The sequence below is a fragment of the Fretibacterium fastidiosum genome (assembly GCF_964642095.1).
In the GTDB taxonomy this organism is placed as follows: domain Bacteria; phylum Synergistota; class Synergistia; order Synergistales; family Aminobacteriaceae; genus Fretibacterium; species Fretibacterium fastidiosum.
Map to the genome: position 1 here is coordinate 1 of NZ_OZ209244.1, position 115,343 is coordinate 115,343.

Consider the following 115,343-nt stretch of genomic DNA (forward strand, 5'->3'; position numbering starts at 1 on the left):
ATGGAGGACGCAGAGCGGGAGCGCGACGGTGGGCTGATCGGTCCGGCGTCGGGGCCCGTGACGGAAGGGCAAATCGAGGCGGACCTGGAGCGGGGAAAAATCTATCGCCTCAACGACCGTTTCTTCAAGTTTTTGTTGGGCCGCGAGGACCGCAAGCCCTTGTTTCTGGACCTCGTGAACGCCCTTGTGTTTCCCGACGGAAGCGCGGGCTTCACCGGTTTGGAGTACGCGAACCGCGAGCTCTCCGCCGTGCGCGTCGAGGGTAAGGACTGCTACCTGGACATCGTGGCCAACATGGCGGACGGGACGCAGGTGGAGGTCGAGGTGCAGGTGAGGAACTGGAACGACTACCTGCAGCGTTCCGCCTACTACCTCAGCACGCTGCACGCCTCTCAGATGAGCCTGGGTGGTTCGTACCTGGATTTGAAGCGGACGGTGTCGATTCACATTCTGGCGTTCAGCCTGTTTGCCGGGGAGCGTTTTCGCCGCGAGTTTTGTCTGTGCGACGTGGAGAGCGGGGAGAAACTGAGCGACGACCTGAAGCTGATCTACCTTGAGGTGCCGAAGTGCGCGCGTTATGGGACTCCACGGAATCGTCTGGAGTATTGGCTGATGTATCTTGCGGGGATGGAGGCGAGGAAGATGCCTGAGGCGATGGTGAAGGACCCGATGATTGGTGAGGCGCTGAACCTGGAGAAGCTGTTTTTGCAGAGCCGTGAGGAACGGCAGCGATACATTGTGAGCTATAAGGCGATGCGGGACGCGATGACGCGCGATGAGACGATCCGCCGAGTTGCCCGCGCCGAGGGCGAAGCGAGGGGCGAGGCCAGGGGCGAGGCGAAGGGCATTGCCACCACGGCGCGGCGGATGCTGGGCATGAGTTTCACGTCGGAGCAGATATCCCAGGCAACGGGGCTATCCCTTGGTGAGGTGGAGGCGCTGAGGGCCGGGACCGGAAACTGAACGTACCACTTCAAAGCGACCCCTCCGGCCCTACGGGCCACCTCCCCTTGCAGGGGAGGCGAAACGAAGAGGCGCGTTTTTCAGGCCCCCCTGCAAGGGGGGCTGGCGAACCCCGCAGGGGCGAGACTGACGGCCCGTGAGCAAGGGCGAACGGCAGCCGGAAGGCTCCCCGAAGGGGGGACTGAAGGTCGGTGAAGAAACTCGCTGAAGGAGGAGGATGTGGGTGCCGGAGCGTGATATGACGGAGAAGCACCTGGAAGGATACAATGACGTCTTTGCAGACGTGGTGAACGTGTTGCTCTTCGACGGAAAGAGGCGGGTGAAGCCGGAGGACCTGAAAGACACGCGGGCCCGCACGTTCTATAAGGCGGACGGGAAACTCCACGAGCAGGAGCGGGACGTCTCCAAGCTGTGGGTCTCCGAGGGGGCCGTGATCTCCCTGATCGGGTTCGAGAACCAGACCGAGGCGGACTGGGACATGCCGCTTCGGGTGCTGGGATACGAGGGGGCGGATTACCGTAACCAGCTGTCTGAAAAAGGTGGCCTCTACCCCGTGGTGACGCTGGTCCTCTACTTTGGCGATTCGCCCTGGACGGCGCCGCGGACGCTGTTCGAGAGGGTTTCGGTGGCTGAGGGGCTGAAGCCGTTTGTGAACGACTACCGGGTCAACGTCTTTGAGATTCCGCGTCTGACGGCGGAGCAGGTGGGGCAGTTTAAGAGCGACTTCAGGATCGTTGCGGATTACTTTGTGCAGATGGGTCGGGACGAGGACTACGAGCCCCCGCGTCAGACGATCGAACACGTGGATGCGGTGTTGAAGCTCATGTCTGCGCTGACGCGGGACCATCGGTTTGAGGAGACGCAGAGCGAGTTCAGGAAGGGGGAGGCGGTCACGATGTTGAGCGTTTTGGACAAGGTTGAGGCCAGGGGTATTCAGTTGGGCGAGGCCAGGGGCATTAAGTTGGGTGAGGCCAGGGGCATTAAGCTGGGACGCAATGAGGGACGCAATGAGGGACGCAATGAGGGTATCACCTCCACGGCGCGGCGGATGCTGGGCATGAGCTTCACGTCGGAGCAGATATCTCAGGCGACGGGGCTATCCCTTAGTGAGGTCGAGGCGCTGCGTCGGGGGATGGACAACTGATCGTTGGCCCCGGTTTTTCAGGCTCCCCTGAAAGGGGGGCTGTCGAGCCCCGGAGGGGCGAGACTGAGGGGTTGTTGCTGAGCGTGAAGAACAACCCCTCCGCCTCACTCCGTTCGGCACCTCCCCTTACAGGGGAGGCAGGCAGGTTTTCGGCCCCCCTGCAAGGGGGGCTGCCCCGTAGGGGTGTAGGGGCGGCGAGTGTTTTTCATAAGACGCACCTGTCTGACATTCCCCGCCAACGCCTCCACAAGGCAATCCATTGCCTTGCTTCGGCACAGCCGACCGACACGACGCCGGCCGCCTGTCGGCGTCCGTAAGTCGTGTCGTCTGGCCGAACCCCTCCGCCTCACTCCGTTCGGCACCTCCCCTTTCAGGGGAGGCTTTGCACCCGAAGGGGCGCCGCGGACGCTGTTCGATAGGGTTTCGGTGGCTGAGGGGCTGAAGCCGTTTGTGAACGACTATCGGGTCAACGTCTTTGAGGTTCCGCGTCTGACGGCGGAGCAGGTGGGGCAGTTCAAGAGCGACTTCAGGATCGTTGCGGACTACTTTGTACAGATGGGTCGGGACGAGGACTACGTGCCCCCGCGTCAGACGATCGAGCACGTGGATGCGGTGCTGAAGCTCATGTCTGCGCTGACGCGGGACCATCGGTTTGAGGAGACGCAGGGCGAGTTCAGGAAGGGGGAGGCGGTCACGATGTTGAGCGTTTTGGACAAGGTTGAGGCCAGAGGTATTCAGTTGGGCGAGGCCAGAGGCGAGGCCAGAGGCATTAAGCTGGGACGCAATGAGGGACGCAATGAGGGTATCACCTCCACGGCGCGGCGGATGCTGGGCATGAGTTTCACGTCGGAGCAGATATCCCAGGCGACGGGGCTATCCCTTAGTGAGGTCGAGGCGCTGCGTCGGGGGATGGACAACTGATCGTTGGCCCCGGTTTTTCAGGCCCCCCTGAAAGGGGGGCTGTCGAGCCCCGGAGGGGCGAGACTGAGGGGTTGTTTCGGCCCCCTGCATGAGGGGTTGTCGTTGGGCGTGAAGACAACCCCTCCGCCTCACTCCGTTCGGCACCTCCCCTTTCAGGGGAGGCTTTGCACCCGAAGGGGCGCCGCGGACGCTGTTCGAGAGGTTTTCTGTGGCCGAGGGGCTGAAGCCGTTTGTGAACGACTATCGGGTCAACGTCTTTGAGGTTCCGCGTCTGACGGCGGAGCAGGTGGGGCAGTTCAAGAGCGACTTCAGGATCATTGCGGACTACTTTGTACAGATGGGTCGGGACGAGGACTACGTGCCCCCGCGTCAGACGATCGAGCACGTGGATGCGGTGCTGAAGCTCATGTCCGCGCTGACGCGGGACCATCGGTTTGAGGAGACGCAGGGCGAGTTCAGGAAGGGGGAGGCGGTCACGATGTTGAGCGTTTTGGACAAGGTTGAGGCCAGAGGTATTCAGTTGGGCGAGGCCAGAGGCGAGGCCAGAGGCATTAAGCTGGGACGCAATGAGGGACGCAATGAGGGTATCACCTCCACGGCGCGGCGGATGCTGGGCATGAGTTTCACGTCGGAGCAGATATCCCAGGCGACGGGGCTATCCCTTAGTGAGGTCGAGGCGCTGCGTCGGGGGATGGACAACTGATCGTTGGCCCCGGTTTTTCAGGCCCCCCTGAAAGGGGGGCTGTCGAGCCCCGGAGGGGTGAGACTGAGGGGTTGTTTCGGCCCCCTGCAAGGGGGGCTGCCCCGTAGGGGTGTAGGGGCGGCGAGTGTTTTTCATAAGACGCACCTGTCTGACATTCCCCGCCAACGCCTCCACAAGGCAATCCATTGCCTTGCTTCGGCACAGCCGACCGACACGACGCCGGCCGCCTGTCGGCGTCCGTAAGTCGTGTCGTCTGGCTGAGCTGCGGAAGTCCCCCGGACTTCCTTCGCCCTCAGCCGACCGACCGGCCGCCGCAATCCTCCCGAAAGATCGGCTTGCGTGAGGCCGGTCGTCTGGCTGAACCCCTCCGCCGCGAGGCGTTGACAACTCCAAAAGCAGAGAAGCGCGAGCGGCGCCCAGTGGGTGCCGCTCGCGCTTCTCTCAGGCTGGAGCCTCAGGAGAGGCCCGCCTCGTCATCCGGTTTCGGACTACGCCTTCCGCTTCAGCAGGAACGCCGCGCCAAGGGCCAGCGCCAGCCCGCCGACACCCGCGTCGCACCCGCCGCCGGAGCCGCCCTTCCTGCCCTCGCCAGGCTTGTTGCCGTCGCCGGGCTTGTTGTCTCCGGGGTTGTTGTCGCCAGGCTTGTTGCCGTCACCAGGTTTGTTGTCGCCACCGGGCTTGTTGTTGTCCGGCTTGTTGGTGTCGGGCTTCATGTCCTTCAGCTTCTTGTTCACGGGGATCTTGTACCTCGTGCCGTTGGCCATCGTCACGATCACCGTCTTGATCTCCGCGCCCGCGGCGATCTCGGCCTTCGTGGTCCTGCACGTCAGCCTCAGCGTGTAGTCTTTGGCGCTCGCGCGGACCGAGGGGATGGAGGACGTCAAGACGACCTTCCCCGCCGCGTCCAGCAGCTCGGCCTTCGGCGCCTTCATCCCGGAGACCTCCACCTTCAGGGACTTCGGCGTGCCAACCAGCTTCAGCTTCGCCCGGAGCGTCACGTCTCCCGACTCCCCGGTGAGGGCCGTCGCGGTCCAGCTCGTGTTGTCGATCTCCACCGGCTTGTCGGCCTCGTCGTTGCCGTTGCCCTCGCCACCCGGCGTGGTGCGCACCAGCGGGACGTCGACAAAGCCCTGGAAATTTCCTCCTTCTTTGTTTGTGGCTTTCACCCTCAGCGTCCCTCTCGTGAAACCGGACGGCAGAATGACCTCAAAAACCGCGCCCCTCTCAGTGTTCGTCCCAGGCTTAAAATTCTTATAAGCGGGATCATTCTCCGGCCTATCTCCCAGGATCATCTCGGCGTTCCAGTTGCTCTCATTCACTTTCACGTCACCCGAGACCTTGACGTTCACGGTACACTTGTTCCCCGAGTAACTCGCCTCCGCCACCAGATCGGGGACGGAGATGGTCTTCAGCGCGGTGAGGACCAGTTTTGTTTTGGTTCCTTCCAGCCGCTCCCACTTCCATTTCAAGTAGCCACTACTATCCACCTCTGGATCACCTAAGATCACTTTACCATCACTCAGGTTCGTCTCATTGACCTCCAGCAGCGTGAGCGTATCGCCTGCTTTCAGGCCGTGTCTCCAGACACCGGTAGCCTTCACTCTCAGGTTAGAATTACTGATCGCGACCTTCCCTACGGTCAGGACCGGGTCGCCCTCGAAGAACTCCGCATCGATCGTCGGCATAACAGAAGGAGACGCCGCCTTCAGGATCAGGTTCGGGTACGCTCCGTGAGGCAGGTACAGGGTGCCGCCGCCGAGCGTCACCTCGACGTTTCCGGAGAGCAGCCCCGCGTTGTGCACCCTGAAATCGGTATTCTCATTCCCCATCTTCACGTTCCAATTCTTGCCCGGCGTTCCGTCCTGGATGATCAGTGCAGTACCCCCCCTCAGCTCGAGGTCAAGGGCAGCGCCATCGGCAAGGATCAGCTTTTCGACCTTGACGTACTTATCGCCATAGGAAACGACAAGGGGGGTCGTCCTCACGAACTCCAGCGTGCCGATGGTGTACTCCTGCTCCCCAGCGAAATCCAAGCGGGCGGGTTCTGTCTCGGAGCCTCTGATATCGAGGTGGTTCACAAAGACGTTGCCCTCAAATTTCAAGGTAGGGGCGCCGGCGGCGCCGTCGGTTTTCCCGTTGAACACGACGTTCGCCACATTTTTACTCAGGGTGGCCGTGTTATTGGCCGCCACATCCAGGCTCAGAGTCCCCTTATCGATCCCTGCGTTGAGCTCAAAATCTACCCCAACACCGGGCTTGACGGTCAGGACATTGCCGTTGGCCGTGATCTTGCTGCCATCGACCGTTTTCAGCTCCTTGAGCGTCAGGTTCCCGTTCAGCACGAGGTGGCCTTTATCCTTCAGGTCCACCGCGCCGTCCAGTGGGGCATTCTTTCCGATCTTGACGCCATCCGCAACCGTCAATGTGCCGTCCCCCATCGTCACCTTATTATCCCTCATCGGCTTGTTCAGCGTCAGGTTGCCCTTCGACAGGGTCATCTCGGAGGTGGCGCCAAAACCGGTCCCATTGACTACGATGCTGCCATTGTCGATCGTCAAAGCACTCGTAAGGGGCAGGGCGTTATCGACGTCTGCGACCAGCGTGCCGCCCTCCGTGATCTTCAGATCCGTGACCGTCGTCACCGGAGCCTTCAAAACCAGCTTCCCCGCACCGGTGAGTCGCAACGCGCCAGCACCACCCGCAATCTTCTTCCCTTCGAGGGTAAGGACCGCGTTGGCTCCGACCTTAATGACGACGTTGGTGGCGGTATCATGGACAGCAAACCTATCATCTTTTTTTACCACGATGTTGACCTCACCCGCCTCAACCTCGAGGGCCTGGGTCCTAAAATAGTAGGTTTCATCGTTGTAGAGCAGTTTGGCCCCGCCCTTAAAGGTGATCTTATCCACCGCATTATTCGGAAAGTTCGCATCACCCACCGTTACCACAGAGCCCTCGGGGATCTCGACAGTATCGTTGGGGGTTGTACCCGGGAAATTGGAATTGAGGTCCCAGCAAGAAGGCGTCTTCCAATCACCTTCCGCGAGGTTACCCCCAGTACCCCTCCACACATAATGCGCCGCCAGCGCGGTTCCGGCGAGGCCCAGGGCGAACACTGCCGCGAGAGCCGCCACAAGCAAAAACCTGCCGATCGAGCCCATCTTTCTCAAAACTATCTTCCTCCTCACCTGAATTTACAAACCGTCGAATTATACAACGAGGGGAGCACATTGCACAACATGACAATCACTCGAACCGCAGGGCGTCGATGGGCCTGAGACGCGACGCCTTCCAGGCCGGATAGAGGCCGAAGAAGCCCATGTTCTCAACCCCCCTTGGATAATACATATCCCATCAACCGAAAAACCACGTGCAAAAAAACACCCTGCCAAAGCAAGCAAGATGGTGATAAAATCGTTGTAAAATATCACGTCTTTGCAAAAAATACAAAGGGTGGAAGGCCTAAAGGTCATTGATCAGTGATCATGTCACCCCTCGCCGCCCAAACACCCCCGGCGGGGCAGCCCCCCCTTGCAGGGGGGCCAACGATCAGTTGTCCATCCCCCGCCGCAGCGCCTCCACCTCGCCGAGGGACAGCCCGGTGAAGTCGACCACCTGCTCCAGCGGGACGCCTCGCACCAGCATCCGCCGCGCCGTGGCGGCGATGCCTTCATTTCGTCCTTCATTTCGTCCCAACTTAATGCCCCTGGCCTCGCCCAACTTAATGCCCCTTGCCTCCCCAAACTGTATGCCCCTTGCCTCCACCTTATCCAAAACGCTCAACATCGTGACCGCCTCCCCCTTCCTGAACTCGCTCTGCGTCTCCTCAAACCGATGGTCCCGCGTCAGCGCAGACATGAGCTTCAACACCGCATCCACGTGTTCGATCGTCTGACGCGGGGGCTCGTAGTCCTCGTCCCGCCCCATCTGCACAAAGTAGTCCGCAACGATCCTGAAGTCGCTCTTAAACTGCCCCACCTGCTCCGCCGTCAGACGCGGAACCTCAAAGACGTTGACCCGATAGTCGTTCACAAACGGCTTGAGCCCCTCAGCCACCGAAACCCTCTCGAACAGCGTCCGCGGCGCCCCTTCGGGTACAAAGCCTCCCCTGAAAGGGGAGGTGCCGAACGCAGTGAGGCGGAGGGGTTCGGCCAGACGACACGACTTACGGACGCCGACAGGCGGCCGGCGTCGTGTCGGTCGGCTGAGGGCGAAGGAAGTCCGGGGGACTTCCGCAGCTCGGCCAGACGACACGACTTACGGACGCCGACAGGCGGCCGGCGTCGTGTCGGTCGGCTGAGGGCGAAGGAAGTCCGGGGGACTTCCGCAGCTCGGCCAGACGACACGACTTACGGACGCCGACAGGCGACCGGCGTCGTGTCGGTCGGCTGTGCCGAAGCAAGGCAATTGATTGCCTTGTGGAGGCGTTGGCGGGGAATGCAGACAGGCGCGTCTTATGAAAAACACTCGTCGCCCCTACACCCCTGCGGAGCAGCCCCCCTTGCAGGGGGGCCAACGATCAGTTGTCCATCCCCCGCTTCAGCGCCTCCACCTCGCCGAGGGACAGCCCGGTGAAGTCGACCACCTGCTCCAGCGGGACGCCTCGCACCAGCATCCGCCGCGCCGTGAAGGCGATGCCTTCATTTCGTCCTTCATTTCGTCCTTCATTTCGTCCCAACTTAATGCCCCTGGCCTCACCCAGCTGAATGCCCCTGGCCTCGCCCAGCTGAATGCCCTCGACTCTGCCCCTGGCCTCAACCTTGTCCAAAACGCTCAACATCGTGACCGCCTCCCCCTTCCTGAACTCGCTCTGCGTCTCCTCAAACCGATGGTCCCGCGTCAGCGCAGACATGAGCTTCAACACCGCATCCACGTGTTCGATCGTCTGACGCGGGGGCACGTAGTCCTCGTCCCGACCCATCTGCACAAAGTAATCCGCAACGATCCTGAAGTCGCTCTTGAACTGCCCCACCTGCTCCGCCGTCAGACGCGGAACCTCAAAGACGTTGACCCGATAGTCGTTCACAAACGGCTTGAGCCCCTCAGCCACCGAAACCCTCTCGAACAGCGTCCGCGGCGCCGTCCAGGGCGAATCGCCAAAGTAGAGGACCAGCGTCACCACGGGGTAGAGGCCACCTTTTTCAGACAGCTGGTTACGGTAATCCGCCCCCTCGTATCCCAGCACCCGAAGCGGCATGTCCCAGTCCGCCTCGGTCTGGTTCTCAAACCCGATCAGGGAGATCACGGCCCTCTCGGAGACCCACAGCTTGGAGACGTCCCGCTCCTGCTCGTGGAGTTTCCCGTCCGCCTTGTAGAACGTGCGGGCCCGCGTGTCCTTCAGGTCCTCCGGCTTCACCCGCCTCTTTCCGTCGAAGAGCAGCACGTTCACCACGTCCGCAAAGACGTCGTTATAGGATTCGAGATGCCTTTCTGTGATGTCCTTCTCCGGCATGACGCCCCCTCCAGTCGTTTATCTTGTCTTCATTATAACAAAACAGCAAAGCCGGATCGTCAATCCAAAAACGCGGCTAAATTGCCGAATCGCCAGGCTGAAAGCGACAGCGGATTGAAAGCGCGGGAAGCGGATCAGCGAGAGGACGATCCCTTCAGCCCAAACAACCCCTCAGTCCCCCCCTTCGGGGAGCCTTCCGGCTGCCGTTCCGTGATGTCCTTCTCCGGCATGACTCTCCCTCCAGTCGTTTATCCTATCTTCAGTTACAGTGACCTACTTAAAGGCATCCACCCAGGCCGTCTCGCGAAAGCCGATCAGCACGATCTCCTCCGTCACCAGCAGGGGGCGTTTCACGAGCATTCCATCGGATGCCAGCAGCCTCAGTGCCTCCTCCTCGCTCATCTCCGGCAGCTTGTCCTTGAGTCCCAGGGCACGATAGTTCATGCCGCTGGTGTTGAAAAAACGCTTCAGGGGCAGAGCGCTTCGTCTCTGCCATTCCTGCAACTCCTGGACCGTCGGGGGCTCCTGAACGATGTCCCGGAACGTATAGCTTAAGTTTTTCGCATCCAGCCAATCCCTGGCCTTTCGGCAGGTGCTGCACCTGGGGTACCACAGAAACAGCATGAGTCGGTTCCTCCTTATGTTCCTGGCAATCACTCGAACCGCAGGGCGTCGATGGGCCTGAGCCGCGACGCCTTCCAGGCCGGATAGAGGCCGAAGAAGACCCCCACGAAGCCGGAGAACCCCGCCGCCAGCGCGATGGCTCCGGACGACACGGAGGTGGGCCACGTGAGGAACTTCGTCACCCCCCAGGACGCCGCCATCCCCAGGAGGATCCCCAGGGCGCCGCCCAGCAGGGAGAGCACCAGCGCCTCCAGCAGGAACTGAAGCCGGATGTCCCTGGCGCGGGCCCCGATGGCCATGCGGATTCCGATCTCGCGAGTCCGCTCCGTGACGGAGACCAACATGATGTTCATGATGCCGATCCCCCCCACCAGCAGGGAGATGGAGGCCACGGCCCCAAGCAGGGCGGACATCACCCAGGTCGACTGCTGCAGGGACTCCACCATCTGAGTCATGTTCCATATCTCGAAGTCGTCGTCCTTCCCCCTGCCGATTCGATGTCGCTGGCGCATCAGGGCCCGGATATCCGCCATCCCCCCCTCCAGCATACTGACGTCCCGAACCTGAATGAGGGCCATGTGGACGGAATCGGCCAACGAGCTGCGCACCAGGCGCCGCTGCGCCGTGGTGATCGGCACCACCACCGTGTCGTCCTGGTCCTGCCCCATCGACCCGCCGCCCTTCGGGGCCAGGACCCCAACGACCTCGAAGGGGATCTTGTTGATCCGGATATTTTTGCCTATCGGGTTCGTCGTGCCGAAGAGCTGGGTCGCGACCGTCTGGCCGATGACGCAGACCTTGGACGCGCTCCGCTCGTCCTCGTCGTCCAGGAGCCGCCCCAGGTAGATGCTGCGGTTGTCGACGTCGAAGTACGACGACGTCGTTCCCGTCACGCGGGACGGCCAGTTCTGGTTCTCGTAGATCAGCTGGCTCGAAAGGTTCACCAGGGGAGCCGCCCGGAGCACCGACCAGCACTCCTCCGTCACGGCCCTCACGTCGGAGAGCGTCAGGCGCGCGCCCCCGCTCTGACGCACGCCGCCCGACCGGGGCGCCCCCGGGCTCAGGATGAGCAGGTTGCTCCCCAGACCGGAGACGAGATCCTGCATCTGAACGGAGGCGCCATTCCCCACGGCGACCATCGCGATGACCGCCCCCACCCCGATGACCACGCCCAGCATCGTCAGAAGCGAGCGCGTCTTGTTCGCCAGGAGCGAGGACAGGGCGGTGCGCAGCGTCTCGAACATCGTTACTCCTCCCTTCCCGAAGCCGTCTCGTCGGAGACCAGGCGACCGTCCTTGAACTTCAAAATGCGCCGCGCGTAAGCGGCGATGTCCGGCTCGTGCGTCACCAGGACCACCGTCTTGCCCTCCCGGTTGACCTCGACGAGAAGGTCCATGATCTCCTCGCTCGTCCGCGTGTCCAGGTTCCCCGTCGGCTCGTCGGCCAGGATCAGGGGCGCCCTGCCGACGAGGGCCCGCGCGATGGCGACGCGCTGCTGCTGCCCACCGCTCATCTGGTTGGGCCTGTGTTCCAGACGGGCACCCAACCCCACGCGCTCCAGGGCCCCGCGGGCCCGCTCGCGGCGCTCCCTGGCGGGGACCCCCGCGTAGACGAGGGGGAGCGCGACGTTATCCACGGCCGACAGGCGCGGCAGCAGGTTGAACCCCTGGAACACGAAACCCAGCTTCCCGTTGCGGACCTTCGCCAGCTCGTCGCCCGACAGGTGCGCCACGTCCCGCCCGTCCAGGAGGTAGCGCCCATCGGTGGGAGAGTCGAGGCAGCCCAGCATGTTCATCGTCGTGGACTTTCCAGAGCCCGACGGCCCCATCACCGCCACGAACTCCCCGTGGGCCACCGAGAAGGAGACGCCATCCAGCGCGCGCAGCTCCACGTCCCCGGTCCGATAGACCTTGACGAGGTCCTCGACCTCGATCAGAGGGCACGCGGCCCTCTCCGAAGCGGCATCCGGGAGGCTCATCGGCCCATCCTCACCACGACGGCCTCACCCTCGGCCGCGACGGCCGCCCCGGCGGTGCTGAAGGCGACGGCCAGCTCCTGCCCCTCCTTGAGCTGCGTGTTCAAGACCTCCACCCACGTACGGTCGCTGATCCCCTGCTCTCCGACGGGAACGCTGCCCACGATCTTCCCGTCCTCTACGACCCACACCACGGGCTCGTCTTCGTCGCCCGAACGGACCCCGTTCCTACGCCGCATCGGGGGCAATCCCATGATCGACCCTTCGCCCTCCTCCTCCTGCTCCGCACCGGAGGCATCGGAGAGGGCCGCGAGGACGTCGCCCGGCGGCGTGAAGCGGAGCGCCGCGGCCGGAACCTTCAGCGCGTCCTTCTTCTCCTCCGTGACGATGGTCACGTTGGCCGTCATGCTGGGCTTCAGCTTCAGCTCCGAGTTGTCCACCCGAATGATCACCGTGTAGGTGACGACGTTGGAGACGACCGTGGACTTCAGGCGCACCTGCGTCACCGTGCCCTCGAACGTCGTGTCCGGCCATGCGTCAAAGCGGCAGATCGCCCTCTGGCCCTCCGCGATGCGCCCGATGTCCGCCTCGTCAACGCTGGCCTCGATCTGCATCCGGGTCAGGTCGCGGGCGATGGAGAAGAGCGTCGGCGTCTGGAGGCTGGCCGCCACAGTCTGCCCCACGTCCACCTTGCGCGCAATGACCACCCCGTCGACGGGCGAGACGATGCGCGCGTAGCCCAGGCTCGTCTCGGCCTGCTTCAGCGAGGCCTTGGCCTGCACGACCTGGGCGTTGTTTTCGGCCAACGAGGCGCGGGCCAGGGAGAGTTTGGTCTCCGCGGCGTCCAGTTCGCTCCGCGCGATCAGGTCCCGCCCCCAGAGCTCCTTGTTGCGCTTGAAGGTCCGGTCCGCATCCGCAACGGACGCCTTGGCGCTCGTCGTCCGGGCCTGGGCGAGGGCGAGGGCGGCCTTCGCCTCCTCAATCCTCGACTGCAGCATGTCGGTGTCCAACATGGCGATCAGCTGTCCCTTGGTGACCCGGCTGTTGTAGTCCACGTAGATCTCCTTGATCGTCCCGGAGACCTGCGTGCCGACGTCCACCATCTCCACGGGGTTGACGCTTCCGGTGGCGCTGACCGTCGCGGAGATGCTCCCGCGCGTCACGGGCTGGGTTCGGTAGACGTACTCCGTCCCCTCGTCCCTGAAGAACCCATACCAGACGCCCCAGGCGATCCCCGCCGCGATGGCTCCAAACGACAGCATCTTAAAAACCTTCATGAACGACTCCTCCGATATCCGCGTCTGTCGAGAACGTTCCAGTCAGGAACGTATCCGTTGAAACTGAAGACGGCCGTCCCGTCCGGGGAGAAGTATAGGGGATGGGCTTCCGACGGACAACGTAAGGATACGCGGAGGGGGACATCGTAGAAATACGCACGCCGTCGGGGTCGCTTCGCCTCCCCTGCAAGGGGAGGTGGTCCGAAGGGCCGGAGGGGTTGCTTTCGCGCTCGACGACACCCAAACCCAAATCCACAGGTAAAGTTTTTAACGTGCGTCGGGAAGCGGTTTTATGCGTTTTCTGCCTCACCTGACGGGTGAAAGCTCAGAATCGGCTTAACCTGTGCGACGACGGGCTTGAGCCTCGATCAAGTCGTCGCAACCTGCGGATTTGGGCCAAACCCGCAGGATTGACTTTTCGTTAACTAAGACTACACTTTATTACATGATGTTTAACCTGGTTTTATGGTTGATTTCAGCGAAGTTTTCGGAAAGGAGATCGTTTGGACGATGAACGAAAGCAGGAAGGCGTCTGCGGGACTTGGCTTCAAGGTGCCCATCTCGGAGACGGCGCTTCTGACCCTCTACTTCAAGGCACAGGAGACGCAGCGGCCCGACCGTCTCATCGAGGACCCCAGGGCGGTCGAGATCTTGGAGAAGCTCGGCGTGGACATGTCCCGCTTCCGGGACAAGAAGATGTCGCAGGTGGGGACGATCATCCGCACGCGCCGGTTCGACCGCGAGACGCGGCGAATCCTTGCGGATTGGGAGAGGCCGGTGGTCGTACACCTGGCCTGCGGGCTGGACGACCGCTTCCTGCGGACGGATTCGGGCAAGGGCGTTCAGGTGGACCTGGACCTGCCGGACGTCATGGAGGTTCGGAAGCGCTTCCTGCCCCCCTCGGAGCGCAACCCCCAGATCGGCGCCTCGATGTTTGAAACCGGGTGGATGGACGAGCTGCTGGAACGCTACCCGGAGCACCGCTTCGCCTTCATCATGGAGGGCGTGCTGATGTACCTGAACGGGACGGACATCGAGGGCCTCTTTCAGAACCTGGCCCAGCGCTTCCCCGGCGCAGAGCTGCACTTCGACTCGGTCTCGACCTGGATGGTCCGTCATTCCAAGATGCACGACTCGATCCGGGAGTACGGGGACGACGTGCGGTTCACGTGGGGGCTCGATGGGCTCAGGGACATCGAGGGCTGGGACCCTGGGCTGAAGTTCGTCGAGGTCGAATACTACATCAACCAGGAGCTGCGCCGCTGGGGCTGGGCCGTCCTGCTGAACCTCATCCCCGCGATGGCCAAAGGGGCCAAGATGCTGCGCTACGACATACGGCAGGCAAACGAAAGAGCATAAAGGCACGTCAGAAAGGAAAACGATCATGCTCAACGGGTCCGGCATCCTCATCGGATTGGCTTCCTTCCTCCTCATCGGCCTCTTTCACCCCATCGTCATCAAGTGCGAGTACTACTTTTCCGACAGGGTCTGGCCGGTCTTCCTCGTGGGGGGCCTCGCTTTTTGCACCGCATCCCTGTTTGCTGAGGACCCCACGTTTTCCGCCATCCTGGGGGTCGCGGGCTTCACCTCGCTGTGGAGCATCCACGAGCTCAAGCAACAGACAAAGCGCGTCGAAAGGGGATGGTTCCCCAGAAACCCCAAGCGCGCGCCCGAAGAATGACCTCGATTCAGGGCGGCGAGAAGATTAATGCCATACGGCAAAGCCCCACCACGAACAGCAACATGAGCAGCCATTCTGCAACCCGGCAGAGCCACAGCAGAAGCGGCACCAAAAGCCCGCCGTTTCGGTTCATTTTTCACAGGGCCTGACGGAACGAGGGGCGGCCTCCACGGTCGGCCGCCACCGTTCCATCAGGCCAGTCAGCGAACATTTCCAAAGCCCTTTTTTGCCCCTCACCGCTTGTCAAGGACCTCCATGATCTCGCCGATGAACTGATAATGAGGCGGGCGATTCGAGTAGATCTCGCGCATGACCTCCGAGTCGAGATGATCTGGATTGAACTGCTCCCAGTACAGCTTTCGGCAGACAAAGGTCAGGTTCGCCTCACGGAAGACGACGCCCTGCCCGTGTCTCTCCGGCGTCAGCGAGGTCATCGCAAATTTATCGCAATCCCGTTTCGATTTCGTTCCGAGCGTCAACAAATCCCTGCGATAGTTTTCCTCAAAGAAAGAAACGGTGAAACAATCGTTTTTCAACAGGTACTCGCTGGTATATCGCAGAGGGTTGACGTAAATCGTCACGATCAGCCGCCCGTCGCTCCTCGATCCCCAGAGGCTGCCAAGGCTGCCCCAGCCGATGGTGCACCCGTCAAAATCCTCCAGGGTGCCCGCCGTCGCCAGCGCCCATTGCTTGTCGAACATGTTGAAAACTTCGTATTGCCTGTCGCGAAACTCCATAAACAATCCCTCGTTTCTTTTTAGAAAATCCCCGTTTTACATGCGGTAAAGCGGGGTCGCCGTGATCCACGATCTCGCTGCGGCCCAGTTCATCTTCGCGATCGCCACTCCACCGCCTCCTCGATAGTTGACCTCACCCAGGTTTTAGGCCCCGTTGGCCGAGCCGAAACTTGAGTAAATATGACAGCTACTGCGTTGTTTCATAATAGATATTACAAACCGGTTGGTGCAATCGGTCAACTGCGCTTTTACTAAAAACGGGTGAGAGAAGATAGTTGGACACGATGACGCAGGCCTGCAAGGAGGCGGATAAGGATGCTCCCGTGATCATGGGGTCCCCGACGTCTCCGGTCTGGAGCACCACCTGAGCGGGAACGTTTAGAGCCGCCGGGCTTCTCCTCGTCGGTGTTGCCCTTCACGCAACTCGATCCCGTTACGGTACTATTACCTTTCGAATCGTCTGTAGAATGGCTCTGAATGGTTTCTTCTCCATCATTTAACATCTTTGAGTCCCCTAACGGGACGGGATTCATTTTCATGAAGTATCGCTGAAGGAGGTTTTTATCGATGTTCAGAACAAGATTGATGCGTGTTTTTACGGTGTTTCTCCTCTGCCTTTCGGTCGTAACACTGACGAGAGCCGCCTCGGCAATGGACTCGATGGAGTACAAGGGGTACATCAACAAGGTGTTCGGTTACTCCCTCCAGTATCCCGATATCTTTTTCGACGGCACCTTCAAGGAGGACGGCAGTGAGGTCGTCATGGAGTCCATCCACAAAAAATATCTTCTGAAGGCATGGGGCCGCGATCTGAAGGGTAAGGAGAACGCCAAGTCCCTCTTGCAGAGCCTCAAGAAGGATTTTGAGAAGAACGGCAACGTCACCATCAAACATTCGGAGAAGCTGAGGAAGAACGCCTTCTCGATCGGCTATACCGACCCCGACGACCGCGATGTGCTGATGGCGCAGTGCTGCGTCGTCAACGGCCGCAGGGCTGCCTTCTTCGTCTTCAAGTACCCGCACGACGAGCACGAGGTGTTCGGCGATATCCTGAGCCGGATGGCGAAGTCCTTCGAGGTCTTTTAAGGAAGCGCCGATTGAAAACCGGCACTTCCCTGTTGCGTTTCGCTTGACGACCAGGCGCTTATCCCACTGGAGGCGCTGAGCGTAACGGCTCGGCGTCTCTACAACGAGGTGCGCGGGACCAACCACGCGGTACCGGACGTAACTTCCCTCCGCGACGAGCGAGGTGGATTTGCGACGCTGGCAAGAGTCGAGCGGCAACGTTGATTGGTTATTCCAAAAGCAAAGAGCTGGCTGATTGTGAACGTCAGTCAGCTCTTTTTATTTTGCCATTATCAAATAACACCGTCCGATTCCAGCCGTAATCGGTAGAAAGGCTTCAGCCATATGGGCTGCTGTTCGATCTCGGAAATCATTTTATGCAATCGCCTTTTCCCGACTCTTTTGTCCAAAATGGCGAAGAGCCGTACTACAGGGTCAGAAGACTGCAAGCTGTCATTGATGCCACTGTTTTGGTAACGATAAAAAGCATCGTAAAAAGCAAATCGCTCGAAGCCGCCCTTATTTAAGGCTTCAAGCTCCATCTGTTCGCCAGATTCTGCATAATCCGTCGGTCTGCCTTTGCTTGCGTTGATTTCGTTCCATGCTTCACGGCGTTTTATCTCTCCGTCGTAGAAGTTGGACTTGAAAATCTCGTTTCCGTCAAGACGGACGGCAACACGCCCCTCCTGGTCATGGGATTCTCTATACCGAGTGACAAAATACTGTACCCTCCCCTTGAGGGAATCACAAATATTCTCATGTTCCAACACTTTACGCATTGCGCTCCAAGAAAGTCCCATTGGCTGTCCCTCTGTATTAGAACATCTGCGATGAAGCGCGTTCAGCACCTTCACCTGTCCAGAACCGGATCGTGGCTCCCCTCATACAAGAGCACCTGTACCCGTCCTGCAGGACGAACGTACCGTCAGCGAACGGTATCGGAAGGCTCCCCGAAGGGGGGACGAGCCCCATTTTAAAATTTTAGGGAAGCGCTGAAGAACACTCTTCGTGTGATACTCCTTGATCGTTTTCAACAACTTTTGAAGATTGATCAGCGCTTCCCTGCCCGTGACACTCCATTTTGGGATCGCTATATCGGAGGGTCGGACGCCGGTCCAGGGCTTTGCGCGTAAGGTTTATTTCGGCTCGACCTTCTTGTAGAACTTCCGCTCCAGGTTGTCATCCACCCTCAGGATGATGCCGGCCTTGTTCAGGGGATTGTGGGTGGCGGGGTCGATGGTGAGCGTCGCGTGGTTCAACTTGAGGTCCTTTGTCCCCTCCAGAGCCTTAGCGATAGCCGGTCCCTCGTCCACGCCGGCACGTCTGATAGCGTCAAAAACCCAATACATGGCGTCCGCTGCCATGGCGGTGCTGACAAACTCCTTGCATACGTCATTGTAGCGTTTTTGAAACCGTTCGTAAATGGGGACCATTCCGGGGTCCTCAAAATAGGTGTGACTGACCCAGTGTGTCCCCTTCATGGCGTCGCCGGCGATCTCGATCATGACGTCGCTGTATCCATCGCCTCCGACGATGCTGCCGTCAAAGCCCAACTCCCGAGCCTGTTTGATAGCCAGACCCATATCCTTGCCCATGCCAGGAAGGAACAGGATATCCGCGCCGGCGGCTTTGATGGTGGTGAGCTGGGCCCGGAAGTCCACGTCATCGCCACGGAAGCCCTCATCCGCCACGATCTCGCCGCCCAGCTTCTCGTAGTTCTTCACGAAAAATTCCCGGAGCCCGTGAGCGTAGTCGGAACCCACATTGTAGAGGATAGCTGCCTTCTTCTTGCCCAGGTCATTGTAGGCCAGGTCCGCCGCCAGCGCCCCCTGATAGGGGTCAGTGAAGCAGATGCGGAAGGAGTAAGGGCGTACGTTGCCCTTGTTGTCCACCGTAACCAGCGGGTTGGTTCCCAGCGTGGAGATTTGGGGCACCTTGCCCCTGGCCACGATGGGCGCTGTAGCGATGTTGATGCCGCTGGACAAGTCCCCCACAATGACGCACACGCCGTCGTTCACGACCAAGCGCCGGGCCGCGTTGACCGCGTCCTCATTGCGCGACTTCGTGTCGTAAACGATGAGCTCAATGGGGCGCCCTCCAAGGAGCCCACCTGCCTCGTTCTGTTCATCCACGATCATCCTGGCCGTCCTGGCCTCGGTTGTACCGGAGGCCGCGTTATCGCCTGTCAAGGGCGCGAGATAGCCGATCTTGATGGGCCCCTCCGCTGCGAACGCAGTCCCTGTCAACGCCCAAACCAATGCCAGCGCTGCTAGTGTTCTCTTCAAACCGTCCACCTCCATTAAATTTTTGAAGCATAGAATAAAACTTGGCTTTACAACTAAACGCAACAGCAGGGGGTGAGAGGAGAAAAAAGGCACCTAGGTGGCAGTTATTCGTGCTAAATGAGTTTCACAAGCACAAACAGCGAAGGAAGATGACACCCAGAGTCTGTCCTTCCTCTAAAAAATTCTGAATGGGAAGGGATAGGTTCTATCTATCTTACAGCAACAGAGCAAGAAAGTATACTGTGTTTTCGTACACAGGGCTGCGGAATTCTAAAGATTGCCGCTACCTTGAGGCGTATCAGGGACACTGTTCCCATTGAGCTTCGTTGAAGAGAGGCTTTACGTCGGAAACTGGAAGGTGGATACCGTTCTGGGCAAGCCGGGGACAGGGGGTCTGGTTACCGTGGTTGACCGAAGGGCTTGCTTGCTGCCCCCTGCGGGGACTGACGGGACAAGATTGCTGCAACTGTTCAGGTTGCCCTGATCCGTCTGCTTGATGAGCTGGTGTGCCGCAGCCTGACGACGGACAACGGAAAGGGGTTTGCGCGACACAAGGAAGTATCTGCTGCCCTGGGGATCCTGTGTACTTTGCCCATTCGCACAGCCCCTGGGAGCGTGGTACGAATGAAAACACGAACGGACTCATTCGCGAGTATTTGCCCAAGGGGATCGACTTCCGAGAGGTTCGGAACGACGATGTTCTGCGGATTGTAGAACGTCTGAGCAATCGTCCCAAAAGTGTCTCGGCTTCCGTTCCCCTAATGAGGCCTTTTTCAATTTACCTGTTGCTTTTAGCTTGACAGTTTAGCGTCGATATAGCGGTCCGCGATTTTGAGACCACTATGCTACTACTTCAACCTTTTCCGAGACGATTAACGGCAAACTGGTACATGACCCGAATACCAGCGATAATCGCTTCATCTGGCACAAAAAGCTGCGGCGAATGAAGGGATTTATGCGTTGCAGCGTTGTCCTTCAAGGCCGTACCGAGGCGGTAGAAAGCGCCTGGAATTTTTTTAAGATAGAGCGAGAAATCTTCGCTGCCCATAGAAGGCTCCTTTAGTTCGCGGATGTGATCTTCTCCGAGCGCTTGCTGCGCCGCTATCTCAACCTCTCTAAGCACCTTCTCATCTGAGATGACGGGTGGAATCCCTGGCCCAGCGAATTTGACCGTCGCGTTTCCCTTATGAGCAATCGCAGTCTGCCTGGCAATGCGTTCCAGCGCTTCTTTGATATAGCTGCGTGTTTCAAGAGTCATGCAGCGCATCGTGCCCTTCATTACGGCTTCGCCTGCTGTGATATTTGGAGCAAGGCCGCCCACGATGGTACCGATAGTAACGACGGAAGGGTCCGTCGGGGACACCTCGCGCGCTACAATGCCCTGCACAGCAATCAGCACTTGTGCTGCGATATAGAGGGCATCCACGCACACCTCCGGATGTGCACCATGCCCTTGTTTACCGGTCACGGTAATAGTAAAGCTATCCGACGAGGCCATCATTGGGCCATGACAAAAAGCAACGTCTCCACATGGGGTCTGAGGCCAGATATGAAGTCCAACAATAGCCTCGGGGATCGGATCCTCAAGAACCCCAGACCGTATGATGGACTCCGCCCCGCACATGATCTCCTCCCCGGGCTGAAAAATCAGTTTTACGCTACCAGCCAGTTTCGTACGTTCCTGCTGCAATGCTTTTGACAGGCCAAGGAGCACGGCTGTATGTACATCATGCCCGCAAGCGTGACAGACGCCAGGATTCAGCGATGGCCATGGATACCCACTGTCCTCCGCCGTGGGAAGCGCGTCGATGTCCGCTCGAAAAGCGATGCACGGGCCGGCGGACGCCCCATGGATCACGGCCGCGACGCCGGTCTCTTTAAGCGGAATGAAATCAGCAATGCCGAACTCCTCAAGTCGCTCACGGATGTATTTTGTCGTTTCAAATTCCTTGAAGCCAAGCTCTGGATGCTGATGAATATGGCGACGCCACCCAATAGCGTCTTTCTCTAGAGATATAAAATCCATGGTGTTTCCCCTCTCGTTCCAGCTGGCCCAACAGCACGAGCTCCTGGCCAATACTACGACAACAGCCCGAAGGTTCCATTTATCGGCTCTCCGGGCTGTTCATTACCCTACCTCTGGGCCATTTCAGTGATCTTCCGATACCTCTCTTCGCCCCAAACCTTCGTGCCCAGCACGTCCCGAACCTTCCGAGTCGCTTCGATAAATGGCTTCAGATCAGGAGTCGTAACGGTCACGCCGGCATCCTTGATGCTCTTGAGCAACTCCACCTGCTGCTGCTCCATCAAGGCCTGAGTCAACTTCTCCGCCTCTGCCTGCGCCTCAATGAGAATCTCCCGTTGTTCCTCCGTCAAGCCCCCGAAGAATTCCTCGTTGATGACGACAAACGCAGGTTTGTTAATGTGATTTGTCATGGCAATGCACTTCTGGACCTCATGAAACCCGGCTGCAACAATCGTCTCAATAGGATTTTCCTGACCATCAACGACGCCGGTCTGCAGAGACGTATAGACTTCGCCAAAGGACATCGTCGTAGGCTGCGCCCCCATAGCAACGAGCGTATCGACGTAATAATCGCGCTCTGGAGAGCGTATTTTCATCCCCTCCAGGTCATCCATTGTATTGATGATCTTGTTAGCGCTGATAACACGCGGTCCACGCGGAAGAAGGCCAAGGATGCGCACACCATAATCGCTCAAGCATTTCTGGTTCCATTCCTTGCCAATATCGCTGTTCAGGATCAGTTTCCAATTGTCAAGGTTTTTCACGAGGTAAGGGAGGCTCAGGTACTCGATCTCCGTCATAGGCGGTTGGCCGCTCGACATCATGTGAATCGTCCCCATTTGGACCTGCTCAAACTGCTCCGTTGTCTTACCAAGCTGATCCGCGGGATAGAGAAACACCTTAAGCTCTCCATTCGTCCCCTTCTCAACGAGCTCCTTAAACTTCTCCATTCCCGTGTAGGCCGCCTCGCCAGAGCTGGCCCAGGTGCTGTAGTGAATTTCCCTGGCGGCAAAAGCAGACGACGCAAAGGACAGAAGGAGGAACAACACGGCTGCTACAGCAACAAACTTCTTATGCATAAGACTCACTCCTTTGATAAACTTACAGCTCAGAGCAATGACTCAATCATTCTCCACAATATGCCCTTCGCCGGATGGCCAACAGGTATTAACGGTCTTCCATTTTTCAACGAGTTTGCAAGCGTTACGGATCACCTCATCAAACAGTTTTTTTCCGTTCTCCGGACTAGCCAACAAGGCGTTACCCATAATACCGTCCGGAGAAATGTCCTCCATGTTCATAAACACGGAAAAGCCAATCCCATCATAGGTGAGTGTCGTTAAGTTTTCCACGTCCATCCCCTGCACCTGACGGTTGATGCGCGGTCTTTCTGGTAAAAGTTCCATGCGCATGTCCTCTGGGTTGAGATACCAGGTCATTGAAGTCAGTGGTTCGGCACCATGAGCCGAGGTTTTGGGATCGTCAAATACGCTCTTACGAAAAGCCGGCGTCAAAAGACTCCACAGGTTCACGTTGGGGATCATGATGCCGCGCTCGCGCAGGATCATCCTGGAAACGCGGTCTAAGAGCGGATTGTTCCCCGCATGTCCGTTGAAGAACATGATACGCTTAATACCATGATCCAGGAAACAACAGCAGATATCCTCCATCAAACTAATGAACGTTTTTGGCTGAAGTGATACCGACCCTGGGAATCCTCGAAAGTACTCGGAGTAGCCAAAGGGGATGCAAGTCGTCATATAGGCCCCTGTCCTTTTCGATACAGCTTTTGCCACTGCCTCAGCGCAACGGTAATCACCTGTCGGAGTATGGGGGCCCTGCTGTTCTGTAGAGCCTAAAGGGATGAGGATTACGGGGTCTTTCTTGAATGCGTTCTCCACCTCTTTCCACGTCATCCGATATAGTTCGTGCTTTTCCATAACTTCTATCTCCTTTCCTACAACCTTCGTGAGCTTTCACTTCAAAAAATAATCGGGAATAAACGTAGATATCCAAGGAACATAGGCGATTATAAGTGTCGCGATCAACATGGGGATATAAATGGGGATCATCGTTTTTACGAGGTCTTTATAGGACGTGTCAGCAATCTCAGCTGCCAACGACAAGCACACGCCGACAGGTGGAGTGATCGACCCAATTCCTGTGGTGAACACCAAAAGCACGCCAAAGTGAATTGGGTCAATGCCCAGCTTAAGGATAATGGGAACGAGGATAGGCGTGACAACAACTTGAATAGCTGATGGAATCATGAAAAGCCCCATGATGAAAACAAACAACGTGATCAGCCCTAAAAGGACATAACGATTGCTGCTCAGCTGCAGTAACGCGTTAAGCACCGTCGTCGGTACTTGAGCGCGGGTGACAACCCAGCTGAACATGGACGCAAACGCGATGATTAATAACACCTTAATGCTGTTCAGTGCAACGTTTGCAAGAAGGCTCCACGTCGTACGAAGCGAGGCCTCGCGGTAGACAACAGCCCCCATGAAAAAACCGTAGAGGACGGCCACGGCAGCTGCTTCTGTTGGCGTAAACATGCCGCTGAGGATGCCGACAACAACAATAATGGGCATCATCAACGCTGGCGTTCCTCGAAGGATGGCGCGTCTAGCCTGTTTAAATGTAGCTCTGGGGGATGTCGGATAATTTTTCCTGATCGAGTAGTAGTGCGTAAACACCATTTGTGAAATCGCGATGACAAACCCAGGCAGGATGCCTGCGGCCAAAAGTTTACCGACAGGCTGCTGAGCGAGGACCCCATAGAGCACAAGGCCAATACTTGGAGGAATGATGGGACCAATGAGGGAGGAGGCCGCCGTGATGGCAGCGGAAAAATCAGCGTCATAGCCTTCCTTTTTCATCGCTGGAATCAAGATAGAACCCAGAGCTGCTGTGTCTGCCGTCGCCGACCCGGAGATGCCGGCAAAAAAGACGCTGGCAAGAATATTCACTTGCGCTAAGCCGCCGCGCATGTGACCAACCAAGGCCTTGGCCATGTCTATAATGCGGTCTGTTATGCCACTGAAGTTCATCAACTCCCCCGCAAGGTAAAAAAATGGGACGGAGAATATGGTAAACGAGTCGATGCCTGATACGATATTCTGCGAGAGAACATTCAGCGGGATACCTTGGTAGAGTAGGAAGATGAGTGAACTGACTCCTGTTGCAAAGGCAATGGGCATGCCTAAGAGCGTCAAGGCTGCGAGCAGAATAAACATCAGCGCGATCATCGGGCCTCCTCCTTCTTTTCGCACACTCTGCGGATCATGACAGGGAGTCGTATAAGGATGCTACACAACATGAAAAAACAACCAAAGGGTGCGGCTGCCCTCCAGAATGTAAACGGCAGCTTTAAAGCGCCTGATGTGATGTGCCATGAAACCTTCAGCAACTTAGGCGACGTAGCCGTCATTATGGCCAACATAACAGCGACAATGAGGTTTAAAAGGAGGTCAAGCCACCCCTGCGTTTTCTCTGGAAGCGACCGGACAAGCTCCGGTATCGCGAGATGAGCCCTTTGATAAGTCAGGACTGGCCCCCCGAACATCGTCATCCATACAAATAAAAGGCGAGAAAGCTCCTCGCTCCACACCAGAGGAGAATCCAACACAAAGCGGCAAAAGACCTGGGTGATCGTTAAAATAATAATCGCAACAAACAAAATGCCCACTACAACCCGAAATAACGCCATCAGACGCGAGTAAAAGCGTGTCAAAAACATCACCCCCTCATATTCTATGTTTTATAGTAAATAGACGGCATTTTATTGTAAAAACGCTACTTCATATTGCCAAATATTACTATTCACATAATGTTCGTCATACGCCAAAGGCAGCTTGTGTTGATCATAAGAATACCTGCGAATCAACAGCTGAGGTGATCCCTCCTTTACCTTAAGGTACTGAGCGTTTTCCCCATGAATTGCGACTGCTATGAGCTTCTCCTCCGCCAGGGTGACTGCAAGTCCTCGCTGAACAAAAAGACATTCCTTGAGATTAGAAAAATCTCCCAGTTCGCAAAAATTGACAGAGGCAAGTTCCGGTGCAAGGTAATTGTGCATAACAACGACAGGTTTGTTACCCAGGCTGCGCACGCGGATAAGATGCGGGAGCAGCGTGCTTGATGTAACGCCAAAAAAAGCTCGTGCATTTCCCGGGGGCTGACATACCTCAACAAGATGAGTCTTACACGTGAGATGAGTCCAATTTTCGCTGTAGTGTCGCTGTAACCCCGATTGCAGAAGCCAAGGCGTAGAACGCTTCAACTCTCGAACGCGCGTTCGCCGGCCCGGATGTCGTTCAATCAGGCCCTCGTTTTTTAATTTTTCTAGGGCTTGTCGTACCGGAGCCTTGCTTACCCCATACAGTTCCTCCAGTTCGCCGTCGGTGGGCAAGACGCTGCCGGGGGGGTATTCCTCAGAGCCTATCTTGCGAAGGAGATCGTTATATATCTTGTAGTATAGAGGAATATCCATTGCCACCCACCCCAATCGTAACATTAAATTACCATTATCAAACTATGATCCTTAAATGTCATAATATTATGCTATCATGTTAAATGTGTCAAGGAAATTTTTGTCGATGGCAAGGAGGAACAAAAAACGTTATACTTCCTTAAGGTGCCTGGGGCTGGGTGAAGGCTTAATCGAGGTGCAAAACCCTTTGTGGGGCAGAGCCTATCTTCAGCGTCATCACTGGATAAAAGCGGGTATTCGCCGTGCAGCGTCTGTGCGAGACCGCTGCCGGCGGAGTAAAAATCAACTGTCATTCAAGGGAGGTAATGTCGTATGAGTAGTCAACAGAAGGAAGTGCGGAACTTCAACCCGAACCTGGTGTTGGTCGTCATGATCGTGCTCTGCACCATCGCGTCGTACTTCGTGACAGCCGGAGCCTATGATCGCGAGACGATCAACGGAGTGACGCGCGTCGTGGCGACGAGTTATCATGAGACGGCACGGACGCCGGTTTCGGTCTTCAAGATGTTCGAGTCCATCCCCCAGGGACTGACCGGCGCGGCGATGATGATGTTCGCCGTCATGATCATTGGCGGCGTTGTAGCGATCTACAACAAAACGGGCGTTATGGGCGCTGCCATCAACTCCGTCCTCAAGCTCTCAAACAGGGTGGGCAGTCAGCTAATTATCGCCATCATCGCGCTCGTCTTCATGTTCATCGGCGGCATCCTCGGCTGGTCGGAGCAGATCATCCCCTTCGTACCCATCATCATTTCACTGTCCATCTCGCTGGGCTACGACTCGCTGGTTGGCATGGCCATCTCCGGCTTCGCCTGCCTGATCTCCTTCGCAGTAGGGCCCTTCAATATTTATACGGTCGGCATTTCCCATAAAATCGCTGAGTTGCCCATGTTCTCCGGTTGGGGCCTGCGTCTCGCCGTGCTTGGCGTCGTGGCACTATCGAGCCTCTTCTGGATCCTGCGCTACGCAGCGAGTATCAAAAAAGACCCCGCACGGAGCCTGATGACCGACGTCGACACGAGTTCTCTGGTCATCCCTATCGATGAGTCCAACACATTGGACGGAGCCAAAACGGTTTCATTGATTTTCATGGGCATCTGCTTCGGCTTCACGGTGTGGGGACTGCTGACCCAAGGTTGGTCCTTCGGTGAGATGAGCGCCGTCTTCCTGATGGGCGGCGTCGCGACGGGCATCGTCAACCGCATGTCCGCTTCCGACATCTGCGACACCATCGTGAAGGGCGCACTGGCTGCGTTCGGCGGGGCATTGATCATCGGGCTGGCCCGCTCCGTTCAGTGGGTCATGACGCAGGGCGGATTGGTGGACCCCCTCGTTCACGGATTGACGAGCATGATGAGCACCGCTTCCTCCTACCTAACATCCGTATTCATGTTCATCGTCAATTTCTTTATCAACGCGCTGATCCCCTCCGGTTCTGGCCAGGCAATGGCCGTGATGCCCATCATGATTCCCATGGCCGACATGCTGCACATCACGCGCCAGACGGCGACGTTGGCTTTTCAGTTCGGCGACGGCATCTCCAACACGCTGTGGTTCACCAACGGCACGCTCCTGATCTATTGCGGCCTGGCCCGCGTTTCCTTGAAGAAATGGTATCAGTTCATCCTCCCGCTGCAGGTTTTCTTCTTCCTCATGCAGCTCGCGTTCCTGTACCTGGCCGATGCGATCGGCTACGGGCCCATGTAGGGGGTTCCACGTCATGGGGCGTGCTGGTTTGCGACACGCTTGAGTGCGCGCATCCTCTCCTGAATCTCAACACTACGATGCGTTATTCAAAATGGGGACGGAAGGCAGCTTGTGATTCTGCCCTCTGTCCCCACTTTCGGGGAGCCTTCCGGCTACCGCTCGCCTTTGCTCGCGGGCCGTCAGTCCCCTTCTCATGATTTCCTGCCGGTCAGCTCAACTCACGCAGCGGTGCGTGATGATGTCGATGATCGTGTGATCGACGTCCTTCATGCCCTCGCGGTTCAGCCGCGCCGCGTTCTCCGCCGTGCGCGTGAAGCTGTTCACGTCAACGACGCCCTGGGACACCGCCATCCCGCCGCCAGCCAGGGCGATCTGCGCCGCGTAAAAGGCCTCGGTCGCTCCCGTGCCGACCTTGAGCGCGCAGGACTCCTTCGCTCCGTCGCAGAGCATACCCGTGATGTTGCCCAGCACCAGTTCCATGGCCTTCTGCGCCTGCGCGTCCGTGCCCCCCAGGACGTTCACGATGCCTGCGGCCGCGCCTGCTCCTGCTGCCACCGCACAGCCACAGACGGGGCTAAGGCGCCCCATGCGGCTCTTGACGAAGCTCGTCGCCAGGTGGCTGTAGGCCACAGCGCGGGCGATCTCCTCGCGGGATTTTTGATGCGCCGCACCAACCACGTAGACCGGTAGGATCGCGGTGATGCCATGATTGCCGCTGCCCGCGCTGCTCATCACGGGCAGTGCCACACCCGCCATGCGCGCGTCAGAGGCTGCGGCGGAGATCGCCTTCACCTGAGCGGCCAAATCGGTGCTGTAGTTCGCACCAGCCGAGGTCCTGATGGTTCGCCCCAGGCCAAGCCCCACCTCGTGGTCAAAGCCGAAGTCCGAGATGCGCAGGTTCATCTCGATGCCCCTCCAGACGTAGTCCACGTCCTCAGGCGAGAGCCGGTCGGCCAGCGCCACCAACTCTTCAAAGCCCATCGTCTTCACCTGGTCGGGAATAGAAACGGAGGCGTTTTTTTCGGTCGTCTTTGGCGTGGCAGAGTCGCAGGACGGCACGGCCTCAAAGACGACCGTGTCGTTTTTTTTCACGAGCGTGATGTTGCCGTGCGTCTGCTCGATCACGGCCGTCCCCGTCTCCCCGCCAGCGTAAGCCTTCGCCTTGACGTAGACGCCGCCCTGACCGTTGGCCGTCAGCGTCAGTTTGCCGTCGTCGATAAACGCTCTGGCCTTCCGAAGGTCGTCGGGAGTCGCGTCCTTCAGCACCTCAAGGCTGTAGGCGCTGTGGCCACAGAACACCGCCAGTGCCGCGGCGATCTCGTTGCCGCGCGCGCCGTCGGTCCCCGGCACTCCGACGGCGATGCCGTTCTTAAAGATGTTGTCGCTGACGACGACCTCCAATCGCTCCGCCCGCGCGCTCAGCTGCTCGCACGCCCTGGCGACCGCCAGCGCCACAGCCCCCGGCTCAGTACAGCCCAACGCCGGCTTTACCTCTTCATGCAAAAACTCAGTGATGGTGAACATAGGCCCTCCCAAACTCTCCAGTGCCAAAAATCAGCGACAACACGAACGCTCGACGACCGTCTTATGAACCAGCTCCAGGAACTTCTTCGGGGTGTGCGGCTCGATCACGCAACCCGGCCCCAGGATCAGGCCGGGGCGACCGCACATCTCCCGCACCTCGCCGACGACCTGTTCCTCCGTCTTGGTCAGCCAATTCTCACCCCAGCTGAGGCCTCCAACGAACGCCTTTGTGCTGTACTTGCGAACCTCCTCCATGGAGGGGCCTTCATCGCGGTCGTGCCAGCTCAGCCCCTGCACGGGGTAATGCTGAACTTCGTCGATGCGCACCTGGGCGCCGTGCAGGTGCAGAACGTTAAACCAGGTCCTGTCCTTAACGGCATTCAGGATCGCAAGGTCATACTTTTCGACAAACGCCTCGTGCTCGGCTTTTTCCATCGTCTGGCGCCCCGAAAGCTGCGAGGCATAGAAGAATCCGTCCGCGCCCAGGTCGGCGGAAGCGCGGGCAAATCGAATCGTGGTGTCCGTGACCATCTCCAGCACGCGGTGGACGCGAGCGGGGTCCTCGCGCATATGCCTGACCAGCACGGCTGGAGAACACATCTTTGCCAGCGTGGTGGCCGGGCTGAAAAGCGTCTGCAGGAAGGGCACGTGTTCCTCCATCATCTCCATGAGAATGCGCTGCGACTCCAGGACGACGGCGTACTCACCCCGGGTTCCGTCGATAGGACGAATGCGATCCCAGTCCCTGACGTCCCTGATGACGGGCTCATGCTGAGTGGGGGCCTTTTCAAAGCCCTCGTACACGTCAAGGTCAACGCCCATGTCGATGGTGGTGTAAAGTCCAAAGGGCATGTACTTGATAAAGTCCAGATCGTACTCCCTCTGGGCCTTGAGCGCCAGTTCGGCCAGGCGGCGGGGATGACGGTCGCGATTGGGGTAGTGCATCCACATGCTGTAGGGCGTGCGGTCGTTCTCCTTCAGCGCAAGGGCGTTTTCGATCCTCTGCTTGTGCGTCAACATTGATAAAACCTCCCGAAATATAGTACGACATGACAAAACTTACTATCGCGCGCCAGACAGCATTCACCGATCCTCCAGGCGTTACCGCAGCACGCGACGGTTGATCAGCGGCATAAAAAGCGTGGTCGAGCGATTCGAGTCCGGAGCGCGGACTTCCTCCTGCTGCAGGAAGCGGTCGAGGCGGCGAAGCGCCGTCACCATATGTTCGTGAAGCAACACGGTCGCCTCCACCGCATCACCGACCCGGCAGGCCTGAAGGATCGCGTCGTGGGATTTAAAGGCGTTCTCCTGCACGTTCGGCAAAGTAATGTCCATCTGAACGTAGCGATCGATCTTGTTGTACTGTGACTCGATCAGCTCCAGCAGACGGGGCTTTTCTGCAATTTCATAAAGCGCGCGGTGAAATTCCCAGTTCGTCTTGCGGCTTCGCCTTTCCGGCGGCGTCTGCGTCGATTCCAGGAGCAGGTTGTGGACTCGCGCAGCCGATTCTTCCGTGATGTTCTGCACGACGTAACGCAAGATCAAGGACTCGAGCGCGTAACGGATCTCAAAGATCTCGTGCAGCTCCTCGATGGACAAGGAGGCAACGACCGCCCCCTTGTAGGGGATGATCTGCACAAGCCCCTCGCTGGAGAGCTGCATCAGCGCCTCGCGAACGGGGATGCGGCTGACGTGGTATTCCTCCGCCAACTCGGCCTGCAGCAGTTGTTGCCCGTCGTGATATCGTCCGGAGAGGATGTCGCTGCGCAAACTCAAGTACACCTGCTTGTTCATGGTGCGCTTGCCGTCTTTAAGCATGACGCTCGACTTTCCTCCTCGCAAAGGCCAGGGCCTCCCGATAGGTTTTCTCGTCGGGACAGTAGATCTGCGCGAGGCGCCCGTACTTTCCCCTCAGCTGAAACGAGTTCATCCCCGTCAACTCCCTGAGGCTCCGCACGTCGCTCCAGTCCACGTCCCTCGCCACGCTGCCAACGACACCTTCCGGGACGCCAACGGCAAAGGGGCGAACGTGGGCTCCCGACGCACCCGGCACATTCCTCGCGCGAAGCGTCTCGACAAAAACGCCGTTGTCCTCAAAGCGATAACACATCACATAGCCGCGACGGTAGAAGAGCAGGCAGACCACGACGAACAGCACCCCAACCAGCAGCACCAGATAGCTTGCATAAATCGAGGCCGCCGCGAGGTGCGTTCCCGCCAGGGCCCCCCCGCCAAACACGACCTGGGCAAGCGCCATGACCAGCACGGTAACGAACCAAAGGATCACCAGCGCCGAAGCCAGGTCCATCAGGAGCAGCGGGTTGGTGAGCACGGGGACGCCGCAGAACCAACGCAGCGTCCGCTCCGTGCTCCCGTGTCGTTCTGGAGCGTCAGACATGGCGAACAAGCTGATCCTTCAGCCTGTGGCACGCGACGAAATGTCCCGGTTCAATTTCGACCAGCGCGGGCGTTTCGCTGGTGCAGGCGTCCCCGCGACGCGCACAGCGCCCTGCGAAGCGACAGCCGGCAGGAGGATTGACCGGGCTGGGCACGTCTCCCTCAAGGATGATTCGCTGTTTTTTCGGCTCGACGCTGGCGACGGGGACGGCCGAAAGCAGTGCCTGCGTGTAGGGATGCAGCGGCGACTTGAACAGCGTGCTGTTGTCTGCCTTTTCCACCACGTTGCCGAGGTACATGACCGCAACCTCGTCGGAGACGTAGCGGACGACCGACAGGTTGTGCGAGATGAAGAGGTACGTGTAGCCGCGCTGCTCTCGCAGATCGGCAAGCAGGTTGAGGACCTGTGCCTGAATGCAGACGTCCAGCGCCGAAACCGGCTCGTCGAGGACGATAAAGTCCGGGTCCAGCGCAAGGGCACGGGCGATGCCGATCCTTTGACGGCGTCCGCCGTCCAGCTCGTGGGGAAAGGAGGTCGTCAAACGCGAGGCCAGGCCGACCAGGTCCATGAGCTCGCCGATTTTTTCGTTCAGCTCCTTGTGCGAACGGCAGACCTCATTGATGATCAGCGGTTCGGCGATAAGCTGCGACACGGACATGCGAGGATTCAGCGACGAGAAGGGGTCCTGAAAGACGATCTGCGCACGACGGCGAAATTCGCCGCGCTTCGCCCCCTCGAACTTCAGCGCGTCCTCGCCATCGAACAGCACCTCTCCGCCACTCGCTTCGATCAGGCCGATGATCACGCGCCCCAGCGTGGACTTTCCGCAGCCCGACTCCCCCACCAACCCCAGCGTCCTGCCGCGCGGGATGTCGAGCGACACGTCGTCAACGGCGTGAAGCAATCCGCTGGAGACGGTGAAATACTTTTTCAGATGTTTTACTTCGATGAACTTATCCGGTTTATCGCTCATAACCACTCCACCTCACTGCAGGAACGCGTTGCCCGACGCAGGGGTCAGCGGGAAGTAACAATCGACGAAATGTCCCGTTTCCACTTCCTGCATGCCGCAGGCCCTTTCATGACACAGGTCCTTCGCATAAGGACAGCGCGGCGAGAAGGAACAGCCCTTCGGCAGGTTCGTCGGGTCGGGCGGCAAACCGGGGATCACGGCCAGCCGGCTTCCAAGCGGGCTCTCCAGCGTGGGCACCGCGTTGAACAGCCCCTGCGTGTAGGGGTGCTTCGGCGCGGTGTAGAGGCTTTTGAGGTCGGCGTACTCGATGAGATGCCCCGCGTACATGATCGCCACGTTGTCGCAGGTCTCCGCCACGATGCCCAGGTCATGAGTGATGAGGAGCATCGACGTTTTCTCGCTCTGCTGCAGCTTCTTGATCAGCTCCAGCACCTGGGCCTGGATCGTCACGTCGAGCGCCGTGGTCGGCTCATCGGCAATGATCAGCTGAGGGCGACAGGCCAGAGCGATGGCGATCACCACGCGCTGGCGCATTCCGCCCGAAAACTGGTGCGGAAAGTCCCTGGCGCGCTCGGGGCGGATGCCGACCAGGCGAAGCATCTCGATGGCCCGTTCGCGCACCGCTCCTCCTTTTAACTTCAAGTGCAGGGAAACCATCTCCACGATCTGATCCTCGACGGTCATGATCGGGTTCAACGAGGTCATCGGGTCCTGAAAGATCATGGAAATGTCGCCGCCGCGCAGGCGACGCTTCTCGGTCTCCGTCATCTTGCATACGTCGACCCCGTTAAAGAGGATCTCGCCGCCGACGATCTCGCCGGGAGGGGTCTGCACCAGCTGAAGGATGGAGAGGGCCGTCGTCGTCTTGCCCGCCCCCGTCTCGCCCACGAAGCCCAGCGACTTTCCGCGCTCCAGCCTCATGTTCAGGTGGTTGACCGCCTTCACCACCCCCGAATCCGTGTTGAACTGCACGGAAAGGTCTTTGATGTCCAGAAGAACGTCCTTATTTTCGCCCATGGTGTCCACCTAACGCTTCTGCTTGGGGTCAAGCGCGTCGCGCAGACCATCGCCGAGGAAGTTCAGGGAAAGGATCGTGAACATGATGGCCAGCCCGGGGAAGATGCTCATGTGCGCGCTGTTGCGCAGGTACGGGCGTGCCGCAGACAGCATGCCTCCCCATTCGGGATAGGGCGGCTGAATTCCCAGGCCGAGGAAGCTCAGGGTCGCAGCAAACAAAATCGCGTTGGCTACGCTCAGCGTCGATTGCACGATGAGCGGCGCGGCGCAGTTGGGCAGGATGTAAAGACAGATGATGCGCTTGTGAGAAGCGCCCATGGCGCGAGCCGCTTCAATGAACTCCTGATCCTTGATGGAGAGCACGGAGGCGCGCGTCAGACGGGCGAACTTGGGAATATAGGTGATGCCCACGGCGACCATCAAGTTGAACAACCCCGGACCGAGAACGGACGAGATGACGATGGCCATCAGGATCGTGGGGATGGCCATCTGAACGTCCATCAAACGCATGAGGACGTTGTCCAGCCTGCCGCCGAAGTACCCGGAGACCGCACCGATCAGTCCTCCCACCACCAGCGAGATGGAGACGGCGATCAGGCCGACCTGCAGGGATATCCGAGAGCCGTAGATGAGCCGGCTGAGGATGTCGCGCCCGAACTCGTCGGTCCCCAGCCAATGGAGTGTCGAAGGTGGCTTGCAGATCATCATATAATCCTGCTGGGCGTAGCCGTAAGGCGCCAGCTGATCGGCAAAGACGGCGCAAACGATCAACACGAGCAGGATAAAGAGTCCGAACAGCGCCAGGTAGCTGCGGCGCAGACGGATCATCGTGTACTTGAACATGGAGTTACCCTTCACGACAGTCCCCCCTACTTGACGTGAATGCGCGGATCGACCACCGCATATAGCAGATCGACGGCCAGGTTGATGAAGCAGTAGGCCATGGAGATGAACAAAACGCCTCCCTGAATGATGGGATAATCGCGCAGGTTGATGGCATCGAGCATCAGGCGACCGACGCCGGAGATGGAGAAGATGGCCTCCGTGACGATCGATCCACCCAACAGCGTGCCGAACTGCATGCTGATAATCGTCATGACAGGGATCAGTGCGTTCGGCAGGGCATGGCGCCAGATTACGACGCTCCCCTTCTGCCCCTTGGCACGGGCGGTCCTGATGTAGTCGGATTTGATCACCTCCAGCATGCTCGACCGCGTCATCTTCGCGAAGAGGGCCGTTGATGAGCCGGAAAGGGTGACGACGGGCAACACCATCTCACTCAACGTGTCGAAGCCCATCGAGGGCAGCCAGCCCAGCTTGACCGAAAAAGCCAGAATGAGCAAAAGTCCCGTCCAAAACGTCGGCATCGAAACGCCCAGGAGAATGAAAACGGTCACCACGCTGTCCAGCAGCGAGTATTGTCTGATCGCGCTGAGAATCCCCAGCGGCAACCCCAGGAGCGTGCTGAAGAGCACCGCCGCAAACGCCAGCTTCATCGTCGTCGGGATGCGAATCGCCAGCTCCTGAGAGACGGGACTTTTCATGTTGTAGGAGTACCCCAAATCAAACTTTGTAACGGCATTGAAAACGTACCGCCCAAACTGAACGAAAAAAGGATCGTCCAATCCATGCTCACGGCGAAACGACTCGATGGTTTCAGGCGTAGCTTCCTCGCCAAGGGCGATGCGGGCCGGGTCCCCAGGCGTAAAGTAAAGAATGGTGAAGAGGATGAACATGACGCTCAGGATAACGGGGATCAGCATGAAAATTCTGCGGATAGCGTACTTCAGCACGGGAGCATCACCTTTTTCCTTGAGTTCTGTCGGGAAAAACAAAAAAATTTCATAGGGGAAGTGAGTAAAGGGGCTTTGCAAGGCTCGGGGGCCAACGGCCCCCGAGCCTTGCAAAGGCGGAAGCTACTTCAGACGCTCGGTCTGCTCAGGGTAGTGGATATTGGTCAGCAGGTTGATCTTTCCGTCGTAAAGCTCATCGACGCCGATCAGGTCCTTCTGGGCGCCGTGAAGCTCGTCGGCCTGACACAGGTAAACCCACGGGTGCAGGTCGTTGACGCGATCCCAGATCTTCTGGAAAACCTGACCGCGCTTTTCTTCGTCGATACTGTGATTGGCCTCATCCATCAGGTTGTCGATCTCAGGATCGGAGATGCGGGCCGAGTTGGTGCTCGCGATGGAGGTCGTGGTGATGACCGACTGCCAGTAAACCCCTGCGTCGCGATTGGTCTGCATGCCCCAGGTGGCGGCGTACATGTCGTACTTCTCAGGCTCTTTGCGCACCTTGTCGCTGATGACGGCGTTCTCGAACACGGAGACGTTGACCTTGATGCCGACGGCACCCAGCATGCTCTGCAGTACGGTCGCGCCGTTGACGCGGTCGGCGGCGTTCATCACCCAGAGGTTCAGCTCGAGGTCCTTGACGCCGGCCTCCTCCAGGAGCTTCCTGGCCAGATCGGGGTCGTACCCCCACTTCTCGGGGTTCTCAGGGAACCAGGAGGACGCCGTGGGCAGCGGGCCCTCGCCGGGGATGCCGTTGCCGTTGTAGACGACCTGAACGTAGGCTTCCTTGTTGATCGCCGCGTCGATCGCCTTACGCACACGGGAGTCCTTCAACTTGGGGCTGTCCATGTTCATGGCCAAGTGCAGCAGGACCAGGCCGGGAGCCTTAACGGCCTTGACGCGATCGCTGTTCTGCAGGCGCTCGAAGTCCGAGGGCGGCACGGCGTAGATCATATCGACCTTATCCGTCTCGAGGGCGATGATGCGGGTGCTGTCGTCCGGCAGGACGACAAAGGTCAGCTTCCTGGCGTAGGGTTTCTCGCCCCAATAGTCGTCAAACGCCTCCATTTCGACCCGCTCGCCCTTCGTCCAACTGACGAACTTGTAGGGACCGGTCCCAACCGGCTTGCGGAAGTAGTCGGCTCCAGCCTCCTCAACGGCCTTGCGATTCAGGATCATGGCGTAGGGGTGTTTCATCGAGCCAAGCCAACCGCCGACCGGGCCGTTCGTGCGCACGATCACCGTATGCTTGTCGATCACCTCAAAACCCTTGGGGTCGATCCACACGCCCTTTGATTTTGCAAACACGGAGCTCTTGGGATCGGTCACGCGCGTCAGCGAGAACACGACGTCGTCCGCCGTAAACTCCTCGCCGTTGTGAAACTTGACGCCCTTGCGAAGGTAGAACTTGTAGGTGTGGTCATCAAGCACCTCAACCTTTTCGGCCAGCACCGGCGTCAGTTTGCGCGTCTTGCCGTCAACGGTGAAGAGCGGCTCGTAAATCTGCTTCTGCATGGAGAAAGAATAGGTATCGACCGCGTTCTGCGGGTCGAAGTTCTTCGCGTCGATGGAAACTCCAACGCGAAGGGTTTCACCCCTCGACGCGGCAAAGGCCACCCCGGCATACAACATCGCCAGAGCAAAACAAAGCGCGAACGTCTTCTTCATAGACAAAGGACTCCTTCCTGAATCAAGATGTTACGACAATGACACCAGGCGCTGCTGCACTTCCCCTATCGTAGCCACATTGCGTCGTGGACACATCCATTGGAGGCCAAGCCCCCCACACTCGGTCGTAAAATCCATTATCTCCAAATAATATCCACGGCTTCTTTGATTCTAGCAAATAATATACAAAATGCAAGCCTGCTGAACCCATTCAACGCGACAGTGCGCAATCGCAAAAAAGCGCCCTGTTTTGAGTAAAAAACACGAAAAATACCCCATTCATTCTATTCTTGCCCAGGATAAAATCGGGGCTCCGAATTTAATCAGCGAAACTTAACGCTTCGATCGATTATGCAAAGAAAGCAAACTTGTATACAATATACAGGTCGTTCGTTACGCGCCATCAGGTTGCCCTCAGCCTCCGGAAGTGCAACACTCCTCCAGGCGGGGTGAAAAAAGTCAGGAGGAAGATCATGGCTTCAGAGATCATGGAGAAAGCTCAAAGCATACGGAACTACCTCGTGGAATGCAAACGCCGCATCCACCGCCATCCCGAACTTGGCATGCACGAAATCGAAACCGCGGCCTTCGTTCGCTCCGAACTGAAGAAGCTCGGCATCGAACTTCAGCCCATAGACACACCGGTCGGCGTCGTGGGAATCGTTCGCGGCCAGAAAGACGCCCCCGGCAGGGTGATCGCCCTCAGGGCCGACATGGACGCCCTGCCGATTCAGGAGGAGGCTGCGGTCCCCGACGCCTCGGAAGTTGCAGGCGTGATGCACGCCTGCGGTCACGACGCCCACACCGCAATGCTCCTGGGGGCTGCAAAAATCCTCACGTCGATGCCCGATCGCTTCAGCGGCGTGGTCAAACTCATCTTTCAACCTGCCGAAGAAACCCTTGGAGGATCGGAGCTGATGATTCGTCTCGGCTGCCTCGAGAACCCAACCGTGGACGTCATCCTGGGGCAGCACGGCATCGCTGAATTCGCTACGGGTGACATCGCTTTCCGCGAAGGCCCCAGCATGGCCTCCTCCGACACGTTCTCCGTCACCGTCAAGGGCGTCGGCGGACATGGCGCATACCCCCACAATTCGGGCGCAGACGCCCTGCTCGCCTCGGCAAACTGCGTCATGTCGCTTCAGGGTCTGATCACCCGTCAATTCAACGCCGTCGATCCCGTCGTCCTTTCGATTTGTACTTTCCACGGCGGAACGGCGAAGAACATCATTCCCGCTGAAGTGACCTTCGGCGGCTCCATCCGCTGTCAGTCCCCAGCGAGCCGCAGCAGGATCAGGGATGTGATGGACCACATGATCAGCTCCATCGTTGCCGGCTACAACTGCACTCACGAGCTCGACTACGTTTATGGCGTGCCGCCCCTGGTCAACGATCCCGACGTGGTCCACGCCATGCGTTCCGCCGCCGCGAAGCTGCTCGGTGAAGAACACGTCAAGACGATGAGTCAGGCGCGCATGGGCTCGGAGGATTATGCCTGCTACTGCGAAAAGATTCCAGCCTCTTGTTTCGCACGGCTGGGCATCCGGCAGGAGGGCAAAGAACCGACCCGGTTCCACAGCCCCACCTTCGTCTTTGACGAAGAGGCCCTTCCCGTGGGGGCGGGTTTTTTCGTTCAGGCCGTGCTGGAGCTGAATGGAGCGATCGCTGGTCCGACCCTATAACCCTATAAGAGGTGAGTGCCCGTCAGGGCCCCTTTAGGCGCCTGACGGGCACTCACCTCACAGTCGGTAAAAACGGTGGCCGTTTACGCTTCCCCTCGCCGTCCTTCGTCAACGCAGCGGCGCCCCTGAAGGGCCGAGACAGGACTGCAACGCGCATTGGGCTTGGAATGGAGCATACTCCTCACTTCAGCAGCATCGTCACGCCGGAAACGGCCATGTAGCCGTACACGGCAAAGCGCAGCCTCTTTGCGTCAAGCCGGTAAAATATCTTGTTGCCAAGGAAGACGCCAAGGGCAAGCGCTGCCAGCATGAGCAGCCATAGGTGAAACGTCGTGGACGTGATGACGCCGTTGTGCCACCGCACGAACGTCGAGATGCCGGAGGTGAAGCAAAAACTGGCGTTCAGCGTCGCGCGGTACTCTTCGTTGCTGTCCGTCGCAGCCAGGAGATAGATCGCAACCGGAGGCCCGCCGACGGAAAAAAGCCCCGCGCAGGTGCCCCCAATGGCACCCGCGATGACGCCGTTCAGCGGCGTGCCCTTGATGCGGATCGTTCCGCCCAGGAAGATAAAATAGAGGCAAACGGCGATCAACATCGCGCCCAGTGCGTGAATCATGAACTTTTCCGCGGCCCCCAGGGACAACTGCACCGACGCCGCCGAGCAGCACAGGGCCACGAGCGAACAGGGCAGCAGGATCTTGAAGTTTATGCTGCGATGGTGTGGCACAGCGATCATCAGCGCCGTGCTGAGACCGCATAGCGCTGAGACGGCCACGGCCTGCTGGTAGGGAAGAAAGTACGGCCACGTCGCCATGGCCACTGCCCCAAAGCCGAAGCCGCACACGCTTGCGACGACGCCACCGACGACGGTTACGCCCATCATTGCCGCTGCCACGACCCAATCCATCCGATCATCTCCATTTTCCCCGACATGAGGGCGCCCAACCACAGCAGAGGTTGCCGGCCTCCGGCGTTGCATCACTGCCCCTCCACTAACGGCCCGCCCACATCTCGCATTGACCAGTACTCCTTGTATTGCGTCAACCCCGCCGGACGCCGATGGGCTACCCTAACCCTGGATGGCGGGCGGAAAACCATCCTTTGGCGGCCTGTTCACGCTCCGAAGAGATCGGCGTGCGTGCCCGTTCCCGAGGCGGAGAGAATCAGTCTGTCCTCGAAAATCTGGTAAAGCAACAACCAGTCCCCCTCGATATGGCATTCACGAAAATCTTTCAGTTCACCGTTTAACGGGTGATCCCGATATTGGGAAGGTATCGGTTCACCGCTTGTCAGGAGGGAGAGAACCTTGACAAGCTTAGAGATATCCTTGCCGCGCTTCTTCATCAATTTGACGTCGCGCTTCATTCTGTTGGTGTAGACGATTTCAAGCACCGTCAATCCTCCAACATGGAAGCGACCGCCTCTTCTGCCGTCTTGAAGGGACCATGCAGATTTCGACGTTCCCGAGTGTCCCGAATGGCTTCCATGAGTTCCAGGGTGGGGACGCGATGACTTACGGCAAAAGGAATGCCGTTATGTTCCAGCGCCTTCATAAGAAAAATCCTGACCGCCGTCGAGGTGTCCAGTCCCAGGCTTGAAAACAGGCTGTCCGCAGCCGCTTTGGTGTTGTCATCCACTCGGATTTGTATTGTAGCCATAACGCACCTCCAATAAATCGACCAATCATGACGTTCACAAGAAAATCATAATGAATTGTCATGCTATGTCAATATTTTCAGCGGACAACTCGCCGGACATCATGCGGAGAAGCAAGGAAGCGCGTGCGGCTCGAAGACGACAACTTCGCAAAATTCACTTTCGATGGTTACATCCTGTCGATTCGTTTATCCAAATCTCATACCGCCGATGCCAACGTTCAACGCCAAGGCGGCACGTGATTGCAGGCACGACTTGCATTCATTATAGCATTCGGGCCGCCTCGCATCGCCGCATCCTGCCCGCACCCGGTCCTTATGGCCGTTATGCTTTATAATAGTAGGGACGGCGGGAGCGGCCGGAGGGCCGTTCGCCGCCCCCACGGGTCCCAGCGCGTTCCCTGATCCTGAACTCTAACCCTAATGAGGAGGCGCACTCTCATGACGCATCAGGCACTGCTGACGCTCTTTCCGGTCATCTTTCCCATCCTTGCAGGGATCTTCCTGCTACTTCACCACGTCCATGACGACCGGCAAAGACACGTCTACGTCGAACTGTCCACCATCCTCAGCGGGCTTTTGGCCTGCGCGGTCGCGTTCTGCTCAAACGGGGAGCTCCTCGTGCTGTGGCGCGCCACGGACTCCCTGCGGCTGGCCCTTCGCATGGACGCCCTGGCCAGGGTCTTCATCCTCCTCATCGCCTTCATCTGGCCCCTCGTCACCCTCTACGCATTCGAGTACCTGCACCACCGTCCGCCAGAGGACCGCTTCTTTGCCTTCTTTCTGGCGACCTGCGGCATCCTGAACGGCGTCGCCTGTTCAGCCAACTTCCTGACGCTCTACCTCTTCTTCGAGCTTTTGACCTTCATGACGCTTCCGCTGGTCATGCACTCCCAGCGAACGGAGGCCATCAGCGGGGGCGTGAAGTACCTCTTTTACTCCCTCACCGGAGCGGGGCTGGCCCTCGGCGGCTTCTTCTTCTTTCAGGCCTGCGGCGTTTCCACGGAGTTCACTCCGGGCGGCGTCATGGGAGCGGTGACGGACCCTGCCCAACGGAACACGCTCCTGACCGTCACCTTCGTCACCCTCATAGGCTTTGGGGCGAAGGCGGGCCTGTATCCCCTGCACGCCTGGCTGCCCATCGCGCACCCCGTAGCCCCCACGCCGGCCAGCGCCGTGCTGTCCGGGCTCATCACCAAGGCGGGCATCGTGGCGATGTTCCGCGTCGTCTACTTCCTGGCGGGGGCGAGCTTCCTGCGGGGTACCTGGGTGCAAACGGCCGTCATCTACACGGCGCTCCTCACCATCCTGATCGGCTCTATGCTGGCCTACCTGGAAAAGCACCTGAAAAAGCGCATCGCCTACTCCTCCATCAGCCAGGTCTCCTACGTCGTGTTCGCCATGATGCTCCTGACGCCGTCTGGGGTGGTGGGGGCGCTCCTGCAGGTGCTGGCCCACGCCTTCGCCAAGACCTGCCTCTTTCTCAGCGCGGGCGTCGTCATCTACTTCACCATGCCCACCTCCAACTACCACTTCACGGACCAGCTCAAGGGGGTGGGGCGGGTGCTCCCCATCACCATGTCCTGCTTCACCCTGGCCTCCCTCTCCCTCATCGGCCTCCCCGTCACAGGCGGCTTTACGGCCAAGTGGTACGCCGCCGTAGGGGCCATCGACCCGACGCTGGGCTGGCTGGGCATCGCCGGAATCGTCGTCCTGCTCATCAGCGCCATCCTCACCGCGGGCTACCTCATGCCCATCGTCACGGACGCCTTCTTCCCAGGCGCGAAGTTCGACGACAGCCACCTCCAGCCCGTCCACATGTCCATCAACATGCGCCTGCCCCAGTACCTGCTGAGCGCCGGCTCCCTCCTCACGGGCGTCCTGTCCGGCCCCCTCGTCCGCTGCTTCGACGACATCGCAGAAGCGATCCTCTGAGGCCCGCCATGGACGACAGAGTCCTGCTCCTCCCCATCCTCCTCCCCGCACTGGCCGCCGCGGCGCTGCCGCTCCGACGCTTCAAAGGCCGCACGGGCTTCTGCGCTTTCGCCGGGGGCGCCGTCCTGTCGAACAGCGCCCTCCTCCTGTACCTTGCAGCCCGGCCCCCCGTGGGAACGCTGACGCTGCTCCGTCTCTCGCACGACCTCTCCCTGGCCCTCCGCCTTGACGGGGCGGGAGCGGCCTTCGCCGCACTGTTGGCGTGTCTCTGTCCCTTCGTCGCCCTCTACGGCCTCGGCTACATGAGCCGCACTCCGCATCGGGACAAACCCTTCTTCGTCTGCTTCGCCCTGGCCTACGGCGCGGCCGCGGGCGTGGCCCTGGCGGCGAACCTGACGACGCTCTGCCTGTTCTGCCAGCTCCTGATCCTGGCCGTCCTGCCCATCACGAGGCGCGAAGGGCAGCGCATCGCCGAGGTGGCGTTCTCCCTCCCCCTGGGCTGGGGCGTCTTCTGCACCCTGCTCTCCCTGGCCTTCGCCACGGCCTTCATCGGAAACGTGGACTTCGTGCCCGGAGGCTGCCTTCCTGCCGACGCGCTGAGGAAGCCGGACCTGCTGTACCTCATCTACCTCCTGGGGTTCCTCGGATTCGGACTGGAGACCGCCGTCCTCCCGCTGCGCGGTTGGCCCGTCGCCTCTGCCGAGGCCCCGGCGCCCGCCTCCGCACTCCTCAACGCCGTCGCGGTGGCGAACGCGGGCGTCTTCGCCATCATCCGCCTCACGTGGTACGTCTTCGGCCCCGACGCCCTGAACGGCAGTTGGGCTCACCTGGCGGCCTTCGCCCTGGCCTGCGTTACGACGGTCTACGGGGCGTGCATGGCCCTGTCCTCCCAACGGCTCAAACTGCGCCTGGCCTGGTCCACCATCGGACAACTGGCCTACGTCCTGTTGGGCACGCTGCTTCTGACCCCCTCCGGATTGTCCGCCGGCATGACGCAGATGGCCGCCCACGCCCTGATCAAGGCAAACCTCTACTTCTGCGCCGGCGCCATCCTGTGCCAGTCGGGGCGGAGGTTCCTATTCGACATGCGCGGCTGGGGTTTTGGGATGCCGGCGACGTTTCTGGCCTTTCTCCTGTCGGCCCTGGCGCTCGTCGGCCTGCCCCCCATGGCGGGCTTCATCGCGAAGTGGCGGCTCGGCATCGCCGCCGCCTCTGCAGGAGCCTCCTCCCCGATCGGGTTCTTCGGGCTGGCGGCCATGCTGACCTCTGCCCTCCTCACGACGTTTTACGTCCTGCAGGTCCTCTGCGTCGCCGTCATGCCGGGGAGGGGCTTCAACCTCCGCGCCGCCAACTACGGCATCACGGATCCAGGTCCCGCCATGCTCATCCCCATCGGGCTACTGGCCGCCAGTGCGCTGCTCCTTGGCCTCTGGGCCGACCCCGTCCTCGGCTTCTTTGAACGGGCCGTGCCCGGCACCCTGCCGGAGGCGATCCCATGACGTCCACAAGCGGCAGCTACATGCTTCCCCTCCTCGTGCTGTGGCCCGCAGCAGGAGGTGCGCTCGCCTTCGCCATCGGGCGCTCCGACAGGCGTGTATTGGACTGCGCCGTCTGGGCCGTCACGCTGATCGAGCTGGCCGCCGTCTGCTTCTGCCGCGGCCTTGCGGACGCCTCCTTCACCCTGAAGGGGGTCTGTGGGCTGGGCCTGTCCCTGAAGCTCGACGGCTTTCGCCTGATCTACGCGGTGCTCACTGCGTTCATGTGGGCCGTGGCCTCAATCTTCTCCAGCGAGTACCTGACGCACCACAAAAACTGCAGGCGCTACCACCTCTTCGTCCTCATCACCCAGGGCGCCATGATGGGCGTCTTCCTCTCGGCAGACCTCTTCACCACCTTCGTGTTCTTCGAGATGATGTCCCTCTCCTCCTACGTCATGGTGGCGCAGGATGAGACGCCGGAGGCGGCCCGCGCAGCCCAGACCTACCTGGCCGTCACCATCATCGGCGGCATGGCGACGCTCCTGGGCCTAACCCTGCTCTACCGGGAGCTCGGCACGCTGGCCCTGGACTCGCTGTCCCCCGCCGCCCTGAAGGCTCGGGCGGAGGACCTCCTGGGGCCGGGGCTCCTGATGCTCGTCGGCTTCGCGGCCAAGGCGGCAATCTTCCCGCTGCACGTGTGGCTGCCCACCGCTCACGCCGCAGCCCCCGCGCCCTCCAGCGCGCTGCTCTCCGGCCTCCTGACTAAGACGGGGGTCTTCGGCATCCTGATGCTCAGCGCCACCCTGTTCCGCCACGACCCGACCTGGGCCCTGATCCTGCTGCTGCCAGCCCTCGTGACGATGGTCCTGGGAGCGGTTCTGGGCGTCTTCTCCGTCAACCTCAAGAGGACTCTGGCCTGCTCCTCCATGTCACAGCTCGGCTTCATTCTGACGGGTGTCGCCATGCTGGGCTTCCTGGGGCCGGAGAATGACCTGGCTGCGCGCGGGGTCGCGCTCTACATGGTCGGGCACTCGCTGGTCAAACTGGTGCTCTTCCTGTCCGCCGGCGTCGTCCACATGAACACCGGAGCGCTGGACCTGAACGACGTTCAGGGGTTCGGCCGCGGCAAGCCGCTGTTCTGCTTCGCCTTCTCCATGGGGGCCCTGGGGCTGATGGGCGTCCCCCTCTGGAACGGCTACATCGCCAAGACGCTGCTGCACGAGAGCATCCTGGAGCACCTGCACCTGTTGGAGTCCCACGGCAGCGCGGGCGTCGTCCCCGCCTTCCTGAACGCCCTGGGCCTGACGGAGCCGCAGTTCTTCGGCCTGGTCGAGTGGACCTTCCTCATCAGCGGCGGGCTCACCGTCGCCTACGTCCTCAAGCTCTTCGTTGCCCTGTTCGCCGCACGCCCGCAGCCCCGGATCGTTGCCGTGGCGAAAAAGAGGTACATGAACCCCGTCAGCGCCGCGGCCCTGACCCTGCCGGCCCTCCTTCTGCCCCTGTTGGGAGCCCTGCCCCACCGTCTGACGGATTCCGTCGGCATCATGGCAGCGCCTTTCATGGGTGGCCCCGTGGAGCACCGGGCCGTCCATTACTTCTCGCCGGAGGCCCTGGCTGGGGCCGTAATCCCGCTCGTCATCGGCACGGCAGTCTACGCGCTGCTCATCCGCCGGCTCCTGATGCGGCGCGCGCCGGGCGGGCGCTATCGTTTCCTGAACCGCTGGCCCGACGGACTGGACCTCGAAGGAGCGATCTACCGCCCCCTCCTGCTCCGCGTCCTCCCCCTCCTGGGCGGCGCGTTCGCCACAGCGATGGACCGGGCGGCCTCAGCGCTCCTGACCCTGCCCCTCCGAGTCGGGAGGCTCGCCGCCCCTGCGGTGAACCGCGCCGCGGAGGCGTTCCTGAACGGCCTGCCCCGCATCGGCTTCCCCGCAGCTCGCGCCCTGGACGCCCTGGCCAGCGCCCTCCCTCTGTCGGCGCTGGAGCGTGCGGAGGACGGGTGCCGCGCCCGCCCCAGGGGCGAGGCCGACCCGTGGAAGCCATGGACGGAACCGCCGCCCGACTCCCGCGGCCTGCCCATGGCCTGCGCGCTGGCGGCCTTCGCGATCCTCCTTGCGATCTTCATGGCGAGCCGGAGTTGAAGCCACCGACGCCACGGAGGCGGACTCGTTAAAAAAACCCTTCCCTCGGCGAGGGGGATATGCCATTATGTTGCGGCGCTGTGGCGCATGACGACGGGACGCCCCGTGCGTTCCCGCCAAAAAACGGGATAAGCAGGTGAGACTTATGAATCGTTTTAGGAAGCAGACGGCAGTACTCCTCCTGGCCGCCCTCAGCCTGGCCGCGGTGCCAACCTCGGCAACGGCCCTGGACCTGGGGGACATCCTGAAGAAGGGGGCCCTGATCGTGGGCGGCGGCGCGCTGGTGAAGGCCCTCGCGGAGCCCCTCGACGACTTCATCAACACGGTGACCTTCAATCGGAACGCGAAGTTCCAGGGCTACACGAAGGTGGTCCCCATCGTCTCCATCGGGGACGGCACCCACATCGGAGCGGCGCAGGTCGGCGGACAGGCGAAGTCCGCCGTGGAGCGGACGCAGGCCGCAGCCCAGTTGGAGGCGGAGTTCAAGGGGGTGCGCGTGCGCATCCTCATCCCCATCGACTCCATCAACCCCATCGAGAGGTTCAACCGAGTGCAGGGCGTGGGCGTCACCGCAATGATCGACGCGGACATCTAGCCCTTCGGGAACGTCCTGCTGACGGCCGGCGGCCCGCTCCGCCGGTCGTCCTTTGTCCCACCCCCTCAGAGCCTGCTGGAGCTTGCGAAGCGCCCGTCCCGCAGCCCCGTCCTCCCGGCGCGTTTCGTTGTCTTTCCAACCGACTTTCCGCGGCGGGCGCGCTATCATAACGCCACAAACAGGGGAACCCCCGATCACTTTTGGAGGCTTTGGGATGATTCGGAAGATCATACACATCGACAGGGACAAGTGCAACGGGTGCGGGGCGTGCGCCGAGGCATGCCACGAAGGGGCCATCGCCATGGAGGGCGGCAGGGCGCGCCTCCTGAGGGACGACTATTGCGACGGGCTGGGGGACTGCCTTCCCGCCTGCCCCACCGGCGCCATCACCTTCACGGAACGCGAGGCCGCCGAGTACGACCGGGTGGCGGTGCTGCAGCACATGGCGCGCCGGAGCGCCGCTCAAAAAAACGGGGAGGAGCCGCCAGCGGGCTGCCCGGGACGCCAGGTGCGCAGCCTTCGCCCCAGGCCGGAGCCCGCCGCGCCGGCAGCGCCCCAGGCGTTCGCGTCCCAGCTGGCTCAATGGCCCGTGCAGATCAAGCTGGTCCCCGTGAAGGCGCCGTACTTCGAGGGGGCGAAGCTCCTCGTGGCGGCGGACTGCACGGCCTACGCCTACGCCCGCTTCCATGAGGAGTTCATGCGCGGGCGCGTCACGATCGTCGGCTGCCCCAAGCTGGACAGCGTGGACTACAGCGAGAAGCTGACGGAGATCCTGAAGACAAACGACGTCCGGGACGTGGCCATCGTGCGCATGGAGGTCCCCTGCTGCGGGGGGCTGGAGCAGGCCGCGAAGACCGCGCTCATGAACTGCGGCAAGATGATCCCCTGGCGCGTCGTGACGATCTCCACCGAGGGGAACGTCTTGGACTGAGGGAACGGCAGGGACGGAACACTCCGCAGCGGTGAGCGCCGGCCGCGACACGCCAGACGTTTTCGATTCGGAGGCCTCCAGACCGGGGGCCTCCGCGCTTTTGAATGGCTCCAGGAGAAGGCAAGGAGTTACCGCCCTTCGGAACCTCGCAGGCGGGAGGCCCCGGCACGGCTCGACCACTCCGCCCGTCTCCTGGAGAGACGACCGCGGGATAGCCGGCGTGTCCGCCTTCTTGAGGAATTGACGTTATGGCCCTATAATGATGCGAATACCAAAAGCGCCCCCTCTGTCGGGAGCGCCGGTCCGCCGCATGGCCCCGCGAAGGGAGGGAGGCATTCTCAAAGGCAGAGCTTCCGGGCCTGCGCCCTTGTTCGTCGGCTTTCGTCATCCGGGGAGATCATCGCCCCGGCATTTCTTCAAGGAGGTGCTGTACGTGGACTATGGCTTTTTGTCGCTGGTCCCGCCGGTGCTCGCCATCGCGCTGGCGGTGCTCACGAAGAACATCATCGTGTCCCTTTTCGTCGCCGTGTTCGTCAGCTCTGTGATCCTGGCGGACTGGAACCCCTTTCTCGGACTCACCCGCATGATCCACGATTACATGTTCAACGCCGTCGCGGAGGACATCAACATGCAGGCGCTTTTCATGATGGTGGTGATCGGCGGATTCGTCGCGCTGCTGACAAAGTCCGGCGGCGCCAGTGCTTTCACCTCGGCGGTCACGCGGCGCATCGACACCCGGGCCAAGTGCGAGACCGGCATCTGGCTCGGTGGACTTGCCATCTGGTTTACCGACAACGGAAACTCCCTCATCGTGGGCCCCATCTTCGAGGCTCTGGCGGAGAAGCTGCGGGTGTCCAGGGAAAAGTTTTCCTACATTCTGGACTGCACCACCTCCCCCATCTGTGCCCTGATCCCCATCATCGGCTGGGGCGTCTACACCATGTCCCTGATCCAGCCGGAGCTGGATAAGGCCGGGATCACCGCCTCGACGGACTTCAGCGTGTTCATGGCCGCCATTCCCCTGAACTTCTACGCCGTCCTGACGCTCTTCATGGCCGGGCTGATGGCCGTCACGCAGTGGGACTACGGCCCCATGCTGAGGGCGCAGAACAGGGCGATGCAGTTGGGCGAGACCATTCGCGCCGGCGGTACGCCCATGCGGGCGGAGGCCCAGGCCGACGACCTGCCGTCAGGCGTGACCCCGAAGATATACACCATGGTGGTCCCCCTCGTCGTGCTCCTGACCGTCATGTTCTCGTACCTGACCTACAAAGGGCTCTGGCACACCAAGGTGGCTGGATCGGACATCCGCACGGGCGTCGCGGCAGGATTTATGGTCGGGACCATCGTTCTGATCGTCATCTGCGTCCTGGAGAAGATATTCAGCTTCGACCGGTGCCTCAGCATCATCAGCGGCGGCTGGGCCAACATGATGTTCATGTGCGTGGTGCTGGTCCTGTCCTGGTCCCTGTCCGGCGTCTCCACCGCGATGGGTACGGCGGGCTACCTGCTCCGCGTCACCGAGGGCTGGCTCAACCCGTCCATCCTGCCCCTTCTCCTCTTCCTCATCGGCGCCGTCATGTCCTTCGCCACCGGGACCTCCTGGGGCACCATGGCCGTCCTGTTTCCCATCGGGCTCCCCATGGCCATCAGCCTGAACGTGTCCCTCCCCCTGACGTCAGCAGCCATCATCAGCGGCGGGCTGTACGGCGACCATTGTTCGCCCATCTCCGACACCACCATCCTGGCGTCCATCGGCGCGGCGTCCGACCACATCGACCACTTTGAAACCCAGATGCCCTACGGAAGCACCTGCGCGGCGATCAGCAGCGTCCTGTTCCTCATCGCCGGATGGCTCCCCAGCGCGATCATGCTCGTCCTCGGCGCAGCAGCGCTGACCGCAACGGTCTACGCCCTGCACAAGGCGTCCGTCCGAAGACACGGCCAGGTCAGGGCACCCGGCGGAGAAGCGGAAGAAATCCTCTGAGGGGCGACGCAAGATGCCGAACATAGCGAAGACGATGATCGACCTCGACGCTCAGCTGGAGCACGGTCAGGAGATGGCCAACGTCAAGGCCATCCCCGGCGAACGGTGGTTCTCCCTGGAAACCCGCATCGAGGAGGACTTCAAGGAGTATTGGGGGGGCGATTGGGGCTGTTCCTCGGAGTACGCCAGGCTGAGGGCCGTCCTGCTCCACAGGCCAGGCAAGGAGGTCGAGGGCTTCGACCCCGGGGCGGTCCGCTTTCGAGAGGCGGTGGACCCCGAAAAATTCCGCAGCCAGCACGATGCCCTGGCGCAGTACTACAGGGACCATGGCGTCCAGGTGTTCTACACCCCCGGCGTCCGTGAGGACCGGCCCAACGCCGTGTTTTGCAGGGACAAGCTCTTCATGACGCCGGAGGGCGCCGTCATCTGCCGTCTGGGCATGGCTGAGCGACGCGGCGAGGAGCGCTACGTGGCGCAGGCCTGTGCCGACCTGGGCATCCCCATCGTCAAGACCATCGCCGGAGACGGGATCTTCGAGGGAGCCAACGCCATGTGGGTGGACCGCCGTTGCGTCATCCTCTCCCTGTCGGTGCGGGCCAACCGCAGCGGCTATGACCAGATGGCGTCGGAGCTGACCCGACAGGGAGTGACCGACGTCATCCCCATGCAGATACCATACGGGCACTGCCATATCGACGGTCTGCTGAACATCGCGAGTGAGGACACCGTACTGATCCACGCCATGCAGGTCCCTTACGAGGTGGTGGACCGCCTGAAGAAGAAGGGCTTCAAGGTCCTGGAGACGCCCTCCCTGACGGAGACGAAATATGGGTACGCCACGAACTTCGTAGCCATCGACAACGGTCACGTCGTCACCAGCAACCAGGCACCTCAGGCCGTGGAGCTTCTGGAGAGGAACGGAATCAAGGTCGATGTACTCGACCTTTCGGAGCTGAACAAGGGCCGGGGGAGCGTCCATTGCATGACGGCATTTCTCAAGAGGGACTGACGCCGGACAGCGCAGGCGATCTGAAATCGTGTGACAGTGATGAAGGAGGGCGCTCAATGGCTTTATGGGCTGGAAGGTTTGAGAAGGACATGGACCAACTCGTCAAGGAGTTCAACGCCTCCATCGGCTTCGACGTGAGGGCATACCGCGAGAACATCGAGGGGAGCATCGCTCACGTCGCCATGCTGGCGAAGCAGGGCATCGTGACGGAGGCCGAACGGGATGCGATCGTCGCCGGACTTGAGAGGATTCGGGAGGGGCTGGACGCCGGAACGATCCGTTTCACCGTGGAGGACGAGGACATCGCCATGGGCGTGGAGGCCCGCCTCATCAAGGACATAGGCGACGTTGGCAAGAAGCTTCACACCGCCAGGAGCCGGAACGACCAAAGCCTGCTGGACACGACGATGCTCCTGCGCCGGGAGATGCGCGAGATCGAGAGGGCGTTGGTGGACCTGATGAAGGTTATCCTGGACAGGGCGGAGGCGGGGACGGACGTCCTGATGCCGGGCTTCACCCACATGCAGCACGCCCAACCCATCACCGTCGGCTTCTGGTTCATGGCGTACTTTCAGATGTTTCGGCGGGATATGGACCGCCTTCAGGACTGCCGTGCGCGCACCGACTTCTGTCCCCTTGGAGCCTGTGCCCTTGCGGGAACCACCCTGCCCATCGACCGGCAGGCCACCGCAGAGGCCCTCGACTTCTCCGCACCCACGGAGAACGCCATGGACACGGTAAGCGACCGCGACTTCATGATCGAGTTCCTCAGCGCGGCCTCCATCTCCATGATGCATCTGTCGCGATGGGCCGAGGAATTCGTCTGGTACAACAGCACCGAGTTCTCCTACCTCGCCCTCGACGACAGCTTCTGCACGGGGAGCAGCATCATGCCGCAGAAGAAGAACCCGGACATCGCGGAGCTCCTTCGCGGAAAGGTCGGCCGGGTCTATGGCGACCTGATGGGGCTGCTCACCGTGCTCAAGGGGACTCCCCTCGCGTTCAACAAGGACTTTCAGGAGGACAAGGAGAAGGTCTACGACGCCATCGACACGTGGAAGGCGAGCCTCCGTATCTTTGAGAAGATGATCGAGGCCGCTTCGTTCCGGTCGGACGCACTGAACGCGCAGCTGGAGAAGGGATTTCTCAATGCCACGGATGCGGCGGAGCACCTGGTCGTAAAGGGCATCCCCTTCCGCGAGGCGCACGAGATCGTAGGGCACATGGTGAGGGCCTGCGAGAAAAAACGCTGCCGCCTCGAGGACCTCACTGACACGGACCTGGCCCTCATCGACCCCCGCCTGTCCAGGTCCACGGTGGGCGACATCGGCATCAGGGCCTGTGTGAACGCCAGGAGGTCCTACGGAGGCACGGCTCCCGCGGAGGTGCGGCGGCAGGTTGAGGCCGGCAGAGAGTGGCTTGCGAGGGCGAGGGGGGATTGAAGCCGCCGCGTCGCTCCTCCGCCTCAAAAAGCTGCGTCCGTTTCTGCCTTTCCCGCCGGGATTCGTGTTAAACTGATGGTTCATAAACTCTCCTGCATCGACAGGTGAAATTCACGGGCATGGAAAGGATGGAACATCATGAGCGATGGGCACAACGAGAGGGAGAACTGGGGGAGCCGGATCGGCTTCATCCTGGCGGCGTCGGGGTCGGCGATCGGCCTGGGAAACATCTGGCGCTTCCCCTACATGGTGGGGATGAACGGCGGGGCGGCGTTTCTGGTCGTCTACCTGCTGCTGGTGGCCACCATCGGGGCGACGGTCATGCTGGGCGAGTTTGCGCTGGGACGGCGTATGCGCAAGGCGCCGGTCCCGGCCTTCTGGCAGGCGTCGGGGACCCACACCTGGACCCTCGTGGGCTGGATGGGAACGATAGGGGGGAGCTTCATCATCCTCTCCTACTACGCGGTCATCGGGGGCTGGACGCTGAAGTACATCGTGGCAAGCCTTCAGGACCTGATGCCGCAGGCCGTGGAGGGCCAGTCCCGCGACGTCTTCAACCACTTCGTCGGCAGCCCCACGGAGGTGATCGCCTACTTCCTGGCCTTCATGGCCATGACGGTGGGCATCGTGCTGGGGGGCATCGGCAAGGGCATCGAGCGCGCCTGCAAGGTGATGATGCCGCTGCTCTTCCTCATCATGCTCGTGCTCATCGCGCGGGCCGTCACCCTGCCGGGGGCCCTGCAGGGCCTCGACTTCTACCTGCGGCCCGACTTCAGCAAGCTGACCTGGCCGGCCCTGCTGGACGCCCTGAGCCAGGGCTTCTTCTCCCTCTCCCTGGGGATGGGCATTATGGTCACCTACGCCAGCTACATCAGGGACGAGGAGCACCTGCCCTCCAGCGTCGCCTACGTGGTCTTCTACGACTCGCTGGCGGCCTTCCTGGCGGGGCTCGTCATCTTCCCTGCGGTGTTCTCCATGGGGCTCGAACCCACCCAGGGCGTGGGGCTGACGTTCATCGTCCTGCCGGGGGTCTTCGCCAGGATGCCCCACGGCGAAATCTTTTCCGCCCTGTTCTTCGTCCTACTCTTCTTCGCGGCCATCACCTCCTCCATGTCGCTCTTCGAGGTGACCGTGGCCCACGGCATGGACGACCTGAAGTGGTCCCGCAGAAAGTCCTCCCTCGTCATGGGGGTCATCATCACGCTGCTGGGCCTGCCCTCGGCCGCGTCCCTGAGCGGCTCCCCCAAGCTCTGGGGTATGGACTTCCTGAGCGCCATGGACTTCCTGTCCAACCACATCATACTGCCGCTCTGCGCCATCCTGACCTGCATCTTCGTCGGCTGGCGGTTCCTCGACAGGGCGGAGGACGAGATATCAAACCACGGGACCTATCGCTTCAAATTGCTGAGAGCCTGGGCCTGGATCATCCGCATCGTGGCGCCCGTCGCCATCGGCATCGTGTTCTACAAGGGGCTCTTTTAGGCGACGACGGGGGCTTGCCGTTTTCAAGAGCGCAAAAAAGGGGGCTTCGGCCCCCTTTCGTCGTCCCGCAAACCGGCGCCAAAAGCTCAGTACGCCAGCTTGTAGATTTCGAGGACGTCCTCCTCGCTCAGGCACTTCAGCTTGCCGAAGCTGCCGTGGGACGAGGCGTTCTCCGCCAGGCGGCGGACGTCCTCCTCCTGGACGTTCAGCTCGCGCAGCGTCGTCGGCGCGCCGATGGAGCCGAAGAAGTCCTCCAGCGACTCGATGCCCTCAAGCGCCTTGTCCTCGTCCGTCCCGTCGTAGATGTCAAAGACGTTCTCCGCCAGCCGGGCGAAGGGCACGGGGTATTCCTCGTGCAGGTAGCGCGCCCAGGCGGGCATCATGACCGAGAGCGACGCGCCGTGGGGCACGTCGAACAGCAGGCTGAGAGCATGTCCCAGCTTGTGGGAGGCAAAGTCCCCGCGGCCGTTCCGCCCGCAGGACAAAAAGCCGCTGTGGGCGATGGAAGCCGCCCAGGCGTACTCCGCCCGCGCGTCGTAGTCCTTCGGGTTCTCGATCAGGTCCGGAATCAGGCGCATCATGCTGCGCAGGAGGGCATACCCCTGCTCGTCCATCAGCTCCGCCCCCTCGTCGCCGTCCAGCACGCGCTCCAGCACGTGGGCCATGATGTCCACGCCGCCGTTGACCGTCTGCCGCTCCGGGAGCGTGAACTGCAGCGTCGGGTCGATGACGGACACCTTCGGAAAGAGCAACGGGCTCGATATAGAGGTCTTGAACTCGCTCTCCGGGTTTGACACCACAGCGATGTCGTTCACCTCGCTCGAGGTGGCCGACGCCGTCAGGACGCCGAAGATCGGCAGGGCCTTCTGCACCTCAGCCTTCTTTTCAAAGAAGTCCCACACGTCGCCGTCGTAGCACGCTCCCGCGGCTACGGCCTTCGCCGAGTCGAAGACGCTGCCGCCGCCGATGGGGACGATGGCGTCAACCGGCACGGCCTTGATCCGCGCTATCGCCTCGCGCACCTTGTCCACCCGCGGGTTCGGCAGGACGCCCCCCACCTCCGGAAACTCGATGCCGGCCCGCGTCAGCGCCTCCGTCACCTGCGCGTAGGCCCCATTCTTAAAGATCGCCCCGCCGCCGTAGAGCAGGAGCACGCTCCTGGCGCGGATCGCGGAGAGCTGCTCCGCCAGCTTGGGGATCGTCCCCTCGCCAAAGAAGACGATCGTCGGATTCCACCACGTAAAGTTATGCAATTCAAGCGCCTCCATTCACAGAAAAATTCATGAAAAACAGAGCATTATCAATCGGCGGGATCTCACGGCCCCTTCAGGCGCCTCCCCCCGCCCGCCTCAGTCTGGCGAGGCGCAGGCGCCTGGCCTCACACCGCAGGAGGCCCAGCCTGCGGCACTGACCCCAGAGGAGCAGGATGGACAGCGCGCCGCCCCCCGCGTCCAAAGCGGGGAAGGCGCCCCAGACGCCGATGGCACCCCAGATGCGGGGCATGATGAGGAGCGCCGGGATGAGGAAGACGAACTGGCGGCAGAGGGAGAGGAAGAGAGAGAGTCCGGACAGACCGATCCCCTGAAAGAAACTGTTCGTGACCATGGCCACGCCGGTGAAGATGACGCCCGCATAGGCGACGCGCCCTCCCACGACGGCGATGGTCAGGAGCTCGGGGTCGGTGGAGAACAGGCGCATCATGTCCCACAGGAAGAAGTGCACCACGACGACGCTGCCCATGAAGTACCCCGTGCCGAGGATGAGGGCCAGCTTCAGCGCCTCCAGAACGCGCAGGGGACGCCGCGCGCCCCAGTTGAAGCCGAAGATGGCCTGCACCCCGTCGCATATCCCCACGACGGGAAGGAAGAGCAGGGAGTCCCAGCCCATGAAGGCCCCCAGGGCGGAGACGGCGAGGGGGCCGCTGTACTTCGCCAGGGACTGGTTGAACAACACGTAAAACAAGGAAAACGAAACCTCCGTCAAGGCGGAGGGGAAGCCCAGGGCCGTGAGGCGGCCGAGGAGCCTCGGCTGCAGGCGGCAGTGCTGCAAGCGAAGGCGCAGGTGCCCCAACCGGCGCCAGTAGAAGGAGGCGACCCACAGCAGGCTGGCCAGCTGCGCCAACGCCGTGCCCCACGCTGCCCCCGCGACGCCCCACTTCAGGCCCCAGACGAACAGCGCGTCCAGAACGATGTTCGCGACGGCACCCAACACCTGCGTGGCCATGGCAAAGTTGGGGCGTCCCTCCGCACGGATGGCGAAGTTCATGACGAAGGAGAGCATCCCAAAGGGCGCGCCCAGCAGGATGACGCGCAGGTACTCCCGCGACGGACCAAGGAGCTCCTCGTTCGCGCCGCTCAGTCGCAGCAGCGGGTCCATCCAGATGAAGGCGACGACGCTCACCAGGACGCTGACCAGCGCAGCTGCGGCGAGGGCGCTGCCCAGCACGGCCTCGGCCAGGTCGTCGTTCTTCTCCCCCAGCGCCCCCGATATCATGGGGACGGCCCCGATCCCAAAGAGCAGCGAGAGCGAGAGGAGCAGGAGCATGAAGGGGAAGCAGACGCTGATGGCGGCCAGTCCCATCGTCCCGACGAGGCGGCCGACGAACATGCGGTCCACGATATTGTACAGTGCGTTCGCAAGCATCCCCGCGATGGATGGCAGCGTGAAGCTGAAGATCAGTTTCAGCATGGGCTCACGGCCCATGCGCTGCGGCTGAAGCATAGATATCCCCCCCGTGTCAATGAATTTGCCTCAAAACGTTTCCAGGGCCTATCATAGCACAGCCGGACCTGTATTATAATGATTATAATGTCCTGGGAGAAGCGACGACAGATTGAAGGAACGATGGAGGCACGATGATGAACATGCTGAGCAGGATCAAGGACCTGGCGAGGGAATATGAGCGCGACGCCGTAGCCCTGCGGCGACACTTCCACGCGCATCCGGAGCTCTCCTGGCAGGAGGCTCGGACGACGGACCGCATCGCGGAGGAGCTGGGGAAACTGGGCATTCCGGTCCTCCATCGCGGCTACGGCGGGACGTCGAGCGGCCTGATCGCCGACATCGAGGGCGCCCGTCCCGGCAGGCGCGTGGCCCTGCGCTCGGACATCGACGCTCTGCCCATCCACGAGGAAAACGACGTCGAGTACCGATCCCAAAACGACGGCGTCATGCACGCCTGCGGACACGACGGGCACATGGCGGGGCTGCTCACCGCGGCGCGCATCCTGACGCAGATTCGGGACGAGCTGCCCGGCACGGTGCGCCTGCTGTTTCAGCCCGCCGAGGAGGATGGCCCCCGCGGTGGAGCCAGGGTCATGATCCAGGAGGGGGCGCTTCAGGGTGTGGACGGCATCTTCGGCCTCCACCTCTTCAGCCTCTACCCCACTGGCAAGGTGCTCTATCGGTCCGGCCCCTGCATGGCCTCGGCCGACGGCTGGGACCTGGTCGTCACGGGCAAGGGGGGACACGGCGCCGCCCCGGAGAAGGCCGTGGACCCCGTCGTCGCCGCCTGCACGCTGGGCTGCGCCCTGCAGACCATCGTCTCCCGCGAGGTCGCGCCCACGGACACGGCCGTCATCAGCATCACCAGCGTGGAGAGCTCCACCAAAACCCGCAACATCATCCCTGAGAGCGTCACCCTGATGGGAGCGACCCGCGCCCTGAGCCCGGAGATGCAGGACAGGGTCGAGGCCGCCATGCGCCGCATCGCGGAGGGCGTCGCCCTGACGACGCGCTGCAGGATCGACCTGAACTACATGCGCTTCTACCCCGCGGTCATCAACGACCCGAAGCTGACCCAAATCCTGAAGGAGACGGCGGAGGCGATGTTCGGCGCCGACGCGGAGGAGGCGCCCGTGAACATGGGCTCCGAGGACTTCAGCTTCTACGGCCGTGCCGTGCCGGCGACCTTCGCTCAACTGGGCGTCGGCGACCCCGCCCAGCCGGGCACCCGCTGCCCCCATCACTCGCCGACCTTCAACCTGGACGAGGCGCAGCTCAAGCGCGCGGCCGCCCTCCACGCCGGCTTCGCCTGGAGCTTCCTGAACGGGGATTAAGCCGGCGTGAACATCGCGGCCTTCGACCTCGAGACGAACGGCTACCCGGGGACCTCCGTGCTCTCCGCCTCGTCCATCGTGTTCGACGAGACGGGGTGCCTCCTTGCCTTCTTCAACCGCTTCTACCTTCCTACCGAACCCTTCAACCGCTGGCTCGTCCGCGTCCACGGCCTGACGCCCGAAAGGCTCCTGGCCCTGCGCGCCCGCCGCCCCGGGGGTTCGCCCTACTTCGTCGAGGACTGGCCCGACCTGATGGCGTTCTGGGACCATTGGAACGTCGAGGGGCTCGTCATCCACAACGCGCGCTTCGACATGGCCTTCCTTCCGGAGGCGGCTCAACTCCTCCTCCCGTGCTGGTGCTCCATGCGGGGCCTGACGGAGTTCTGTGCCCTGCCGGGGCGGAACCGCTTCAAGCCACCACGGCTCAGTGAGGCCGTGGACGCGGTGTGCTGCGGTCCCCGCGCGCTGTCCGTCACGGAGGACATTCAGCGCGCGGAGGAGGCCGTCGGGGACGCCGCGGCACACGTTTCCCTGTCGGACTGCTTCCAACTCTACCGCGCCGCTGCGCGCGTCGCGGCGAACCGACCGGATTGGATGGACTTCAGGACGATCTCGCTGCCCTTCCGCACGCCGAAAGGACGACCCCACCCCCCGTCCGCCTCCCCGCGCGAGGACGGCTTCACGATGGGGCTTCTGGACCTCGAGCGGCGCCTGCTCTCGCTTGGCGCGACCGGGCAGGGACTGGTCGACGGTTGACCTGCCCTCTCACGGGCTGTGCGCCCCGCAGGGAGGGCGACGTCCTGTAGGTTCTTGTGGGACGACAAGCACCTCCGAACAACCGTTCGGGAAGCCGTGTGATACCAATTTGCGTCTAAAGGGAAAGAAAGGCCCCCCTGTAAGGGGGGCTGCCCCGAAGTGGGGGACTGACGCCCGTGAGCGTCAGCGAACGGCTGCCGGAAGGCTCCCCGAAGGGGAGGGGTGTTTTTCATAAGACGCGCCTGTCTGACATTCCCCATCAACGCCTCCACAAGGCAATCCATTGCCTTGCTTCGGCACAGCCGACCAACGCAGCGCTGCAATCGCTGACGCGATTGCATAAGCTGCGTCGTCTGGCTGAGCTACGGAAGTCCCCCGGACTTCCTTCGCCCTCAGCCGACCGACCGGCCGCCGCAATCCTCCCCAAAGATCGGCTTGCGTGAGGCCGGTCGTCTGGCTGAACCCCTCCGCCGCCCTTGGCGGCACCTCCCCTTTCAGGGGAGGCAATCCGTATTAAACGCGAATTGGCATGACCTTTCACCCGTCAGGGGCAGCAGAAAACGTGCAAAACCGGCGTCCGACGCACGTTAAAAATTTTGCCTTCGGATTTGGTTTTTTCTCCAGCGATTGACAGCAGGGCCTCAAAGTTTCAGGAGCCGCAGCGCAACCCGCCGCGACAAGGCTCCCGAGCCCTATCGCGCCTTCCTGGCCAGGTTGTCCAGGGCGCCCGTAAGCGGCAGAATCCGCTTGTCCTTCGCCGGCTGCTTCAGGGCGTCGTCCGCGCTGAGCTTCTTCTTCCAGTAGTCCTCGTTGCGCTTGACGCTGACGCTGATCACCGAGCCCTCCAGCGACACCCCGGCGAAGAGGCCCTTCGTCATGGAGTAGCTGTAGATGGAGGCCCTGGCCTGCGCGTCCGTCGCCGCCTCGGCGCGGCGTCCTGTGGGGCCGGCGGCCACGGACACGTCGGCGCCCAGCTTCGTCCGACTGTTCAAAAACGCGCGGACCCCGTCCTCGTTGGTGACCACCAGGACGAGGGATATCTTCTGGGCCCCGATCTGCAGGCCCAGGGACCCGCCGCCCAGGTTGTAGTAGCTGGGGCCGTACCACCGCCCCTTCTCCCGACGCAGGATCAGCCCCTCGCCGTACTCGCCGCCGATGATCAGCCCCGCCTTCACCATCGCCGGGACGATCGCCACCGCATGGGCGTCCTTCAGGACGTCCGCCATGGCGTCCGCGTCCTCCTGCTTCGCCATGTCGTGCAGCACGTCGATAGAGTCGCTGATGATCCCCTGAGCCGATGCCGCCCAGGCCCTGTCCGTGGCAGAGGCGCAGACCGCCGCCGCCAGGACCGCCGCCAGAAAACCGTAAAACCCCTTACGAACCTTCATAGTGCGCATGTGTTTTCCGCCTCCTGTGGGGCTCGCAGGCCCCCGAATTTGTTATTCCCCATCGGAACGCGGCCCCTCGCACATCTCGAGGAGCACGCCGTGGCGCAGACCGTTGATGCTGAGGGTGAAGCACTCCACGTCGAGGGCTCGCATGGCGCCGAGGATGATGCAGGCGCTGCCCAGGACGATGTCCGCGCGGGAGGCCGGCAGGCCCGCGATCCTCCGCCGCTCCGCCAGCGGGAGCGACGCATAGAGCTCCACCTGCTCCGCGACGTCCTTTCGGGTCAGCATCATGCCGTGCAGCCTCGTGGGGATGAAGGTCGCCGAGCCGTCCTTTACGGAGCCTATGGCGACGGCGCCCCCGCCAAGGCCCAGGACCGCCGGGGCCGTCCCAGGGTGGGCGCGGGCGATGCCGTTCGCGCTCAGGGCCTCCCGAACGCAGGCCATGGCCTCGTCCAGGGCGAGCTTCGGAGGCGGGTCCTCCGCGAAGAAGCGCTCCGTCAGGGAGACGGCTCCCACGGGGACGCTCTGAATCCTCTCGACGGCCCCCCGCCGGCCGAAGACGAACTCCGTGCTGCCGCCGCCGGTGTCGAACAGGACCAGGTCCCCGCCGTTTCGGGCGAAGTCCGCCGAGGCCCCCTTCCAGGAGTAGCTCGCCTCTTCCTCGCCGGACAGGATCCGAACCTCAAGCCCCGTCCGCCGGTGGACCAGGGACAAGAACTCGTGGGCGTTGGCCGCGACGCGCAGGGCCATGGTGCCCACCAGACAGGGCTCCGCCCCCATCCTTCGGGCGCGGCCCACCATCTCCGAGACGACCCGCACGGCGTTGCCCATCGTCTCCTCCGGGATCGCCCCGTCCCTGAGGCAGCCCCCGAGGCGCACCACCTCCGTGGTGTCCAGGAGGACCTGCACCCCACCAGCGGCGCAGCACCCCACCCTCAGCTTGATGGAGTTGCTGCCGATGTCCACCGCCGCGCAGACCCTGCCCCCTCCGGTGCTACCCATTCCGGGCCTCCGTCGCGCCCGACCGGCGGCGGTTCCAGCCCTCCTGCACCACGAAGAAGAAGGCCGTCGTCGGGATGGTGCACAGGAGCCCCACGGTTCCGGCCAGGCTCTGCACGATCTGCTGGCCGATGTAGGGGTCGTTCAGGATCCCCAGAAGGTTGGCCCCCGCGCTGCAGATCAGGATCGCCATCGGAAGCGAGCTACCCAGGTAGGCCAGGATCAGGGTGTTGATCATGCTCCCCAGCACCTCGCTGCCCACGCTGATGCCGGCCGTCCAGAGCCGCCGCAGGGGGATGTCCGGCGCGTAGCTCACCAGTTCCGCCATGGAGGCCGTCACCGAGACGGCGACGTCCAGCACAGCGCCGATGGCGCTCACCAGGATCGAGGCCAGGAGGATGCCCTGCATGTCGATCCCCGGAAGGGTGGAGGCCAGGAGGGCCGCCCCCTCCCCCGCGAGCCCCGACAGCTGCCACGCCCACACCATAAACGCCCCCAGCAGAAAGCCGCAGCCGGCCCCGCTGAGGCTCCCCAGGAGGGCCGCGCTGCGGTAGCACGAACGCCGGACGACGCAGAAGATCGTGGCCGACGAGACGAGCAGGATCGCGGCGAAGGCCATGGCCATGGGGCTCCACCCCCTGGTCATGAGGGGGATCATCCCCCAGATGAGCACGACCAGCGAAAGGGCGAGGCCCGCCAGGGCCCAGAAGCCGGCCGCGCCGGTGAGGGCCAGGAGGCAGAGGCACACGCCAGCGACAAAGGCCACGAGCGACGGAACGCGGTAGGCGTCGGCGATGGAGTACTGCACTTCGCCCCCCTCGAAGACGTCCTGGACCAGAAGGTAGCGCCGCCCCTCGATGGGGTCCAACCCGCTCCCATCGAGCCGAACGACCTTGACGTTGGCCGTCACTCCCCTTTGATCCCCCGTGAGGATCAAAAGCGTGAGCTGCCTCTGAAGGGTCGGGAAGCTCTCCTGCTCCCCACGGGCGGGAGGGACGGGAGTCTCCGGACCCATGCCAAGGACGCGGACGATCAGAGACTCCTCGCAGTTCCATATCCGTGTCGTCCAGTAGTCCGTCCCCCAATAGACCGCCGCCGCGGCCGCCAGGGACACGGCCAGGCGCAGCAAGGTCAGGCCCAGGACCTGCCCCCGCCTCCCCAGGAGGCGGCGCATCGAGGGCTCCCTCTCATTCGTCCCCATCTTCGTCCTCACCGGGGCAGCTGATGTCCGCCGGAAGCGTCCATCCCCGGTCCACCGCGATGGCCCGCATGTCCTTCGGAACGGGGGCGCGGAACGACCGGCCGGCCAGCTCCCGAAGGACGGGGCTCAATCCGTCCGGGAAGCTCAGTTCAAGGGCGTGCAGGAGGGGTCGTCGGGCCGCGGCGCGCCAGAGGCGGTTCGCCTCGAAGTCCCCGTACTTCCGGTCCCCAAGGATGGGACAGCCGACGTGGGCCAGGTGGACGCGGGCCTGATGCGTCCGGCCCGTGAGCAGCTCCAGCTCCACCAGGGAGAGCCCCCCGTCCGAGGCCAGGCACCGGCAGCGCGTGCGGGCGCTCTTTCCCTCCGGCGAGACCCGCACCACGTTGGCCTCCGAATCCTTCAAGAGGGGAGCGTCGATCTCCTCCAGCTCGCGGGACGGCCTGCCCACCACGATCGCCAGGTAGCGCTTGCCCGCCAGGCGCTCCCTGAAGGCGTCCTCAAGGGCGCGCAGCGCGTCGCCCCGCAGGGCCACGATCAGCACGCCCGTCGTGTTGCGGTCCAGCCGGTGGACCGCCGTCGGGGCGAAGCCCGGAGAGCCGCCCTCCGCCGCGCCCAACATGCTCCAAACTCGCGTGACGACGCTGTCCCCGTCCTTGACGTCGGGCTGCACCAGGAGGTCCGCCGGCTTGTTGACCACCAGCGCACAGCCCCCCCGCCACAGGATGGGCACGGCGCCGCGGCGTGGGACCGCAGGGCGCTCGCCCGGCGCCTCCCAGGGGACCCAGAGCTCCTGCCCTCCCCGAACGCGGGCCCCCGGTTCCCTGGCGCGGGTCGAGTCGAGGCGTACCTCGCCCTTTCGGATCGCCCGCATGATGGCCGACAGGGGCAGTTCGGGCCAGACGGAGCGCAGCATCCGATCCAGCCTTCTGCCGTCGTGGTCCTGGCTCAGGCGGAGGCTGAAGCTCATTCCGATTTTTCCTCCGCTCCCCCACCTGAAGCGGCCTTCGCCGGCAGGCCACGCCAGAAGCGGCGCTCCAGCAGGGGAATGTAGTCCGTCGTGTCGTGCCCCGCCTCCAGCCCGTCGATCTGCGAGCGCCAGCAGAACATCTTGAAGTCCAGGTCGTCGGAGGCGGCGACGATCAAAGCCTCCTGGGTCGCGGGCAGCACGGGGGAACCGTACTCGCGCCGGCCGTGGTGGCTGACGATGATGTGTCCCAGCGCCAGCGCCACCCCGTCGTCCAGCCCCTCCTGCTCCGCCAGCACCATGAAGCGATGGTACCCCAAAACGATGTGCTCCGCCACGTTGCCCGGAATCGTCATCTGCGGCGCCGGGTTGAGGGAATAGCTGTCCAGCTTGCCCAGGTCGTGAAGCAGGCCACCGGCCGTCGCCAGGTCCACGTCCACCGGGTAGCCCCTGTCCGCGTAGTGCCGGGCCAGCGCCTTCGCCCCCAGGGCGACGGCCAGGGAGTGCTCCAGGAGCCCCCCGACGTAGGCGTGGTGCATGGAGACAGCGGCCGGCCAGGCCATGAACTTCTTCCACAGCCCGTGCTTGAAGAAGACCGCTTCCAAAAACGACTTCAGGGGCTCGCGCATCTCCGCCAGGAGCGCGCGGAATTCGCCCTCCATCCTCTCGTCGGACAGGGGTGAGCGTCGGACGAAGCTGTGGGGCGGGTACTTCTCCTGATCGACGTAGTAGACGTCGTTGAAGTTGTACTGAGTCTGTTCGCGAAACTCCGAGACCTTTCCCTGCAGGCCCACGGCGGCCCCCTCGAACTTCAGATCGCCCAGGTTCAGGGGGTCAAGAGGGTACCGGTCCCCTCCCGACAGGTTCCACCAGTTGGAGCCGCCCCAGATCTTCCCCTCCAGGTCTCCGGTTCCATCGGTAATCGAGATGTCCCAGAAGGGCTTGTCGTTCCTGTCCTTCTTGCGGGTCAGCCGGGATACGACGCCCAGGACGTTGAAGGTGGCGTCCAGCGGAAGCTGCCGAACCTCTCTCACCGTTGAGTTCTTCTTTTCTTTCATCTGCGTCGATGTCCTCTTCCCTTTTTCTCGTGCGGCCCCGGCGATGCGTCCTGCCCGGAACCGTTTCACCTAAGAATTATATATGATTTTTGTGGCATCTCCTCTCCCGTCGCCCTCCGGTCGGGTGAAAACGGGTACAATAGACGAAGGGGCGGCGCGCCGCCCCCGCATCCCTGCGCCAGGGCGCGGAAGGAGTTTTTCGACATGATCCTCTCCGGAAGGGAAATCGTGAGGGAGATGGGCAGCGGCATCGTCATCGACCCCTTCGACGAACGAAGGGTGAACCCCAACAGCTACAACCTGTCCCTCCACGGGGAGCTGCTCGTCTACCGGGACGAGGTCCTCAACATGAAGACGCCGAACGCCACCGAAGCCCTCCACATCCCGCCGGAGGGCCTGACGCTGACGCCGGGCCGGCTCTACCTGGGGCGCACGGCGGAGTACACGAGGACGGAGAAGTACATCCCCATGTTGGAGGGCCGCTCCTCCACGGGGCGCCTGGGCCTCTGCATCCACGTCACGGCGGGCTTCGGCGACATCGGCTTTGCGGGCTACTGGACGCTCGAGATCTTCTGCATCCAGCCGGTGCGCATCTACGCGGGGGTCGAGATCTGCCAGATCTACTACCACACCATCGCGGGGGAATACGACCTCTACAAAAGCGGAAAGTACCAGAACAACCGGGGGATCCAGCCCAGCCTGATGTACCGGGAGTTCCAGCAGGACCGCGGCTGATGTCCCGCCTTTACCCCGATCCCAGCGGACACGGAATGGAGGACCCGGCATGAACGACCTGGGAATGATCGTCAACCTGCATAAGCCGGAGGCCGTGGAGATGGCGCGGCGCCTCCTGAGGTGGGGACAGGCGAACGGATGCAGCTTCCTGCTGCCGCACCTGGAGGCCTCGGCGCTGACCGCGGCGGGGCTGAGCGACGAGGAATGGCTGAACACCGTCAAGCTGGCCGTCGTCATCGGCGGCGACGGGACGTTCCTGCGCGCCGCGCGCTACGTCCTGGACTCGGACATCGTCCTCCACGGCATCAACCTGGGACACCTGGGCTTCCTCGCCTCCAGCAAACCAGAGGAGGCGGAGTGCGACCTGAAGAGCATCCTGGAGGATCGCTTCGACGTGCTGAACCGTCGCGTGCTGCGCTGCGTGCTCTACCGCGACGGCGTCCCCCGCTACACCATCTACGCCCTGAACGACGTGGTGCTCTCGAAGAACGCCATCGCCCGCCTGCTGCACATCGAGGTGCAGTTCAACGGCCGCTTCTTCGGCATCCTCCCCGCCGACGGCGTCATCATCTCCTCCCCCACCGGCTCCACCGCCTACGCCCTCTCCGCCGGCGGGCCCATCATCCCACCGCACCTGGACAGCATGCTGCTGGCCCCCCTCTGCGCCCACACGCTGTACTCCCGCCCCCTGATCGCGGCGGCGACGGACCGGATATCCCTCATCCCCAGAAGCAGCTCACGGGACATCACCCTGACCCAGGACGGACAGCTGGCCTACGAGGTCTTCACCGACGACAGGATCGACGTCGATCTGCCGCCGGACAAGCTGATCCGCACCGTGGTCCTGCCGGGGCGCAACTTCCTGGACCTCCTTCAGGAGAAGCTCGGCTGGGGGCAGAGCAGGCCGGGCGTCAACAGGGAGTAGTCATGCTGGAGAGGCTTACCCTGTGGAACATCGGCGGCATCCGAAGGGCGGACCTCGCCTTCGGGCGGGGCCTCACCGTCATCACCGGCGAGAGCGGAGCGGGCAAGAGCAGCGTCGTGCGGGCCATCGAGTTGGTGGGAGGCAAGAGGGGCGAGGTGCAGCTGCTGCGGGCCGGGGAGGACGAGGGAGGCGCCGAGGCGTGCTTCGGGACCGACGCCCGCTTTCCAGAGCTCTCGGACGCCCTTCAGCCTGAGGAGGGGACCCTCCTCGCCCGGCGGACCCTCCTCAGGGGCGGCCGCGCCCGATCCTCGCTGCAGGGCCTGCAAATCCCCCTCGCCACCTATTCCGTCGCGGCGGCCCGGCTGCTCCGAATCCAGAGCCAGTTCGCGCAGATGGAGCTCCTGGACGATGCGCGCCAGCTGGCCATGCTGGACTCCTGCACCTCCCGGGAGGCGCGCGATACGGCCCGTGAGCTGTGCCGCGTCTTCGACGAGGCGAGGGCCCGCAGCCAGGAGCTGAGGGCGATGTCGCGCCGGCGGGAGGAGATCGAACGCCGCTACGCCAACGCTCAGGAGGTCCTGGCCCTCGTGCGGAAGGTGGCGCCGGAGCCGGGGCTGGAGGCCGGGCTGGAGGCTTCCCTCACGGAGCTGGCCCGCCGCATCGTCCGCCGGGAGCGAGCTCAGGATGCCTTGAACCGGCTCTTCGGGGGGCTCTCTGAGCCGGGGCTCCTGGACGGGGTCAAAAACGCCGTCGAGACGTTTCAGGAGCTCCTGCCGGACGAGGCCCGCCAGCGCGTTCAGCAGCGGCTCCGAGAGGGGCTTCACGCGATAGAGGACGCCGTGGACGAGGCCAGGGATGAGCTCAGCGGACAGGAGGAGGACGCGGGGGAGCGGGACCGTCTTGAGGCTCGGCTTGGGGCTTTGCGCCGGCTGAAGCGCCTGTCCAGCTCCGCGGACGAAGAAGGCCTCCTGACCTACTGCCGGGAGGCCTCGCTCAACCTTGAATGGCTTGAGAAGAGCTACCCAAAGCTTGAGGAGCTCACGGGGGAATCGCTGAAGCTGCGCAAGCGGGCAAACGCGCTGGCCATGGAGTTGAGGCGCAGCCGCCAGGAGGCCGCGGCAGCGCTCTCGCAGCGGGTCAACGCACTTCTGAAGGATTTGGCCATGGAGGGGACCTCCTTTGAGCTGCACCTGCGGGAGCTGGGGAAGCTGCGGCGGGATGGAGCGGATGAGGCGGAGTTCGCTCTGCGCGACGGCACGAGGGTGGGGCGCGTCGACAAGATCGCATCGGGCGGCGAGCTGAGCCGCCTTTTGCTGGCGCTGCAGCTCTCGCTGCCCCAGGAGTGGACGCCGCCGACCCTGGTGTTCGACGAGGTGGAGGCCGGGCTGGGCGGAAGGGCAGCCGTGTTGTCCGGCATGAAGCTGAAGGAGCTGTCCCGAAACGCTCAGGTGATCCTGGTGACCCACGAGGCCTCCATCGCCGCGCTGGGGGACGCCCACGTCCTGATCCAACGCTCCGGGGGCGAGTCTCAGATCGAGGCGATCGAGGGGGAGGCGCGCGTGCGCGAGATCGCCCGTATGCTCTCCGGCTCCCCTGACCTGGCCGAAGCCCAGGAACACGCCCGAAGGCTTCTGACGGAAGGCCTCTGGTGAGCGCGTTGTGATACCAATTCGCGTTTAATACCAATTTGCGTCTAAAGGGCAAGAAAGGCCCCCCTGCAAGGGGGGCTGCCCCGAAGGGGCTGGGGTGTTTTTCATAAGACGCGCCTGTCTGACATTCCCCGTCAACGCCTCCACAAGGCAATCAATTGCCTTGCTTCGGCACAGCCGACCAACGCAGCGCCGCAATCGCTGACGCGATTGCATAAGCTGCGTCGTCTGGCCGAGCTGCGGAAGTCCCCCGGACTTCCTTCGCCCTCAGCCGACCGACACGACGCCGACCGCCTGTCGGCGTCCGTAAGTCGTGTCGTCTGGCCGAACCCCTCCGGTTCGCTGACGCGAACCACCTCCCCTTTCAGGGGAGGCAATCCATATTAAACGCGAATTGGTATAAAGAAGGGCAAGAAAGGCCCTCCTTGCAGGGAGGGTCAATTTGTGGGCATAAAAAAGGGCGGAGGAAGCTGACACACGTCAGCTTCCTCCGCCTTTAAATCAGTTTTCTGGCAGCGACCTACTCTCCCGTGTGTACCCCACACAGTACCATCAGCGCTCGCAGGCTTAACTTCCGGGTTCGACATGGGTCCGGGTGTTCCCCTGCCGCCATGGCCACCAGAAAACAATTCTTTACCCTGCATATACCAACAACCAAAATAGAAAACATCAATGATTTGGAGTGCAAAGTTTCGACGTATTAGTACCGGTCAGCTCAACGCCTCTCAACGCTTACACTTCCGGCCTATCTACCCGCTCGTCTTGCGGACGTCTTATCTCTTATAGAGTCAGGTATCTCATCTTGGAGGGGGCTTCCCACTTAGATGCTTTCAGCGGTTATCCCGGCCGAACATAGCTACCCGGCTTTTGCAGCTGGCGCCACAACCGATACACTAGCGGTTCGTCCATTCCGGTCCTCTCGTACTAGGAACAGCTCTCCTCAAATACCTTACGCCCATGGTGGATAGGGACCGAACTGTCTCACGACGTTCTAAACCCAGCTCACGTACCGCTTTAATGGGCGAACAGACCAACCCTTGGGACCTGCTTCAGCCCCAGGATGCGATGAGCCGACATCGAGGTGCCAAACCACGCCGTCGATTGGAACTCTCGGGCGAGATCAGCCTGTTATCCCCAGGGTAGCTTTTATCCGTTGAGCGATGGCCCTTCCATTCGGCACCACCGGATCACTAGCACCAACTTTCGTTCCTGTTCGACACGTCCGTCTCACAGTCAAGCCACCTTATACGCTTACGCTCTCATAGGGCGGTTTCCATTCGCCCTGAGGTGACCTTTGCGCGCCTCCGTTACTCTTTGGGAGGCGACCGCCCCAGTCAAACTGCCCGCCTAGCAATGTCCCCGCGCGTGTTTCAACGCCTCCGGGTTAGAATTTCATCATACAAAGGGTGGTATCCCAACGGCGGCTCAAATGGAACCAAAATCCCACTCTCAATGCCTCCCACCTATCCTGTGCATCGTAGGACAAAATTCAATACTAAGTTACAGTAAAGCTCCATGGGGTCTTTCCGTCCCACCACGGGTACCTGGCGTCTTTACCAGGACCACAATTTCACCGGGCCTACCGTCGAGACAGCGCACAGATCGTTACACCTTTCGTGCAGGTCGGAACTTACCCGACAAGGAATTTCGCTACCTTAGGACCGTTATAGTTACGGCCGCCGTTTACTGGGGCTTCATTTCAGAGCTTCGCACATCACTGTACTAACCCCTCCATTTAACCTTCCAGCACCGGGCAGGTGTCAGACCCTATACTTCGGCTTGCGCCTTATGCAGAGTCCTGTGTTTTTAGTAAACAGTCGCCTGTGCCTGGTTTCTGCGACCACCCTCAGCTTGCACCAAGCGTGGCACCCCTTCTCCCTAAGTTACGGGGTCAATTTGCAGAGTTCCTTAACGATAGTTCTCCCGCTCACCTTAGCCTCCTCAGCCAGTCCACCTGTGTCGGTTTCGGGTACGGGCGCTATGAGTTCTCCTTAGAAGCTTTTCCTGGCAGCCTGGCTTCAATACCTTCGCTCACCTCGCGGCTCGCTCCCCATCAGGTCTAACCTTTAACAAGGGGGATTTACCTCCCTCGTCAGGCCGCTCCCTTAGACCGGGATCCATCACCCGGCGCACCTAGCCTCCTGCGTCACTCCATCGTCGTAACGAACTCATCGCGGGACAGGATTAGCAACCTGTTGTCCATCAGCTACGCCTTTCGGCCTGACCTTAGGTCCCGCCTTACCCTGGGCGGATCAACCTTCCCCAGGAACCCTTGGACTTCCGGTGAGTGTGATTCTCACACACTTCGCGTTACTCATGCCGGCATTCTCTCTTGTATGCAGTCCACACGTCCTTCCGGGCGTACTTCACCCCGCATACAACGCTCCCCTACCGATTCGACTCCTTAAAGTCAATCTCCAGGCTTCGGTGTCATGCTTAGCCCCCAGTATTTTCGGCGCAACAATCCTCGACCAGTGAGCTATTACGCACTCTTTAAAGGATGGCTGCTTCTGAGCCAACCTCCTGGCTGTCCGGGCATCGTCACATCCTTGCCACACTTAGCATGTCTTTGGGACCTTAGCCGTGGATCTGGGCTCTTTCCCTCTCGACCACGAAACTTCTCTCCCGCAGTCTCACTCCGGAACTCTTAAGTAGCGGTATTCGCAGTTTGATTGAATTTGGTACGGTTACAACCGCCCGCGTCCATTCAGTGCTCTACCCCCGCCACTAAACATTCCGGGCTGCACCCAAATGCATTTCGGGGAGAACCAGCTATCACCCAACTCGATTAGCTTTTCACTCCTATCCACACCTCATCCGAGACTTTTTCAACAGGCTTCGGTTCGGTCCTCCACCCCGCTTCACCGGAGCTTCAACCTGGACATGGATAGATCGTCGGGCTTCGGGTCTATTATGCAAAACTAAGCGCCCTATTCAGACTCGGTTTCCCTCCGGCTCCGGAGCTCCTGCTCCTTAACCTCGCTATGCACAATAACTCGCCGGCTCATTTTACAAAAGGCATACCGTCACACACCCGTACACCCGAAGACGTACGTCATGCTCCGATCGCTTGTAAGCATACGAATTCAGGTCTCTTTCACTCCCCGCCAGGGGTGCTTTTCACCTTTCCCTCTCGGTACTCTTCGCTATCGGTCATCTGACATATTTAGCCTTGGACCATGGTCGGCCCGAATTCAACCGGAATTCCTCGTGCTCCGGCCTACTCAGGGTCCGTGCTCAGACAGGCTCAATCCTTTCGCTTACGGGGCTCTCACCCTCTCAGGCTGGCTTTCCCAACACCATTCAACTAGACTTGAACTTGGTAACTGTCCGAGGGCTCTGCAGTGCCCTCCAGCACGTCCCTATTACACCGCCCTGCGCAACGCCTGCAGGCTTACACGCAGTCGGTTTAGGCTCTTCCCCGTTCGCTCACCACTACTTAGGGTATCTCTTCGATTTCTTCTCTATCCGGCTACTGAGATGTTTCACTTCGCCGACTTCGCCCCCGCTCTTGCGGGTCCCTGGCCTGCGCCAGGGGGGTTCCCCCATTCGGACACCTCCGGATCAACGATCGCTTGCCTCTCCCCGGAGCATTTCGCCGCTAGCCGCGTCCTTCTTCGCTGTCAGATGCCTTGGCATCCTTCGTATGCCCTTAGTCCTTTGCTCTCCAATTCATCTTTGCCTTCTATTTCGTTGTCAATATACACAGGGAAAACTACGGGCAAGATATCGAGGCTCGGCAATCAGCGCCAAACCCTTTAAAAGCACTCCTCGGTTTAAAACCTTAAGACTCGTGTCAGCTGGACTTGTCCAACTCACCTGGTCTCCTTAGAAAGGAGGTGATCCAGCCGCACGTTCCCGTACGGCTACCTTGTTACGACTTCACCCCCCTCACCAGACACACCTTCGACGGCTCCTTCCTTTCGGTTAGGCCACCGGCTTCGGGTACACCCGGCTCGGGTGGTGTGACGGGCGGTGTGTACAAGGCCCGGGAACGGATTCACCGCAGCTTGGCTGATCTGCGATTACTAGCGATTCCAACTTCATGAAGTCGAATTGCAGACTTCAATCCGAACTGAGAGCGGCTTTATGGGATCCGCTTCACCTCGCAGTGTCGCTTCCCTCTGTACCGCCCATTGTAGCACGTGTGTCGCCCTGGACATATGGGCCATGATGACTTGACGTCATCCCCACCTTCCTCCATCTTGTCGATGGCAGTCCTGCCAGAGTGCCCGGCCTAACCGCTGGCAACTGGCCGCAGGGGTTGCGCTCGTTGCGGGACTTAACCCAACATCTCACGACACGAGCTGACGACAGCCATGCAGCACCTGTGTATGCTCGTACCCGAAAGTACGTCGTCGCCCTTTCAGACTCCTACCACATACATGTCAAACCCAGGTAAGGTTCTTCGGTTTGCATCGAATTAAACCACGTGCTCCACCGCTTGTGCGGGCCCCCGTCAATTCCTTTGAGTTTCAATCTTGCGACCGTACTCCCCAGGCGGAATGCTTATCGCGTTAACTGCGGCACACCAACATCTCTGCTCGCACACCTAGCATTCATCGTTTACAGCCAGGACTACCGGGGTATCTAATCCCGTTTGCTACCCTGGCTTTCGCACCTCAGCGTCAGTTACTGGCCAGCAAGTCGCCTTCGCCACCGATGTTCTTCCCAATATCTACGCATTTCACCGCTACACTGGGAATTCCACTTGCCTCTCCAGCACTCCAGTCATCCAGTTTCAACTGCTAAACACGGTTAAGCCGCATCCTTTTACAGCTGACTTGAATCACAGCCTGCGTGCCCTTTACGCCCAGTAATTCCGGACAACGCTCGCCCCCTACGTATTACCGCGGCTGCTGGCACGTAGTTAGCCGGGGCTTATTCATGTGGTACCGTCACTTCCTTCTTCCCACATAAAAGAACTTTACAACCCTAAGGCCTTCATCGTTCACGCGGCGTCGCTGGGTCAGGATTCCTCCCATTGCCCAATATTCCCCACTGCTGCCTCCCGTAGGAGTCTGGACCGTATCTCAGTTCCAGTGTGGCCGTTCACCCTCTCAGGCCGGCTACCCGTCGTCGCCTTGGTGAGCCGTTACCTCACCAACTAGCTGATAGGGCACGAGCACCTCCTCCAGTGCATCTCTGCTTTAACCTCTCGGCCTATGGGGTATTAGCGTCCGCTTCCAGACGTTGTCCCCCACTGAAGGACAGCTTCTCATGTTGTACTCACCCGTCCGCTACTCCGTATGCCATTCCGTGTTACCACTTCATGACACCGTCGTCCAACTTGCATGTGTTACGCACGCCGCCAGCGTTCATCCTGAGCCAGGATCAAACTCTCAGTAGAAATTACTGCGAATCGACCGACTCGTACTTCAAAAAGCTCAGCAAAAGCCTCGGGTCACCCCTCAGCCCTCGCTTCACCTCAATATCTCACCCGTAATTCCGTTGTCAAGATGCAAAAACCTAAACCCTTGCTGTTACCGGTTTTTGGTCTGTCGCGCTGCCCTTCAGCGGCGCAACGGTGAATATTATACCCCCTTTCGCAAAAGTGTCAAGGCCTTTTTCAAACCTGTCGTTGTTCTGTGACCATGTCCCCCCGATGTAGGCATGGACCTCGGTCAGGCAAGAGGACAGAGGAAGCGAAAGGGGCCTCTCCTCAGAGCGGTCCTAAGGAAACACTGATTAAGTCGCTAGGAACTGTCACCCGTATTGGCTCCCTTCAGTGCCAGAAACTTCATCAGGCCGCGCGAAGCGCGTGGGGCTTGGGGCGTAGCCCCATTTTTAAACTTAAGGAAGCGCTGAAGGATAGCCTCCGTTTGATGCTCCTTGATCGCTTTCAACAACTTTTGAAGATTAATCAGCGCTTCCATAAGTTAAACAGGTCGGGCAACACGGAGTGAGGTCGCTTGGCATTGCCCCCTCATTACGATCCTTCACTTTAGTATCCCTTCTCCTTCCCTTTTGCGATGGACTTTTGCGATAGAATAGAGGACGAGGCCGAAGCACTGTTTCGATTGTCACCAGGGGGCGTGCCCTTTGAAAAGGATTGGGGAGGAACAACCATGCTGAACGATACCGAACGGGATTTTCTGTCAAAACTGAATGGGACGGAGATTGAGCGGGACCTCAGGGAGATTACCCGATACGAACGCCCATCGGGCAGCGAAGGAGAGAGGCTGGCTCACGAGTACGTGGCCAGTCGCCTGGAGGAGAATGGAATGCCCCCTTTGAGGACAACGTTTCCTGCATGGACATTTTCCTTTGGGGAGGCGCGGATGCGCTTTTGGCTCCGGGGAAAAGAGGGATCCCTTCCCGTGAAGATCTGGGGATACTCGCCCGACGTTTGGGAAAAGCCCGTTCGGGGGAGGGCGGTCTTCGTTCCCCCAGAAAGCTTTCCGCCAGACTCCATCGCCTGGTTTGCCGACCGCAGCTCCTGGTCTGCAGGGGACCTGGAGGGTAAAATTGTCCTGAGCACCACCCGATCCGCCATTGCGATCCAGGATGCTTTTGAGCGCGGGGCTTTTGCCTATGTCTTCTGCTGGCCGTACGGCGATGAAGATGTCATACACGAGAGCGCCGTGTGTGCGGGCTGGGGAGCGTCCCTTCCCGAGGACGTTGAGCTCTATCCGCAGATTCCCGTCTTCGCCGTCAATCGCACAGGGGGCAATCGGTTGATGGAACTTGCCGCATCAGGAGATCTGGACATCGAGCTCCGCGGCCATTCCAGGTCCGAGGTCAGGAAGCTTCCTCTATTGGAGGCCTGTCTTCCCGGAGACTCCCCCTATTTTATCCTTCTGGGCTCTCACATGGATGCCAAACACCACGGCGCAACGGATAATGGGACAGGCTGCGCCCTGATGCTGGCTCTCGCCTTACGCTTTTCCAGCCTGAAGCGGCGGCCTTTTGGCCTGCGCTTCTGCTGGTGGTCGGGACACGAGTTCTCCAAGTACGCGGGATCCTCCAACTATGCGCTCGAGCGTTTTGGGGAGTTGGACAAATACTGTCTTTGCTATATCAATGCCGATGTCCCCGGAGCAAAGGGGTCCGAAGATTTCTCTCAGGTCGCCGCAACACCGGACTTCATGGCATTGGCGCGCGGCGCGGTTCGGGATGTCACGGGGCAGGACGGGGAGCATTTCGGCCCGGTCAATTCCTACGACCAATCCTTCTATAATATCGGCGTGTCCTCGTGCTTCATATGGTCCTCCCAGACCGCACCAGACTCCCCTCATGCCAGTGGCAAAGGGGGGATGCCCTGGTGGTGGCATACGGAGGAGGACACCTTCGGCAAGCACGATATGGAGGTCCTGATGCAGGACTGCCGTCTCTACGCTCTGGGAACCCGCCGTATTCTGGAACCCGGCTGGCTCCCGGACGACAGAGCCCTGTGGGATCGTCTGATCGGAGAACTCGAAAAAATAGACGACAGGCAGGTTCCCGACCTGCATTCCATCCTGGTTTCTCTGAAGACCAGTCGTGAGCGGCTGGCGGGAAAAAGCGGTTTGAAGGAACGCCTATTCGTGATTCGTAAATTGAATCAAGCTCTTTACTGCCAGCGGGCCCCCTATTTTCAGGACTTCCGCATGGGGGAGGCGTACGTACCTGGCCTGTCCCTGCCGCTGGAAGCCCTGGCCACCCAATCGCTTACGGACAGGGCAAAGTTCGTCCTTGACCGTTATATCCTCGCTCAGCGCAACCGATTGCTGTCGCTGGCGCAGGAACTGGAGAGGCTTTAGGGGCATCGAGAGCTCGATAGAGGGTCCCTCTTCCTCTCCTTTTTATCCCCCTCTCGAGAGAAGGGGATAATGACAGGCGGCAAAATGTCCGCTGCCGACGCCGCTCAAAAGGGGTTCTCTTTCGGAGCACTCCTTCCGGGCATTGGGGCACCTTGGATGGAAACGGCAGCCTGACGGCAGGTGGATGGGGCTCGGCAGTTCTCCTGAGATTGCGGTTTCTGTACTTCTGAGCCTCGGATCGAGCGGGGGCTCCGCCCTCAGCAGGATGTCCGTATAGGGATGTGCCGGGTGCTCGAACAGCGCTTCGGTGTCCGCTAATTCGACAATCCTGCCGAGATACATAACCGCAACGCGATGCGATATGTGTCTCACGACACGAAGGTCGTGAGATATAAACAGGGTGGTGAGGTGCAGTCGCTCCTGAAGCTCCTCCAGTAAGTTGATGATCTGGGCTTGTATGGAAACATCGAGTGCCGAAACCGGTTCGTCCGCGATGATGAAACGGGGGGCCGGCGCAAGGGCTCGTGCGATGCCGATGCGCTGGCGTTGGCCCCCAGAAAACTCTCCTGGTAAACGGTCTGCGGCCTCCGCTCCAATCCCGACCATGGAGAGAAGATCGTAAAATCGTTTCTCCATCTCGGTTTTGTGACAGACTTTGTGGAACGTCAGGGCTTCCATAAGCATCTCGCGCACGGACATGCGTGGATTAAGCGAGGAGTAGGGGTCCTGAAAGATCATCTGGAGGTCCCGTCTTACCTTGCGCAACTCTTGTTTCTCCATTCGAGTGATGTCCTTGCCGTCAAACAGTACGGACCCCTCGTCCGGGGTGTAAAGACGAATGATCGTTCGGGCCAGTGTGCTCTTACCGCATCCGGACTCCCCCACCAAGCCCAGGTTTTCGCCTGTTTGGATATCCAGGTCGATATCGTCCACGGCCTTGAGGACCTCTTGAGGGTTTCCCGATATAAAATCCGTGAGCTGCCGCTTCAAGGGAAAGTATTTTTTTAACCCCCGTACCCGTATCAAGGCCGTATCTTTATCCAACGTGTCCATGTCACCCTCCACCCCTTCCTCACATCCGGGTCGAAAAACGCACCTCGTCCGGCAGCTTTGCGTAAAAATAGCAACGCGTGAAGTGCCCTTCGGCAATCTCCGTTAAAGGAGGCAATCCTGCCCTGCAGCATTCCTCGGCCCAATCACAGCGTGGTTCAAAAGGGCAGCCCGCAGGAAGATTCTCAAGGCTCGGGGGAGCTCCCGCAATAGGCTCAAGCCTGGTCCTCGTTCCTTTCCCGTAAGGAAGGGAACGAAACAGGCCATGCGTGTAGGGGTGTCTGGGATGGAAAAAAAGCGTAACCGTATCGCAGAGCTCCATGACGTGCCCTGCGTACATTACAGCGACGCGGTCACACATCTGCGAGACCACCCCCAGGTCGTGCGTGACCAAAATGACGCTCATGTTCATACGCTTCTTGAGCCCTCCGATGAGTTTCATGATCTGATCCTGTATGGTGACATCCAGTGCCGTCGTGGGCTCATCGGCAAGCAGGAGGTGAGGCTGGGAAGCCAAGGCGATGGCAATCATGACCCTCTGTCGCATTCCGCCCGAGAACTGATGAATATATTCGTCTATTCGCTTCTCCGGGGATGGTATCCCGACCAGGTGCATCAATTCAAGGGCACGAGCTCGCTTCTGAGCCCTGCTCATCTGCGGATCCAGGGACTCGAATATCTGCGTGCGAATCGGGAGCACGGGATTCAAGGCCGTCATCGGTTCCTGGAAAATCATGCTGATCTCTCGTCCTCGAAGGCGCCTCAGCTTATCCATTGGAAGCTTCAACAGATCCGTCCCCTCGTAGAGAATTTCTCCTCCGATAATTTGCCCCGGCGGGTTGATGAGGCGTGTGATGCTACGGCATGTTGCGCTCTTGCCACAGCCGGACTCTCCAAGCAGGCCGAAGGTCTCCCCACGCCGAACGGAAAAGCTGACGCCGTTCACCGCCTTAACCATATTTTCGCCGGTGATGAAGTGTGTCCTCAGGTCTTTGACCTCCAGCAGGATATCGGACATTGAACGTCTCTCCTATCGGCCCTTGGTACGCAGGAGATCGGAGAGGCCGTCTCCGACCAGGCTGAAACCAGTCCCCACGATCGCCAAACAAAGTCCAGGCAGGGCTGTCAGCCACCACGCTTTTGAAATAAAGGCCCGCCCCCCCGCGATCAGCGCTCCCCATTCAGGGGTCGGGGGTTGAATCCCCAATCCAAGAAAACTCATAGCGGCCCCGGCGAGCATGCACATCACCACATCCGACGCTCCATAGACGATACAGGAGCTGACGACATTGGGCAGAATATGGCGCAGGAGGATGCGTGCGTCGGAGTATCCCAGGACACGCGCAGCCTGTACATATTCTGCGTCCCGAATGACCAAGACCTCGCTCCGAATCAGGCGTGCGTAGGTCCTCCAACCCACGAGCCACATCGCTATGTAAAGGTTGGCCGTTCCCGGTCCAATGATGGCGACGATGACGATGATGACCAGAGTAAAGGGGAAGGCCAGAAAAATATCCAGTATCCGCATGAGCAGGGCGTCGATCCATCTGCCGTAATAGCCTGCAAGAAGGCCGATGAGAGAGCCGACGACGAATGGGACGATCATGGCGACCAGGCCCAGCTGGAGGTCGACCCGAGCCCCCCAGACCACACGGGAATACAGATCGCGCCCAAAGTTATCCGTACCAAAATAATGCTCTGCTGAAGGGGGCTGCAAAATCGCGTCCACGTTGTGATCGTTTGGACTGTGCGTAGCGATGCTTTCAGGAACGAGGGCGACGATGCACATCAAGGCCACAATCGCAAGGCCGATGGTCAGCGAAGAGTTTCCGAGGATGAGCTTATACCCTTTCCGCCAGGCTCCGCGGCGACGGAGGGATGCAAAAATCTGTCCCATGGCCCTAATCCAAGGCGACCCGTGGGTCGAGCAGCGAGTACAGGACGTCCGTTATCAGGTTGACGAACAGGACCATCACGGCAATGACGAAAATGCCTCCTTGAACTACGGCATAATCCCGACCGAATATGGCCTGGATCATCAAAGACCCGAGCCCGGGCAGATTGAAAACCGTCTCCGTGATGACACTGCCCCCCAGCATGTGGGCCAGTTGCAACGAGAGCAGCGTGGCCGTCGAGATGAGGGAATTGCGCAGGATGTGTCGGGCACGGACAATATTCTCGCTCAATCCCTTGCTGCGTGCGAAATCGACATAATCGCTGCGGGAGATATCCACGATGTTGTTTCGAAGATTCCGAACCAGGAGCGCGGCAGTGGAAAGAGACAAGGTGAATGCAGGAAGAATCAGGCCCATGAAATGCTCCAGGGGAGTGCGCCCCCATCCTCCAACGGGCAGCCAGCGCAGTCTCAACGCAAAGAGCATCATGAGCAGGAGCGCGATCCAGAAGATAGGGGTCGACAGGGCAATCAACGCCCCGGTACGTATCAGATGGTCGGCAACTCTATCCTTTCTGGCCGCTGCAATATAGCCCAAGGGAAGACTTATGAGAAGCGCAATGAAGCCGGAGAAAAGCGTAAGGCTCAGGGTAAGGGACAGCCTTCTGAGCAAAAGCTTCGCGACGGGGACGCCAAAGAGCACGGAGTTCCCCAGATCCAGCCGAAAAAGGTGTTTCAGGAAGAGCCAATATTGTATGGGGAGAGGGCGATTCAGGCCCAGTTTGATCTGAAGGGCCTCCACTTGGGCGTAGGTTGCCCGCTCACCCAGGAGCGTTCGGGCGGGGTCGCCCGGAAGCATGTGAATCATGAGGAAGACTACGATGGTTACGACGAAGAGGACAGGAATCATCTGGAGGATGCGTTTCAGGATGTAGTTGAGCTGCTTCAAGATAAAACACTTCCCTCACACGTATTCCGCAGCTCCCGACGTCGGGAGCTGCGGGGACAAGACTGCAGATGAATAGACAAAACAATGGGCCCCGCGCCTATAGAGATTGTGAGAAGCCAGGGCCCATAACTGCTTCAAAACCCGCTTTTACCCAACGGAATCGGGGTACGAACACGGTCTACTCATCCTTGTAAGCGTCGATGAACACATAGCGTGAGAGTCCCGAGAACTTGAAGTTGTAGACTGTATCCTTCCGTGCAACGGGATAGACGTTCTCGTAGAGCGGATACATTGGGCATTCATCAAAGAGAATTTGCTGAATCTCCTCGTACATGCCGCGACGCTTATCCACATCCAGCTCCCTTTCCGCTGCATGGGCCAGCTGTGTGACCCTCTCGTTCTTCCACCCCGTATGGAAGCCGTGGCTGGCATCGTAATCGGCGATGAAACTGGTGAAGCCTACAGGGTCAGCGGTGTCTGTGGACCAACGCAGCATCGTGACCTGGTGCTTCAGGTTCTGGAAGGTGGCGCTGACCGTCGGCCCTTCCAGTGGAACGAGCTGAAGGTCTACACCAACCTTCGCCCACTGCTCCTTGAGCACTGTCGCGATGTTTTCCATGACGCTGTTGCCGGAGCTGTAGATGATCTCTAGCTTAAAGCCCTTTTCCTGACCGGCATCCTTCAGCAGGGCTCTGGCTTTTTCGACGTCGTACCCGGGGTCTTTCAGTTTCTTGTCATAAAAGGTGTCGACGCGCGGAAAGACTCCGAAGACCGGAGAGCCGTGACCAAAGAGCACCATCTTGATGACAGCCCGCTTATCGGTCGCCAGGCGCAGAGCGTTGCGAACCCTCACGTCATCGAGCGGAGGAAAGGTCACGTTGAAATTGACAAAACGCTGCTCCGTGGAAGGCTCCACGTCTACGGCAAGTCCGGGATAGGAGGCGAGTTCGTCAATCCTGTTTTGAGGAAGATCCCTGACGACGTCGACCTGACCGGCCTGAAGCTGCATGATCCGCGTATTGTCGTCCGGGACGACGATAAAACGGAATTCACTGGCGACAGGTTTGCCCTCGACATGGTAATAGGGATTTTTCTTCAGGATATAACGCTGATTCAGCTCCCACTCGGCAAAATAATAAGGGCCGGTTCCCATGGGACTGTCACGGAATGCCTCTGCCCCCACCTTCTCAAAATGCTTTTTGGACTGGACGGAAAGGGCCGGGTTGGTCAAATTGGAGAGAAAGGGGGCGTAGGGCTCGGACAGGGAGATGACTAACGTATTCTCGTCAGGGGCGACAACCTCCTTGACGGCATGGGCCAGGTAGCTCCACGGGCTTTCCGGCCCCGCGTCCCTCAGACGCAGGATCGACCATATCCAGTCCTCAGGGGTGACGGGCGTGCCATCATGAAACTTGACGCCCTTTTTCAGATTGAAGGTATAGGACAAACCATCCTCGCTGATCTTCCAGCTTTCAGCAAGGCAGGGAACGATTCGGATCCCCCCTTGACCATCCTCCTCGGTCGTCACGAGGGACTCCAGGGCAAAGAGGAGCAGGGAGACAATCTGGCCGTCCTCGGTGATGACGTCAAGGTGTGGCGCCGTCGTGATGCAGGCCACGGATATCGGCGCATCGGAAGCAGCGTTCGCAGCAATGGAAAACTCCGGAGCAAAAAACGTAACGAGGCACAACAACGTCAATAAAACCCTACTCCTGGTCAAGATAAAATTCTCCTCCTTATGTTCCTAACCGTGTCAATTTTTCAATAGACCCATCCACTAACCATGAGAAGCGCAAGGGAAATGGCTACACCTATTCCTGTAGCCGGAAGATGACGATACAAAACCTCTTGAGATTCATAATGTATTCTGCGCTTTGAAACAACAGAATAATGCATTTTCGAGGGAAGAGAACCGTCCTCCTCTCTTTGCCTTTATCGGTATCACGCTGTTGGCATGAATTTGAGAGGAGAAATACACCTTACTCTCTTGAAGCATCTTGAAGTTATGTTGACTGCCTTTGCCCATGGAAATGCAAAGAACATTCTGATACTCTTCTTCCTTCAGTTGCCCGCGCCTTTTTAAGTGATTCGTACTTTAAAGAATAACTCTTGTCCACCATTATAACAAGGCTGGTGGACAAGCCTTGTAGTATACAAATGTCTTTTATACTTTAATACGATACTATACAGCGATCTTCCTGTCAAGGACCAAAAAGAGGGGTGTCGTTGATCAGTGATCATGTCACCCTATAATACCAATTCGCGTTTAATACGGATTGCCTCCCCTAAGGGGAGGTGATTCGCGTCAGCGAACCGGAGGGGTTCGGCCAGACGACCGGCCTCACGCAAGCCGATCTTTCGGGAGGATTGCGGCGGCCGGTCGGTCGGCTGAGGGCGAAGGAAGTCCGGGGGACTTCCGCAGCTCGGCCAGACGACACGACTTACGGACGCCGACAGGCGGCCGGCGTCGTGTCGGTCGGCTGTGCCGAAGCAAGGCAATGGATTGCCTTGTGGAGGCGTTGACGGGGAATGTCAGACAGGCGCGTCTTATGAAAAACACCCCTCCCCTTCGGGGAGCCTTCCGGCAGCCGTTCGCTGACGCTCACGGGCCGTCAGTCCCAGCCCCTTCGGGGCAGCCCCCCTTGCAGGGGGGCCTTTCTTGCCCTTTAGACGCAAATTGGTATAAGTCGTCAGAGAAAATGTCACCCCACGCCGCGGCAGGCAGGGGGACACAAGGGTGACTTTTTCACTGGCTATCGACAGACCTTTTTTCAACCCCGCTCATCTAACCGTATCTCCAGTCGTATCCTGGCCTCAGCGCGAAATCCATCAGTCCCCCGCTCCCCGATCCTCCAGCGCCATCAGCTCCGTCCAGACGGCATTGCCCACGCGCATCCCCGACGGGGTGAGGGCCAGGGCCCCCTCTTCCGTCCGCAGGAGGCGCGGCGGAAGCCCCAGCAGCACTCCCTCAACCTCCCTCAGCACCCCAGTCCCCCATCGGCGGGCAAACTCCAGCCGGTCGATGCCCCACCGGGTCCGAAGGGCCAGGATCGCCGCCTCCAGCGCGCGGGCCCGCGGAGACAGGCGCTCCGCCCCCGCAAGGGGATCGGGGAAGCCGCACCGCGCCGCCTCGAGGTAGGCCTCCAGCGTCGGCGGGTTGGACCAGCGCCATCCGTCCAGGTACCCCCAGGCGGCAGGCCCCAGGGGCAGGACGGGCTCCTGGCGCCAGTAGGCCAGGTTGTGTCGGCACTCCGCCCCGGAAGGCGCGAAGCTTGAAATCTCATATTGAAGGAATTTGTTTTTGGCGAGAAACCACTGTGCGTAGCGGTAGAGGGGGTAGCCGTCGGGCAGGGAGAGAGACTGCCGGCTCATGGGGGCGTCCGGCTCCAGGGTCAGTTGATAGGTCGAAAGGTGCCCTACCCCCGCGGCCAGGACGCCCCGAAGTGAGGCGGACCAGGAGCGCAGCGTCTGGCCCGGCAGCCCGAAGATGAGGTCCACGCTGAGGTGCAGGCCGGCCCCCAGGACCATGGCCATCGCCCGAAGTGCCCCCGCGGCGTCGTGAAGCCTTCCGATGCGGCGCAGCTCGCCGTCGTCCAGGCTCTGGACGCCCAGGCTGACGCGGGTGAAGCCCCCGTCCCTCCAGACCGCCAGATGCTCCTTCGTCAGGGAGGAGGGGTTGGCCTCCACGGAGGCCTCCTCGAGGGGGGAGAGGTCCGCCATGACCTCCAGGATGCGGAGGACCCGCCGCCAGTCCCCCGGCGTCAGGAGGCTGGGCGTCCCGCCGCCGACGTAGAGCGTGCGGGGGGGGACGCGCCCTCCAAGTCGGTCACGCCAGGCGCGGGCTTCGGCCTCCAGCGCGTCCAGCCATGCAGCCACCTCGCCGTCGCCCGCGCGCCGACTGTAGAAGGAACAGTAGCCGCACTTCGCCGCGCAGAAGGGTACGTGGAGGTAGAGGGAAGGACGCGCCCCGCGGGGAAGGACCGGCTCGGCCTTCCGCGGGCAGGCGTCCCTATTTTCCATCCCCCTCCACCTGCATGAAGGCCAGGAAGGCCTCCTGGGGGATGGAGACCTTTCCGATCTGCTTCATCCGCTTCTTGCCCTCCTTCTGCTTCTCCAGGAGCTTGCGCTTGCGCGTGATGTCGCCGCCGTAGCACTTGGCCAGCACGTCCTTGCGCAGTGCCTTGACGTTGACCCGCACGATGACGCGCTTGCCGAGCGAGGCCTGGATGGGCACCTCAAAGAGCTGACTGGGGATCAGGGCCTTCAGCTTCGTCACGGCGGCGTGGCCCCGATGGTACGCCTGTTCCCTGTGGCAGATAAAGGAGAAGGCGTCCGCCGCTTCGCCGTTGACCAGGACGTCGACGCGCACCAGGTCGCTGGCCCGCAGGCCGATGAACTCGTAGTCCAGCGAGGCGTAGCCCCGCGTCTGGGACTTCAGCTTGTCGTGAAAGTCGATGATGAACTCGGAGAGGGGCATCTCGTAGATCAGGCGCACCCGCTCCGGCGTCAGGTAATCCATGGACTTGTAGACTCCGCGCCGGTCCTGCACCAGCTGCATGACCTTCCCCACGAACTCGGAGGGCAGGAAGACGGAGAGCTTGATGTAGGGCTCCCGAACCTCCTCGATCTCGCCGGCATCCGGAAAGTCGCTGGGACGATGGGCCTCGATGACCGCGCCCGACGGCGTCACCACCTCGTAGACGACGTTGGGGGCCGTGGCCACCAACTCCACGCCGTACTCCCCACTCAGGCGTTCGCGCACCACCTCCATGTGCAGCATCCCCAGGAAGCCGCAGCGGAAGCCGAAGCCCAACGCCACGGAGGTCTCCGGCTCGAAGGTCACGGCGGCGTCGTTGAGGCAGAGCTTCTCCAGCGCCTCTCGTAGCTGGGGGTAGTTGTCCCGCTCCACCGGGTAGAACCCGCAGAAGACGACGCTCTTCACCTTTCGGTAGCCCGGCAGGGGACGGGCGGCCGGGCGGGCCGCCTCGGTGATCGTGTCCCCCACCGGCGCCTCGGCCAGAGTCTTGATGCTGGCGGCGATGTAGCCCACCTCGCCGGGCCCCAGCTGCTCCACGGGAGTGAAGCCCGGCCGGAACACCCCGACCTCCTCGACGGAGTAGACGCTGCCCGTCTGCATGAACAGGACGTTCTGTCCTTCTCGAATGACGCCGTTCACGACCCGCACATAGGAGATCACGCCGTGGTAGTTGTCGTAGACGGAGTCGAACACCAGGGCCTGAAGCGGGGCTCCGGCGTCCCCCTCCGGGGCCGGAATTCGCTGGACGACGCGCTCCAGGATCTCGTCGATGCCGCGCCCGTCCTTCGCACTGGCCAGGACGGCGTCTGAGGCATCCAGCCCAACGACGTCCTGAATCTCCTGCTTCGCGTTCTCCTCCCGCGCCGAGGGAAGGTCGATCTTGTTGATCACCGGCAGGATCTCAAGCCCCTGCTCCACCGCCTGATAGGCGTTGGCCACCGTCTGGGCCTCCACCCCCTGGCTGGCGTCCACCACCAGGAGCGCCCCCTCGCAGGCCGCAAGGGAGCGGGAAACCTCGTAGGCAAAGTCCACGTGACCCGGCGTGTCGATCAGGTTCAGCACCCACTTTTTGCCGTCCGGAGACGTGTAGTCCATGCGGACCGGCACCAGCTTGATCGTGATGCCCCGCTCCCGCTCCAGCGAGAGCGAGTCCAGAAGCTGATTCTTCATCTCGCGGGACTGCACCGTTCCCGTCCGCTCCAACAGGCGGTCCGCCAGGGTGGACTTGCCGTGATCGATGTGGGCGATAATGCAAAAATTTCGGATGTTCTCCTGTCTCATACGTGCTCCTCTGCAGCGTTAAAAGCGTTCAAAAAATTGAGGAGGGGACTTCGCCCCTCCTCATAAAGCCCTGACCCGCCCGACCTGTCCCAAAGGGGTCAGGGTTCAGGCGAGCCTGGCGATCTGTTCCACCAGGACCTCCGGTTCAAAAGGCTTCACGACGAAGCCGTCGATCTTGAGCTCACGGGCTTTCAAGGCGACGGGGAGCGAGGAGTTCGCGGTCACCAGCAGCACCTTTGCCGTGGGGAAGATCTCACGGAGCCGCCGGACCGTCTCGAAACCGTCCAACTTCGGCATGTGCAGGTCAACGATCACGATATCCACTGCCGTCGGCTTGGGGGCAACAGCCAACTCCCTCAACTGCGACAGCGCGATCACGCTGTCCGTTGAAGCCCCCACGACCCTGTAGTCCGCGTCCTCCAGGATCATGCGTATCATGTCGATCATGAAGTCCGCGTCGTCGATGATGAATACGTTTCGAGGCACCCGTTTACCCTCAAAGTCCCGCCTGGGATGCCGCTATTTTCCGTCCTCAGCGGCACCCAGCTTCTTCAGGGACTCGACGCGCTCCCTCTGCATCGCGAGCTGAGACTCAAGCGACGCAAGCTGAGCCTCCTCCGCCTTCAACAGCTGGCTTGACCGATTCTCGTATGCCTCGGACATCAGCTTGAGGGCATTCAACTCGCTGCGAATGGCCTCAACGTCCGGAAGGGCGTCCTTCTCCAGCTTGGACAGACGGGCCTCGATCTTCGTGAACTCCTCCTTCAAGGCATCAACCCGGGGCGTGAACTTGTTCTGCAGGAGCGTCCACATGACGTTCAGGATGACGAGGACCACCGCGGCCCCAATGAGGATGAGCTTCTTCTTGTTTGCAGGAGCCGAAACCTTCTTCGCAGGCTGATCGCTCATAACATAAAACCTCCGTTTCCTTGATGGAAAAAACACAAGACCTCGTGGTTGCCCCTGAGGCCTTTAATGACAAAAAGACAACACCATTAAGACAATCGAAAGCGCGAGGGAGAAGGGCTCGTCCGGACATCTTATTTTAGACCCCACGGCCTTTACATTGCCCGTCCCCTGCCGCACGGCCTGTCGCCTGAAGGCTCCGCCACAGTTTCGGCCCCCATGCGAAGGGCGGGCCCTTCGCCCTCCCGTCCGCTGAAAATCAAGCTCCCTGAACGAAAGTATTGTACCACAAAAGAAAGTGCCGTTCATCCCCGTTGGCGAAGACGAGCGTGACCGCAGGGAGGTTGGCGAACGTTAAAAAAGCGGCCCGTCGGGGCCGCTTGCTCAATCGTTACTTCAGCTCCACGTCGGCGCCGGCCTCAGCAAGTTTCTTCTTCAGCTCCTCGGCCTCCTCCTTGGAGACGCCCTCCTTGATGGGCTTCGGCGGGTTGTCCACCAGCTCCTTTGCTTCCTTCAGGCCAAGGCCCGTGATCTCGCGGACCACCTTGATGACGGCGATCTTGTTGGAGCCAGGCCCCTTGTAGACCACGTCGAACTCCGTCTTCTCCTCGCCCGCTGCGGCACCGGCGCCCGCTGCGGCACCGGGCATGGCCATCATGGCCACCGGAGCGGCGGAGGCGGACACGCCGAACTTTTCCTCGAGAGCCTTCACCAGCTCGGAAAGCTCGAGAACGGACATCTCCTCAATCGCCTTGATCAGTTCCTCGTGAGTCATAAAACGTTACCTCCTGAAATTTAATGTTCAAAATGACAAAACACGTCAACGCATCAAACAAACGGCTTGGTCGACTTCCTCCGCAGAAGGTCCGTCTAGGCGGCGTCCTTCTTGTCGCGAATCTGGGCAAGGCACGTGACCAGGCCACGCACCGTGCCGGAGAGCACGTTGACCAGGCCGGAGATGGGCGCCGCGATCGTGCGCACCACCTGGCCGATCAGGACGTCCTTCGACGGCAGGTCCGCCAGCGCGTGAAGCTGCTGGAGGTCCAACACCGTGCTTCCCAGCATGCCGCCCTTCAGGACGAAGGCCTTCTGGGTCTTGTCCGTGGCGCACTCCTTCAGCACCTTGGCCACACTCACGGGGTCGCCATAGGAAAGGGTAAAGATGTTCGGCCCCTTGGTGAGGTCCTCCGGAAGCTCCGGAAGCCCCGCCTCTTTGATGGCGATGGAAAAGAGGGTGTTCTTCGCGACCTTCATCTCCCCTCCCGCCGCGCGGACGCGGGCGCGAAGGGCCGTGCTGGCCGCCACCGTCATGCCGCGGTACTCGGCCACGAAGATCGCGTTCGAGCGTTCGAGCTTCTCCTTCAGGTCGGCCACCAACTCGTATTTAACCGATGCAGGCATATTGTTTCACCTCCTCCAACGTTGATCTCTTTTAAAACTTCCGTATCAATTCAGCCTCACCTGCAGAGCTCAAGTCATCGAGGCCATCGAGCAAATCAAGCAAAAAAAGGCTCCCCGGCGGCGGGGAGCCCTCTTAATAGAACAGAATGGGGTCAAGCCCTGCACGGGCTCACGCACCTTCCATTCCCCGGCACCTCGGCAGGCATGGCATTGAGCCCCGAGGGGCGCCTGCGGTCTACAACATCAGGGAGTCTTTATCAATCTTCAGCTGTCGAAGGGACGCGATCAGGCGCTGACCTCCCGCTGGACGTCCAGTGGGTCCACCGCGATCCCCGGTCCCATGGTGGGGGCGATCGTGACGCTCTTCACGTAGGTTCCCTTCACGGAGGCGGGACGGGCCTTATAGATCGCCTGCAGGATGGCCTTCGCGTTTTCAAAGAGCTGATCCACCGTGAACTCCCGCCGCCCGATGGCGTTGTGGGTGATGCCGGCCTTATCGACGCGAAACTCAACGCGGCCCGCCTTGATCTCACTGATGGCGTTCGTCAGGTCAAAGGTCACCGTTCCCGTCTTGGCGCTGGGCATCATGCCGCGGGGGCCAAGGACCTTGCCGAGCCGCCCGACGGACTTCATCATGTCCGGCGTGGCGATAACCGCGTCGAACTCCAGCCATCCGCCCGAAATCTTCTGCACCAGGTCCTCGCCGCCCACGATGTCGGCGCCTGCGTCCTGAGCTTCCTTCTGCTTCTCGCCCGCTGCCAGCACCAGAACCCTCCTAGTGACGCCGGTGCCGTGGGGCAGGCCAACCGTGCTGCGGACCTGCTGATCCGCGTGGCGCGGGTCAACGCCCAGACGGACGTGGACCTCCAGGCTCTCGTTGAACTTCGCCGTGGCGATCTGCTTGTAAAGCTCCACCGCCTCACGCAGCCCATAGAGCTTCCCCAGCTCGACCTTCTCGGCGGCCGCCCGATATCGCTTGCTGTGCTTCATCTCAAAAAACCTCCTGTGGTCGATCGCGAATCCCAAAGGACTCTGCCACAAAGATCAATTCGCTCCCACCTGGGGAGCCTTCCGGCAGCCATTCACTGGCGTTCACGGGCCATCAGTCCCTCACTTCGAGCCCCATGGAGCGGGCCGTGCCTTCGATCATACGCATCGCCGCCTCGACGTCGTTCGCGTTGAGGTCCCTCTGCTTGTACTCCGCGATCTCGCGCACCTTGGCGCGGGATACGGAGCCCACCTTCGTCTTGTTGGGAACGCCCGACCCCGACTCAACGCCGGCGGCCTTCTTCAGGAGGACCGCCGCAGGCGGCGTCTTAAGCTCAAAGGTGAAGCTGCGGTCGGCGTAGACGGTGATCACTGCCGGAATGATCAGGCCCGCCTGATCGGAGGTCTTTGCGTTGAACTGCTTGCAGAACTCCATGATGTTGACGCCGTGCTGTCCCAGCGCGGGGCCCACGGGAGGAGCCGGCGTCGCCTTTCCGGCAGGCAACTGCAACTTGATCTGCCCTACGACCTTCTTAGCCATGAAATAAAAATCCCCTCTCTAAAAACAAAACGTGACGTTTATCTTCACCGCCCGGCTCTCTACCTCACGAGAACTCCAAGCGGCGTTCAGCAAATTTTTTCGAGAAGGCGATAGTCGGCCTCCGTCACCGTCTCCCGACCAAGGATGTTCACGGTGAACTTGACCTTTCCCTTCTCGGAGTTGATCTCAACGACGGGCCCCGTCTGCCCCGCCATGGGGCCGCTCTTGACGGTGACCGTATCTCCAGGCTTCAGGGCGATCTCCACCTTGGGGCGGTCCTTCTCCAGGATCGACATGAGCCGGGTCACCTCGTCCTCCGAGAGGGGGATGGGATGCGTCCCCGCCCCCACGAAGCCCGTCACCCCCGGTGTGTGCCGCACCACGTGCCAGGACTGTTCGTCCAGGATCATCTCGACCAACACGTAGCTGGGGTAGAGCTTTCTCGTGACCTTGCGGCTCTTTCCGTCCTTCACAACGACGCGATCCTCTATGGGCACGAGCACGTTAAAGATGCCCTCCTTCATGCCCATCGTGGCGATACGCTGTTCAAGGTCGGCCTTCACTCGATTCTCATAGCCCGAATAGGTTTGAACAACATACCATCGGCGTTCGCCGCGCTGCGTCATCACAAAGGCCCCCTAGCGCCTGCAAAGAACCTGCAAAAAATAAAAGAAGGCCTCCGGCCACCTATCCCAGCATGCCGGAGAAAGCCCACGTGAGTAAAAAATCGATGAGCCCCAGGTAGAGAGAGACCCCCAAAGTAAAGACAATGACGATCAGCGTCCAATACCAAACCTGTTTTTTGGTGGGCCACGTGACCTTCTTCAGCTCCGCCCGGACCTCGCGCAAAAAAGCGACGCCCGGTATGGAATTCACGGCCTCTTTAGTCATATACGCCCCTCCTGAGGGCATCACAAAAAGACACCCATAATAAAATGGCAGGCCCGGCAAGACTCGAACTTGCAACCCCTGGTTTTGGAGACCAGTGCTCTACCAATTGAGCTACGGACCTACGCTGAAAACAACGCTAGGTATTTTACAACACCCCTGCAAGTTATGCAAGGCGTCAGGCGCGAAGCGCCGCCTCCGTCGCCTACTTCGACTCCTTGTGCAGGACGGAGGCGTTGCACCACTTGCAGAACTTCTTGATCTCAAGCTTCTTCGACTGCTTCTTCTTGTTCACCGTCGTGGTGTAGTTGCGCCTCTTGCACTGCGTGCAGGTCAGTCCGATGATATCCGCCATGGCTAAAACCTCTCCTTAAATTTTAAGATCGCACTCCAACGGCGGCCGGAGCGCACTCCGGCCGCCCGGAAATTCAGTTATTCCAGGATTTTGGTGACGACGCCTGCGCCCACCGTGTGGCCGCCCTCGCGCACCGCGAAGCGCAGCCCCTCCTCCATGGCGATGGGCACGATCAAAGACACCTCAAACGTGGCGTTGTCCCCAGGCATCACCATCTCCACACCATCCGGCAGCTTGATGTCACCCGTCACGTCCGTCGTCCGGAAGTAGAACTGCGGCTTGTAACCCGCAAAGAACGGCGTATGGCGACCGCCCTCCTCCTTCTTCAGAACGTACACCTCGCCCTTGAACTTCGTGTGCGGCGTCACCGTGCCGGGCTTCGCCAACACTTGCCCCCGCTCCACCTGGTCCTTGTCAATGCCACGGAGCAGTATCCCGACGTTGTCTCCAGCCTCCGCGTCGTCCAAGATCTTACGGAACATCTCAAGAGACGTCGCCACCGTCTTCTTCGTGTCACGAGACATCCCGACGATCTCCACTTCCTCGCCGGCCTTCACCTTCCCGCGCTCCACGCGACCCGTCACCACCGTGCCGCGCCCCGTGATCGTGAACACGTCCTCGATCGGCATCAAAAACGGCTTGTCCGTGTCACGAACCGGGTCCGGAATGTAGCTGTCGCACGCGTCCATCAGGTCCCAGATCGGCTTGCAGATCGGGTCCTCGCGCGTCCCGTTCCCCTTCTCCAGCACCTCGAGGGCAGAACCACGCACGATCGGCGTATCGTCGCCAGGGAACTCGTACTTGTTCAGAAGCTCCCGAATCTCCATCTCCACCAGGTCCAGAAGCTCGGGGTCGTCCACCTGGTCCGTCTTGTTCATGAACACCACAAGCGCAGGAACGTTCACCTGGCGCGCCAGCAGCACGTGCTCCCGCGTCTGGGGCATCGGCCCGTCCGCCGCGCTCACCACCAGGATCGCCCCGTCCATCTGCGCCGCTCCCGTGATCATGTTCTTGATGTAGTCCGCGTGTCCCGGGCAGTCGATGTGCGCGTAGTGGCGCCTCTCCGTCTGGTACTCCACGTGCGAAATGTTGATCGTGATCCCGCGCTCACGCTCCTCAGGCGCCTTGTCGATCATGTCGTACGCCGTGAAGTCCGCAAAATTCTGCGTCGCAAGACACTTCGTGATCGCCGCCGTCAGCGTCGTCTTCCCGTGGTCAATGTGCCCGATCGTACCAATGTTCAGGTGCGGCTTCGTCCGCTCAAACTTCTCCTTTGCCATCTCCGATTCCTCCCCAAAAGTGCTCGTCTTCCGTCATCAGGGGGTTCGGCACCGGATGCTACGCTCAAGCGACAGCGACGCGCCCCCAACCGTCCGGACATTGTAGCAAAGAAACGCCACATATCCCACACAAAAACGCCCGAAAGAAGCAAAAAGTCCGAAAGAAAAAACTCTTCCGGACTTCGCTCGCATCATGGAGCCGACTCCCGGACTCGAACCGGGGACCCCATCCTTACCATGGATGTGCTCTACCTGCTGAGCTAAGTCGGCACAGATATGGTGGTGGAAGTTGGATTTGAACCAACGTAGGCTCTCGCCGACAGATTTACAGTCTGTTGCCATTGACCGCTCGGCCATTCCACCACTTCGTACTGGTTTGACTGGAGCCGGAGGCAGGATTCGAACCTGTGACCTGCTGATTACAAGTCAGCCGCTCTACCAACTGAGCTACACCGGCAAAACGGAAGCCCTGATGAAGAAGCCCCTCAATCTCGCACAATACGGTCATGCATTGTACCGTCAGCCCGGCCTTTTGTCAAGCGAGGTGGCCCCGCCCAAATCCACGGGAACGCAAAGCGCGGGCAAAGTAAAGGGCCAGGCAGAGGAAAAGTTTTAAAAAATGGGCTCTGTACCCCTCCGCTGCCTTCAAATACGGAAATATCTTCCCGTCCTCACAATAACCCCGTCAGCGTGGGCTCGCACCCACACCCCCTCTCGGCTATTGGCCCAACGTTCTCCTGCTCATTCCAGCGAGATAGCCAATTTCTCAAGCTTCCGGTACGCTCCCAGAAACCAACTCCCCACAACTCCCCCTTTCACCTGCAGCACCATGCGGCGCGCATGGCGCACCATACGCCCTATGCTCGTGTAAAACAAAAATCGCAGCGTCCTGGGACGGTAACTCCTCAACGCTTCAGGCAGAAGCAGACGCTTTAACAAACTGTGCAGCGACAGAGACAGCACCGACACATTCCACCAGAACGCGTTCGACCCAAATCGGTGCGAGATGACGTGCCCGCCGGCCAGGTCCTCCTTCAGGATGCGGTGCACTTCCTCTGACTTGCCGCACCGCTCACGATACCAACGGATTACCGCTCCTCCCTCCCAATCCAACAGGTTCGTCACGATACCAAACACCTTGTATACGTGGCCCCCAAGCTCCGTCAGATGCAGCTTCTTCACCTTGGCGTTCTCAGACTCCAGGTCGTCGATCAGCTCCGGTATGAACAGCTGCCGTGAGTCCTGCAGCTCCTGAGACAGTCGGAGCTTCTTTCCCGATCCCTCCAACTCGAATGCCTCGCGAATGGCAAGAAAACGGTACGTCGGACCTTTCTTGTCGATACTCAAAGACTGTGACGCATAGACGACCTCCGCCCATTCCTGGCCGTTGCCCAAAGGGCGCCAATCCTTCTCACAAACTGCCTCCACCGCCTCCCTGAAATCCCTGTATACAGGACACGAGATCGCAAACTCGATCACCCCGAAACGCGCATCCTGACCCTCCGCCAGATAGCGCAAAAGACGCGTCTGGTAACCCGCACTGTCCGAACGGTACCTCACCTTCCTCACTCCCGCAGGAAGATGCGCCAATACCCCCTGCAACTGCTCCAGCTGTCCGTGCCCAGGCTTCACATTCCCGTCCCGGTATTCCGTCGCCACAGGCAGGTCGTACTCCGGACAGTACACGTTCAACGCCTCGTAACTCCGTTTCCCCTGGTAGTTGTACAACGCCCCGCTCGTCTCCGTCTCGATGAACGTCGCGTCCTGGTCCAGCGTCAACTCCTCCTGCACGGACGCCTCGAACGCGCACCTCAGAAGATGGCGGTGCACCTCCTCAAACCCCCTCAGCGCCTCATTCGATGCCGGGATAAAGGAACGACCATGACCCCGCTCCCGGTCCTCCGATTCGTTATGAAAACAGCTGGCGTAGTCCCGGGCCGACGTTGGAGATGGAAACGGCAGAGAGACTTTCTTCAGCCCCGCCTGCTCCTTCAAAAACTTCAGGTGTTCCACGGCTCTGCCGCCGCTGAGGTTCAGCAGGACCATCGACAGAAGCTGCTCGGAGTCCCGGTACCCTTTGTCCTTCCTGATTCCTATGAAAGTATCGATGATTTCGTCAAGATGGAGCCGATTCCAAAGTTCGATAACGGGGAAAAGGCCGGCAAAAGGGGTGATGTCCTGCATCTTGTCCGTCGTCTTAACCTCGATTTTTGGTCGTCTGTATGGCATAATGGTCTTCGCACCTCGCAGGTGATGGCTTATTGTTTGGTGACTTAAGCTTAACACTGTTTTTACAAACAGTCCCTGCAAGGTGCTGTTTTTTTGCCCGCGGGTTGGGGCCCCGCCCAAATCCACGGGAACGCAAAGTGCGGGCAAAGTAAAGGGCCAGGCAGAGGAAAAGTTTTAAAAAATGGGCTGTTCACCCCTCCGCTGCCTTTAAATTACGGAAATATCTTCCCGTTCTCACAATAACCCCGTCAGCGTGGGCTCGCACCCACACCCCCTCTCGGCTATTGGCCCGGCGCTCTTCTGCTCGTTCCAGCGGTATGGCCAGTTTATCCATGGTCCAGTAACTTGAGCCCAATCCTGTTGTTACAAAGAGTACCTGCCAGGTATTCTTTTTACTGCGCTTTGAGAAAAGCCGCGAATAACGGCTTTTGGCATGGTAAAATCTGAGGGCTTCAGAAGGAGAAGACAATACGGTTGGCATTTCTCAGGCACCCCATCCGTGATTCCTAAAAGGTCGGCGCCTGAGGGCGGCTGTTTCGTCTGCGATATTTTTTCTTTATGATGGGACGATCTTATTGGGAAACGGCCTGTCGGGCCTGGAGGCGGGGAGATGCAAAATAAAGTTCTGGTTACGGGATTCGAGCCCTTTGGCGGCGAGCCGGTCAACCCTGCGGGCGAGGTTCTGAAGCTTCTCGATGGGAAGAGGCTGGAGGGATGTCAAATCGTTACTCAGGAAATCCCAACGGTGCGCTTCCTCTCGTTGGAGTCGCTTCGATCGGCCGTGACCCGTGAAGACCCGATTGTGGTCATCTCGCTGGGTCAGGCGGGAGGGCGCTCTGAGATCACGCCCGAACGTGTCGCCATCAACGTCGATGACTTTCGCATCCCGGATAACGGAGGGAATCAGCCGGTGGACGAACCCGTGATCGAGGGCGCTCCCGCGGCTTATTGGTCTACCCTGCCCATCAAAAGCATGGTGCGGGCAATGCGGGACGCCGGGGTTCCCGCTTCGGTCTCAAACAGCGCGGGGACCTTCGTGTGCAACCACCTTTTTTACGGTTTGATGCACTTCCTGGCAACGGAGGGAAACGCGCGCCGAGGGGGGTTCGTTCACATCCCCTATATGACGGAGCAGGCCAGGCGCCTGGGAGAAGGAAACGGCCTGCCCGTGGCGACGATGGCCCTGGGAATTGAGACCGCGATTCGAGCGGCGCTTACCGTCCGCGAGGACCTCCGGGAGACCGGGGGCCGGCTCCATTAGGGCTTGATATTTGAAGAACGGCTTGGATTTATGGAGCTTGCCATTCCCTGACCGTGGCGTCGAACTGGCGCTGAACGCAGCGATAGAGTCGGCCCGGGCGGGAGAGGCCGGGAAGGTGAAGACCATCACCCGGTTCAAGTATTAACCGTAAATTCCTCCCCCTCGGAGGCTGGTGTCTCTGCACCGACCTCCGGGGGGGGCTTTTTGTTGCCCTTTGACATGGATGCCCGGAGCTCGCCCGGCCCGATTCGCTGTCCCGCTACGTCGTGGGGGCCACGCAAAACCCCGCGGATTGACGCTCAGCCACAATCCACAAGACACAACGCCCACTCGGACGATAGCGCGCTGCCATTGTGCAAATCAAACGAACTTCCACGTTGTCAAAACTCAATGGACACATCGAAAAAGCGCACCCAGGCTGCCCTTGGTGCGTTTTGATCCAACGCTTCCAGGCTTTTTCATTCCTTGACGCACCTCGATTGCATAGTAAAATAGTTTTCATTAAAAAAATAAGCTTTATCGGTCACAGGCTCCGAAACAGAAATGCGGTTCCCCGAGCGGAGGCTGAGGTCATTTTATCGAACCTCAGGCACTTTGGTTTTGCGTTTCAAAATTCATCTTGAGGAGGGAAAATTGATGAAAGGTTTTGCAATGCTCAAGATCGGCAGCGTGGGGTGGATCGAAAAGGACCGTCCGAAGTGCGGCCCTATGGACGCGATCTGCCGCCCTCTGGCTCTTGCGCCGTGCACCTCGGACGTCCACACCGTTTGGGAGGGCGCCGTCGGAGAGCGTCACAACATGATCCTGGGGCATGAGGGCACCGGTGAGATCGTGGAGGTCGGAGAGCTGGTCAAGGACTTCAAGCCGGGAGACAAGGTCATCGTCCCCGCCATCACTCCGGACTGGAACTCTCTGGAGGCCCAGGGCGGCTACTCCATGCACTCGCACGGTATGCTCAACGGCTGGAAGTTCTCCAACGTCAAGGACGGTCTGTTCGGCGAGTTCTTCCACGTCAACGATCCGGACGGCAACCTGGCGCTCCTCCCGGAAAACATCGACCTCAAGGTGGCCCCCATGCTCTCGGATATGGTGCCCACGGGGTTTCATGGCGCAGAGCTCGCCGACGTTCAATATGGAGATGAGGTCCTGGTCATCGGGATCGGTCCGGTCGGCCTGATGGCCGTGGCGGGAGCGAACCTGCGCGGGGCCTCGCGCATCTATGCCGTTGGGACCCGTCCCGTGTGCATCGAGGCCGCCAAGTTCTACGGGGCCACGGACTTCATCGACTACAAGGGAGGGACGATCAGCGAACAGGCGCTCAGGCTGACCAAGGGCAGAGGCGTGGACAAGGTCATCATCGCAGGCGGGACCGTCGATACCTTCGCGGAAGCGGTCAAGTCGCTGAAGGCGGGCGGCAGGATCGGGAACGTGAACTACCTGGGATCGGGCGCGACGATCGACATCCCGCGCGTGGAGTGGGGCGTCGGCATGGGGCACAAGGCGATCAACGGCGGACTGATGCCGGGAGGCCGGCTTAGAATGGAGAAGCTGTCCCGCCTGGTATCGGTCGGCAAGCTGGACCTCTCCCCGTTGATCACCCACCCCTTCAAGGGCTTCGAGCACATCGAAGAAGCGCTCTATCTGATGAAGGAGAAGCCGAAGGACCTGATCAAGCCGGTCGTCCTGCTCTGACCGGACTCTCACGCCGCACCGGAAGGCTCTTTGCGCTTTTCCATGCGGGGCAGGACGGGTCGGCCATCTTTAATACCAATTTGCGTCTAAAGGGCAAGAAAGGCCCCCCTGCAAGGGGGGCTGCCCCGAAGGGGCTGGGGGGTGTTGAGCCTGAGAAACAACCCCTCCGGTTCGCTAACGCGAACCACCTCCCCTTTCAGGGGAGGCAATCCATATTAAACGCGAATTGGTATTATGATGCGCAAAACTCCCAGGAATTTGACGAAGAGGGGCGGCCGTCCTGCGGCCGCCCCCTTGCGACAAACACCACAGCCACTTCAGGAGGTCGTTTATGAAAGTATTGGTGATATCCGGTTTTCTCGGTGCTGGAAAAACCCGCTTCATCAAGGAGTTGGTGCGTCGCACCCGAAGGAATTTCGTCGTTCTGGAGAACGAATACGCCGACATCGGCGTGGACGGCGGACGGCTGAAGGAGGACGTCTCGGTCTGGGAGCTGACGGAGGGGTGCATCTGCTGTTCCGTCAAGTCCGACTTCGCAGCGTCCGTCCTGACGATCTCCAACACGTTGGCCCCGGAATTTCTAGTCGTCGAGCCGACCGGGGTCGGCCTGCTGAGCGCCGTCCTGGAGAATATCGGCAGGATCGCCTATGAGCGCATCGAGGTCCTGAGCCCCGTCGCCCTGGTGGACATCCACTGCTTCGACGAGTACCTGAAAACGTTCGATGCCTTTTACGCCGACCAGATCCGAAATGCGGGAACGCTCTTGATCTCCAAGGCCGAGAACTCCCCTCCGGAGCGCGTTGCCGCCGTCGCGGCGGAGCTGCGCGGGCTGAACACGGAGGCGGACATCCCTCAGCGGCACTATTCCGAACAGCCCCAGGAGTGGTGGGAGGCGCTTCTCTCAAAACCCCGCGCCGGAGAACGCGCCTTCACCGACCTGGAGGGTCACCCGGAGTTGAGCCAGGTTGGGTATTCCGGGTTCACCGTCAACACCATGAACGAATTTCTGCTGAAGCTCCAGCTTCTGATGCGCGGCAACCTGGGCAGGGTCTATCGGGCCAAGGGCTGTTTCTCCGTCCAGGGACAATGGGCCTCTTTCGACCTCGTCAAGGACCGCTACGCCATCGAGCCATGCGCCCCTTCCGAGGAGTCGAAGATGGTGATCATCGGCGCGGACCTGAACGAAAAATACCTGCACAAACTCTTTGTGCAAAACGAGCGGCTGTTCCAGTAAAGGCAAACTGCCGCCTGATACCAATTTGCGTCTAAAGGGCAACAAAGGCCCCCCTGCAAGGGGGGCTGCCCCGAAGAGGCTGGGACTGACGGCCCGTGAGCGTCAGCGAACGGCTGCCGGAAGGCTCCCCGAAGTGGGGGACTGACGGCCCGTGAGCGTCAGCGAACGGCAGCCGCACTGAAAGTCGATCTTCTTTATCCCGGCACAGGCGGTGGGCGTCCAGCCCCTCGGCCACGATGTCCCCGACGGTCATCCGGGGGTTCAGGGATTAAATCAGTGTTTCCTTAGAAAACACTGATTAAGTCGTTGAGAACTGTCAACCGTATGGGCTCCCTTCAGCGTATGAAACTTCATCAGGCCGCGCGAAGCGCGTGGGGCTTGGGGCGTAGCCCCATTTTAAAATTTTAGGGAAGCGCTGAAGGATACCCTTTATTGATGTTCCTTGATTGCTTTCAACAACTTTTGAAGATTAATCAGCGCTTCCCTTATATTAGCGTTATAGTGGCGTTATCTTGGAGGCGTATTATAATGAAGACGTTCAAGATGTCTCGACCTGCGTCCGTATTGGCGTATTCTTGAACGTGATGTGTTCTTGAATAGTGGTGTATTCTTGGGCTTGAATAGGAGATGGCACGATGAAGACGATGCAGCTGAAGGGATTGCTTTTTTTTGTGCTGGCGTATGGGGTGCTGGCGTCGGCGGGGTGCGGAGGCGGAGACTCTGAGGAGCAGGGGATCTCGGGGCCCGCGCCCAACCCTTACCTCTCAGCTCCGCTCTATGGCACCACGCACTTTGACCCTGCCCAGAGCGACTCCACCCCCTACGGTCCCCCAAAGGGCTCCTTTACCATTGACCCAGTGCGGCAGCCCATCTCCTATGGCGGACCGGTTAACATCATCACCCTGGCCTCCACTTCTCCCCGCTTCATGTGGGGCGTGGGGAGCGACCGCGTCGCCTACATCAACGCCGCCGAAAAGCAGTGGGCAGAGGTGGCTCGGCTCGACGCCCCGGCCTACCTCTCTCCGGACATGGGTCCCGTGGCGCCGGGGGCGCACAAGACCATCGGGGAGATGAGCTTTGAGGGCAAGACCTCCCGGGACATACACCAGGTTTTCGTGACGAACTACGGCGCGAAATACAACGCCCGGCTGGCCAACGGCGTCTACTCTGTGGTGGACAAGGACAATGTCCTCTACGCCACCTACGGTTACGGCGTCTACGCTTTCGCTCTAAAGGACGCCGCAAATCCCGCGGCGGGCATCGAGGTGCGCCACAGCATCGCAGACGCGGCGGACGCCATCCAGGGAGCCGGGGCCAGAGCGGTGCTTTATGGCCTGAATATGACCTACGACGGACACATCATCCTCAACTTCGAGAATGGCGTCTCCGTGCTGAATCGCACCCTGGACGCAGCCTCCGCCCAGACGATCCTCTTCCCCGGAGAGCACACCAGCAACTCCCTGGCCGTGGACGAGAAGGGAGGCATCTACGTGGTGACCAACAAGAGGATGCACAAACTGGTGTGGACCGGAAGCCGGCTCTCGGACGCAGAGGCCGACGGCGCTTGGTCTTCCCCCTACGACGCCCCGGAGGACGCTGTTCCTCCCATCGTAAAGTTTGAGCCCGGTTCCGGCTCCACGCCGACGCTGATGGGGTTCGGCAAGAACGCCGACAGGCTGGTGGTCATCACCGACGGCTCTCGGAGGATGAATCTGGTGGCCTTCTGGCGCGACGAGATACCCCAGGACTTCGTGCAGCAGGACGGCACTCAGTCACGCCGGATCGCCGGTCAGATCCCTGTGACTTGCGGCTACAGCCAGCTCCCTACGTGGATTCAGTCCGAGCAGTCCGTGGTGGTCAGCGGCTACGGCGCCTTTGTGGTCAACAACCTGCCCCTGGAGTCCGACACCATGGCGCGGCTGCCCAAGATTTTGGGCGCAGCCACCCTGGGCCCCGTGTATCCCTCTTCCCGGGGGGTAGAGCGCTTCCGCTGGGACCCGAAGGAACATCGCTGGGCGTCAGTCTGGAGACGATCCGACGTATCCTCCACCAGCATGATCCCCGTCCACTGTCGGAACGGCAACATGGCCTTGGTCAGCGGCTACGGAGCGCAGGGCTGGGAGCTCACGGGCATGGACTGGGACACCGGCGCCACCGTGCACCGCACGATCTTCGGCAAGAGCAACTATGGCAACGGCGCCTACGCCATCCTGCAGTTTCTGCCCAACGGGGACCTGCTCTTCAACAGCCTGGTGGGCCCCTACCGTGTGAGCTACTGACTTTCGAAGGTCCTGAAGACCAGGGAGCGCTGATTTAATCAGTGCTTCCCTAATATCCTGCGAAGGGCTCCTCCCTGTGGCACGCCACGAGGTGGCCCGGCGACACCTCGCGGAGCTCGGGCCGAAACTGCCGGCACCGTTCCTCGGCCTGCGGACAGCGCGGGGCGAAACGGCAGCCGCATTGAAAGTCGATGGGGCTCCCCACCTCTCCCTTCAGGCGCACTCGACGGGCGTTCATGGGGTTGTCCGGGTCCACGTCCGGGATGGAGGACAGCAGGGCCCTTGTGTACGGGTGAAGGGGCTCTCCGTAGAGCCGGTCCGTTTCGGCCAGCTCCACCAGCGCTCCAAGGTACAGGACCCCGACGCGGTCCGAGATGTGGCGCACCACGGCCAGGTCGTGGGCGATGAAGAGGGACGTCAGCCCCAGGTCCTCCCGCAGGTCCACCAGGAGGTTGACGATCTGGGCCTGGATGGAGACGTCCAGCGCCGAGATCGGCTCGTCGCAGACCAGAAACTCCGGCTCTACGGCCAGAGCCCGCGCGATGCCGATGCGCTGGCACTGCCCCCCGGAGAACTCGTGGGGGTAGCGGGAGCGAAACTCCGGCCTCAGCCCCATCCGCGTGAGGAGGCGGCAGACCCGCTCCTCGCGCTCTTCTTTGTCCCGGCACAGGCGGTGGGCGTCCAGCCCCTCGGCCACGATGTCCCCGACGGTCATCCGGGGGTTCAGGGAGGCGTAGGGGTTCTGCAGCACGATCTGCGCCCGCTTCTTGAAGCGCAGCCGATCGGCTCCCCTTGCGGCGTGGACGTCCAGCCCGTCGAAGAGCACGGAGCCGGACGTCGCGGGGTGCAGCCCCAGGACCGTTCGGCCCAGCGTACTCTTGCCGCACCCGGACTCCCCGACGAGCCCCAGGGTCTCCCCGCGGAAGACCTCAAAACTGACGTCGTCCACCGCTTTGAGAGTCCGTCCTCCGGGCAGCCGGAAGTACCGGCAGAGGCGCTCCACGCGCAGCAGCGGGACGCGCCCCCGGGTCGTCTGTGTCATGCCGCCCCCTCCTTCCGTCCGGCCTTGGGACACCGTATCCCCTCCGGCACGGCGACGTGGGGCGCCATGGGATGGCGAAGCCAGCACCGCACCCGGTGCCCCGCCTCCAGAGCGGACCCCGAAGACGGAAGCAGAAACTCAGGCGGCGCAGCGCGGGTGCAGACCTCCATGCAGTAGTCGCAGCGCGGCGCGAAAGGACAGCCCCGCCGCCCGCCCGGCGCCTCCAGCAGGTCGGGCGGCGTCCCGGACAGGGAGTAGAGCGTGGAGCGGCCCGATCCTCCCGGACACGGCACGGAGCGCAGCAGCGCCCAGGTGTAGGGGTGGGCGGGCTTGCGGAGCAGCTCACGCTTGGGAGCGCTCTCCAGTATCTCGCCCGCGTACATCACCTGAATTCGGTCCCCGACCTCCGACGCGACGCCCAGGTCGTGGGTGACCAGCAGGACCGAGAGATCGAATCTCCGCTGCAGCTCCCGGATCAGGTCCAGGATGTCGGCCTGGGTGGTCACGTCGAGGGCCGTCGTGGGCTCGTCCGCGATCAGGACGCGGGGCATCCCGACCAGGGCCGAGGCGATCATGACGCGCTGGCGCATCCCGCCCGACAGCTCGTGAGGGTACTGTCTCACGCGCGTCTCCGGGCTGGATATCCCCACGGCGTGCAGCATCTCGAGCACCCGAAGCCGCCTCTCCGGGCCCCGCAGCTTCGTGTGGAGCAGCAGGGGCTCCTCCACCTGCTCGCCGATCGTCAGGGTCGGGTCCAGCGAGGTCGACGGGTCCTGAAAGACCATCGCCAGGCATCGGCCCCGGACGCGCTGCATCTCCCGCTCCGTCTTTCCCAGGAGGTCCTGCCCCAGGTAGAGGATGCGGGAGCTTTCCGGGACTTCGGCCACGTCGTCCGGCAGAAGGCGCATCAGGGCCCGCGCCGTCATGGACTTTCCGCAGCCCGACTCCCCCACCGTCACCAGCGTCTCACCGGCGCGCAGGTCGAAGGAGACGCCCCGGACGACGTGGAGGCGCCCGTCGCGGACCTTCAGGTACACGTCCAGGTCCCGAACCTCGATGACCTTTCCGTCCACGGCTCGCTCATCCATCTCGACCATCGTTTTTTCGTTTGCGCCGACCACGGCTCAGTCCCTCGCGCGCGGGTCCAGCGCGTCGCGGAGCCCGTCGCCCAGCATCTGGAAGGAGAGCATGGTCAGGCTGATGAAGAGCGTGGGGAAGAAGAGCTGCCAGGGGTAGAAGAGCATCTGCTGCTGCGCGCCCGACGCCAGCGCGCCCCAGCTGGTCATGGGGGGCTGGATGCCCAACCCGATGTAGGACAGGAAGGCCTCACCAAAGATGAAGAGGGGGATGTCGAAGGTGACTGCCACGATCATGACGCCCATGATGTTGGGGATCAGGTGCTTCCAGAGTATCCGCCACGGCGAGGTCCCCAGGGCCCGGGCCGTCAGGACAAACTCCTGCTCCCTGATCTGGAGGACCTGCCCCCGGACCAGGTAGGCCATATTGCACCAGCCCGTCAGGGTCATCGCGATCAGCAGGCTCGCCATCCCGCGGCCCAGGATCAGGGAGACCAGGACCGCCAGGACCAGGTAGGGGATGCTCGACAAGACGTCCGCCAGGCGCATCATCGCGTTGTCGACGGCACCGCCCAGTCCCGCGGCCACCCCGCCGTAGAGCAGGCCCACCAGGATGTCGATCAGCGCGCCGACCAGCGCGACGATCAGCGAGACCCGGCCCCCCACGGCAACGCGGGTGAAGAGGTCGCGCCCCATCTTGTCCGTGCCGAACCAGTGGGCCGCGGAGGGCCCCAGGTTCTTCTCGGCCATGTTCAGCGCCTCGTGCCCGTAGGGCGTCAGCGCCGGCCCCAGGACGCAGAGCGCCGCGACAAAGGCCAGGAGAGCAGCGGACAGGAGGGCTGCCCGGTTCCGCTTCAGCCGGCGCCAGGCGTCCTGCCAATAGTTCACGGAGGGCCTCGAGGCGAAGGGCGCCTCGTCGGGTCGTTCGACGAAGCGAAAGTCCTCCGGGCAGAACCCTTCGCCGTCCCCCGCCTCAGCGGGGCACCAGTTGGGACGCGGCTCCATCACGAGGCCCCTCCGTCGCGCGCGAAGCGGATTCGGGGGTCCAGAAAGCCGTAGAGGAGGTCCACGGCCAGTATCGACAGGATGTAGAGGGCCGACAGAAAGACCGTCTGCCCCATGATCAGGGTGTAGTCCCGGTCCCCCACCGACGAGACGAAGTAGAACCCCAACCCGGGCACGGAGAAGAGGCGCTCCACCACGAAGGCCCCGCCGAACATCAGGGCGATCTGGGGCCCCAGCAGGGTCACGATGGGAAGGACGGCGTTGCGCAGCACGTGCCTGCGGACCAGGTGAAAGCGGCTCATGCCCCTGGCCCGGGCGGCCAAGATGTAGTCCTGGCTCAGGACGTCCAGGCAACTGGCGCGCATGAAGCGGGCGTACTGCGCCGTGGAGTAGAAGGACAGGGCCAGGGCCGGAAGCACCACGTGGGCGAAGCCTCCCCACCCCGTGACGGGGAACCAGCCCAGCCGCACGGCCAGAAAGTACTGGAACAGGGAGGCCAGCACGAAGTTGGGGACGGACACCCCCAGGATCGCCAGGAGCATGACGGCGTAGTCCAGAGCCTTTCCGCGGTGAAGCGCCGCCACGACTCCCAGCGCGACGCCCAGCCCAGCCCCCCACAGGATGGACGTCAGGCCCAGCACCCCGGACACGGGGGCGTAGCGGGCGAGGATGTCCCCGACGCTCCGCCCCCGGTAGCGCAGCGACTCGCCGAGGTCCCCCTCCGTCAGCAGCCGCTTCCAGAAGAGCCCGTACTGCTCCAAGAGCGGCCTGTCGAAGCCGTAGCGCTCGAAGGTCTGCCTGCGCAGGGATTCGGGCAGCTTCTCGGTCATGGCCTCGATGGGGTTGCCCGGCACGGAGTGGATGATGAAAAAGGTGGCGCTCGACGCCACGAACAGGGCGACGAGCGCGTAGATCAGTCGTTTGAGGACGAAGCGAGTCATCTATAAATCCTGTTGTCCCCCGGCGCTACTTCTCGACAGAGACGGTCTTGTAGAGCATCGCGGTGAAGGTGGGCGCGGCGTACCCCTTCACGCGAGGATGGACGCAGTCGAAGCCGGCGCTGCAGGGCTCGCCAAGCCAGTTTACGGTCAGGGCGTTCATGATCCACAGGTAAAGCACGGACGCCAATGCGATGGTCAACCTTTTTTTCATCGTTTTCCGTCTCCTTCCAAGCGGTTCGGCAGACACAGCGGACCGCAGGCAATTGGCTGAAAAGAGGTCAAATCCCGTTATCTCAGCGCTGTTCCGCAGCAAGACAATGAGGAGTCCTGAAGGTGAGGACCTCTATCGAGTCCGGCCTTCTGCACCTCCGCTAAAATTCGTCGCCGCCTTTCCATTAGGTAGGACCACTTCCTAAATATTTCCGTAAAACAGCGGTGCGCCAGGGCCGATCGGCAATTTCAAGACGAACCAGAGGCTCAGCATCAGTATCCAGCCGACCAGCAGGGCAATCGAATAGGGCAACATGGTCGAAAGCACCGAACCAATGCCGGCCTTCTTGTCATATTTTTGGAAGTAGGCCACGATCATCACGAAGAAGGGCATCAGGGGCGTGATAATGTTCGTAGCGGAATCACCGATGCGGAACACCAGCTGAGTCAGCTCCGGCGCATACCCCAGGTGCATGAACATGGGGACGAAGATCGGCGCCATCATCGCCCATTTGGCAGTGTCCACGGGGATGAGCAAATTGATGAAAGCCGTGACGAGGATAAAAACCCAAAGCAACGGCAGACCGACCAGGCCGACGCTTTCCAAAAAGTGGGCACCCTTGACCGAGATAATGATGCCCAGGTTGGATTTGTTGAAGAAGAACGTAAACTGCGCGGCGAAGAAGAGCAGGACCAAAAAGCTCGATATCCCGGCGATGCCCGTTGACATGAGATTCGTGAGGTCCCGGCTGGACTTGATCTTGCCTGAGGCCACGCCATAGGCAACTCCTGGAATGAGGAACAGCAACATCATAAAAAAGATGATCCCGCTCATGAAGGGCGAACCCAGCACCTGGCCGGTTGTCGGATTTCTCAGTAAGCCTCCGGAGGGGACGATCAACAACAGCATGACGACGACATAGATCAGAGCAGCGAAGCCGGCAGCACGCATTCCCTTTTTTTCATCCAGCGTCAAGTCCTGGACGCGCGCGTCCTCCTCCGGCTGGTAAAGAGGGAGGTGGGGTTCTACGATATGGTCCGTGACCCAGGTCCCGATCAGGACGACCAATACCGTCGATGCCACCATGAAGTACCAGTTTCCCGTGGGCTGCACTACGTAGTCGGGGTTCAGGATGTTTGCCGCCTGAGTCGACATGCCCGCGTAAAGCGGGTCGTTGCTCCCCAGGAGCAGATTGGCTGTCCAGCCGCCGGAAACGCCGGCATAGGCTGCAGCCAAGCCCGCAATGGGATGTCGATTGCAAGCGATGAAAGTGACAGCTCCCAGTGGAACGAGCACCACGTATCCCGTAGAGGAAGCCACGTTCGACATGACCCCCAGAAAGACGATCATGGCGGAGATAAGCGCTTTCGGCGTCTTGGAGACGAGTTTGCGGAGCAGGGCGTTGAGCATTCCCGTCCCCTCACACACGCTGACGCCAAGGATGATGGTAAAGACCGTTCCCAGGGGGAAAAAGCCCGTGAAATTTTTGATCACGCTGGTGACCATATAGTGGAACCCCTCGAGAGAGAGCAGATTATAGGCCTGCGCGTGAATGGTTTCGATCGTTCCCGTCGCGCTGTTGACGCCCTCGTAGCTGACCGAGACTCCCGATTTTGCAGTAAAGTACGACGCCGCTATCGTGAGCGCCGTCAGGATAACGAAGAGCAGAGCGGGGTCCGGTAAGGCATTCCCTGCCCTTTCAACAGCGTCCATCGCACGCAAAGTCCACTTTTTTTGCGCCCGTCCCGTCTCTTTCATGCAAAAAACCTCCCTGCGTTCTCCAGCCCCTGTAAAGCGTCATCTCTCGACGGAGACGGTCTTGTAGAGCATCGCGGTGAAGGTGGGGGCGGCGTACCCCTTCACGTAGGGATGGACGTAGTCGAAGCCGGTGGAATAGGCGTAGGGGGCGATCGTCCCCTCCTCCAGCAGGATGCGCTCCGCCTCCGCGTAGTCCTTCGCCCTCAGCGCCTTGTCCGCGCTCTGCCCCGCTTCCCGGACCAGGGCGTCGTACCTCTCGTTCGACCATCCCGTGGGAATGGTCCGGGTGCCCGTGATCCACAGGTCCATCATGGATGAGGGGTCGTTGAAGTCCGCGTAGTAGGACTTGTAGCCCATCTGGTAGTCCAGGTTGCGGTTGCGCTCCTGAAAGACGGGCCACTCCACGGGGTCGAGCTCCAGGTCGACGCCCAGCCTCGTCTTATAGGCCTGCTGGAGGTACTCCGCGAAGTCCCGCGTGGCGTTGTGGCACATGAGGACGATCTTCAGCCCCTCAGGGGCCTCGCTCATCCCCAGCTCCTTCAGGCCTTCGGCCAGAAGCGCCCTGGGGTCGGGATGGGCCGCGGCCAAGTCCTTAATGGGGTCCCCCGCCAGTTTTCGGAAGTTCTCTCCGTCCAGACCCATGGCCGGCGGCAGCCAGCCCCAGGCGGCCGGATCCAACCCCAGGCTGACGTCCCTGTAGATCTCCTCCCGGTCGAGGGCGAGGCTGAACGCCAGGCGCACCTTCGGGCTGGAGAAGGGCGGAACCGTCTGATTGAAGAAGACGTACTTGGTTTCGGGCATGGCGACGACGTTCTTGACGTATCCGCCCTTCTCGTCCAGCTTCTTCGCCCACTCGACGGAGTAGATGGAGACGAGGTCCAGCCCGCCGTTCTCGAAGTCGCCCACCTTGGCCGACTCCTCGGCGACGACCTTCATCTCCAGTCGGTCCAGCTTCACGTTGTCCGCATCCCAGTAGAGAGGGTTCTTGACGAAGGCGATGGAGCTGTTGTGAACCCAGTCCGCAAGGTTGAAGGGGCCGCAGCCCACGACCTTGTCCGCGTCCGTCCCGTAGGCGTCCCCGAACTTCTCCACGACGTCGCGGCGCGCGGGGAACATGGCTGTGCCCGCAGCGCTCTGCAGCAGGTAGGGGACCGGGTGCTCCAGGCGAACCACGAACGTCCGGTCATCAGGGGCCTCCAGCCCTAGCTCGGAGGGCTGTTTTTTGCCCAGTAGGACGTCGCCCGCGTTCTTGATGAACCGGACCTTCCCGGAGATGGGGGACGCGGTCGCGGGGTCGAGGACGCGGGAGATGCCGTAGACGAAGTCCGAAGCCCGAAGCGGCTCGCCGTCGGCCCACTTCATCTCCCGCAGGCGAAACGTCCAGGTCAGGCCGTCCTCGCTCGTCTCCCAGGACTCCGCGCAGGCGGGCACGGCGACCTCGCGTCCGTCCCGGACGACGATGCCGGTCAGCCCCTCAATGACCTGGGAGGCCACCATGGCGGAGTAGTAGTCGGAGACGCGGGCCACGTTGAAGGAGTCCGGCTCCTCGTCGATGGGAATGCGGAGCACCTGAGGCTCCCCGGCCCAGGCCGTGCCGGCAAAGACCGACGACAGGACGAGGCAGAACGACAGCGCCCACGCGGCGCTCGAACTTACGGTCATGCGTTTCACTCTGTATTTCATCATTACAGCTCCCTTCGTTTTTCAGACCTTTCGAAAGCCCCGGGTTACGGGTTGCCCTCAACACATCTTCTCCTGGATAACCCTCAATGGCGTCAATCTCTCGTCGCTCCAGTCAAAAGCCCCCGCCTTGGCCGCCTCTCCAATTTTCATTCCGACATATTTATCCGAAACCGCAAGGCAGGTATGCAGCCGTGTCTTGAACCTGTGGACAAAATCTCTGCCGCGTTCTGTTTTCAGTTGATCCAGAAAACGATCGACGACCTCCAAAAGCTTCGGTGGGGCCGGCTCTTTCAGAATAAAGGCACAGAGGTCTTCCAGGGTTCCTGCCATCGGAGCTTCATCACAACCGGGGAAGAGGAGGAACCCGATGTGGATGCCATTGTTCTCCTCATCCTTCACCCACCGATGTGGCCCGTCTGGAGCCGAGAACCCATTGTTCTCCAAGGCCGTTCTGATCTGCCGGACAGCCGAGCTTGCATCCCTTTCCGCATCCCGGACGATCAACAGGGTTTTGATCTCGTCGAAACCGGGGGTAACCTTCAAGACCTTGAGTTGCTCAAGCAGGTCGCTGTTTCCTCCAAAATCCATAACCTGGATGTCCTCTGAAAATCCGGGCGTTGCCGACAAGTGCGTGGAGTTCAGATAGGCAATCAGAAAAAACAGCTCATCCCTTCCCTCGCATAAAATGAGGTATCTCTTCTCTATCCTGGTATTTTTTCCCCTTGTCTCCGAGAGACCCCGAGCCGCGCCCATCGCCATTAGCGGACCTCCATCTCCATGGCGGTGTTCAACAGATCCCCGGAATACCTGCGGGCGACGATGTCTTTATCGTCCCCGCCACGGTCAATCCTGAAGTAGCAAAAATCGTCCCGTGCCGCATCCCCTGCGGCCACGGCGCCTCGAATGCACTCATAGCTGTGCGTGGTCGCAATGACCTGGCAGCGGTTCTCCCGCGCGGTTTTCATGACCGCCTTCCACAGGCTGTCGTACACGGAGTAATGAAACCCCGTCTCGATCTCGTCGATGAGGAGAACCGCATTCGGGGCAGGATTGCTCATGATCGTCAAAAGAATGGAAAGCAGACGGTTGACGCCGTCGCCGGCCATTTTGAGGGGCAGCAACCGCCCCCTCATTTTTGCGTAGAGCTGGGGCTGCCCACCAATGACCAACGTGGTGATGTCCGAAATGGAGCCGTCAATGACCTTCAGAGCCGAAATCACCTGCTCCTTCCTGCCTTCAAACTCCAGCTTGCCCAGGGCAGTGACGTCGCTGTCGTTGTTGAGCCTCGCGGCTGGGATATAATTCGTAACAGGCAACTGGGCCAACGGCTGAGCTGTCGCCGGGTTATTGCCTGCGCTCGCATCTCTCCATATCCCTGAGGGGCTCAACATAAAGTGGCCGCCATCGGAAAAATCGCCGTAGACGAAATCAAATTTCAGAGTATAAGTTCGCCTGGCAGATGAAATAAACTGGTTCATCAGCTCCTGCGGAATGTTGCTGGGATTGACCGGAATAAAAGCGTTATCCCTGGAATAGAGAAGTTGCAGTCGAGTGCCATCACGTGCCATTTCAATCTTGATCTCGATCTCGCGCTCCGGATCGTGGAACAGCGGCGTCCACAGGATGTCCGGTTCCGGAATCACGGAAGAACCGCGAAGGCTGTTGAGCATCAAAAAGGAATTCGTATCGCGATAATCCAATGCCAGAAAGATGCCCTCGAGGATCGAACTCTTGCCAACGTTATTCTTGCCCGATATCAGAGTGATAGGGCTCAGATCAGAAAGTTGGAAGTCCTCGAACCCTCGAAAATTTTTAAAAGCTGCCGTTCTTATCATCGTCAAGGGCACCTCTCTCAGTTCGAAGCGTTTTCAAAAAAGCACTGATTGACCTCAGGGCTTCATCAGGGAAGCCTCATTGATTGAATCCGTGTTCCCTGGCCTTTCATTATTTCACATCGCCTGCGAGCGGCCAACGGCGAAAGGGCTGGGTTCGGACCCCTGAGGTTCTTCAAAAGTCCTCAGGAGGTAGGCCGCCCCCGCAGCGCCTGCTTGCGGGCCAGGAGCGCCGCGCCCAGGGCTCCGGCGAACTGCGAGTCCGGGCTGACCTGCACGGCGCACCCCAGCCGCTTCTCCAGCAGCCGCACCAGGCTGCGGCTCTGCGAGACTCCGCCGGTGAAGGCCACGGGCTCATGAAGCCCCACGCGCCGCAGCATCCCCTCCGCGCGGGAGGCCACGGCGTCCAGCAGCCCCAGGGACAGGGCCTGCTTGTCCACCCCACGATCTTGTCCGCGTCCGTCCCGTAGGCGTCCCCGAACTTCTCCACGACGTCGCGGCGCGTGGGGAACATGGCCGTGCCCGCTGCGCTCTGCAGCAGGTAGGGGACCGGGTGCTCCAGGTGGATCACGAGCGTCCGGTCGTCAGGGGCCTCCAGCCCCAACTCGGAGAGCGGCTTCTTGCCCAGCAGGACATCACTCGCGTTCTTGATGCACCGGACCTTCCCGGAGATGAGGGACGCGGGCCACGTTGAAGGAATCCGGTTCCTCGTCGATGGGAATGCGGAGCACCTGCGGCTTCCCGGCCCAGGCCGCGACGGCAAACGTCAGTGACAATCCCAAGCAAAATACAAAGAGCTTCGTCTTTTTATTGCGCTTGTCATGATTTTTTCCTCCCCGCTGCACGCCTACGTCTGCTCCGCCTCCAAAAGCGTCAGGATATTTTCCAGCGTCCGCGCATAGACGGCATTGTCCCTTCTCCGAGGGTGGGGCAGGTCCAAGGGCTCCTCCAAGATAATCCGCCCCGGTCGAGCGGACATGACGACGATTCGGTCGGCCAAAAAGACAGCTTCATCCACACTGTGCGTCACAAACAAGATCGTCTTGCGGTGCGCCTGCCATATCTTCAAAAGTTCCTTCTGCAAGATGATCCGCGTGTGGGAGTCAAGGGCGCCGAATGGTTCGTCCATCAGCAGGATCTCCGGGTCGTTCATCAAAGCCCGGGCAATCGCTACGCGCTGCCGCATCCCCCCGGAGAGCTCGTGGGGGAAGGCCCGTTCAAAGCCGCTCAGCTTGACGAGCTCAATGTAGTGCGCCGCCACCGCTTTTCGCTCTTCAGTCGGGCGTCCCAACAGCTCCGGCCCCATCCAGACGTTCTCCTCCACACTACGCCAAGGCATCAACGAATACTCCTGAAAGACCATGCCCCGCTCTCGCCCGGGGCCCTTGATCTCCACCCCTTTCATCAGTGCCCTGCCCCCGGAAGGGAGCTCCAAACCGGCTAATATCCGCAGCAGTGTAGACTTTCCGCACCCAGAGGGCCCTACGATGCAGACGAACTCGTTTTCTTTCACCGAGAGGTTGACATCCGAGAGGGCGACGACATCCCTGCCCTGGTCCGATGTGAAGTGTTTGGCCAAACCCTCGATCCTGAGAAGGTCGCTTTCTTTTATCATAGCATCACCTGTAGAGACTTTGCCACTGAAAAGCTCTGCGCTCGATCAGAATAAAGAGCGAGTCGATCAAAATCCCCATGACGCCAATGGCGATCATCCCCGCGATGACGACATCCGTCTGCGCCACCGTGTAGGCGTGCGTGATGAGGTATCCGACCCCGGAGATGCTGCCGGGCATCATCTCGGCGGAGACCAAGCACATCCACGCAACCCCGAGCCCCACCCTCAGCCCCGTGAAGACCTGCGGGGCGGCATAGGGGAGGATGACGTACCGAACGACCTGCCACGGCGACGCCCCCAGAACCCGGACCGCATCAATCAGCGTCACTCGAACGCTCTGGACGCCCCCGATGGTGTTCACCAAGATAGGGAAGAAAGCCCCGATGAAGATGATGAACAGCATGGATATCTTGATGTTGCTGAAGAAAGGGTACCACGCCCCCTCTTCAATGCCCAGGATCGTCGCCATACTGGCGACGCCAAACCAGGCCAGCACGAGAGGTATCCAGGACAATGGGGGGATGGGGCGAAAGAGCCCCGCCATCAGCCCCAACATCCGGTTCAGCCAATTCCAGTATCCCATCGCAAGCCCCAGCGGAACAGCGACGAACACGGCCAGGAGGTACCCCCCGAACACCCGGACGAAGCTGACGGTCACGTTGCCGACCAGAGACCCCATGTTCAGCAGGTCCTTCGTAGGGTGGAGCAGGATCGCCAACACATCTTCAATCTTGGGCAATACGACGGCGTTATCGATCCTCAGGGACGCATAGTGCCAGAATAGCAGGAAAAGCGCCGGGGCGACTAAAGACAGCGCACCCCGGCTCAGGCAATGCTTCATCGTCTACTTCGCGTTTTGCTTCTCCGCGTAGCGGAAGTCGAAGACCAGTTCCTTGCTTTCCTCGAGGGTCTTGCCCTTCAGAAGGTTCTTGAACTGCCCCATCTTGTTCAGCATCTCCGGGTACAGAGAGGCATTGCGGAACCATTTCGCGTCAGGATTTGTCGAGTACGTCATCTCGGACATGCGCGTCGCTTCAACGGGGACGCCAAACCAGACTGCCGAGAGCTCGTCAGCCTCGTCTTTATGGGCGTTACACCAGGCGCTCGACTTCGTCAGGAGCTCCAGGTAAGCGTCCAAGATGTCCGGGTGCTGCTCAATGACGTTCACGTGAGCGGCGGTCACGCAGCAGGGAAAGTGGTCCCACTTACCCGCAGGGGGGAGAGTCTTGAGATCCAGGATCATCTTGCCCTGCTTCTTCAGCACAGCCACCTGCGGGATAGGTGCAGGAGCAACCCAGAAGTCGACCTGTCCCGAGGTCAACGCGGGGTTAAAGTTGGCGACCCCCTTCAGGTCGACCAGGAGGACGTCGGCCTCCTGCTTCGTCGCGTTCGCGTCCCCGGTCAAGCGCAGGCCGGCCTCAAAGAGTGCGGCCTCGACAAGGACCTTCGGAGCACTGGTTGGAGAGTGGTAGCCCAGCTTGACGGGCGCCTTGGCTTCCTTGATGAACGCCAGAAGGGAATCCCAGTCGTTGACGGGGGAATCCAGGCGCCCCACCATCGCGATACCGTCCGCCTGGATAGGAGCCAGCACCTTGATCGGCGTGCCATTGTCGATCGCCGACAGCATGGCGGGGAACGAGTTTGTCGTCAGGTCCAGATGGTTCTGGGCGAAGAGCGATGCGGCCTCGGAACCGCTCTTCGTCACGATGACCTCGAATCGGGCCATCTTTTTGTCTCCCCGGTAGAGGTCGTACTTCTCCTTCTCGACGACCGGCTTGAACCAGACACCGAAGTCTTTGAAGGCCTCTCCCTTCTGCAGCGCGATGGTGAAACCCTGTTGGTGCGTCGTCATGGTGTAGGCCATGCGGATCACAGGGACCTTCTCCGCCTCCGCCGCGAACGCGGGCAGGGCAAAGGCCCAGGACAACGCCAGTACCGCAACAAATTTCTTCATTACCCAACACTCCTTCTTAATTATTTTTTTCGGCAAAGCCTCAGGTTAACGCCGTAAAATGCTTCGCAAAATGCCAGACGATCAACGGCGATTGGATTCCCGCCCCCGCAGCGCCTGCTTGCGGGCCAGGAGCGCCGCGCCCAGGGCTCCGGCGAACTGCGAGTCCGGGCTGACCTGCACGGCGCACCCCAGCCGCCTCTCCAGCAGCCGCACCAGGCTGCGGCTCTGCGAGACTCCGCCGGTGAAGGCCACGGGCTCATGAAGCCCCACGCGCCGCAGCATCCCCTCCGCGCGGGAGGCCACGGCGTCCAGCAGCCCCAGGGACAGGGCCTGCTTGTCCACCCCACGGGCCAGGAGCCCCACCACCTCCGTCTCCGCGAACACCGTGCACATGCTGGAGACGGCGTGGGGCTCCAGGTCGTCCGGCAGGCTGCTGAAGTCCGCGAGCGTGCAGCCCAGCATGACGGCCATGTTCTGCAGGAAGCGCCCCGTCCCCGCAGCACACTTGTCGTTCATCAGGAAGTTGACCACGTTCCCGTCCCGGTCCAGGGCGATGACCTTGCTGTCCTGCCCTCCGATGTCCAGGATCGTCCGCACGCTGCGGCCGCCCTCCCCGTCCCGGAAGAGCCGGCCCGCGCCCACGGCGTGACAGGATATCTCCGTAACGCGCGCGTCGGCCTCCACCGCATTTCGTCCGTAGCCGGTCGCCACCGTGCGGACCACGTCGTCCCGCGTCAGGCCGTTCCGCGCCAGAAGCTGCGCGCAGGCCTCGTTCCCCGTCTCGCCGGGGGCCCAGCCCGTGGGGACGACAAGGCGGTCGATCCACTCCGCTCCAAGCACCAGAGCCGCCTTGACCCCCACCGAGCCGATGTCCACCCCGACCGTCCAGAGCGGCGCGTCCGCGCCGTCCGCCACCGTGCCCACGCCCCTACCCCATCATCTCGACGAAGGCGCCCATGCGCGTGGACAGTTGCTCCACGTCGCCCTGATAGTAGTCCGTCTCCACGGTGATGCAGGGGATGCCCATGCTCTCCATGCGCTCATGCACTTGGAAGGACTCCACGTTGTACGTGTGACACGCCTGAAGGATGAGGTCCACCATCCCGTCGGCCGCGTAGTCGCCGGCCAGGCTCTCCAACAGGTCCAGGCGCTTGGTGTTTGGCGTCATGCAGGAACAGGGGATGCCCAGGTACTTCCGGGCCAGCGCCTCGTAGGGCGGCAGCGACTCGTCCACCAGCTCGTAGGCGGGCTTGATGCCCCCGCAGTTCTCGAACGCCACGATCACGCCGCCGTTCTCCTCGATGGCGTTGAACACCTTCTCCACGCTCTTGCCGGTGGGACAGCCCGTGACGATGATTCGCCGCCGGTCCGGCGGCACGCGGCGCTCGCCCGCCTCGTAGTTCTCCCGGACCTTGCGCGTCAGGTCCCGAATCTGGTCCAGCATCTCGGGGTCGCTGAAGCTGATCTTGAAGTACTCGTTCACCATGTGGACCTCGCGGCCCGACAGGGGCGCCGGATTCAGCTCGGAGAGCGCGTAGAGGTCCATCATGACGCGGCGCTCCTCGTTGCGCCAGGCGATCTCGCGCCTCAGCGCCTCCTCCGTGATCATGACGTCCATGAGCTCCTCAAGCCTGCGGGCCAGGCACTCGATCTCCGCCCGCCACTGCCCCACGGCCTCCTCGGAGACGGTCTGGGGCAGCTGCATGACGTGCGTGGGCCGGAGACGGTCCATCAGCTCGTACATCTTCTTCTTGCCGTCGCAGGTCGTCTCCCCCACCACCAGGTCACAGAAGTGGAAGTAGGGGCAGGTGTCGGTCAGGGCGAAGCCGTAGCTGGCCTTGATCAAAGGGCAGAGGTTTCGCGGCAGGCGCTCCTCCGCCGCGGCGATGGGCTTCTCGCTCGTCGCGCACAGGGTGGCCGGAATGGCCCCCGCCGCGCGGATCACCTCGTAGGGCGTGTAGGCGCAGTAGCAGCCCACCACCTTCCGGCCCGCCTCCACGGCCTCCTTGATCCGCACCGGCCCGCTGGGAAGGGCCTCCCTCATTTTCTGTAAGATGGCATCGATATCGTGCACGTTGAACCCCCCTCAGGTTACTCAGCTTCCGACGCCGCCCCCGCGCCGGCGCGCGGTGAGGGCGTAGAAGGACACGGAACACACCAACACGAGGCCGTGCACGAAGCGCGTCCAGAAGCCGGACCACCCCGCGCTGACGACCCCTGCCTCGATCATGCCGATCACCGCGGCCCCTGCCGTCGTCCCCCAGACGCTGCCGCTGCCGCCGTACACGGAAGTCCCCCCGATGAACACGGAGGCGAAGACCAGCAGGAGGTAGCCCTCGCCCTGGGTGGGCCACCAGTTGGCCAGCTCCATGCACGCCAGAATCCCAGAGAACGCGGCTGTCAGCCCCAGCAGGACGAACACCGCGACGCGGGCCCGCGCCACCGGAAGCCCCATCATCCGCGCGACCTCCCGGTCGTCGCCGATGAAGCGCAGGGCGTCCCCCCAGGCGGTGCGGTGCAGGATCGCCGCCGTGACGACGGCCAGCCCCAGAGCCCACAAAAACTGCGCGGGGACCAGCCCGCCGACGCGCCCGACGAACAGGGCGGCAAACGGCAGCCGACGGACAAAGGGCAGGGCGACCGCAAGCCCTCCGGAGAGCAGCATCACGCAGCCCCGCCAGAGAAAATCGAACCCGATCGTCACGACGATCGAGGGGACCCCCGTCCGGACCACGACCAGCCCGTTGATCAGGCCGATGCCCGCCCCTGCGGCAAGCCCCGCCGCAAGGCCCGCCGCCGCGGACCCCGTGGCCTTCGCCACGACCGCGAACAGGAAGCTGGACATCGCCATGTTCGAGGCGAAGGACAGGTCCATCTCCCCGGCCACGACCACCAGGGTCATCCCCATCGCGACGATCGCCACGAAGGGGATGGTCGTCATGAACGAGAGGTAGATGTAGCGGGAGAGGAACGTCGCGGGCGCGGTCAGGACGAAGAAGCCCCAGAGCAGCAGGAGCACCGTGGTGATGGGGAGCTGAGGCCCAAGGGCCGAGCGCAGCGGGGAGACTGCGTTCATAGCGCGACCTCCCTCAGGCGCGCCATCAGCTCCGGCAGCGTCAGCTCTCCGCGCGTCCACTCCCCCGCGTTGCGCCCGTGGGACAGGACGACGAAACGATCCGCCACCGCCCAGACGTGATCGATGCTGTGGGTGATGAACAC

At 61.0% G+C, this 115,343-nt stretch carries 99 protein-coding genes, 4 tRNA genes and 3 rRNA genes (1 of these 106 running past the window's edge); 28 read left to right on the plus strand and 78 right to left on the minus strand.

Annotated features, from left to right (window positions below; translation table 11 throughout):
* From ACK28C_RS00005 to ACK28C_RS00020, 4 genes are all read left to right on the plus strand, one after another.
* Complete coding sequence (locus tag ACK28C_RS00005; RefSeq protein WP_409152285.1) at window positions 1–963, plus strand: Rpn family recombination-promoting nuclease/putative transposase; 963 nt, start codon at window positions 1–3, stop codon at window positions 961–963.
* Between the two features lie 217 nt (window positions 964–1,180).
* Window positions 1,181–2,107 carry an Rpn family recombination-promoting nuclease/putative transposase gene (locus ACK28C_RS00010; RefSeq protein WP_409152286.1) on the plus strand — a complete coding sequence of 309 codons (927 nt, stop codon included), beginning with the start codon at window positions 1,181–1,183 and terminating at the stop codon, window positions 2,105–2,107.
* 426 nt (window positions 2,108–2,533) lie between these two features.
* Entirely contained in the window at window positions 2,534–3,028 is a 495-nt protein-coding gene (locus ACK28C_RS00015) for a hypothetical protein (protein ID WP_409152287.1), read from the plus strand.
* Window positions 3,029–3,236: 208 nt separating this feature from the next.
* Entirely contained in the window at window positions 3,237–3,731 is a 495-nt protein-coding gene (locus ACK28C_RS00020) for a hypothetical protein (protein ID WP_409152288.1), read from the plus strand.
* Window positions 3,732–4,219: 488 nt separating this feature from the next.
* Here the strand turns inward: ACK28C_RS00020 and ACK28C_RS00025 are convergent, their stop codons facing one another.
* The 7 genes from ACK28C_RS00025 to ACK28C_RS00055 all read right to left on the minus strand — a co-directional run bounded on the left by ACK28C_RS00025 (window position 4,220) and on the right by ACK28C_RS00055 (window position 13,059).
* A complete protein-coding gene (locus tag ACK28C_RS00025; RefSeq protein ID WP_409152289.1) occupies window positions 4,220–6,901 on the minus strand; it encodes a hypothetical protein in 2,682 nt (893 codons plus the stop codon).
* A gap of 379 nt (window positions 6,902–7,280) precedes the next feature.
* A complete protein-coding gene (locus ACK28C_RS00030) occupies window positions 7,281–7,787 on the minus strand; it encodes a hypothetical protein (protein ID WP_409152290.1) in 507 nt (168 codons plus the stop codon).
* Window positions 7,788–8,250: 463 nt separating this feature from the next.
* Complete coding sequence (locus ACK28C_RS00035; protein ID WP_409152291.1) at window positions 8,251–9,183, minus strand: Rpn family recombination-promoting nuclease/putative transposase; 933 nt, start codon at window positions 9,181–9,183, stop codon at window positions 8,251–8,253.
* A 273-nt stretch (window positions 9,184–9,456) separates the two neighbouring features.
* On the minus strand, window positions 9,457–9,807 hold the full coding sequence (locus ACK28C_RS00040; protein ID WP_015555832.1) for an arsenate reductase family protein: 351 nt from the start codon (window positions 9,805–9,807) through the stop codon (window positions 9,457–9,459).
* Between the two features lie 29 nt (window positions 9,808–9,836).
* Window positions 9,837–11,051 (minus strand): ABC transporter permease, encoded by a 1,215-nt coding sequence (locus ACK28C_RS00045; RefSeq protein ID WP_015555831.1) that lies wholly within the window; start codon window positions 11,049–11,051, stop codon window positions 9,837–9,839.
* A 2-nt stretch (window positions 11,052–11,053) separates the two neighbouring features.
* Entirely contained in the window at window positions 11,054–11,785 is a 732-nt protein-coding gene (locus ACK28C_RS00050) for an ABC transporter ATP-binding protein (RefSeq protein ID WP_015555830.1), read from the minus strand.
* Complete coding sequence (locus tag ACK28C_RS00055) at window positions 11,782–13,059, minus strand: efflux RND transporter periplasmic adaptor subunit (protein WP_015555829.1); 1,278 nt, start codon at window positions 13,057–13,059, stop codon at window positions 11,782–11,784. Before ACK28C_RS00055 ends, ACK28C_RS00050 begins: the two co-directional genes overlap by 4 nt.
* Window positions 13,060–13,569: 510 nt before the next feature.
* Here ACK28C_RS00055 and ACK28C_RS00060 point away from each other — a divergent pair.
* Complete coding sequence (locus ACK28C_RS00060; RefSeq protein WP_015555828.1) at window positions 13,570–14,418, plus strand: class I SAM-dependent methyltransferase; 849 nt, start codon at window positions 13,570–13,572, stop codon at window positions 14,416–14,418.
* A gap of 25 nt (window positions 14,419–14,443) precedes the next feature.
* Window positions 14,444–14,740: a DUF4491 family protein gene (locus tag ACK28C_RS00065; RefSeq protein WP_015555827.1), complete on the plus strand. Its 297-nt coding sequence runs from the start codon at window positions 14,444–14,446 to the stop codon at window positions 14,738–14,740.
* 233 nt (window positions 14,741–14,973) lie between these two features.
* On the opposite strand, the gene ACK28C_RS00070 is transcribed toward ACK28C_RS00065, so the two are convergent.
* Complete coding sequence (locus tag ACK28C_RS00070) at window positions 14,974–15,477, minus strand: hypothetical protein (protein WP_015555826.1); 504 nt, start codon at window positions 15,475–15,477, stop codon at window positions 14,974–14,976.
* Between the two features lie 567 nt (window positions 15,478–16,044).
* Between ACK28C_RS00070 and ACK28C_RS00075 the strand changes: the two genes are divergently transcribed.
* On the plus strand, window positions 16,045–16,563 hold the full coding sequence (locus ACK28C_RS00075; RefSeq protein ID WP_208872481.1) for a hypothetical protein: 519 nt from the start codon (window positions 16,045–16,047) through the stop codon (window positions 16,561–16,563).
* Window positions 16,564–16,835: 272 nt separating this feature from the next.
* Here the strand turns inward: ACK28C_RS00075 and ACK28C_RS00080 are convergent, their stop codons facing one another.
* The 8 genes from ACK28C_RS00080 to ACK28C_RS00115 all read right to left on the minus strand — a co-directional run bounded on the left by ACK28C_RS00080 (window position 16,836) and on the right by ACK28C_RS00115 (window position 25,372).
* Complete coding sequence (locus ACK28C_RS00080) at window positions 16,836–17,342, minus strand: hypothetical protein (protein ID WP_015555823.1); 507 nt, start codon at window positions 17,340–17,342, stop codon at window positions 16,836–16,838.
* A gap of 336 nt (window positions 17,343–17,678) precedes the next feature.
* Entirely contained in the window at window positions 17,679–18,827 is a 1,149-nt protein-coding gene (locus ACK28C_RS00085) for an ABC transporter substrate-binding protein (RefSeq protein WP_243440536.1), read from the minus strand.
* An 853-nt stretch (window positions 18,828–19,680) separates the two neighbouring features.
* Window positions 19,681–20,853: a M20 family metallopeptidase gene (locus ACK28C_RS00090; protein ID WP_015555821.1), complete on the minus strand. Its 1,173-nt coding sequence runs from the start codon at window positions 20,851–20,853 to the stop codon at window positions 19,681–19,683.
* A 107-nt stretch (window positions 20,854–20,960) separates the two neighbouring features.
* Window positions 20,961–21,932: a TRAP transporter substrate-binding protein gene (locus tag ACK28C_RS00095; protein ID WP_015555820.1), complete on the minus strand. Its 972-nt coding sequence runs from the start codon at window positions 21,930–21,932 to the stop codon at window positions 20,961–20,963.
* 42 nt (window positions 21,933–21,974) lie between these two features.
* Window positions 21,975–22,793: a creatininase family protein gene (locus ACK28C_RS00100; RefSeq protein WP_015555819.1), complete on the minus strand. Its 819-nt coding sequence runs from the start codon at window positions 22,791–22,793 to the stop codon at window positions 21,975–21,977.
* Between the two features lie 36 nt (window positions 22,794–22,829).
* On the minus strand, window positions 22,830–24,104 hold the full coding sequence (locus tag ACK28C_RS00105; protein WP_015555818.1) for a TRAP transporter large permease: 1,275 nt from the start codon (window positions 24,102–24,104) through the stop codon (window positions 22,830–22,832).
* The gene (locus ACK28C_RS00110; RefSeq protein ID WP_015555817.1) at window positions 24,101–24,595 is read right to left on the minus strand and encodes a TRAP transporter small permease; all 495 of its coding nucleotides are present in this window, start codon (window positions 24,593–24,595) and stop codon (window positions 24,101–24,103) included. Before ACK28C_RS00110 ends, ACK28C_RS00105 begins: the two co-directional genes overlap by 4 nt.
* A 42-nt stretch (window positions 24,596–24,637) precedes the next feature.
* A complete protein-coding gene (locus tag ACK28C_RS00115) occupies window positions 24,638–25,372 on the minus strand; it encodes a GntR family transcriptional regulator (RefSeq protein ID WP_409152292.1) in 735 nt (244 codons plus the stop codon).
* Between the two features lie 288 nt (window positions 25,373–25,660).
* Between ACK28C_RS00115 and ACK28C_RS00120 the strand changes: the two genes are divergently transcribed.
* Complete coding sequence (locus ACK28C_RS00120; RefSeq protein WP_208872475.1) at window positions 25,661–27,055, plus strand: YfcC family protein; 1,395 nt, start codon at window positions 25,661–25,663, stop codon at window positions 27,053–27,055.
* A 213-nt stretch (window positions 27,056–27,268) separates the two neighbouring features.
* On the opposite strand, the gene ACK28C_RS00125 is transcribed toward ACK28C_RS00120, so the two are convergent.
* From ACK28C_RS00125 to ACK28C_RS00165, 9 genes are all read right to left on the minus strand, one after another.
* A complete protein-coding gene (locus ACK28C_RS00125; protein ID WP_208872474.1) occupies window positions 27,269–28,579 on the minus strand; it encodes a serine dehydratase subunit alpha family protein in 1,311 nt (436 codons plus the stop codon).
* Between the two features lie 30 nt (window positions 28,580–28,609).
* The gene (locus ACK28C_RS00130) at window positions 28,610–29,599 is read right to left on the minus strand and encodes a uroporphyrinogen decarboxylase family protein (RefSeq protein WP_015555815.1); all 990 of its coding nucleotides are present in this window, start codon (window positions 29,597–29,599) and stop codon (window positions 28,610–28,612) included.
* A gap of 81 nt (window positions 29,600–29,680) precedes the next feature.
* The gene (locus tag ACK28C_RS00135) at window positions 29,681–30,397 is read right to left on the minus strand and encodes a GntR family transcriptional regulator (RefSeq protein ID WP_015555814.1); all 717 of its coding nucleotides are present in this window, start codon (window positions 30,395–30,397) and stop codon (window positions 29,681–29,683) included.
* Complete coding sequence (locus tag ACK28C_RS00140; RefSeq protein WP_015555813.1) at window positions 30,390–30,977, minus strand: hypothetical protein; 588 nt, start codon at window positions 30,975–30,977, stop codon at window positions 30,390–30,392. Before ACK28C_RS00140 ends, ACK28C_RS00135 begins: the two co-directional genes overlap by 8 nt.
* Window positions 30,970–31,950 (minus strand): ABC transporter ATP-binding protein, encoded by a 981-nt coding sequence (locus ACK28C_RS00145; protein ID WP_015555812.1) that lies wholly within the window; start codon window positions 31,948–31,950, stop codon window positions 30,970–30,972. The genes ACK28C_RS00140 and ACK28C_RS00145 overlap by 8 nt, the downstream gene beginning before the upstream one ends.
* Before the next feature lie 12 nt (window positions 31,951–31,962).
* Window positions 31,963–32,967, minus strand: a complete 1,005-nt coding sequence (locus tag ACK28C_RS00150; RefSeq protein ID WP_208872472.1) for an ABC transporter ATP-binding protein — start codon at window positions 32,965–32,967, stop codon at window positions 31,963–31,965.
* Between the two features lie 9 nt (window positions 32,968–32,976).
* The gene (locus ACK28C_RS00155) at window positions 32,977–33,810 is read right to left on the minus strand and encodes an ABC transporter permease (RefSeq protein ID WP_015555811.1); all 834 of its coding nucleotides are present in this window, start codon (window positions 33,808–33,810) and stop codon (window positions 32,977–32,979) included.
* 26 nt (window positions 33,811–33,836) lie between these two features.
* On the minus strand, window positions 33,837–34,760 hold the full coding sequence (locus ACK28C_RS00160) for an ABC transporter permease (RefSeq protein ID WP_208873927.1): 924 nt from the start codon (window positions 34,758–34,760) through the stop codon (window positions 33,837–33,839).
* 123 nt (window positions 34,761–34,883) lie between these two features.
* The gene (locus ACK28C_RS00165) at window positions 34,884–36,428 is read right to left on the minus strand and encodes an ABC transporter substrate-binding protein (RefSeq protein WP_015555810.1); all 1,545 of its coding nucleotides are present in this window, start codon (window positions 36,426–36,428) and stop codon (window positions 34,884–34,886) included.
* 473 nt (window positions 36,429–36,901) lie between these two features.
* Between ACK28C_RS00165 and ACK28C_RS00170 the strand changes: the two genes are divergently transcribed.
* Window positions 36,902–38,110: a M20 family metallopeptidase gene (locus ACK28C_RS00170; protein ID WP_015555809.1), complete on the plus strand. Its 1,209-nt coding sequence runs from the start codon at window positions 36,902–36,904 to the stop codon at window positions 38,108–38,110.
* Between the two features lie 181 nt (window positions 38,111–38,291).
* Here ACK28C_RS00170 and ACK28C_RS00175 read toward each other — a convergent pair whose 3' ends face one another.
* The 3 genes from ACK28C_RS00175 to ACK28C_RS00185 form a co-directional block, all read right to left on the minus strand.
* Complete coding sequence (locus tag ACK28C_RS00175) at window positions 38,292–39,017, minus strand: sulfite exporter TauE/SafE family protein (protein ID WP_015555808.1); 726 nt, start codon at window positions 39,015–39,017, stop codon at window positions 38,292–38,294.
* A gap of 206 nt (window positions 39,018–39,223) precedes the next feature.
* Complete coding sequence (locus ACK28C_RS00180) at window positions 39,224–39,502, minus strand: type II toxin-antitoxin system YafQ family toxin (protein WP_208872471.1); 279 nt, start codon at window positions 39,500–39,502, stop codon at window positions 39,224–39,226.
* A 2-nt stretch (window positions 39,503–39,504) separates the two neighbouring features.
* Window positions 39,505–39,768 carry a type II toxin-antitoxin system RelB/DinJ family antitoxin gene (locus ACK28C_RS00185; RefSeq protein WP_015555807.1) on the minus strand — a complete coding sequence of 88 codons (264 nt, stop codon included), beginning with the start codon at window positions 39,766–39,768 and terminating at the stop codon, window positions 39,505–39,507.
* 438 nt (window positions 39,769–40,206) lie between these two features.
* Here ACK28C_RS00185 and ACK28C_RS00190 point away from each other — a divergent pair, with 438 nt between their 5' ends.
* From ACK28C_RS00190 to ACK28C_RS00230, 9 genes are all read left to right on the plus strand, one after another.
* Window positions 40,207–41,700: a complex I subunit 5 family protein gene (locus ACK28C_RS00190; RefSeq protein ID WP_409152293.1), complete on the plus strand. Its 1,494-nt coding sequence runs from the start codon at window positions 40,207–40,209 to the stop codon at window positions 41,698–41,700.
* 8 nt (window positions 41,701–41,708) lie between these two features.
* Window positions 41,709–43,199: a proton-conducting transporter membrane subunit gene (locus ACK28C_RS00195; RefSeq protein ID WP_015555806.1), complete on the plus strand. Its 1,491-nt coding sequence runs from the start codon at window positions 41,709–41,711 to the stop codon at window positions 43,197–43,199.
* Window positions 43,196–45,319 carry a complex I subunit 5 family protein gene (locus ACK28C_RS00200; RefSeq protein WP_409152294.1) on the plus strand — a complete coding sequence of 708 codons (2,124 nt, stop codon included), beginning with the start codon at window positions 43,196–43,198 and terminating at the stop codon, window positions 45,317–45,319. Before ACK28C_RS00195 ends, ACK28C_RS00200 begins: the two co-directional genes overlap by 4 nt.
* A gap of 145 nt (window positions 45,320–45,464) precedes the next feature.
* On the plus strand, window positions 45,465–45,914 hold the full coding sequence (locus ACK28C_RS00205) for a hypothetical protein (protein WP_409152295.1): 450 nt from the start codon (window positions 45,465–45,467) through the stop codon (window positions 45,912–45,914).
* 214 nt (window positions 45,915–46,128) lie between these two features.
* Window positions 46,129–46,845 carry an ATP-binding protein gene (locus tag ACK28C_RS00210; protein ID WP_409152296.1) on the plus strand — a complete coding sequence of 239 codons (717 nt, stop codon included), beginning with the start codon at window positions 46,129–46,131 and terminating at the stop codon, window positions 46,843–46,845.
* Window positions 46,846–47,278: 433 nt separating this feature from the next.
* On the plus strand, window positions 47,279–48,832 hold the full coding sequence (locus ACK28C_RS00215; protein ID WP_208872466.1) for a Na+/H+ antiporter NhaC family protein: 1,554 nt from the start codon (window positions 47,279–47,281) through the stop codon (window positions 48,830–48,832).
* A 13-nt stretch (window positions 48,833–48,845) separates the two neighbouring features.
* Window positions 48,846–49,841, plus strand: coding sequence for a dimethylarginine dimethylaminohydrolase family protein (locus tag ACK28C_RS00220; protein WP_015555805.1), 996 nt, complete (start codon window positions 48,846–48,848; stop codon window positions 49,839–49,841).
* 56 nt (window positions 49,842–49,897) lie between these two features.
* Window positions 49,898–51,283, plus strand: coding sequence for an argininosuccinate lyase (argH, locus tag ACK28C_RS00225; protein ID WP_015555804.1), 1,386 nt, complete (start codon window positions 49,898–49,900; stop codon window positions 51,281–51,283).
* Between the two features lie 138 nt (window positions 51,284–51,421).
* A complete protein-coding gene (locus tag ACK28C_RS00230) occupies window positions 51,422–52,765 on the plus strand; it encodes a sodium-dependent transporter (RefSeq protein WP_015555803.1) in 1,344 nt (447 codons plus the stop codon).
* A gap of 86 nt (window positions 52,766–52,851) precedes the next feature.
* On the opposite strand, the gene ACK28C_RS00235 is transcribed toward ACK28C_RS00230, so the two are convergent.
* Both ACK28C_RS00235 and ACK28C_RS00240 read right to left on the minus strand, forming a co-directional pair.
* A complete protein-coding gene (locus ACK28C_RS00235; RefSeq protein WP_208872465.1) occupies window positions 52,852–54,018 on the minus strand; it encodes an iron-containing alcohol dehydrogenase in 1,167 nt (388 codons plus the stop codon).
* A gap of 73 nt (window positions 54,019–54,091) precedes the next feature.
* Window positions 54,092–55,486, minus strand: coding sequence for an MATE family efflux transporter (locus ACK28C_RS00240; RefSeq protein WP_015555802.1), 1,395 nt, complete (start codon window positions 55,484–55,486; stop codon window positions 54,092–54,094).
* Between the two features lie 134 nt (window positions 55,487–55,620).
* Here ACK28C_RS00240 and ACK28C_RS00245 point away from each other — a divergent pair, with 134 nt between their 5' ends.
* A complete protein-coding gene (locus tag ACK28C_RS00245) occupies window positions 55,621–56,823 on the plus strand; it encodes a M20 family metallopeptidase (RefSeq protein WP_015555801.1) in 1,203 nt (400 codons plus the stop codon).
* A 6-nt stretch (window positions 56,824–56,829) separates the two neighbouring features.
* A complete protein-coding gene (locus tag ACK28C_RS00250; protein ID WP_208872464.1) occupies window positions 56,830–57,579 on the plus strand; it encodes a hypothetical protein in 750 nt (249 codons plus the stop codon).
* Window positions 57,580–58,271: 692 nt separating this feature from the next.
* Here ACK28C_RS00250 and ACK28C_RS00255 read toward each other — a convergent pair.
* Genes ACK28C_RS00255 through ACK28C_RS00275 form a run of 5 tightly spaced genes read right to left on the minus strand, consistent with a single transcriptional unit; the run spans window position 58,272 to window position 63,192 of the window.
* On the minus strand, window positions 58,272–58,976 hold the full coding sequence (locus ACK28C_RS00255) for a lipid-binding SYLF domain-containing protein (RefSeq protein ID WP_015555800.1): 705 nt from the start codon (window positions 58,974–58,976) through the stop codon (window positions 58,272–58,274).
* Window positions 58,977–59,018: 42 nt separating this feature from the next.
* Window positions 59,019–59,972 carry an exopolyphosphatase gene (locus ACK28C_RS00260; protein ID WP_015555799.1) on the minus strand — a complete coding sequence of 318 codons (954 nt, stop codon included), beginning with the start codon at window positions 59,970–59,972 and terminating at the stop codon, window positions 59,019–59,021.
* On the minus strand, window positions 59,965–61,170 hold the full coding sequence (locus ACK28C_RS00265) for a YibE/F family protein (RefSeq protein WP_208872463.1): 1,206 nt from the start codon (window positions 61,168–61,170) through the stop codon (window positions 59,965–59,967). Before ACK28C_RS00265 ends, ACK28C_RS00260 begins: the two co-directional genes overlap by 8 nt.
* A complete protein-coding gene (locus ACK28C_RS00270; RefSeq protein ID WP_409152297.1) occupies window positions 61,157–62,137 on the minus strand; it encodes an RluA family pseudouridine synthase in 981 nt (326 codons plus the stop codon). Before ACK28C_RS00270 ends, ACK28C_RS00265 begins: the two co-directional genes overlap by 14 nt.
* A complete protein-coding gene (locus ACK28C_RS00275; protein WP_015555797.1) occupies window positions 62,134–63,192 on the minus strand; it encodes a 3'-5' exoribonuclease YhaM family protein in 1,059 nt (352 codons plus the stop codon). The genes ACK28C_RS00270 and ACK28C_RS00275 overlap by 4 nt, the downstream gene beginning before the upstream one ends.
* 204 nt (window positions 63,193–63,396) lie before the next feature.
* Here ACK28C_RS00275 and dcd point away from each other — a divergent pair, with 204 nt between their 5' ends.
* From dcd to ACK28C_RS00290, 3 genes are read left to right on the plus strand one after another with little or no spacing between them, the layout of a single operon-like run.
* On the plus strand, window positions 63,397–63,927 hold the full coding sequence (dcd, locus tag ACK28C_RS00280; RefSeq protein WP_015555796.1) for a dCTP deaminase: 531 nt from the start codon (window positions 63,397–63,399) through the stop codon (window positions 63,925–63,927).
* Between the two features lie 49 nt (window positions 63,928–63,976).
* Complete coding sequence (locus tag ACK28C_RS00285) at window positions 63,977–64,852, plus strand: NAD(+)/NADH kinase (protein ID WP_015555795.1); 876 nt, start codon at window positions 63,977–63,979, stop codon at window positions 64,850–64,852.
* A gap of 2 nt (window positions 64,853–64,854) precedes the next feature.
* Entirely contained in the window at window positions 64,855–66,504 is a 1,650-nt protein-coding gene (locus ACK28C_RS00290) for an AAA family ATPase (protein ID WP_015555794.1), read from the plus strand.
* A 504-nt stretch (window positions 66,505–67,008) separates the two neighbouring features.
* On the opposite strand, the gene rrf is transcribed toward ACK28C_RS00290, so the two are convergent.
* From rrf to ACK28C_RS00305, 3 genes are all read right to left on the minus strand, one after another.
* Window positions 67,009–67,124, minus strand: a 5S ribosomal RNA gene (gene rrf / locus ACK28C_RS00295).
* Window positions 67,125–67,181: 57 nt separating this feature from the next.
* Window positions 67,182–70,167 (minus strand): 23S ribosomal RNA (locus ACK28C_RS00300).
* 166 nt (window positions 70,168–70,333) lie between these two features.
* A 16S ribosomal RNA gene (locus ACK28C_RS00305) occupies window positions 70,334–71,851 on the minus strand.
* The 16S, 23S and 5S rRNA genes sit together here, the layout of an rRNA operon.
* Before the next feature lie 718 nt (window positions 71,852–72,569).
* Between ACK28C_RS00305 and ACK28C_RS00310 the strand changes: the two genes are divergently transcribed.
* Window positions 72,570–74,243 (plus strand): M28 family metallopeptidase, encoded by a 1,674-nt coding sequence (locus ACK28C_RS00310; protein ID WP_015556018.1) that lies wholly within the window; start codon window positions 72,570–72,572, stop codon window positions 74,241–74,243.
* 42 nt (window positions 74,244–74,285) lie between these two features.
* Here the strand turns inward: ACK28C_RS00310 and ACK28C_RS00315 are convergent, their stop codons facing one another.
* The 22 genes from ACK28C_RS00315 to ACK28C_RS00420 form a co-directional block, all read right to left on the minus strand.
* Entirely contained in the window at window positions 74,286–75,296 is a 1,011-nt protein-coding gene (locus ACK28C_RS00315; RefSeq protein WP_015556017.1) for an ABC transporter ATP-binding protein, read from the minus strand.
* 19 nt (window positions 75,297–75,315) lie between these two features.
* On the minus strand, window positions 75,316–76,311 hold the full coding sequence (locus ACK28C_RS00320; protein WP_015556016.1) for an ABC transporter ATP-binding protein: 996 nt from the start codon (window positions 76,309–76,311) through the stop codon (window positions 75,316–75,318).
* Between the two features lie 12 nt (window positions 76,312–76,323).
* Entirely contained in the window at window positions 76,324–77,190 is an 867-nt protein-coding gene (locus ACK28C_RS00325; RefSeq protein WP_015556015.1) for an ABC transporter permease, read from the minus strand.
* Window positions 77,191–77,194: 4 nt separating this feature from the next.
* On the minus strand, window positions 77,195–78,136 hold the full coding sequence (locus tag ACK28C_RS00330) for an ABC transporter permease (RefSeq protein WP_208872582.1): 942 nt from the start codon (window positions 78,134–78,136) through the stop codon (window positions 77,195–77,197).
* 178 nt (window positions 78,137–78,314) lie between these two features.
* Window positions 78,315–79,835, minus strand: a complete 1,521-nt coding sequence (locus tag ACK28C_RS00335; RefSeq protein ID WP_409152298.1) for an ABC transporter substrate-binding protein — start codon at window positions 79,833–79,835, stop codon at window positions 78,315–78,317.
* Between the two features lie 1,130 nt (window positions 79,836–80,965).
* Window positions 80,966–82,156, minus strand: a complete 1,191-nt coding sequence (hemW, locus tag ACK28C_RS00340) for a radical SAM family heme chaperone HemW (RefSeq protein ID WP_015556014.1) — start codon at window positions 82,154–82,156, stop codon at window positions 80,966–80,968.
* A complete protein-coding gene (gene lepA / locus ACK28C_RS00345) occupies window positions 82,146–83,954 on the minus strand; it encodes a translation elongation factor 4 (protein WP_015556013.1) in 1,809 nt (602 codons plus the stop codon). Before lepA ends, hemW begins: the two co-directional genes overlap by 11 nt.
* 105 nt (window positions 83,955–84,059) lie before the next feature.
* Window positions 84,060–84,440: a response regulator gene (locus ACK28C_RS00350; protein WP_208872580.1), complete on the minus strand. Its 381-nt coding sequence runs from the start codon at window positions 84,438–84,440 to the stop codon at window positions 84,060–84,062.
* 33 nt (window positions 84,441–84,473) lie between these two features.
* Window positions 84,474–84,863 (minus strand): hypothetical protein, encoded by a 390-nt coding sequence (locus ACK28C_RS00355; RefSeq protein WP_015556012.1) that lies wholly within the window; start codon window positions 84,861–84,863, stop codon window positions 84,474–84,476.
* 388 nt (window positions 84,864–85,251) lie between these two features.
* Entirely contained in the window at window positions 85,252–85,635 is a 384-nt protein-coding gene (gene rplL / locus ACK28C_RS00360) for a 50S ribosomal protein L7/L12 (protein ID WP_015556011.1), read from the minus strand.
* A 95-nt stretch (window positions 85,636–85,730) separates the two neighbouring features.
* Window positions 85,731–86,261, minus strand: a complete 531-nt coding sequence (rplJ, locus tag ACK28C_RS00365) for a 50S ribosomal protein L10 (protein WP_015556010.1) — start codon at window positions 86,259–86,261, stop codon at window positions 85,731–85,733.
* 285 nt (window positions 86,262–86,546) lie between these two features.
* Window positions 86,547–87,251: a 50S ribosomal protein L1 gene (rplA, locus tag ACK28C_RS00370; RefSeq protein WP_015556009.1), complete on the minus strand. Its 705-nt coding sequence runs from the start codon at window positions 87,249–87,251 to the stop codon at window positions 86,547–86,549.
* Window positions 87,252–87,363: 112 nt separating this feature from the next.
* Window positions 87,364–87,789, minus strand: a complete 426-nt coding sequence (gene rplK / locus ACK28C_RS00375; RefSeq protein ID WP_015556008.1) for a 50S ribosomal protein L11 — start codon at window positions 87,787–87,789, stop codon at window positions 87,364–87,366.
* A gap of 86 nt (window positions 87,790–87,875) precedes the next feature.
* The gene (nusG, locus tag ACK28C_RS00380) at window positions 87,876–88,415 is read right to left on the minus strand and encodes a transcription termination/antitermination protein NusG (RefSeq protein WP_208872579.1); all 540 of its coding nucleotides are present in this window, start codon (window positions 88,413–88,415) and stop codon (window positions 87,876–87,878) included.
* 61 nt (window positions 88,416–88,476) lie between these two features.
* Entirely contained in the window at window positions 88,477–88,680 is a 204-nt protein-coding gene (gene secE / locus ACK28C_RS00385) for a preprotein translocase subunit SecE (protein ID WP_015556007.1), read from the minus strand.
* A gap of 45 nt (window positions 88,681–88,725) precedes the next feature.
* Window positions 88,726–88,801: transfer RNA gene (locus ACK28C_RS00390), tRNA-Trp, on the minus strand.
* 81 nt (window positions 88,802–88,882) lie between these two features.
* A complete protein-coding gene (gene rpmG, locus ACK28C_RS00395; RefSeq protein ID WP_015556006.1) occupies window positions 88,883–89,032 on the minus strand; it encodes a 50S ribosomal protein L33 in 150 nt (49 codons plus the stop codon).
* Window positions 89,033–89,109: 77 nt separating this feature from the next.
* Window positions 89,110–90,312 (minus strand): elongation factor Tu, encoded by a 1,203-nt coding sequence (gene tuf / locus ACK28C_RS00400; protein ID WP_409152299.1) that lies wholly within the window; start codon window positions 90,310–90,312, stop codon window positions 89,110–89,112.
* Between the two features lie 194 nt (window positions 90,313–90,506).
* Window positions 90,507–90,582, minus strand: a tRNA-Thr gene (locus ACK28C_RS00405).
* A 7-nt stretch (window positions 90,583–90,589) separates the two neighbouring features.
* Window positions 90,590–90,675 (minus strand) — tRNA-Tyr (locus ACK28C_RS00410).
* Window positions 90,676–90,693: 18 nt separating this feature from the next.
* Window positions 90,694–90,769 (minus strand) — tRNA-Thr (locus ACK28C_RS00415).
* A 284-nt stretch (window positions 90,770–91,053) separates the two neighbouring features.
* Entirely contained in the window at window positions 91,054–92,541 is a 1,488-nt protein-coding gene (locus tag ACK28C_RS00420) for a transposase (protein WP_409152300.1), read from the minus strand.
* Between the two features lie 610 nt (window positions 92,542–93,151).
* On the opposite strand from ACK28C_RS00420, the gene pcp reads away from it, so the two are divergent.
* The 4 genes from pcp to ACK28C_RS00440 all read left to right on the plus strand — a co-directional run bounded on the left by pcp (window position 93,152) and on the right by ACK28C_RS00440 (window position 99,007).
* Window positions 93,152–93,802 carry a pyroglutamyl-peptidase I gene (pcp, locus tag ACK28C_RS00425; protein ID WP_015556005.1) on the plus strand — a complete coding sequence of 217 codons (651 nt, stop codon included), beginning with the start codon at window positions 93,152–93,154 and terminating at the stop codon, window positions 93,800–93,802.
* A 636-nt stretch (window positions 93,803–94,438) separates the two neighbouring features.
* Window positions 94,439–95,494 (plus strand): NAD(P)-dependent alcohol dehydrogenase, encoded by a 1,056-nt coding sequence (locus ACK28C_RS00430; protein WP_015556004.1) that lies wholly within the window; start codon window positions 94,439–94,441, stop codon window positions 95,492–95,494.
* Between the two features lie 331 nt (window positions 95,495–95,825).
* Complete coding sequence (locus tag ACK28C_RS00435) at window positions 95,826–96,728, plus strand: CobW family GTP-binding protein (RefSeq protein WP_409152301.1); 903 nt, start codon at window positions 95,826–95,828, stop codon at window positions 96,726–96,728.
* 635 nt (window positions 96,729–97,363) lie between these two features.
* Complete coding sequence (locus tag ACK28C_RS00440) at window positions 97,364–99,007, plus strand: hypothetical protein (RefSeq protein WP_015556003.1); 1,644 nt, start codon at window positions 97,364–97,366, stop codon at window positions 99,005–99,007.
* A gap of 49 nt (window positions 99,008–99,056) precedes the next feature.
* Here the strand turns inward: ACK28C_RS00440 and ACK28C_RS00445 are convergent, their stop codons facing one another.
* From ACK28C_RS00445 to ACK28C_RS00530, 18 genes are all read right to left on the minus strand, one after another.
* Entirely contained in the window at window positions 99,057–100,049 is a 993-nt protein-coding gene (locus ACK28C_RS00445) for an ABC transporter ATP-binding protein (RefSeq protein ID WP_015556002.1), read from the minus strand.
* Window positions 100,046–101,146: an ABC transporter ATP-binding protein gene (locus ACK28C_RS00450; protein WP_409152302.1), complete on the minus strand. Its 1,101-nt coding sequence runs from the start codon at window positions 101,144–101,146 to the stop codon at window positions 100,046–100,048. Before ACK28C_RS00450 ends, ACK28C_RS00445 begins: the two co-directional genes overlap by 4 nt.
* Before the next feature lie 27 nt (window positions 101,147–101,173).
* Window positions 101,174–102,130 carry an ABC transporter permease gene (locus ACK28C_RS00455; RefSeq protein ID WP_015556001.1) on the minus strand — a complete coding sequence of 319 codons (957 nt, stop codon included), beginning with the start codon at window positions 102,128–102,130 and terminating at the stop codon, window positions 101,174–101,176.
* Window positions 102,130–103,071: an ABC transporter permease gene (locus ACK28C_RS00460; protein ID WP_015556000.1), complete on the minus strand. Its 942-nt coding sequence runs from the start codon at window positions 103,069–103,071 to the stop codon at window positions 102,130–102,132. The genes ACK28C_RS00455 and ACK28C_RS00460 overlap by 1 nt, the downstream gene beginning before the upstream one ends.
* Window positions 103,072–103,096: 25 nt before the next feature.
* Window positions 103,097–103,282 (minus strand): hypothetical protein, encoded by a 186-nt coding sequence (locus ACK28C_RS00465; RefSeq protein WP_015555999.1) that lies wholly within the window; start codon window positions 103,280–103,282, stop codon window positions 103,097–103,099.
* Window positions 103,283–103,483: 201 nt separating this feature from the next.
* Window positions 103,484–105,040, minus strand: a complete 1,557-nt coding sequence (locus ACK28C_RS00470) for an AbgT family transporter (RefSeq protein ID WP_015555998.1) — start codon at window positions 105,038–105,040, stop codon at window positions 103,484–103,486.
* 39 nt (window positions 105,041–105,079) lie between these two features.
* Window positions 105,080–106,726 carry a peptide ABC transporter substrate-binding protein gene (locus ACK28C_RS00475; RefSeq protein ID WP_015555997.1) on the minus strand — a complete coding sequence of 549 codons (1,647 nt, stop codon included), beginning with the start codon at window positions 106,724–106,726 and terminating at the stop codon, window positions 105,080–105,082.
* A gap of 54 nt (window positions 106,727–106,780) precedes the next feature.
* Window positions 106,781–107,482, minus strand: coding sequence for a DUF3226 domain-containing protein (locus ACK28C_RS00480; protein WP_409152303.1), 702 nt, complete (start codon window positions 107,480–107,482; stop codon window positions 106,781–106,783).
* The gene (locus tag ACK28C_RS00485) at window positions 107,482–108,558 is read right to left on the minus strand and encodes an AAA family ATPase (RefSeq protein WP_409152625.1); all 1,077 of its coding nucleotides are present in this window, start codon (window positions 108,556–108,558) and stop codon (window positions 107,482–107,484) included. The genes ACK28C_RS00480 and ACK28C_RS00485 overlap by 1 nt, the downstream gene beginning before the upstream one ends.
* Before the next feature lie 182 nt (window positions 108,559–108,740).
* Complete coding sequence (locus ACK28C_RS00490; RefSeq protein ID WP_409152304.1) at window positions 108,741–108,995, minus strand: BadF/BadG/BcrA/BcrD ATPase family protein; 255 nt, start codon at window positions 108,993–108,995, stop codon at window positions 108,741–108,743.
* Between the two features lie 195 nt (window positions 108,996–109,190).
* A complete protein-coding gene (locus tag ACK28C_RS00495; protein WP_409152305.1) occupies window positions 109,191–109,331 on the minus strand; it encodes a hypothetical protein in 141 nt (46 codons plus the stop codon).
* Window positions 109,332–109,402: 71 nt separating this feature from the next.
* Complete coding sequence (locus tag ACK28C_RS00500; protein WP_015555996.1) at window positions 109,403–110,170, minus strand: ABC transporter ATP-binding protein; 768 nt, start codon at window positions 110,168–110,170, stop codon at window positions 109,403–109,405.
* Window positions 110,171–110,174: 4 nt separating this feature from the next.
* The gene (locus ACK28C_RS00505; protein WP_243440560.1) at window positions 110,175–110,909 is read right to left on the minus strand and encodes an ABC transporter permease; all 735 of its coding nucleotides are present in this window, start codon (window positions 110,907–110,909) and stop codon (window positions 110,175–110,177) included.
* A 105-nt stretch (window positions 110,910–111,014) separates the two neighbouring features.
* On the minus strand, window positions 111,015–112,124 hold the full coding sequence (locus tag ACK28C_RS00510; RefSeq protein ID WP_015555994.1) for an ABC transporter substrate-binding protein: 1,110 nt from the start codon (window positions 112,122–112,124) through the stop codon (window positions 111,015–111,017).
* Between the two features lie 81 nt (window positions 112,125–112,205).
* Window positions 112,206–113,048 carry an acyl-CoA dehydratase activase gene (locus ACK28C_RS00515; RefSeq protein WP_409152306.1) on the minus strand — a complete coding sequence of 281 codons (843 nt, stop codon included), beginning with the start codon at window positions 113,046–113,048 and terminating at the stop codon, window positions 112,206–112,208.
* Window positions 113,049–113,052: 4 nt separating this feature from the next.
* Window positions 113,053–114,198, minus strand: a complete 1,146-nt coding sequence (locus ACK28C_RS00520; protein WP_409152307.1) for a double-cubane-cluster-containing anaerobic reductase — start codon at window positions 114,196–114,198, stop codon at window positions 113,053–113,055.
* 21 nt (window positions 114,199–114,219) lie between these two features.
* Complete coding sequence (locus ACK28C_RS00525; RefSeq protein ID WP_409152308.1) at window positions 114,220–115,200, minus strand: ABC transporter permease; 981 nt, start codon at window positions 115,198–115,200, stop codon at window positions 114,220–114,222.
* Window positions 115,197–115,343, minus strand: the 3' end of a protein-coding gene (locus tag ACK28C_RS00530; protein ID WP_243440558.1) for an ATP-binding cassette domain-containing protein. 621 nt of this gene lie beyond the right edge of the window; the window shows 147 of its 768 coding nt (coding positions 622–768); the start codon falls outside the window, past its right edge; it ends in the stop codon at window positions 115,197–115,199. The genes ACK28C_RS00525 and ACK28C_RS00530 overlap by 4 nt, the downstream gene beginning before the upstream one ends.

Excerpts from the sequence above, each read along its gene's own strand:
- ACK28C_RS00130 (WP_015555815.1), bottom strand. The coding sequence starts at position 29,599 with ATGTTGACGCACAAGCAGAGGATCGAAAACGCCCTTGCGCTGAAGGAG.
- ACK28C_RS00270 (WP_409152297.1), bottom strand. The coding sequence starts at position 62,137 with ATGAGCTTCAGCCTCCGCCTGAGCCAGGACCACGACGGCAGAAGGCTG.
- ACK28C_RS00455 (WP_015556001.1), bottom strand. The coding sequence starts at position 102,130 with ATGGAGCCGCGTCCCAACTGGTGCCCCGCTGAGGCGGGGGACGGCGAA.
- ACK28C_RS00155 (WP_015555811.1), bottom strand. The coding sequence starts at position 33,810 with ATGTTCAAGTACACGATGATCCGTCTGCGCCGCAGCTACCTGGCGCTG.
- ACK28C_RS00055 (WP_015555829.1), bottom strand. The coding sequence starts at position 13,059 with ATGAAGGTTTTTAAGATGCTGTCGTTTGGAGCCATCGCGGCGGGGATC.
- ACK28C_RS00005 (WP_409152285.1), top strand. The coding sequence starts at position 1 with ATGGAGGACGCAGAGCGGGAGCGCGACGGTGGGCTGATCGGTCCGGCG.
- ACK28C_RS00110 (WP_015555817.1), bottom strand. The coding sequence starts at position 24,595 with ATGTTTTTGACACGCTTTTACTCGCGTCTGATGGCGTTATTTCGGGTT.
- tuf (WP_409152299.1), bottom strand. The coding sequence starts at position 90,312 with ATGGCAAAGGAGAAGTTTGAGCGGACGAAGCCGCACCTGAACATTGGT.
- ACK28C_RS00245 (WP_015555801.1), top strand. The coding sequence starts at position 55,621 with ATGATGAACATGCTGAGCAGGATCAAGGACCTGGCGAGGGAATATGAG.
- ACK28C_RS00320 (WP_015556016.1), bottom strand. The coding sequence starts at position 76,311 with ATGTCCGATATCCTGCTGGAGGTCAAAGACCTGAGGACACACTTCATC.
- ACK28C_RS00035 (WP_409152291.1), bottom strand. The coding sequence starts at position 9,183 with ATGCCGGAGAAGGACATCACAGAAAGGCATCTCGAATCCTATAACGAC.
- ACK28C_RS00190 (WP_409152293.1), top strand. The coding sequence starts at position 40,207 with ATGACGCATCAGGCACTGCTGACGCTCTTTCCGGTCATCTTTCCCATC.
- nusG (WP_208872579.1), bottom strand. The coding sequence starts at position 88,415 with ATGACGCAGCGCGGCGAACGCCGATGGTATGTTGTTCAAACCTATTCG.
- ACK28C_RS00510 (WP_015555994.1), bottom strand. The coding sequence starts at position 112,124 with ATGAAGAAATTTGTTGCGGTACTGGCGTTGTCCTGGGCCTTTGCCCTG.
- rplK (WP_015556008.1), bottom strand. The coding sequence starts at position 87,789 with ATGGCTAAGAAGGTCGTAGGGCAGATCAAGTTGCAGTTGCCTGCCGGA.
- ACK28C_RS00100 (WP_015555819.1), bottom strand. The coding sequence starts at position 22,793 with ATGGAAAAGCACGAACTATATCGGATGACGTGGAAAGAGGTGGAGAAC.
- ACK28C_RS00325 (WP_015556015.1), bottom strand. The coding sequence starts at position 77,190 with ATGGGACAGATTTTTGCATCCCTCCGTCGCCGCGGAGCCTGGCGGAAA.
- ACK28C_RS00420 (WP_409152300.1), bottom strand. The coding sequence starts at position 92,541 with ATGCCATACAGACGACCAAAAATCGAGGTTAAGACGACGGACAAGATG.
- ACK28C_RS00045 (WP_015555831.1), bottom strand. The coding sequence starts at position 11,051 with ATGTTCGAGACGCTGCGCACCGCCCTGTCCTCGCTCCTGGCGAACAAG.
- ACK28C_RS00150 (WP_208872472.1), bottom strand. The coding sequence starts at position 32,967 with ATGGGCGAAAATAAGGACGTTCTTCTGGACATCAAAGACCTTTCCGTG.
- ACK28C_RS00485 (WP_409152625.1), bottom strand. The coding sequence starts at position 108,558 with ATGATAAGAACGGCAGCTTTTAAAAATTTTCGAGGGTTCGAGGACTTC.
- rpmG (WP_015556006.1), bottom strand. The coding sequence starts at position 89,032 with ATGGCGGATATCATCGGACTGACCTGCACGCAGTGCAAGAGGCGCAAC.
- secE (WP_015556007.1), bottom strand. The coding sequence starts at position 88,680 with ATGACTAAAGAGGCCGTGAATTCCATACCGGGCGTCGCTTTTTTGCGC.
- ACK28C_RS00125 (WP_208872474.1), bottom strand. The coding sequence starts at position 28,579 with ATGTTCACCATCACTGAGTTTTTGCATGAAGAGGTAAAGCCGGCGTTG.
- ACK28C_RS00185 (WP_015555807.1), bottom strand. The coding sequence starts at position 39,768 with ATGGCTACAATACAAATCCGAGTGGATGACAACACCAAAGCGGCTGCG.
- ACK28C_RS00200 (WP_409152294.1), top strand. The coding sequence starts at position 43,196 with ATGACGTCCACAAGCGGCAGCTACATGCTTCCCCTCCTCGTGCTGTGG.
- ACK28C_RS00175 (WP_015555808.1), bottom strand. The coding sequence starts at position 39,017 with ATGGATTGGGTCGTGGCAGCGGCAATGATGGGCGTAACCGTCGTCGGT.
- ACK28C_RS00090 (WP_015555821.1), bottom strand. The coding sequence starts at position 20,853 with ATGGATTTTATATCTCTAGAGAAAGACGCTATTGGGTGGCGTCGCCAT.
- ACK28C_RS00165 (WP_015555810.1), bottom strand. The coding sequence starts at position 36,428 with ATGAAGAAGACGTTCGCGCTTTGTTTTGCTCTGGCGATGTTGTATGCC.
- ACK28C_RS00140 (WP_015555813.1), bottom strand. The coding sequence starts at position 30,977 with ATGTCTGACGCTCCAGAACGACACGGGAGCACGGAGCGGACGCTGCGT.
- ACK28C_RS00525 (WP_409152308.1), bottom strand. The coding sequence starts at position 115,200 with ATGAACGCAGTCTCCCCGCTGCGCTCGGCCCTTGGGCCTCAGCTCCCC.
- ACK28C_RS00260 (WP_015555799.1), bottom strand. The coding sequence starts at position 59,972 with ATGGGTAGCACCGGAGGGGGCAGGGTCTGCGCGGCGGTGGACATCGGC.
- ACK28C_RS00105 (WP_015555818.1), bottom strand. The coding sequence starts at position 24,104 with ATGATCGCGCTGATGTTTATTCTGCTCGCAGCCTTGACGCTCTTAGGC.
- ACK28C_RS00290 (WP_015555794.1), top strand. The coding sequence starts at position 64,855 with ATGCTGGAGAGGCTTACCCTGTGGAACATCGGCGGCATCCGAAGGGCG.
- rplA (WP_015556009.1), bottom strand. The coding sequence starts at position 87,251 with ATGAAGCACAGCAAGCGATATCGGGCGGCCGCCGAGAAGGTCGAGCTG.
- ACK28C_RS00265 (WP_208872463.1), bottom strand. The coding sequence starts at position 61,170 with ATGGGGACGAATGAGAGGGAGCCCTCGATGCGCCGCCTCCTGGGGAGG.
- ACK28C_RS00095 (WP_015555820.1), bottom strand. The coding sequence starts at position 21,932 with ATGCATAAGAAGTTTGTTGCTGTAGCAGCCGTGTTGTTCCTCCTTCTG.
- ACK28C_RS00115 (WP_409152292.1), bottom strand. The coding sequence starts at position 25,372 with ATGTTACGATTGGGGTGGGTGGCAATGGATATTCCTCTATACTACAAG.
- ACK28C_RS00145 (WP_015555812.1), bottom strand. The coding sequence starts at position 31,950 with ATGAGCGATAAACCGGATAAGTTCATCGAAGTAAAACATCTGAAAAAG.
- ACK28C_RS00445 (WP_015556002.1), bottom strand. The coding sequence starts at position 100,049 with ATGACACAGACGACCCGGGGGCGCGTCCCGCTGCTGCGCGTGGAGCGC.
- ACK28C_RS00255 (WP_015555800.1), bottom strand. The coding sequence starts at position 58,976 with ATGCGCACTATGAAGGTTCGTAAGGGGTTTTACGGTTTTCTGGCGGCG.
- rplL (WP_015556011.1), bottom strand. The coding sequence starts at position 85,635 with ATGACTCACGAGGAACTGATCAAGGCGATTGAGGAGATGTCCGTTCTC.
- ACK28C_RS00010 (WP_409152286.1), top strand. The coding sequence starts at position 1,181 with ATGTGGGTGCCGGAGCGTGATATGACGGAGAAGCACCTGGAAGGATAC.
- ACK28C_RS00040 (WP_015555832.1), bottom strand. The coding sequence starts at position 9,807 with ATGCTGTTTCTGTGGTACCCCAGGTGCAGCACCTGCCGAAAGGCCAGG.
- ACK28C_RS00240 (WP_015555802.1), bottom strand. The coding sequence starts at position 55,486 with ATGCTTCAGCCGCAGCGCATGGGCCGTGAGCCCATGCTGAAACTGATC.
- ACK28C_RS00440 (WP_015556003.1), top strand. The coding sequence starts at position 97,364 with ATGAAGACGATGCAGCTGAAGGGATTGCTTTTTTTTGTGCTGGCGTAT.
- ACK28C_RS00170 (WP_015555809.1), top strand. The coding sequence starts at position 36,902 with ATGGCTTCAGAGATCATGGAGAAAGCTCAAAGCATACGGAACTACCTC.
- lepA (WP_015556013.1), bottom strand. The coding sequence starts at position 83,954 with ATGAGACAGGAGAACATCCGAAATTTTTGCATTATCGCCCACATCGAT.
- ACK28C_RS00430 (WP_015556004.1), top strand. The coding sequence starts at position 94,439 with ATGAAAGGTTTTGCAATGCTCAAGATCGGCAGCGTGGGGTGGATCGAA.
- ACK28C_RS00210 (WP_409152296.1), top strand. The coding sequence starts at position 46,129 with ATGATTCGGAAGATCATACACATCGACAGGGACAAGTGCAACGGGTGC.
- pcp (WP_015556005.1), top strand. The coding sequence starts at position 93,152 with ATGCAAAATAAAGTTCTGGTTACGGGATTCGAGCCCTTTGGCGGCGAG.
- ACK28C_RS00080 (WP_015555823.1), bottom strand. The coding sequence starts at position 17,342 with ATGGGACTTTCTTGGAGCGCAATGCGTAAAGTGTTGGAACATGAGAAT.
- ACK28C_RS00065 (WP_015555827.1), top strand. The coding sequence starts at position 14,444 with ATGCTCAACGGGTCCGGCATCCTCATCGGATTGGCTTCCTTCCTCCTC.
- argH (WP_015555804.1), top strand. The coding sequence starts at position 49,898 with ATGGCTTTATGGGCTGGAAGGTTTGAGAAGGACATGGACCAACTCGTC.
- ACK28C_RS00050 (WP_015555830.1), bottom strand. The coding sequence starts at position 11,785 with ATGAGCCTCCCGGATGCCGCTTCGGAGAGGGCCGCGTGCCCTCTGATC.
- ACK28C_RS00435 (WP_409152301.1), top strand. The coding sequence starts at position 95,826 with ATGAAAGTATTGGTGATATCCGGTTTTCTCGGTGCTGGAAAAACCCGC.
- ACK28C_RS00460 (WP_015556000.1), bottom strand. The coding sequence starts at position 103,071 with ATGACTCGCTTCGTCCTCAAACGACTGATCTACGCGCTCGTCGCCCTG.
- ACK28C_RS00205 (WP_409152295.1), top strand. The coding sequence starts at position 45,465 with ATGAATCGTTTTAGGAAGCAGACGGCAGTACTCCTCCTGGCCGCCCTC.
- ACK28C_RS00470 (WP_015555998.1), bottom strand. The coding sequence starts at position 105,040 with ATGAAAGAGACGGGACGGGCGCAAAAAAAGTGGACTTTGCGTGCGATG.
- ACK28C_RS00285 (WP_015555795.1), top strand. The coding sequence starts at position 63,977 with ATGAACGACCTGGGAATGATCGTCAACCTGCATAAGCCGGAGGCCGTG.
- rplJ (WP_015556010.1), bottom strand. The coding sequence starts at position 86,261 with ATGCCTGCATCGGTTAAATACGAGTTGGTGGCCGACCTGAAGGAGAAG.
- ACK28C_RS00465 (WP_015555999.1), bottom strand. The coding sequence starts at position 103,282 with ATGAAAAAAAGGTTGACCATCGCATTGGCGTCCGTGCTTTACCTGTGG.
- hemW (WP_015556014.1), bottom strand. The coding sequence starts at position 82,156 with ATGGAAAATAGGGACGCCTGCCCGCGGAAGGCCGAGCCGGTCCTTCCC.
- ACK28C_RS00075 (WP_208872481.1), top strand. The coding sequence starts at position 16,045 with ATGTTCAGAACAAGATTGATGCGTGTTTTTACGGTGTTTCTCCTCTGC.
- ACK28C_RS00230 (WP_015555803.1), top strand. The coding sequence starts at position 51,422 with ATGAGCGATGGGCACAACGAGAGGGAGAACTGGGGGAGCCGGATCGGC.
- ACK28C_RS00500 (WP_015555996.1), bottom strand. The coding sequence starts at position 110,170 with ATGATAAAAGAAAGCGACCTTCTCAGGATCGAGGGTTTGGCCAAACAC.
- ACK28C_RS00315 (WP_015556017.1), bottom strand. The coding sequence starts at position 75,296 with ATGGACACGTTGGATAAAGATACGGCCTTGATACGGGTACGGGGGTTA.
- ACK28C_RS00480 (WP_409152303.1), bottom strand. The coding sequence starts at position 107,482 with ATGGCGATGGGCGCGGCTCGGGGTCTCTCGGAGACAAGGGGAAAAAAT.
- ACK28C_RS00195 (WP_015555806.1), top strand. The coding sequence starts at position 41,709 with ATGGACGACAGAGTCCTGCTCCTCCCCATCCTCCTCCCCGCACTGGCC.
- ACK28C_RS00120 (WP_208872475.1), top strand. The coding sequence starts at position 25,661 with ATGAGTAGTCAACAGAAGGAAGTGCGGAACTTCAACCCGAACCTGGTG.
- ACK28C_RS00450 (WP_409152302.1), bottom strand. The coding sequence starts at position 101,146 with ATGGTCGAGATGGATGAGCGAGCCGTGGACGGAAAGGTCATCGAGGTT.
- ACK28C_RS00220 (WP_015555805.1), top strand. The coding sequence starts at position 48,846 with ATGCCGAACATAGCGAAGACGATGATCGACCTCGACGCTCAGCTGGAG.
- ACK28C_RS00060 (WP_015555828.1), top strand. The coding sequence starts at position 13,570 with ATGAACGAAAGCAGGAAGGCGTCTGCGGGACTTGGCTTCAAGGTGCCC.
- ACK28C_RS00070 (WP_015555826.1), bottom strand. The coding sequence starts at position 15,477 with ATGGAGTTTCGCGACAGGCAATACGAAGTTTTCAACATGTTCGACAAG.
- ACK28C_RS00275 (WP_015555797.1), bottom strand. The coding sequence starts at position 63,192 with ATGAAAGAAAAGAAGAACTCAACGGTGAGAGAGGTTCGGCAGCTTCCG.
- ACK28C_RS00355 (WP_015556012.1), bottom strand. The coding sequence starts at position 84,863 with ATGAGCGATCAGCCTGCGAAGAAGGTTTCGGCTCCTGCAAACAAGAAG.
- ACK28C_RS00475 (WP_015555997.1), bottom strand. The coding sequence starts at position 106,726 with ATGATGAAATACAGAGTGAAACGCATGACCGTAAGTTCGAGCGCCGCG.
- ACK28C_RS00135 (WP_015555814.1), bottom strand. The coding sequence starts at position 30,397 with ATGCTTAAAGACGGCAAGCGCACCATGAACAAGCAGGTGTACTTGAGT.
- dcd (WP_015555796.1), top strand. The coding sequence starts at position 63,397 with ATGATCCTCTCCGGAAGGGAAATCGTGAGGGAGATGGGCAGCGGCATC.
- ACK28C_RS00310 (WP_015556018.1), top strand. The coding sequence starts at position 72,570 with ATGCTGAACGATACCGAACGGGATTTTCTGTCAAAACTGAATGGGACG.